This window comes from Leucobacter sp. UCMA 4100 (assembly GCF_027853335.1).
In the GTDB taxonomy this organism is placed as follows: Bacteria; Actinomycetota; Actinomycetes; order Actinomycetales; family Microbacteriaceae; genus Leucobacter_A.
In genome coordinates this window covers 1031981-1146369 of the sequence record NZ_JAFEUS010000002.1, presented here as the reverse complement: position 1 = coordinate 1146369, position 114389 = coordinate 1031981, and the positions used below count along the sequence as shown (strand labels likewise).

Annotated in this window: 105 protein-coding genes, 2 tRNA genes and 1 riboswitch (2 of these 108 running past the window's edge); of the genes, 78 read left to right on the top strand and 29 right to left on the bottom strand. The window is 62.8% G+C overall.

The window, feature by feature from the left end; all coding sequences use genetic code 11:
- Nucleotides 1-860, bottom strand: the 5' portion of a protein-coding gene (locus JSO19_RS05505) for an aminotransferase class I/II-fold pyridoxal phosphate-dependent enzyme (RefSeq protein WP_270910283.1). It extends 499 nt beyond the left edge of the window; only the first 860 of its 1359 coding nucleotides appear in the window; its start codon is at nt 858-860; its stop codon lies off the left edge, out of view.
- Nucleotides 861-937: 77 nt separating this feature from the next.
- Between JSO19_RS05505 and JSO19_RS05500 the strand changes: the two genes are divergently transcribed.
- The 9 genes from JSO19_RS05500 to mmsB all read left to right on the top strand — a co-directional run bounded on the left by JSO19_RS05500 (nt 938) and on the right by mmsB (nt 11041).
- Nucleotides 938-1795: a transporter substrate-binding domain-containing protein gene (locus JSO19_RS05500; RefSeq protein ID WP_270910282.1), complete on the top strand. Its 858-nt coding sequence runs from the start codon at nt 938-940 to the stop codon at nt 1793-1795.
- Nucleotides 1792-2529: an amino acid ABC transporter permease gene (locus tag JSO19_RS05495; RefSeq protein WP_270910280.1), complete on the top strand. Its 738-nt coding sequence runs from the start codon at nt 1792-1794 to the stop codon at nt 2527-2529. Before JSO19_RS05500 ends, JSO19_RS05495 begins: the two co-directional genes overlap by 4 nt.
- A complete protein-coding gene (locus JSO19_RS05490) occupies nt 2522-3295 on the top strand; it encodes an amino acid ABC transporter ATP-binding protein (RefSeq protein WP_270910279.1) in 774 nt (257 codons plus the stop codon). Before JSO19_RS05495 ends, JSO19_RS05490 begins: the two co-directional genes overlap by 8 nt.
- A 62-nt stretch (nt 3296-3357) precedes the next feature.
- A complete protein-coding gene (locus tag JSO19_RS05485) occupies nt 3358-4359 on the top strand; it encodes a dimethylarginine dimethylaminohydrolase family protein (RefSeq protein ID WP_270910278.1) in 1002 nt (333 codons plus the stop codon).
- Nucleotides 4360-4398: 39 nt separating this feature from the next.
- Nucleotides 4399-6018, top strand: a complete 1620-nt coding sequence (locus JSO19_RS05480; RefSeq protein ID WP_270910277.1) for a thiamine pyrophosphate-binding protein — start codon at nt 4399-4401, stop codon at nt 6016-6018.
- A 34-nt stretch (nt 6019-6052) separates the two neighbouring features.
- Nucleotides 6053-7336 (top strand): M20 family metallo-hydrolase, encoded by a 1284-nt coding sequence (locus tag JSO19_RS05475; RefSeq protein WP_270910276.1) that lies wholly within the window; start codon nt 6053-6055, stop codon nt 7334-7336.
- Between the two features lie 97 nt (nt 7337-7433).
- Nucleotides 7434-8951: a CoA-acylating methylmalonate-semialdehyde dehydrogenase gene (locus JSO19_RS05470; RefSeq protein ID WP_270910275.1), complete on the top strand. Its 1518-nt coding sequence runs from the start codon at nt 7434-7436 to the stop codon at nt 8949-8951.
- A 12-nt stretch (nt 8952-8963) separates the two neighbouring features.
- Nucleotides 8964-10133 (top strand): acyl-CoA dehydrogenase family protein, encoded by a 1170-nt coding sequence (locus JSO19_RS05465; protein ID WP_270910274.1) that lies wholly within the window; start codon nt 8964-8966, stop codon nt 10131-10133.
- Complete coding sequence (gene mmsB / locus JSO19_RS05460; protein WP_270910273.1) at nt 10124-11041, top strand: 3-hydroxyisobutyrate dehydrogenase; 918 nt, start codon at nt 10124-10126, stop codon at nt 11039-11041. Before JSO19_RS05465 ends, mmsB begins: the two co-directional genes overlap by 10 nt.
- Nucleotides 11042-11060: 19 nt before the next feature.
- Here mmsB and JSO19_RS05455 read toward each other — a convergent pair whose 3' ends face one another.
- The gene (locus tag JSO19_RS05455) at nt 11061-11606 is read right to left on the bottom strand and encodes a MarR family winged helix-turn-helix transcriptional regulator (protein ID WP_270910272.1); all 546 of its coding nucleotides are present in this window, start codon (nt 11604-11606) and stop codon (nt 11061-11063) included.
- 146 nt (nt 11607-11752) lie between these two features.
- On the opposite strand from JSO19_RS05455, the gene JSO19_RS05450 reads away from it, so the two are divergent.
- From JSO19_RS05450 to JSO19_RS05410, 9 genes are all read left to right on the top strand, one after another.
- Nucleotides 11753-12529, top strand: a complete 777-nt coding sequence (locus JSO19_RS05450) for an electron transfer flavoprotein subunit beta/FixA family protein (protein ID WP_270910271.1) — start codon at nt 11753-11755, stop codon at nt 12527-12529.
- Nucleotides 12530-12540: 11 nt separating this feature from the next.
- Nucleotides 12541-13509, top strand: coding sequence for an electron transfer flavoprotein subunit alpha/FixB family protein (locus JSO19_RS05445; RefSeq protein ID WP_270910269.1), 969 nt, complete (start codon nt 12541-12543; stop codon nt 13507-13509).
- Nucleotides 13510-13511: 2 nt separating this feature from the next.
- Entirely contained in the window at nt 13512-15239 is a 1728-nt protein-coding gene (locus JSO19_RS05440) for a cytochrome b/b6 domain-containing protein (RefSeq protein WP_270910268.1), read from the top strand.
- A gap of 60 nt (nt 15240-15299) precedes the next feature.
- Entirely contained in the window at nt 15300-16784 is a 1485-nt protein-coding gene (locus JSO19_RS05435) for a phytoene desaturase family protein (protein WP_270910266.1), read from the top strand.
- Between the two features lie 52 nt (nt 16785-16836).
- Complete coding sequence (locus JSO19_RS05430) at nt 16837-17238, top strand: Fur family transcriptional regulator (RefSeq protein ID WP_270910265.1); 402 nt, start codon at nt 16837-16839, stop codon at nt 17236-17238.
- Nucleotides 17239-17443: 205 nt separating this feature from the next.
- Nucleotides 17444-18223, top strand: coding sequence for an amino acid ABC transporter ATP-binding protein (locus JSO19_RS05425; RefSeq protein WP_442915675.1), 780 nt, complete (start codon nt 17444-17446; stop codon nt 18221-18223).
- A 65-nt stretch (nt 18224-18288) separates the two neighbouring features.
- The gene (locus JSO19_RS05420; RefSeq protein WP_270910264.1) at nt 18289-19155 is read left to right on the top strand and encodes a glutamate ABC transporter substrate-binding protein; all 867 of its coding nucleotides are present in this window, start codon (nt 18289-18291) and stop codon (nt 19153-19155) included.
- A 64-nt stretch (nt 19156-19219) separates the two neighbouring features.
- On the top strand, nt 19220-19870 hold the full coding sequence (locus tag JSO19_RS05415) for an amino acid ABC transporter permease (protein ID WP_442915674.1): 651 nt from the start codon (nt 19220-19222) through the stop codon (nt 19868-19870).
- Nucleotides 19867-20697, top strand: a complete 831-nt coding sequence (locus JSO19_RS05410) for an amino acid ABC transporter permease (protein WP_270910262.1) — start codon at nt 19867-19869, stop codon at nt 20695-20697. The genes JSO19_RS05415 and JSO19_RS05410 overlap by 4 nt, the downstream gene beginning before the upstream one ends.
- On the opposite strand, the gene JSO19_RS05405 is transcribed toward JSO19_RS05410, so the two are convergent.
- Nucleotides 20694-21476, bottom strand: a complete 783-nt coding sequence (locus tag JSO19_RS05405) for an SGNH/GDSL hydrolase family protein (RefSeq protein ID WP_270910261.1) — start codon at nt 21474-21476, stop codon at nt 20694-20696. The genes JSO19_RS05410 and JSO19_RS05405 overlap by 4 nt on opposite strands.
- A gap of 39 nt (nt 21477-21515) precedes the next feature.
- Nucleotides 21516-22397: an EamA family transporter gene (locus JSO19_RS05400; RefSeq protein ID WP_270910260.1), complete on the bottom strand. Its 882-nt coding sequence runs from the start codon at nt 22395-22397 to the stop codon at nt 21516-21518.
- 183 nt (nt 22398-22580) lie between these two features.
- Here JSO19_RS05400 and rpmB point away from each other — a divergent pair, with 183 nt between their 5' ends.
- From rpmB to JSO19_RS05375, 5 genes are all read left to right on the top strand, one after another.
- Nucleotides 22581-22817, top strand: a complete 237-nt coding sequence (gene rpmB, locus JSO19_RS05395) for a 50S ribosomal protein L28 (protein ID WP_217136263.1) — start codon at nt 22581-22583, stop codon at nt 22815-22817.
- Nucleotides 22817-22984 carry a 50S ribosomal protein L33 gene (rpmG, locus tag JSO19_RS05390; RefSeq protein WP_217136265.1) on the top strand — a complete coding sequence of 56 codons (168 nt, stop codon included), beginning with the start codon at nt 22817-22819 and terminating at the stop codon, nt 22982-22984. The genes rpmB and rpmG overlap by 1 nt, the downstream gene beginning before the upstream one ends.
- A gap of 3 nt (nt 22985-22987) precedes the next feature.
- The gene (gene rpsN, locus JSO19_RS05385) at nt 22988-23293 is read left to right on the top strand and encodes a 30S ribosomal protein S14 (protein ID WP_217136267.1); all 306 of its coding nucleotides are present in this window, start codon (nt 22988-22990) and stop codon (nt 23291-23293) included.
- 410 nt (nt 23294-23703) lie between these two features.
- Nucleotides 23704-23982 (top strand): HU family DNA-binding protein, encoded by a 279-nt coding sequence (locus tag JSO19_RS05380; RefSeq protein ID WP_217136269.1) that lies wholly within the window; start codon nt 23704-23706, stop codon nt 23980-23982.
- Nucleotides 23983-24151: 169 nt separating this feature from the next.
- Nucleotides 24152-26146, top strand: a complete 1995-nt coding sequence (locus JSO19_RS05375; RefSeq protein WP_270910259.1) for a cytochrome c oxidase assembly protein — start codon at nt 24152-24154, stop codon at nt 26144-26146.
- A gap of 9 nt (nt 26147-26155) precedes the next feature.
- Here the strand turns inward: JSO19_RS05375 and JSO19_RS05370 are convergent, their stop codons facing one another.
- Both JSO19_RS05370 and JSO19_RS05365 read right to left on the bottom strand, forming a co-directional pair.
- A complete protein-coding gene (locus JSO19_RS05370; protein WP_270910258.1) occupies nt 26156-28171 on the bottom strand; it encodes an NADPH-dependent 2,4-dienoyl-CoA reductase in 2016 nt (671 codons plus the stop codon).
- Nucleotides 28172-28261: 90 nt separating this feature from the next.
- Nucleotides 28262-28843, bottom strand: coding sequence for a helix-turn-helix domain-containing protein (locus JSO19_RS05365; protein WP_270910257.1), 582 nt, complete (start codon nt 28841-28843; stop codon nt 28262-28264).
- A 129-nt stretch (nt 28844-28972) separates the two neighbouring features.
- Here JSO19_RS05365 and speB point away from each other — a divergent pair, with 129 nt between their 5' ends.
- The 4 genes from speB (at nt 28973) to JSO19_RS05345 (ending at nt 32839) form a co-directional block, all read left to right on the top strand.
- Complete coding sequence (speB, locus tag JSO19_RS05360; protein WP_270910256.1) at nt 28973-29938, top strand: agmatinase; 966 nt, start codon at nt 28973-28975, stop codon at nt 29936-29938.
- 80 nt (nt 29939-30018) lie between these two features.
- On the top strand, nt 30019-30438 hold the full coding sequence (locus JSO19_RS05355; protein WP_270910255.1) for a YybH family protein: 420 nt from the start codon (nt 30019-30021) through the stop codon (nt 30436-30438).
- A 74-nt stretch (nt 30439-30512) separates the two neighbouring features.
- The gene (locus JSO19_RS05350) at nt 30513-31826 is read left to right on the top strand and encodes a purine-cytosine permease family protein (protein ID WP_270912099.1); all 1314 of its coding nucleotides are present in this window, start codon (nt 30513-30515) and stop codon (nt 31824-31826) included.
- A gap of 389 nt (nt 31827-32215) precedes the next feature.
- Nucleotides 32216-32839 carry a cyclase family protein gene (locus JSO19_RS05345; protein WP_270910254.1) on the top strand — a complete coding sequence of 208 codons (624 nt, stop codon included), beginning with the start codon at nt 32216-32218 and terminating at the stop codon, nt 32837-32839.
- 14 nt (nt 32840-32853) lie between these two features.
- On the opposite strand, the gene dcd is transcribed toward JSO19_RS05345, so the two are convergent.
- The gene (dcd, locus tag JSO19_RS05340) at nt 32854-33459 is read right to left on the bottom strand and encodes a dCTP deaminase (RefSeq protein ID WP_270910252.1); all 606 of its coding nucleotides are present in this window, start codon (nt 33457-33459) and stop codon (nt 32854-32856) included.
- Nucleotides 33460-33649: 190 nt separating this feature from the next.
- Between dcd and gap the strand changes: the two genes are divergently transcribed.
- Complete coding sequence (gene gap, locus JSO19_RS05335) at nt 33650-34657, top strand: type I glyceraldehyde-3-phosphate dehydrogenase (RefSeq protein ID WP_270910251.1); 1008 nt, start codon at nt 33650-33652, stop codon at nt 34655-34657.
- A 24-nt stretch (nt 34658-34681) separates the two neighbouring features.
- Here gap and JSO19_RS05330 read toward each other — a convergent pair whose 3' ends face one another.
- The gene (locus JSO19_RS05330) at nt 34682-36631 is read right to left on the bottom strand and encodes an ABC transporter ATP-binding protein (RefSeq protein WP_442915707.1); all 1950 of its coding nucleotides are present in this window, start codon (nt 36629-36631) and stop codon (nt 34682-34684) included.
- A gap of 235 nt (nt 36632-36866) precedes the next feature.
- Between JSO19_RS05330 and JSO19_RS05325 the strand changes: the two genes are divergently transcribed.
- Complete coding sequence (locus JSO19_RS05325) at nt 36867-37451, top strand: GNAT family N-acetyltransferase (RefSeq protein ID WP_270910249.1); 585 nt, start codon at nt 36867-36869, stop codon at nt 37449-37451.
- Here the strand turns inward: JSO19_RS05325 and ribH are convergent.
- The 4 genes from ribH to ribD all read right to left on the bottom strand — a co-directional run bounded on the left by ribH (nt 37448) and on the right by ribD (nt 41081).
- Nucleotides 37448-37918, bottom strand: coding sequence for a 6,7-dimethyl-8-ribityllumazine synthase (gene ribH, locus JSO19_RS05320; protein WP_217136313.1), 471 nt, complete (start codon nt 37916-37918; stop codon nt 37448-37450). The two genes, JSO19_RS05325 and ribH, sit on opposite strands and share 4 nt — an antisense overlap.
- A 66-nt stretch (nt 37919-37984) precedes the next feature.
- Complete coding sequence (gene ribA, locus JSO19_RS05315) at nt 37985-39301, bottom strand: GTP cyclohydrolase II (RefSeq protein WP_270910247.1); 1317 nt, start codon at nt 39299-39301, stop codon at nt 37985-37987.
- Nucleotides 39298-39960: a riboflavin synthase gene (locus tag JSO19_RS05310; protein ID WP_270910246.1), complete on the bottom strand. Its 663-nt coding sequence runs from the start codon at nt 39958-39960 to the stop codon at nt 39298-39300. Before JSO19_RS05310 ends, ribA begins: the two co-directional genes overlap by 4 nt.
- Nucleotides 39960-41081 carry a bifunctional diaminohydroxyphosphoribosylaminopyrimidine deaminase/5-amino-6-(5-phosphoribosylamino)uracil reductase RibD gene (ribD, locus tag JSO19_RS05305; RefSeq protein WP_270910244.1) on the bottom strand — a complete coding sequence of 374 codons (1122 nt, stop codon included), beginning with the start codon at nt 41079-41081 and terminating at the stop codon, nt 39960-39962. Before ribD ends, JSO19_RS05310 begins: the two co-directional genes overlap by 1 nt.
- 66 nt (nt 41082-41147) lie before the next feature.
- Nucleotides 41148-41288, bottom strand: a riboswitch (FMN riboswitch).
- Between the two features lie 273 nt (nt 41289-41561).
- Between ribD and JSO19_RS05300 the strand changes: the two genes are divergently transcribed.
- Nucleotides 41562-43802 (top strand): bifunctional metallophosphatase/5'-nucleotidase, encoded by a 2241-nt coding sequence (locus JSO19_RS05300; RefSeq protein WP_270910243.1) that lies wholly within the window; start codon nt 41562-41564, stop codon nt 43800-43802.
- A 71-nt stretch (nt 43803-43873) separates the two neighbouring features.
- On the opposite strand, the gene JSO19_RS05295 is transcribed toward JSO19_RS05300, so the two are convergent.
- Nucleotides 43874-44110: an Rv0909 family putative TA system antitoxin gene (locus JSO19_RS05295; protein WP_270910241.1), complete on the bottom strand. Its 237-nt coding sequence runs from the start codon at nt 44108-44110 to the stop codon at nt 43874-43876.
- A 215-nt stretch (nt 44111-44325) separates the two neighbouring features.
- On the opposite strand from JSO19_RS05295, the gene JSO19_RS05290 reads away from it, so the two are divergent.
- Nucleotides 44326-45360: an alcohol dehydrogenase catalytic domain-containing protein gene (locus tag JSO19_RS05290; protein WP_270910240.1), complete on the top strand. Its 1035-nt coding sequence runs from the start codon at nt 44326-44328 to the stop codon at nt 45358-45360.
- Nucleotides 45361-45439: 79 nt separating this feature from the next.
- Nucleotides 45440-46261 (top strand): aspartate dehydrogenase domain-containing protein, encoded by an 822-nt coding sequence (locus JSO19_RS05285; RefSeq protein ID WP_270910238.1) that lies wholly within the window; start codon nt 45440-45442, stop codon nt 46259-46261.
- Nucleotides 46262-46315: 54 nt separating this feature from the next.
- Here the strand turns inward: JSO19_RS05285 and trpS are convergent, their stop codons facing one another.
- Together trpS and JSO19_RS05275 are read right to left on the bottom strand one after the other, a co-directional pair.
- On the bottom strand, nt 46316-47317 hold the full coding sequence (gene trpS, locus JSO19_RS05280; RefSeq protein WP_270910236.1) for a tryptophan--tRNA ligase: 1002 nt from the start codon (nt 47315-47317) through the stop codon (nt 46316-46318).
- A gap of 88 nt (nt 47318-47405) precedes the next feature.
- A complete protein-coding gene (locus JSO19_RS05275; RefSeq protein ID WP_270910234.1) occupies nt 47406-48275 on the bottom strand; it encodes an exodeoxyribonuclease III in 870 nt (289 codons plus the stop codon).
- A gap of 109 nt (nt 48276-48384) precedes the next feature.
- Between JSO19_RS05275 and JSO19_RS05270 the strand changes: the two genes are divergently transcribed.
- Nucleotides 48385-49518, top strand: a complete 1134-nt coding sequence (locus JSO19_RS05270; RefSeq protein ID WP_270910232.1) for a PrpF domain-containing protein — start codon at nt 48385-48387, stop codon at nt 49516-49518.
- Nucleotides 49519-49560: 42 nt separating this feature from the next.
- Complete coding sequence (locus tag JSO19_RS05265; protein WP_270910231.1) at nt 49561-50556, top strand: hypothetical protein; 996 nt, start codon at nt 49561-49563, stop codon at nt 50554-50556.
- On the opposite strand, the gene JSO19_RS05260 is transcribed toward JSO19_RS05265, so the two are convergent.
- Nucleotides 50557-53133 carry a hypothetical protein gene (locus JSO19_RS05260; RefSeq protein WP_270910230.1) on the bottom strand — a complete coding sequence of 859 codons (2577 nt, stop codon included), beginning with the start codon at nt 53131-53133 and terminating at the stop codon, nt 50557-50559.
- Nucleotides 53134-53256: 123 nt separating this feature from the next.
- Between JSO19_RS05260 and glpK the strand changes: the two genes are divergently transcribed.
- From glpK to JSO19_RS05230, 6 genes are all read left to right on the top strand, one after another.
- Nucleotides 53257-54810: a glycerol kinase GlpK gene (glpK, locus tag JSO19_RS05255; RefSeq protein WP_270910229.1), complete on the top strand. Its 1554-nt coding sequence runs from the start codon at nt 53257-53259 to the stop codon at nt 54808-54810.
- A 148-nt stretch (nt 54811-54958) separates the two neighbouring features.
- A complete protein-coding gene (locus JSO19_RS05250) occupies nt 54959-56032 on the top strand; it encodes a BMP family lipoprotein (protein WP_270910227.1) in 1074 nt (357 codons plus the stop codon).
- A gap of 129 nt (nt 56033-56161) precedes the next feature.
- Nucleotides 56162-57661 carry an ABC transporter ATP-binding protein gene (locus tag JSO19_RS05245; protein WP_270910226.1) on the top strand — a complete coding sequence of 500 codons (1500 nt, stop codon included), beginning with the start codon at nt 56162-56164 and terminating at the stop codon, nt 57659-57661.
- Nucleotides 57658-58899, top strand: a complete 1242-nt coding sequence (locus JSO19_RS05240; RefSeq protein WP_270910225.1) for an ABC transporter permease — start codon at nt 57658-57660, stop codon at nt 58897-58899. The genes JSO19_RS05245 and JSO19_RS05240 overlap by 4 nt, the downstream gene beginning before the upstream one ends.
- The gene (locus JSO19_RS05235; protein ID WP_270910223.1) at nt 58899-60173 is read left to right on the top strand and encodes an ABC transporter permease; all 1275 of its coding nucleotides are present in this window, start codon (nt 58899-58901) and stop codon (nt 60171-60173) included. Before JSO19_RS05240 ends, JSO19_RS05235 begins: the two co-directional genes overlap by 1 nt.
- The gene (locus JSO19_RS05230; RefSeq protein WP_270910222.1) at nt 60173-60586 is read left to right on the top strand and encodes a cytidine deaminase; all 414 of its coding nucleotides are present in this window, start codon (nt 60173-60175) and stop codon (nt 60584-60586) included. Before JSO19_RS05235 ends, JSO19_RS05230 begins: the two co-directional genes overlap by 1 nt.
- Nucleotides 60587-60615: 29 nt before the next feature.
- Here the strand turns inward: JSO19_RS05230 and hemQ are convergent, their stop codons facing one another.
- Complete coding sequence (hemQ, locus tag JSO19_RS05225; protein WP_270910221.1) at nt 60616-61326, bottom strand: hydrogen peroxide-dependent heme synthase; 711 nt, start codon at nt 61324-61326, stop codon at nt 60616-60618.
- 44 nt (nt 61327-61370) lie between these two features.
- Nucleotides 61371-62468 carry a ferrochelatase gene (locus JSO19_RS05220; protein ID WP_270910220.1) on the bottom strand — a complete coding sequence of 366 codons (1098 nt, stop codon included), beginning with the start codon at nt 62466-62468 and terminating at the stop codon, nt 61371-61373.
- A 109-nt stretch (nt 62469-62577) separates the two neighbouring features.
- On the opposite strand from JSO19_RS05220, the gene JSO19_RS05215 reads away from it, so the two are divergent.
- From JSO19_RS05215 to JSO19_RS05200, 4 genes are read left to right on the top strand one after another with little or no spacing between them, the layout of a single operon-like run.
- Nucleotides 62578-63627 (top strand): FecCD family ABC transporter permease, encoded by a 1050-nt coding sequence (locus JSO19_RS05215; protein ID WP_217136370.1) that lies wholly within the window; start codon nt 62578-62580, stop codon nt 63625-63627.
- Complete coding sequence (locus JSO19_RS05210) at nt 63624-64394, top strand: ABC transporter ATP-binding protein (RefSeq protein WP_270910219.1); 771 nt, start codon at nt 63624-63626, stop codon at nt 64392-64394. Before JSO19_RS05215 ends, JSO19_RS05210 begins: the two co-directional genes overlap by 4 nt.
- A 25-nt stretch (nt 64395-64419) precedes the next feature.
- On the top strand, nt 64420-65364 hold the full coding sequence (locus JSO19_RS05205; protein ID WP_270910218.1) for an ABC transporter substrate-binding protein: 945 nt from the start codon (nt 64420-64422) through the stop codon (nt 65362-65364).
- Nucleotides 65365-65414: 50 nt separating this feature from the next.
- Nucleotides 65415-66155, top strand: a complete 741-nt coding sequence (locus tag JSO19_RS05200; RefSeq protein WP_217136373.1) for a FadR/GntR family transcriptional regulator — start codon at nt 65415-65417, stop codon at nt 66153-66155.
- 63 nt (nt 66156-66218) lie between these two features.
- Here JSO19_RS05200 and JSO19_RS05195 read toward each other — a convergent pair whose 3' ends face one another.
- Both JSO19_RS05195 and JSO19_RS05190 read right to left on the bottom strand, forming a co-directional pair.
- Entirely contained in the window at nt 66219-67535 is a 1317-nt protein-coding gene (locus tag JSO19_RS05195; protein ID WP_270910217.1) for an MFS transporter, read from the bottom strand.
- 61 nt (nt 67536-67596) lie between these two features.
- Nucleotides 67597-69966: a helix-turn-helix transcriptional regulator gene (locus JSO19_RS05190; protein ID WP_270910216.1), complete on the bottom strand. Its 2370-nt coding sequence runs from the start codon at nt 69964-69966 to the stop codon at nt 67597-67599.
- A gap of 477 nt (nt 69967-70443) precedes the next feature.
- Between JSO19_RS05190 and JSO19_RS05185 the strand changes: the two genes are divergently transcribed.
- The 10 genes from JSO19_RS05185 to JSO19_RS05140 all read left to right on the top strand — a co-directional run bounded on the left by JSO19_RS05185 (nt 70444) and on the right by JSO19_RS05140 (nt 83762).
- Nucleotides 70444-73893: a choice-of-anchor G family protein gene (locus JSO19_RS05185; RefSeq protein WP_270910215.1), complete on the top strand. Its 3450-nt coding sequence runs from the start codon at nt 70444-70446 to the stop codon at nt 73891-73893.
- Between the two features lie 120 nt (nt 73894-74013).
- Nucleotides 74014-74838 carry a DUF5819 family protein gene (locus JSO19_RS05180; RefSeq protein WP_270910214.1) on the top strand — a complete coding sequence of 275 codons (825 nt, stop codon included), beginning with the start codon at nt 74014-74016 and terminating at the stop codon, nt 74836-74838.
- On the top strand, nt 74828-75859 hold the full coding sequence (locus JSO19_RS05175; RefSeq protein WP_270910213.1) for an HTTM domain-containing protein: 1032 nt from the start codon (nt 74828-74830) through the stop codon (nt 75857-75859). Before JSO19_RS05180 ends, JSO19_RS05175 begins: the two co-directional genes overlap by 11 nt.
- Before the next feature lie 249 nt (nt 75860-76108).
- Nucleotides 76109-77953: a molecular chaperone DnaK gene (gene dnaK / locus JSO19_RS05170; protein WP_270910212.1), complete on the top strand. Its 1845-nt coding sequence runs from the start codon at nt 76109-76111 to the stop codon at nt 77951-77953.
- Nucleotides 77954-77955: 2 nt separating this feature from the next.
- Entirely contained in the window at nt 77956-78576 is a 621-nt protein-coding gene (locus JSO19_RS05165; RefSeq protein WP_270910211.1) for a nucleotide exchange factor GrpE, read from the top strand.
- Nucleotides 78569-79510, top strand: coding sequence for a DnaJ C-terminal domain-containing protein (locus JSO19_RS05160; RefSeq protein WP_270910209.1), 942 nt, complete (start codon nt 78569-78571; stop codon nt 79508-79510). Before JSO19_RS05165 ends, JSO19_RS05160 begins: the two co-directional genes overlap by 8 nt.
- A gap of 60 nt (nt 79511-79570) precedes the next feature.
- The gene (locus tag JSO19_RS05155) at nt 79571-80008 is read left to right on the top strand and encodes a heat shock protein transcriptional repressor HspR (protein WP_217135764.1); all 438 of its coding nucleotides are present in this window, start codon (nt 79571-79573) and stop codon (nt 80006-80008) included.
- Complete coding sequence (locus JSO19_RS05150) at nt 79987-81171, top strand: class I SAM-dependent methyltransferase (RefSeq protein ID WP_270910207.1); 1185 nt, start codon at nt 79987-79989, stop codon at nt 81169-81171. Before JSO19_RS05155 ends, JSO19_RS05150 begins: the two co-directional genes overlap by 22 nt.
- Before the next feature lie 174 nt (nt 81172-81345).
- Nucleotides 81346-82518: a glycosyltransferase gene (locus tag JSO19_RS05145; RefSeq protein ID WP_270910205.1), complete on the top strand. Its 1173-nt coding sequence runs from the start codon at nt 81346-81348 to the stop codon at nt 82516-82518.
- 5 nt (nt 82519-82523) lie between these two features.
- Nucleotides 82524-83762, top strand: coding sequence for a glycosyltransferase (locus JSO19_RS05140; RefSeq protein WP_270910204.1), 1239 nt, complete (start codon nt 82524-82526; stop codon nt 83760-83762).
- A gap of 130 nt (nt 83763-83892) precedes the next feature.
- On the opposite strand, the gene JSO19_RS05135 is transcribed toward JSO19_RS05140, so the two are convergent.
- Nucleotides 83893-84522 carry a CHAP domain-containing protein gene (locus tag JSO19_RS05135; protein WP_270910203.1) on the bottom strand — a complete coding sequence of 210 codons (630 nt, stop codon included), beginning with the start codon at nt 84520-84522 and terminating at the stop codon, nt 83893-83895.
- A gap of 311 nt (nt 84523-84833) precedes the next feature.
- Between JSO19_RS05135 and JSO19_RS05130 the strand changes: the two genes are divergently transcribed.
- Nucleotides 84834-84918 (top strand) — tRNA-Ser (locus JSO19_RS05130).
- Between the two features lie 354 nt (nt 84919-85272).
- Here JSO19_RS05130 and JSO19_RS05125 read toward each other — a convergent pair.
- Nucleotides 85273-86424: an IS30 family transposase gene (locus tag JSO19_RS05125; protein ID WP_442915703.1), complete on the bottom strand. Its 1152-nt coding sequence runs from the start codon at nt 86422-86424 to the stop codon at nt 85273-85275.
- Between the two features lie 250 nt (nt 86425-86674).
- On the opposite strand from JSO19_RS05125, the gene JSO19_RS05120 reads away from it, so the two are divergent.
- On the top strand, nt 86675-87157 hold the full coding sequence (locus tag JSO19_RS05120; RefSeq protein ID WP_270910202.1) for a GNAT family N-acetyltransferase: 483 nt from the start codon (nt 86675-86677) through the stop codon (nt 87155-87157).
- A gap of 211 nt (nt 87158-87368) precedes the next feature.
- Here JSO19_RS05120 and JSO19_RS05115 read toward each other — a convergent pair whose 3' ends face one another.
- On the bottom strand, nt 87369-88820 hold the full coding sequence (locus JSO19_RS05115) for an amino acid permease (protein WP_270910201.1): 1452 nt from the start codon (nt 88818-88820) through the stop codon (nt 87369-87371).
- Between the two features lie 232 nt (nt 88821-89052).
- Here JSO19_RS05115 and JSO19_RS05110 point away from each other — a divergent pair, with 232 nt between their 5' ends.
- From JSO19_RS05110 to JSO19_RS05080, 7 genes are all read left to right on the top strand, one after another.
- A complete protein-coding gene (locus JSO19_RS05110; protein WP_270910199.1) occupies nt 89053-90249 on the top strand; it encodes an AI-2E family transporter in 1197 nt (398 codons plus the stop codon).
- Between the two features lie 135 nt (nt 90250-90384).
- Entirely contained in the window at nt 90385-92331 is a 1947-nt protein-coding gene (gene glmS / locus JSO19_RS05105; RefSeq protein ID WP_270910198.1) for a glutamine--fructose-6-phosphate transaminase (isomerizing), read from the top strand.
- 5 nt (nt 92332-92336) lie between these two features.
- The gene (locus tag JSO19_RS05100; protein ID WP_270910197.1) at nt 92337-92951 is read left to right on the top strand and encodes a CueP family metal-binding protein; all 615 of its coding nucleotides are present in this window, start codon (nt 92337-92339) and stop codon (nt 92949-92951) included.
- Between the two features lie 50 nt (nt 92952-93001).
- Nucleotides 93002-93490 carry a YajQ family cyclic di-GMP-binding protein gene (locus tag JSO19_RS05095; protein WP_217135781.1) on the top strand — a complete coding sequence of 163 codons (489 nt, stop codon included), beginning with the start codon at nt 93002-93004 and terminating at the stop codon, nt 93488-93490.
- Between the two features lie 93 nt (nt 93491-93583).
- Nucleotides 93584-94000 carry a DUF3151 domain-containing protein gene (locus tag JSO19_RS05090; RefSeq protein ID WP_270910195.1) on the top strand — a complete coding sequence of 139 codons (417 nt, stop codon included), beginning with the start codon at nt 93584-93586 and terminating at the stop codon, nt 93998-94000.
- Between the two features lies 1 nt (nt 94001).
- Nucleotides 94002-95288 carry an adenylosuccinate synthase gene (locus tag JSO19_RS05085; protein WP_270910193.1) on the top strand — a complete coding sequence of 429 codons (1287 nt, stop codon included), beginning with the start codon at nt 94002-94004 and terminating at the stop codon, nt 95286-95288.
- A 35-nt stretch (nt 95289-95323) separates the two neighbouring features.
- On the top strand, nt 95324-95632 hold the full coding sequence (locus JSO19_RS05080; RefSeq protein WP_217135787.1) for a chorismate mutase: 309 nt from the start codon (nt 95324-95326) through the stop codon (nt 95630-95632).
- A gap of 9 nt (nt 95633-95641) precedes the next feature.
- On the opposite strand, the gene JSO19_RS05075 is transcribed toward JSO19_RS05080, so the two are convergent.
- A complete protein-coding gene (locus tag JSO19_RS05075) occupies nt 95642-96313 on the bottom strand; it encodes a phosphatase PAP2 family protein (RefSeq protein WP_270910191.1) in 672 nt (223 codons plus the stop codon).
- A 97-nt stretch (nt 96314-96410) separates the two neighbouring features.
- Nucleotides 96411-97361, bottom strand: a complete 951-nt coding sequence (locus JSO19_RS05070) for an EamA family transporter (RefSeq protein ID WP_270910190.1) — start codon at nt 97359-97361, stop codon at nt 96411-96413.
- Nucleotides 97362-97502: 141 nt separating this feature from the next.
- Here JSO19_RS05070 and JSO19_RS05065 point away from each other — a divergent pair, with 141 nt between their 5' ends.
- Genes JSO19_RS05065 through JSO19_RS05055 form a run of 3 tightly spaced genes read left to right on the top strand, consistent with a single transcriptional unit; the run spans nt 97503 to nt 100059 of the window.
- Nucleotides 97503-98270 (top strand): metal ABC transporter ATP-binding protein, encoded by a 768-nt coding sequence (locus tag JSO19_RS05065; protein ID WP_270910189.1) that lies wholly within the window; start codon nt 97503-97505, stop codon nt 98268-98270.
- The gene (locus tag JSO19_RS05060) at nt 98270-99127 is read left to right on the top strand and encodes a metal ABC transporter permease (RefSeq protein ID WP_270910187.1); all 858 of its coding nucleotides are present in this window, start codon (nt 98270-98272) and stop codon (nt 99125-99127) included. Before JSO19_RS05065 ends, JSO19_RS05060 begins: the two co-directional genes overlap by 1 nt.
- On the top strand, nt 99124-100059 hold the full coding sequence (locus tag JSO19_RS05055) for a metal ABC transporter solute-binding protein, Zn/Mn family (protein ID WP_270910186.1): 936 nt from the start codon (nt 99124-99126) through the stop codon (nt 100057-100059). Before JSO19_RS05060 ends, JSO19_RS05055 begins: the two co-directional genes overlap by 4 nt.
- A gap of 3 nt (nt 100060-100062) precedes the next feature.
- Here JSO19_RS05055 and JSO19_RS05050 read toward each other — a convergent pair whose 3' ends face one another.
- A complete protein-coding gene (locus JSO19_RS05050) occupies nt 100063-101631 on the bottom strand; it encodes a hypothetical protein (RefSeq protein WP_270910185.1) in 1569 nt (522 codons plus the stop codon).
- A 102-nt stretch (nt 101632-101733) separates the two neighbouring features.
- Entirely contained in the window at nt 101734-102732 is a 999-nt protein-coding gene (locus JSO19_RS05045) for a 3-methyladenine DNA glycosylase (protein ID WP_442915673.1), read from the bottom strand.
- Nucleotides 102733-102819: 87 nt separating this feature from the next.
- On the opposite strand from JSO19_RS05045, the gene JSO19_RS05040 reads away from it, so the two are divergent.
- The 9 genes from JSO19_RS05040 to JSO19_RS05000 all read left to right on the top strand — a co-directional run bounded on the left by JSO19_RS05040 (nt 102820) and on the right by JSO19_RS05000 (nt 112013).
- Nucleotides 102820-103449 carry a YigZ family protein gene (locus JSO19_RS05040; protein WP_270910183.1) on the top strand — a complete coding sequence of 210 codons (630 nt, stop codon included), beginning with the start codon at nt 102820-102822 and terminating at the stop codon, nt 103447-103449.
- Between the two features lie 362 nt (nt 103450-103811).
- Nucleotides 103812-104720, top strand: a complete 909-nt coding sequence (locus tag JSO19_RS05035; RefSeq protein ID WP_270910181.1) for an ABC transporter ATP-binding protein — start codon at nt 103812-103814, stop codon at nt 104718-104720.
- Complete coding sequence (locus JSO19_RS05030) at nt 104717-105562, top strand: ABC transporter permease subunit (RefSeq protein ID WP_270910179.1); 846 nt, start codon at nt 104717-104719, stop codon at nt 105560-105562. The genes JSO19_RS05035 and JSO19_RS05030 overlap by 4 nt, the downstream gene beginning before the upstream one ends.
- A gap of 69 nt (nt 105563-105631) precedes the next feature.
- Nucleotides 105632-106843: a sensor histidine kinase gene (locus JSO19_RS05025; protein WP_270910177.1), complete on the top strand. Its 1212-nt coding sequence runs from the start codon at nt 105632-105634 to the stop codon at nt 106841-106843.
- The gene (locus tag JSO19_RS05020) at nt 106840-107517 is read left to right on the top strand and encodes a response regulator transcription factor (protein ID WP_270910175.1); all 678 of its coding nucleotides are present in this window, start codon (nt 106840-106842) and stop codon (nt 107515-107517) included. The genes JSO19_RS05025 and JSO19_RS05020 overlap by 4 nt, the downstream gene beginning before the upstream one ends.
- Before the next feature lie 18 nt (nt 107518-107535).
- The gene (locus JSO19_RS05015) at nt 107536-108444 is read left to right on the top strand and encodes an ATP-binding cassette domain-containing protein (RefSeq protein ID WP_270910174.1); all 909 of its coding nucleotides are present in this window, start codon (nt 107536-107538) and stop codon (nt 108442-108444) included.
- Complete coding sequence (locus JSO19_RS05010) at nt 108441-109265, top strand: ABC transporter permease (RefSeq protein WP_270910173.1); 825 nt, start codon at nt 108441-108443, stop codon at nt 109263-109265. Before JSO19_RS05015 ends, JSO19_RS05010 begins: the two co-directional genes overlap by 4 nt.
- Nucleotides 109266-109302: 37 nt before the next feature.
- Nucleotides 109303-110478 carry a DNA polymerase III subunit delta' gene (locus tag JSO19_RS05005; RefSeq protein WP_270910171.1) on the top strand — a complete coding sequence of 392 codons (1176 nt, stop codon included), beginning with the start codon at nt 109303-109305 and terminating at the stop codon, nt 110476-110478.
- The gene (locus JSO19_RS05000) at nt 110475-112013 is read left to right on the top strand and encodes an alpha/beta hydrolase (RefSeq protein WP_270910170.1); all 1539 of its coding nucleotides are present in this window, start codon (nt 110475-110477) and stop codon (nt 112011-112013) included. Before JSO19_RS05005 ends, JSO19_RS05000 begins: the two co-directional genes overlap by 4 nt.
- A 473-nt stretch (nt 112014-112486) precedes the next feature.
- Here JSO19_RS05000 and JSO19_RS04995 read toward each other — a convergent pair whose 3' ends face one another.
- Nucleotides 112487-112870 (bottom strand): RNA-binding S4 domain-containing protein, encoded by a 384-nt coding sequence (locus JSO19_RS04995; protein ID WP_217135819.1) that lies wholly within the window; start codon nt 112868-112870, stop codon nt 112487-112489.
- A gap of 77 nt (nt 112871-112947) precedes the next feature.
- On the opposite strand from JSO19_RS04995, the gene JSO19_RS04990 reads away from it, so the two are divergent.
- Both JSO19_RS04990 and JSO19_RS04985 read left to right on the top strand, forming a co-directional pair.
- A tRNA-Thr gene (locus tag JSO19_RS04990) sits at nt 112948-113020 on the top strand.
- Nucleotides 113021-113278: 258 nt separating this feature from the next.
- Nucleotides 113279-113533: a hypothetical protein gene (locus JSO19_RS04985; protein ID WP_270910168.1), complete on the top strand. Its 255-nt coding sequence runs from the start codon at nt 113279-113281 to the stop codon at nt 113531-113533.
- A gap of 6 nt (nt 113534-113539) precedes the next feature.
- On the opposite strand, the gene JSO19_RS04980 is transcribed toward JSO19_RS04985, so the two are convergent.
- Complete coding sequence (locus tag JSO19_RS04980; protein WP_270910167.1) at nt 113540-114286, bottom strand: NRDE family protein; 747 nt, start codon at nt 114284-114286, stop codon at nt 113540-113542.
- A gap of 69 nt (nt 114287-114355) precedes the next feature.
- On the opposite strand from JSO19_RS04980, the gene coaBC reads away from it, so the two are divergent.
- Nucleotides 114356-114389, top strand: the start of a protein-coding gene (gene coaBC, locus JSO19_RS04975; protein ID WP_270910166.1) for a bifunctional phosphopantothenoylcysteine decarboxylase/phosphopantothenate--cysteine ligase CoaBC. The gene runs 1196 nt beyond the window's last position; the window shows 34 of its 1230 coding nt (coding positions 1-34); its start codon is at nt 114356-114358; its stop codon lies beyond the right edge, outside the window.

Genomic DNA, 114389 nt, shown 5'->3' with positions numbered 1-114389 from the left:
TGTTCAGGGGCTAAAGAAGCCAGCCGTATGGGGGCCTCGGGAGCAAGGTTTCCGTGGTGATCTACTTCAATTGCTGTTGCATCGTAAGCCTTGAGAAGGTTGGCTATATGAGCAAGATTCTCTGTCGGGACAAGGAAGCCTGTGGGGTTTTGGACTCTTGTCTGCAACAGGAGTACACGAACCCCCGATTTTAGGGCAGATTCGATTTCCACGAGATCATAACCTGTGCGTGAAAAGGTAATTGGGGCGGGTGTCATTCCGGCTTGCTTGATGATGCTTTTGTAGAGCGCAAATTCTGGATTGCCGATGCCGATGGCCGCCCCGCGGTGGCCGAGCGCCTGCAATATACGGGGTAATGCGCCGATAATCTCGGTGTCCAGAAGCATGCGATCAGGCGTGTAACCGATGCGGGCGAGGACTGCTTCCCTGAGTGGTTCTGAAATTTGATCTTTGCCGGGATAGCCGTGAAACTTGCCCTCTTCAGCTACGCGAATGAGGAGAGGTTTGAGATCAACCTGAAGGTTTGGGTCTGGGTACCCAGGTGCTAGGTGGTGAATGAAAGCCGTTCGTGAAACTCCTTTGAGCCTGTAGGAAGTGGCTTCAACGGGCGCGGCGATAAAAGTTCCGCCCCGGCGTCTCGTTTCTATGATTCCCATTTGTACGAGACTCGACCAAGCCCGACTGATTGTCGAAGTTGAAAGGCCGAGGGCTTCGGTCATGTCATTGATGCGTGGTAGTCGAGTTCCTGGAGGCAATTTGCCGTTTCGTGCGAGCAGCATTACTGCATCGACGAGTGCATCAGCTTCGAAACGGAGCATGTGCTTCCGAATGATGTCAAGAACCGGCAAAGTATCATTCATAAGATAAATATATTCTATTCACACTTATTCTGCACTATCTTTGAATTCCAGATCCGAACCAATGACGAGGAGGAATCATGAATTCAAAAAGTGTAAAGATTGTCGGTGGCATGCTGGGAGTAGCGGTGGCTATTTCTCTTTCAGCTTGTGGCTCATCGCCTTCCGCAGATGCAGATGGTGCCGAAGCCCTACCTGTGGTCAATAAAGGTGACCTCACGGTCTGCATATCAAAGAACGCATACGAACCTTTGTATTGGAATGACTCGGGCGATTGGCAAGGCTTTGATCTGGACTCGATTCGGGCGATTGCTGATGAACTGGACTTGAAGGTCGAACTGAATGTCTCTGCGTTTGACGGTCTACTTCCCGCTCTTCTCTCTGGCAGGTGCGACGTGCTGCGGTCAGGACTTTATTTGAATGAAGAGCGAGCCGAGAAGACTGATGCTGTTCCGTACTTAACTACGGGGCCGGCGCTCATTGTTGAAGATGGAAATCCGCTAAACCTTACCTCTGCTGAAGATCTGTCAGGTGTGCGAGTCGCGGTGCAGGGTGCGTCGGCAAATGAACAGATACTGCGTTCGCTCAGCGAGGAGCTTGAAGCTGCTGGCAAACCAGGAATTGAGTTATCTGTGTATCCAGAATTGCCTGAGACTGTTGCGGCTCTTCAGAATGGTCGCGTTGACGCAACAATTGAAACAGACGTTGCTGCGGTACAAGCAGCAAAAACTCTTGGTGAAGGGTTCGAAGTAGCCGATACGATTTTTCCGGCTGAGACCAATTTCGGTATGTTCTTGCCCAAAAATAGTGAGTTGACGCCAACGATGATCGAGGCGGCGAAGAAACTTACCGATGACGGAACATTCGCAAGCTTTGCCGAGAAGTATGGTCTTTCACCTGATCGAATCGTTACCCCAGAATTGGTGACGAAACCATGACCTTTGATCCGCAGGTCTTCTTTGAAGCGCTCTTCTCGACGAGTTACCTCATTGGGGCGGTGACTGCGATTTCATTAGCGGTCATTGTTCAAGCTGTCGCGACAGTGCTTGGCTTTTTCCTAGCTCTCGGGAGGGACAGTAAGAACCGTGCAATTCGTCTGCTCAGTGCAGGGTATGTGTGGCTGTTCAGGGCAATTCCAGCACTACTCATTCTGATCCTGATCTGGAATGCATTGCCGCAAGTCCTCCCCGTTCTGAAACAAGGCTGGTTTACGCCATATCTAGGGGCTTTCTTTGGACTCACCCTGCTCGAAACCGCGCTTATGGCTGAGATTTTACGTTCAGCTCTCTCAGCGATCCCACCTGGGCAGATCGAGGCTGGAAAAGCGCTTGGTCTCAAACCCTGGAGCACGATTTGGCACATCCAAATTCCGCAGATGGTCCGGGTGGCGATTCCTCCTACAGGAAATCAGTTCATCAATATGGTCAAGATGACGAGTCTTGGATCGGTTATTTCCTTGCAAGAACTCCTATATACGGCTGCGCAAGATGTATCGCGAACCTTTAGCTTTGCCGAATACTATTCGGCCGCTGCGCTGTACTACCTCGTCTTGGTGTCTCTCTTCATGGTGGCTCAGAGCAGATTAGAGCGTAAATATTCATGGAAGAGCAGCCCAAAGCGTTTGAAGAAAGTGACTACTCGAACCGAATCTTTGGAGGTGTCAAATGTCTAGGGCTGGGCAGAAGCTGTTAGCAGCGCAGAATATCACTAAGACCTATCATGAAAAGCCGGCTGTCGATGATGTTTCCTTTGAAACAACGGAGGGAGAAGTTACCGCGATCTTGGGCCCCTCAGGGTCTGGAAAATCTACTTTCCTGCGAAGCCTGGCTTTGCTTGAACCGATCGACAGCGGTCGTATCTATTTTGAGGGTGAACTTGTCGGGCAGCGTGAGCGACGAGGCAATGTGGTACCTGCAAGCGAGCGACAACTGGCTGAAGACCGGTCGACTGTGGGCATGGTGTTTCAAAATTTTAATTTGTTCCCACATATGTCAGTCGAGCAAAACATTCAGCTTGCGTTAGGGGTTCACCGGCGTGGGACTAAAGCGGAAAACCGAGAAGTCTCACGAGCCATGTTGGAAAGGGTTGGCCTTGGCGGCTTTGCAACCAAGTTTCCGGGTGAGCTCTCTGGAGGGCAGCAACAGCGAGTTGCAATTGCTCGTGCCCTGGTTCTTAAGCCAAAAATAATGTTATTCGATGAGCCCACGTCGGCGCTTGACCCTGAACTCGTTCGTGAAGTTTTAAACGTTATGGAAGATCTGGCTGCTGAAGGCATGACCATGATCGTGGTCACTCATGAAGTGGGTTTTGCTCGTAACGTTGCGAATCGAGTGTTGCTCTTCGACGCGGGCCGCGTTCACGAAGACGCGACGCCGCAACACTTTTTCTCTGAAGCGGCGTCCAGCCGGACTCACGCATTCTTACAACACGTTTTGTAGCCAAGAACTCACTCATAGGCCGATGGCCTGATTCGAGTGTGCACAAAAAGAAAGGAAAACCCATGACAAGCGGAGACTTTTATGGTCCTGCAGAAAACTACTTTCACAAGCTGCTCGGCCCAGAGGCTGAGCCGGTGTTCAGTGAAGTAGATGAGCTTGAAGCGAACTGGGGGCATCGGTGGGGGCGAGCGGATGAAACCAGCAAGTTGCGGATGGCCATTGTGCGTAAGCCAAATATTGGAATGGCCGACATTCGTGAGGACTGCTGGAGCGAAGAAGCTCAAGCGCTCGTTGACCCTGAACGTAACTGGTATTACAAGCGACAGACTCCACCTGATATGGAGAAAGTGTATGACGAGCATAACCAGCTCGTGGAAGCTCTGAAAGCTGAAGGCGTCAATGTTGTATTTGCGCCGGATTTGCCTTCAACATTTACGAAGTCAGTCTATACGCGAGACCCTATTATTACTGTTCCAGGCGGTGCAATTATCACTCGTTTGGCGCCTCGTATGCGTAGAGGAGAAGAAGCCAGCATGACGCAGGCTGTAGCAGCGCTCGGCATGCCGATTCTTGGAACTATTACGGGTTCAGGTCTGGTCGAGGGCGGGTCGTTCCACATGCTGAGAAAGGATCTTGCTGCTTACGGTACCTCTATTCGCTGTAACGAAGAAGGTGCTGATCAGCTGGAACGCTTGTTGATGCCGCTAGGAATTGAGCTTATTCGTGTCCCACTTCCCGGATATACCATTCACACTGACGGACAGTTCATGGTGCTGGACGAGAAAACAGTGATGGCAAACCCTCATCGCCTGCCGTATGAGTACCTCGCGAAGCTTGAGCAGCATGGGTTCGAGATTATTCATCCCCATGTTGACGAGCAGAACTCGTGTAATTCACTCATGGTGGAACCTGGGCGCCTCATCATGGCTTCGATTTACCCGAATACGGCGGCAATGTTGCGTAACCGAGGGTTCGAAGTGACGCTCATCGATTACGAAGAAATCATTAACAATGGCGGCAATATTCATTGCTCGACTACTGAACTCATTCGTGATTGGAACTAGCTCGCGGCTGAGCTAGGGAAGTTTAAGGAGAACGTAGAGATGTCAATCGCTGAACGCGAAGAGAGTCTTGGATCTTTCATAGCAGCGTGTTTATATGCTCACGGTGTGCGCACTGTTTTTGGGATACCTGGCACTCATAACATCGAAATTTATCGAGGGCTTGCGCAGTGTGGCATCTCGCACGTTCTCACGAGGCACGAGCAGGGGGCTGTTTATGCCGCCGACGGATACGCAAAAAGTTCTGGGCGACCTGGAGTTGTTATCGCGACCAGCGGACCAGGAGTAACGAACTGTATCACTGGTATCGCCAATGCCTACGCTGACAGCGTTCCCCTGCTCGTGATCTCTCCAGGAGTTCCGTCCGGTGCGGAAAGGCTTGAGCTTGGTTTCTTGCACGAAACAAAGGACCAACGTTCTGGGATTAATAATTTCGCTGAAGAGAGTATTCGAGCAGAAAACCGTGAGGCGGTTGAAACTGCAATAAACAATATTTTTCTGCACTTTAAGGCTGGTCGCCGGCGAGCATACCATCTTGAAATACCGACCGACCGTATCGAGCAAATAACCTCTGGGACAGAACCTTTGCCATGGCGAAAGCCCGAAGTGGGCCCAGCGTCAAAAGCACTTCATCAAACTCTTTCACTTATTCGTAATGCTGAGAGACCTCTTATTGTTGCTGGTGGCGGTTCACACTCTGCTGGGGAGGACCTTCAGCGCTTTGCTGAGAGGTACGAGGTGCCTGTTATCACCACGGTTCAGGGCAAAGCTGCGATCGACGAGGAGCACCGTCTGAGTATTGGGGCACTAGCCGGTGGTTCTCAGGGGTTTGCGCCCTTTGCGCGTGCTGACGTGATCCTTGCTCTCGGGACAGAGCTGCGTAACTCAGAGCTGAGCGCCGAGGCGGTTGTGATCCGTTGCGACCTTGACCGAAAACAGCTCAACAAGCATGTTCCTGCGACTGTTCCGGTGTTAGCAGATACTGGTGATTTCTTGCGGCAGTTACTTGAGATACGCACCTCCGAGCTCGTTGCCCCGCGTGAATCGTGGCTGAAGCAGCTTCAGGGTGAAGCAGCAAATTCGAAGAATGAAGCTTTGGCAACTTGGGCCGTGCTCCATGAAAGAGTACTTACCGCAGCTCGAAGCGATGCTGGAAGCGGTTCAGTGATTCTGACGGGCGATAGTTCCCAGGTCTCTTGGCAAGGGACGGTACTTGCGGCGTGTATGAGAGGCTCAGAACGGTTTATTACTACTGATGGCTACGCGACTTTGGGGTATGGGCTACCAGCGGCCATCGGAGCAAAGATTGCTAATCCTGCCACGCGGGTCGTGAGCTTACTCGGCGATGGTGCACTCATGTTCAGTATTCAAGAACTTGCCACCGCTAGCGAGCAACATCTTGGACTCCCTGTTGTTGTTCTCGATAACGGCGGTTATGCAGAAATTGAACAGAACATGTTGAGCGCCGGGATCGAACCATATGCCGTGTCTTTAAAGCAGCCAGACTATGGGGCCTTGGCAAAGGGCTTTGGGTGTCATGCAGAAACAGTGATGACCCCGGAAGAGCTTCAAAGCGCAGTGGCCTTAGCGTTTGAACGTACTGCACCCACTCTGATCCACCTCGGAATGAACAACTTTATGAGTCAGGCATGGAGACAGTGAAAGCTGTCCGTTGCTCGAATGCGATAGGAGAAAAATGAACGAGGCATCAGGGATGAGCTTTCTAGAAAAATGGGAAGAGCTCTCGCAATTCGGGGCCGTTTCAGGGACCTTAGGGGTGCATCGGGAAGCCGCGAGTGCTGCAGACGGTCAACAACGTGAATGGTTTGAAACATTGATGAGGAGCTGGGGTTTTCGAGTTGAACGAGACGCAATAGGAAATCTTTTTGCACTGTATGAATTTCATCCGGGGCAGCCTTACGTGCTCATGGGGTCGCATCTCGACTCCCAACCTACAGCAGGTCGATTTGATGGTGCATATGGTGTTTTAGCTGCTGCCTTTGCCGCGAAACGCGCAATTGCTGATGCTCAAACCTTGTCACTGCAGCCGACGAAGAATATTGCGGTTGTGAATTGGTTTAATGAGGAAGGCTCTCGTTTTAAACCTTCCTTGATGGGGAGCTCGGTGTTTACGGGCAAGATGGAGCTCGAAGATGCGCTGAAAAGTCGTGACAGCTCAGGATGCACGGTGCGTGAAGCCTTAGACGCTCTTGGTGAGAGAGGTAGTTTCGAGGCATTGCCAGTGTCAAGTTATGCCGAAATTCATGTTGAGCAAGGGCGCGACATGGACGAAAAAGGCGTGACGATTGGGCTCGTTCATGCAACATGGGCTGCTCACAAATTTGAACTCCGGTTTTCGGGGCAGCAGGCCCATAGCGGTTCAACGCTCATGGAAGACCGGAAAGACGCGTTGCTCGCTGCCGCACAGATGATCGTTGCTGCGCATGATGTGACCTCTCTGTTCAAGCCTGGGCAACTCCATACTGCTGTCGGGGAAATTCAGGTTTACCCAAACTCGCCTGTCGTTGTTGCGAGTGAAGCTACAATCTTGCTTGATTTGCGCTCTCCCTCGACGCAAGTGCTTGAGCAAGCAGTGCAAAAGCTCATAACGGGGAGTGAGTTGATCTGCGAGTCGACGAGAACGCAGATGTCGATCATCGCAGAACATTCATGGGCGCAAAATCCTTATCAGGAAGAAGGGGTGGCGCTTGCGCAGAGTGTTGTGGAGGAACTGGGATTTACGCATGATCGTGTGTTTACAATTGCCGGGCATGACTCAACGAATATGAAAGATATTGCCCCAACCGTGATGCTTTTTGTGCCGAGTGTGGAGGGTATTTCGCACAACGTTGCTGAATACACCAGAGACGAAGACCTTCTTGCCGGCTTGGACATGCTGAGCGAAGTCGCAAAGCGGATGCTTGTGGGGGAGCTGGCTCTTGAATCGAGAGAGGGCGGCTCTCAGCCAGTGAATGAGTAGGCGAGATTCCATACCTGTCATTATTGGCCCACAACCGATATAGTTGGAACCCCAACTACTTTCGAGTTGTTGTCGACGATGACATAAAAGGAGTACCGTGACTGATCTACCCGAACTCACTCACTTCATTCAGGGCGCGCACGTGTTTGGCTCATCAGGCCGATTCAGCGACGTCTGGAACCCGAGCACCGGTGAGGTGCAGGCCCGTGTGCCGCTCGCGAGTAAGCAGGAGGTCGAGCGGGCAATCGCGACGGCCGAGGCCGCGCAGCCCGGTTGGGCAGCGACCAACCCGCAGAAGCGTGCCCGAGTGTTCATGAAGTTCTTGCAGCTGCTGAATGCTGAGAGCCCCGAGCTCGCTCGAACCCTCTCGCGTGAGCATGGTAAGACGGTCGCTGACTCGATGGGTGATATTCAGCGTGGAGCCGAGGTCATCGAGTTTTCGATCGGCGCACCGCATCTCTTGAAGGGCGAGTACAGCTCGGCCGCGGGCACCGGCATCGATGTGTTCTCGATGCGGCAGCCGCTCGGTGTTGTTGCCGGCATTACTCCCTTTAACTTTCCCGCGATGATTCCCCTGTGGAAGTGTGGGCCGGCCATTGCGGCGGGCAACGCCTTTATCCTGAAGCCATCAGAGCGTGACCCCTCGGTTCCGCTGCGTCTCGCAGAACTCTGGAAAGAGGCGGGCCTGCCAGACGGCATCTTCACCGTCGTCAACGGCGACAAAGAAGCCGTTGACGTTTTGCTCGACGACGAGCGTGTGCAGGCGATTGGCTTTGTCGGATCGACCCCCATTGCGCAGTACATTTACGAGCGCGCGGCGGCAAACGGCAAGCGTGCGCAGTGCTTCGGCGGCGCGAAGAACCACCTCATTATCATGCCCGATGCCGATCTCGACGACGCCGTCGATGCGCTGCTCGGCGCTGGCTACGGATCGGCGGGTGAGCGCTGCATGGCGATCTCGGTCGCTGTTCCGGTCGGCGAAGAGACCGCGAACGCGCTCGTTGCGAAGCTGACCGAGCGTGTGGCCGAGCTCAAGGTGGGGCACTCGTTTGACGAGGGCGCCGACTACGGCCCGCTCGTCACGAGTCAGGCGAAAGAGCGCGTCGAGGGCTACATTCAGCAGGGCATCGATGAGGGCGCGTCACTCGTGGTCGACGGGCGCGGCTTCACGCTCGAGGGCTACGAGAACGGCTTCTACCTTGGGCCTACGCTGTTTGACGGGGTCACTCGCGACATGGCGATTTACCGCGAAGAGATCTTCGGCCCCGTGCTCGCGGTTGTGCGCGCCGGTGACTACGAAGAGGCGCTCGCGCTCGCGACCGACCACGAGTACGGCAACGGTGTGGCGATCTTTACCCGCGACGGCGACACGGCGCGCGACTTCAGCGCCCGAGTCAACGTGGGCATGGTTGGCGTGAACGTGCCGATTCCGGTGCCGATCGCCTACTACACCTTTGGCGGGTGGAAGAAGTCTGGCTTTGGCGACTTGAATCAGCACGGCACCGACGGCTTCCGCTTCTACACGAAGACTAAGACCGTCACGAGCCGCTGGCCATCGGGTGCCAAAGAACAAGCCTCGGGTGGCGCAAGTTTCGTCATGCCGACGATGGATTAAGGGGACCGTGCCATGCATTGGACGCAAACCCCGGGCGACAATGAAGAGCGCAACGCGATCATCGACGCGGTGCGCGACTTCACCCAGGCAGAGCTCGTGCCCTACGCGAGCGAGCGAGACGCCGAAAAAATCTTTCCCGTTGACACTCTGAGGCAGGCGGGTGAGCTTGGCCTCGGTGGCCTCTATGTTTCTGATGAGTACGGCATAGGCCTCACTCGCAGTGACGCAATCGCCATTTTTGAGGAGCTCGCGAAGGGCGACATCGCGGTTGCCGCCTACATCTCGATTCACAATATGGTGGCGTGGATGATCGACACGTTCGGCAACGCCGAGCAGCGGGCACAGTGGCTACCCGGCATCGTCGAGATGACCGACCTCTGCAGTTACTGCCTGACTGAGCCCGGCGCGGGCTCTGATGCGGCTGCATTGGCGACCTCGGCGGTGCGTGACGGCGATCACTACGTGCTCAACGGTACGAAGCAGTTCATCTCGGGTGCCGGGTCGACGCAGGTGTACCTCGTCATGGCCCGCACCGGAGGTCCCGGGCCAAAGGGCGTGAGCGCGTTTATCGTTCCGGCAGGGAGCGAGGGCCTCTCGTTCGGCCCGAACGAACGCAAGATGGGGTGGAACGCGCAGCCGACCAGGCAGGTCATTTTTGAAGACGTTCGGGTTCCAGCGGCAAACCTTCTGGGCCAGGAGGGCGAGGGCTTTACCTTCGCCATGCGCGGCCTCAATGGCGGCCGCATCAACATTGCGGCCTGCTCGCTCGGCGGTGCACAGTGGGCGGTCGACCGTGCGCTGACCTACGTGCAGGAGCGCGAGGCCTTCGGTGCCCCGCTCTCAGAGCTGCAGTCGGTGGTGTTTGTGCTCGCTGACATGGAGACGAAGCTGCAGGCTTCGCGTGCGATGCTGCAGCGGGCGGCGGCCTACATGGATCATGATCATCCGGAGGTTGCGGTGGCCTGCGCCATGGCGAAGCGCTTCGCGACTGATGCCTGCTTCGAGGTGGCGAACAGCGCGCTGCAACTGCACGGCGGCTACGGCTACCTGCAGGAGTACGGCATCGAGCGCGTCGTGCGCGACCTCAGGGTGCACCAGATTCTCGAGGGAACGAACGAAATCATGAACACCATCGTTGGCAAGAGCATGCTGGCGGGCAAACGAAAGGAGCAATGCGCATGACCACGATCGCTTTTGTAGGGCTGGGGCACATGGGCGCGCCCATGGCCGCGAACCTCGCCGGTGCCGGGCATCGAGTGCTCGGCTTCGACCTCGTTGCCGAACTGCGCGACGCTGCTCGTGATCGCGGGGTCGAAATTGCTGACTCGGCAGAGCAGGCGACCCGCGAAGCCGATATCGTGATCACGATGCTGCCGGCAGGCAAGCATGTGCTCGCGGTCTACGGCAGCGCAGCGGCCCCGGGGCTTCTTTCAGAGGCAAAGCCCGGCACGCTCTTTCTTGACTGCTCGACAATCTCGGTCGAAGAGTCGCGCCAGGCCGCCGATGCGGTGCGCGAGGCGGGCCACCGTGCCCTCGATGCGCCGGTTTCTGGCGGCGTCGTTGGGGCCGAGCAGGCAACGCTCGCCTTCATGGTGGGCGGCGAACAGGGCGACTTTAGCGAGGCGCTTCCCCTCCTGGAGGTCATGGGCAAACGCATTGTGCACTGCGGATCGTCGGGGCTCGGCCAGGCCGCGAAGGTGTGCAACAACATGATTCTCGGCATCTCGCAGATTGCCGTCGCCGAGGCTTTCGTGCTCGGCGAGCAGCTGGGTCTGAGCCACGAGGCACTGTATGACGTGGCGGCGAATGCTTCAGGCCAGTGCTGGGCGCTCACGACGAACTGCCCGGTGCCGGGGCCTGTCCCGACTTCGCCGGCGAACCGCGACTACCAGCCTGGTTTTAGCGGCGCGCTCATGGCCAAAGATCTGGGTCTCGCACGCCACGCAATTGAGACAACGGGTATGCAGGCGGCTCTCGGGCTGCACGCAGAGCGCATCTATGCGGCGTATGCCGAGGGCGATGGCGCCACGACCGACTTCTCAGGCATCATCAACGTGATTCGCGAGGGTGCCGAAGAACCGGGAGCATAGCTCCTGGCGGTGCCGGGGCCTAGAACTCTTCGAGTGACTCAGGCTTCGGCGTCGGGTCTTCGAAGTCGCCAGCGCGCTTGCGGTAGCGAGCGAGAATGCCGATGAGCGCGTTGGTGTCTTCCTCGGGCATATCGAAGGGCTCAAACGATTCACGGTTGAGCGCCTCGGTAGCCCGGTCGCAAATGTCGCTGCCGGCGGGGGTAATAACGAGCATCGTTGCCCTGCCGTCGGTGGGGTGCGATTCCCGTTTCATGTATCCATCAAGCACGAGACGGTCGACGATGCTCGTCACACTCGCGGGGTGTACCTGCAGCCTCGAGACAACGCTCGACATAGGCATGCGGCCCTCGCGAGAAAAGGCGAGCAGGCGAAGTAGCTCGTACCGTGCAAAAGAAAGACTGAGGGGCTTCAGTACCTGCTCGACGTCAGAGAGCATGAGCTGGTGCACCCTCATGATCGAGGTATACGCGGCCATGCCGGGTGACGCTTCTTCCCAGCCGTGGTTCGTCCACTGACGTTTCGCCTCAGCAATGGGGTCGATGCGCATCGGCCGGTTTCGCTTCATCAGCCGCTCCTCGGTTCGTTTTCGTACTCAATAACCATAGCGAGCATATATTCCTTTCTTTGCACGTTGGGATGCCGTATGCCTATTTGTATACCTCCATATGAGACGGGCTAAGATAATTGTGGGAAAGACTGAATGGAGAAACGATGAAGTTGATCGTCTTGGTCAAAGAGGTGCCAGACACCTACGGTGACCGTAAGCTCAACCTAGAAACCGGTCTAGCAGATCGCGCGGCGAGTGACGCCGTGCTCGATGAAATTACCGAGCGTGCCATGGAGGCCGCCCTCACGTACGCAGAGGCGAACGAGGGTACCGAGGTCGTGGCGCTTGCACTCGCACCAGACGGAACAGTCGCGACCGTGCGCAAGGCGCTCGCGATGGGCGCGGGCAGCGCGATCCACATCGCCGATGAGGCGCTCCTCGGCGCAGACGTGACGTTGACGGCAGAGGCGCTCTCGGCAGCGATCCGCCGCGCAGGGTTTGATCTCGTCATCGCGGGCAACGTTTCGACCGATGGCGCGAGCGGTATGGTTCCAGCGGCCGTCGCCGAGAACCTTGGCGCGGCGTACCTCTCGGGCCTTTCTTCGCTCGAGATTGCCGATGGCAAGGTGAGTGGATCGCGCCCGGTTGACGGCGGAGTGCAGCGCGTGAGCGCCTCGCTTCCCGCTGTGGTATCGATTACCGAAACGCTTCCCGACCCCCGCTTCCCGAACTTTAAGGGCATCATGGCGGCTAAGAAGAAGCCACTGGAAACCCTGACCCTGGCCGACCTCGAGGTCGCAGCCGACAACCCAGAGGTTGCGCGCTCGATCATGCTCACGGTCGCTGAAAAGCCGCCTCGCGAGGCCGGCATCAAGATTACCGACGAGGGCGACGCGGGCGAGAAGCTCGCCGAGTTCCTGGCCGAGAACCGACTGGTATAGGGAGCGTTACAATGGCTGATTTTGCTCAGGATTCAATTCTCGTTCTCGCTGAGACGACCCCCTCGGGTGCGCTCGCTAAGAGCGCGGCAGAACTCATCGGTGCTGCCTCGCAGGTAGGCACGCCGGTCGCGCTCATTGTGGGCGACGCGGCGCACGCTGCGGCGCTCGCCGAGCTCGGTGCGGCACAGGTGCTCGTTGCCGAGGCTCCCGAGGGTGCCCTCGGGGTTCCGCTCGTTGACGCGCTCGCTCAGGCTGCCGACCTCGTGCAGCCCGACGCTATCGTGCTCTCACAGTCGGTCGACGGTCGTGACGCGGCTGCTCGTCTCGCGGTGCGCACGAAGCGCGCGATCTCGGTCGATGCGATCGGCATTGCCCGCGACGACCTCGGCGTTGTCGCCTCGCACTCGGTGTACGGCGGTGCCTACAACACCACCTCGACGGCGACGTTTGGCGCACCGGTCGTGACGCTCCGTCAGGGGTCGGTCGACGCCCGCGCAGCAGCTCAGGCGCTCGTGCAAGAGACACTCATGGTCGAGGCTTCGGGCAAGCCCGCCGGGACGATCGAGTCGTTCGAAGAGGAAACCGCGGTGTCGTCACGCCCCGAGCTGCTGGGGGCAGCAACGGTCGTTTCGGGTGGCCGCGGCCTCGGGTCGCAGGAGCAGTTCTCGCTCGTTGAGCAGCTCGCCGATCAGCTCGGCGCCGCCGTGGGCGCATCACGCGCCGCGGTCGACGCGGGCTGGGTGCCCCATACTTATCAGGTGGGGCAGACCGGTGTTTCGGTTTCGCCGCAGCTGTACATCGCCCTCGGTATCTCGGGCGCCATTCAGCACCGCGCTGGCATGCAGACCGCGAAAACCATCGTTGCGATTAACAAAGACGCTGACGCCCCCATCTTCGAGGTGGCAGACTTTGGCGTTGTTGGTGATCTCTTCGAGGTGGTGCCGCAGCTCATCGCCGCGCTTGAATCACGAAAGAAGTAGCCATGGCAACGTACACGGGCCAGGTGCGGCAAGGACTGCCGCGCACCCCTGGCGGAGAACCGTGGCCCGCGGGCGGAGCGTTGGCCACGACCGAGGCGACCGTTCAGGCCGCCCCGGCCCCGGTCGCTGATGCTCCCGTCGCGGCGCCCGCCCCAGCGCAAGCGGTGCAAGAGGCAACCGCTCAGGCGCCCGTAGCGCAGCAGGCTCCCGAGCAGGAAGCCCCGGCTCAGCCGGTGGCCCCGGCCCCGCAGGCAGGCTCGGCTCAGGTATTGCGGCAGGGCTTGCCCCGCGTCGCAGGCGGTGAACCCTGGCCAGCTGGTGGCACGCTCCCCGGAGCCGCTCCTGCGGCTGCCCCTGCAGCGGCTCCTGCCGCAGCACCAGCCGCAAGCACTGACGCAGCGTCAGCCCCAGCAGCAGCGGTAGCGACAGAGCCGGCAGCCGAGGCGGCTCCCGCAGCAGCCACGCCGAGCGCGGCTCCCGCGGCGGCAGCGACCGCTGCCCCCGCAGAACTCAGAGAGGTCGCGCTGCGTCGCGGCTTACCGCGAGTGGCCTGCGGGGAACCGTGGCCGCCAGAGGGCGTCGCGCTGCAGGCGGTTCCGGTTGCTCCGACGGCCCCAGCGGCGGCACCCGCCGCGCAGGCCCCGGCCGCGCAGCCCGCAGCCCCGGTCGCAGAACCAGCGCCAGCACCAGCGGCACAGGCCGAGCCCGCTGCCCAGCCAGAGGCGCAGGCGCAGCCCGCCGCGCAGGCCCAACCGGTGGCTCAGGCTCAGAAGCCAGCCACCCAGCCGGCGGCCAAGGCGGCACCAGCTAAGCCGAAGCGTGAACCGATCATGATCCGCGGCAAACAGCTTGCCTGGTGGGTCAAGGTTGTCGTGCTCGGCGGCCTTGGAGCGATCGTCGCCGCTGCGATTCTCGTGCTCGCGGCGAGGGGCGTGACAACGCTTCCAGGGGTTCCCGAGTGGCTCGAACGCTACCCGGGCGAGTACGAACTGCCCGAATCGAGCGAGCCCGGCTTCCCTGCATGGGCGCGCTGGGGGCACTTCTTCAACATCTTCCTGATGGTGCTCATCATTCGCTCTGGTCTGCTCGTTCGTACGCAACAGCAGCCGCCAGCCTTCTGGACGCCCAAGAAGGGCGGCAAGAAGATCAGCATTAACCTGTGGCTGCACACGTCGCTCGACATTCTGTGGATCGTGAACGGGCTCATCTTCGTGGTGCTGCTCTTCGCCTCGGGCCACTGGATGCGCATCGTGCCGACGAGCTGGGAAGTGTTCCCGAACGCCGCCTCGTCGCTGCTGCAGTACATGACGCTCGACTGGCCCGTCGAAAACGGCTGGGTCAACTACAACAGCCTGCAGCAGATCATGTACTTCCTCGTCGTGTTCGTTGCATCGCCCATCGCGATCATCACCGGCGTGCGCATGAGCGAGTGGTGGCCGAAGGACGCTGAGAAGCTCAACAAGATGTTCCCGGCGCCGCTTGCTCGCGCCGTGCACTTCCCGACGATGCTCTTCTTCGTGCTCTTCATTCTCATTCACGTCTTTCTCGTCTTCGCGACGGGGGCGCTGCGCAACCTCAACCACATGTTTGCCGGCACCGACGTGGTCAACTGGACGGGCTTCTGGCTGTTCGCGCTCTCGATCGCGATCACGGTCGCGGGATGGTTTGCGTGCAAGCCGCTCGTGCTCGCGCCGATCGCCAGCGCCTTTGGCAAGGTCAGTAACCGCTAAACGGGTTGCACTGTACGGCCGCTTCCTCGTCTGGAGCGGAGCGGCTGTACACTCAAACACATGACGACTAGCCGCCCACGCTCCGCCCGTGCCGCCGTTGTTGGTTCTGGACCGAACGGGCTTGCCGCGGCCGTCACCCTCGCGCGGGCCGGGCTCGACGTGACCGTGTACGAAGCCGCCGAGACGATCGGTGGTGGCACGAGAACGATGGAGGTCGTGCAGCCGGGGGTGTTGCATGACGTCTGCTCTGCGATTCACCCGATGGCGCTTGCCACGGGGTTCTTTCGCGAGTTTGAGCTCACGAAGCGCATGCGCTTTGCCGTGCCCGAGGCCTCGTACGCGAACCCGCTCGACGGCGCCGCTGGCGACCGTGCCGCGATCGCCTACCGTGACCTGAACCGCACGGCAGCCGAGCTCGGCCGCGACGGTGAGGCCTACCGCAGGCTCTACGAGCCACTGCTGAAGCGAGTCGACGGCGTGGTTGATTTTGCCCTTGGCGGATCGATGCTGCGCCTGCCCGCAAACCTTCTCGCGACGATCGCGACGGGTCTGCGCACGGCCGAGCAGGGAACACCGTTGTGGAACCTCAGGTTTCACGAGGAGGCCGCCCCCGCACTCATCTCTGGCGTCGCGGCCCACAGCATCGGCAGAATGCCTAACCTCGCAACCGCCGCGGTTGGCGTCGTGCTCGGCACGCTCGGCCACGCGAGCGGCTGGCCGGTGCCCATTGGCGGATCGCAGCGCATTGCCGACGTGCTCGCCGACGATCTGCTGGCTCACGGCGGGCGCATCGAAACGAGCATGGCGATTGACGATATTGGCCAGCTCGACGGCTTCGAGACGGTGCTTTTTGACACCTCTGCTCGTGGCTTTGCGCGCATTGCCGCGAGGAAGCTCCCGGAGCGGTACCGCAGGTCGCTCGAGCGCTTCTCATACGGTGACGGGGCGACGAAGGTTGACTTTGTGCTCGACGGGCCGATTCCTTGGAGAGATGAGCGCGTGCACGAGGCGCCGACCGTGCACCTCGGGGGCACCCGGGCGCAGGGTGCGCACGCTGAGGCGCAGGTCGCGAAGGGACGGCACCCTGGGCAACCATACGTGCTGCTCGCGCAGCCAACGGCCTTTGACCCTGACCGCAACCCTGCTGGGGCGCACGCCGTGTGGAGCTACACGCACGTTCCCGCGGGGTCGAACGAAGACATGCGTGAGCGAGTCATCAGGCAGATCGAGCGTTTCGCGCCGGGCTTCAGGGACCGAATCGTCGCGGTGAAGCAGACGACGGCCGATGAACTGAGCCGGTATAACCGTAATTACCACGGCGGCGACTTCAGCGCGGGCGCGGTTTCGTTGCCGCAGCTCATCGCGAGGCCGACGCTGAAGGCGAAACCGTGGCGCTCACCCGTCGTGGGCCTGTACCTGGCCTCGTCGTCGACCCCGCCGGGGCCGGGGGTGCACGGGCTCTCCGGCTGGTACGCGGCGAAAGAGGCGCTGCGCGCACAGTATGGACTGCGCGCACCAGATCTCAGTTTTCAAAGCCTAGTGTGAGGCGCGGTCGGGTACCATTGTGGTACGCCAAAGGCCAAACCTTGGGGGTACGATGACCACTCAGCCACAGACTCCGAGACGCAGAACCTGGCAGCAAGCAGCTGTTCGCGACGCACTTGAACACGTCGAAGGGTTCGTCTCAGCGCAACAGCTACACGCTGATTTGCGCGATCAGGGGTCGGCTATCGGTCTCGCGACGGTATACCGCGCTCTCTCTTCGCTCGTCGAATCGAGCGAGGCCGACACGATCCTCTCACCAACGGGAGAGACGCTGTTCTTTGCCTGCGAGGTGAAGGGGCACCACCACCACCTCATCTGTCGCAACTGTGGCCGCACCGAAGAGATCAACGCACAGATCGTTGAAGACTGGTCGCAGCGGGTGGCTCGTGAACACGGTTTCACCGAGCCAAGCCACGAGATCGACATTTTCGGGCTGTGTCAGGATTGCCAATAGGCGACACTTGACGCTTATATCCGTCATTCGGTATGCGGAATGCCACTGGCGGGGTTGGTAACAATTGGGGCACGATGGTTGCCGCCATTTGTTGGTTATAGCCGCCTGAAGCTCACTATGTGAGCGGGAAAGGTCGGTGTATCCCTCGGGCGTTATGCGTGCGTCATGGTTTGCGTGAGGTGATCATCGCGCGCACTATGAAGATATGACTAACGGCAACACAACGGCTGTGCGCGTAGTTTCAGAGCACGAGCCCCTGGTAATCATCAAGGACGTCAATAAGCACTATGGCGACCTTCACGTTCTCAACAACATCAACACGACCGTGGGGCGTGGCGAGGTCGTTGTTGTGCTCGGCCCATCGGGCTCGGGTAAATCAACGCTGTGCCGTGCGATTAACCGCCTTGAAACGATCGACGATGGTGAGATCACGATTGACGGTATCCCACTGCCATCTGAGGGCAAGGAGCTTGCAAAGCTTCGCGCAGACGTTGGCATGGTCTTTCAATCGTTTAACCTGTTCGCGCACAAGACGATTCTCGAGAACGTCACGCTCGGGCCGATCAAGGTGCGCGGCATGAAGAAGAAAGAAGCCGAAGAGCTCGCGATGAAGCTGCTCGATCGGGTGGGCATCGCGAACCAGGCTGGCAAGCTACCGTCGCAGCTCTCGGGTGGTCAGCAGCAGCGCGCTGCGATCGCGCGTTCACTCGCCATGAACCCCAAGCTCATTCTTCTCGACGAGCCAACCTCGGCACTCGACCCCGAGATGATTAACGAGGTGCTCGACACGATGATCTCGCTCGCCAACGAGGGCATGACGATGGTCGCCGTGACGCACGAGATGGGCTTTGCGCGCCGTGCAGCCGATCGCATTATTTTTATGGCCGATGGCCAGATCGTTGAAGAGGCAAAGCCAGAAGACTTCTTCACGAACCCCCAAACCTCACGCGCGAAGGATTTTCTCTCGAAGATCCTTGGCCACTAGGGCTTACGAGGCCAAACGTGATTGCGCATCAGTAACCCGGTGCGCTTCGAGAAAGGAACGATGGTATGAAGTTCATGAAAAAGGCAGCGGTGCTTGTCGCCGCGGGAGCACTGTTGCTCACGGGATGTTCATCAGACAAGGGCGGCAACGAAGAGGCGGGCCCGAAGCCCGAGGCCGTTGAGTTCGAGGCTGGCACGACGATGGCCAAGCTGCAAGATGCTGGCAAGATTACCGTCGGCACGAAGTTTGACCAGCCCCTCTTTGGGTTGAAGGGTCTTGACAGCCCAGAAGGCTTTGACATCGAGGTCGCGAAGATCATCGCTGCAGAGCTCGGTCTTGACCCCGAGAAGGATATCGAGTGGGTAGAGACCGTCTCGGCAAACCGCGAACCGTTCATCGAAAATGGCAAGGTCGACATTGTGGTCGCGACCTACACGATTAACGACACTCGTAAAGAGGTCATCTCGTTCGCGGGGCCGTACTACATCGCGGGTCAGGATCTGCTCGTGCTCGCTGGAACCGACGACATCAAGGGCATCGACGATGTTCTCGACAAGACGGTCTGCTCAGTGACCGGCTCAACCTCGCTTGAAAACCTCAAGACCGAGGGTGTGAAAGACACGATGGCGACCGACACCTACTCGAACTGCCTCGAGCCGCTTCGCGCAGGCAAGGCAGCCGCGGTTTCGACCGACAACGTGATTCTTGCGGGCCTCGCCGATCAGAACCCCGGTGAGTTCGAGGTTGTTGAGAACCCCTTCACCGAAGAGCCATATGGCATCGGCCTGAAGAAGGACGACGAAGCGTTCCGCAACTTCATCAACGACTCGCTTGAGAAGGCCTACGACGATGGTCGCTGGGCTAAGGCTTGGGAGAACACCGCGGGTGTCGTGCTGAGCACGCCAACCCCGCCAGCGGTTGAGCGCTACTAGACGGTCAGCACCATACGGGGCGGAGGCTTAGGCCTCCGCCCCGATGCACGGAAGGAAAAACACAGTGAGTGTGCTTTTCGAAAATATCGACGCGGTGCTCGCGGGGTTCTTGATGACCCTGCGACTGCTGCTCGTCGGGGGTGCCGGTGCCATGGTCATCGGTCTCCTCGTTGCGGCGATGCGCATTTCGCCGGTGCCCTCGCTGAGGGTATTCGCGGCGGGCTACACGGAGCTCGTTCGCAATGTGCCGCTAACGCTGATGTTCATGTTCTTCGTGTTCGTCTTGCCGCTCATCGCCCCGAACCGGCCGCCGTACGAGGTGCTCGCGATGATCGCGCTCGCGATCTACACCTCGCCGTTCGTCGCCGAGGCGCTTCGTAGCGGTATCAACGGTGTTCCCGTTGGACAGGCCGAGGCGTCACGGTCGATCGGTCTCAGCTTCGGGCAGACCCTCACGATCGTGATTTTGCCGCAGGCGCTTCGCATGGTTGTTCCGCCGCTCATTAACGTGTTCATCGCATTGACGAAGAACACGTCGGTTGCCGGTGGATTCTTCGTGGTCGAGCTCTTCGGCGTTGCGAGGCAGCTCACCAACAGTCACGGCAACGAGGTGCTCGCGATTCTTGCGGGCGTCGCCGTGTTCTACCTGCTCATCACCGTTCCGCTCGGGCTGATCGCCGGGGCGATTGAAAAGAAGGTACAGGTGCTGCGATGACACAGGCAACAGTTCTCTACGACGCTCCTGGACCGAAAGCGCTGAAGCGCTCACGCCTCATTTCGATCGTTGGCGTGCTGCTCATTGTTGGCCTGCTCGCGTGGGTCGGTTGGCAGCTCTATCAGCCGCGTATCTCGGCCAACGGTGCTGAGACCCCCGGCATGTTTGACCCCACGAGGTGGGATGTGCTCGCCGACGGTCGCGTGTGGCAGGTGCTCGGTCAGGGCGCGCTGAATACGCTCAGAGCGGCAGCTGTCGCGACGATCGGCGCCCTCATCATTGGTGTGCTCTTTGTCTTTGGCCGCATGGCCGACACGAAGTGGATCAGAATTCCCGTCACGATCGTGCTCGAGTTCTTCAGGGGCATGCCCGTTCTGCTCATGATGCTCTTCATCCTGCTCGTTGCCTCGACGACCTCGTTCATCGCGGTCGTTGTCGCGCTTGCGATTTATAACGGAGCGATCATCGGCGAGGCGCTTCGTGCCGGTATTGTCTCGCTCAACAAGGGGCAGCGCGAGGCAGGCCTCTCGGTCGGGCTCACCCCGACGGCGACGCGTTTTCTCATTGAGTTTCCGCAGGCCTTCAAGCAGATGCTGCCGATTATTATCGCGCAGATCGTGGTCCTGCTGAAAGACACCTCGCTCGGGTACATCGTCGCCTACGATGAGCTGGCAAGACAGTCGAAGCTTCTCGAGACGTTCTTCGGTAACCGCTACATGTTTACCTTCTGGGTTGTTGCGGTCGTCATGTACCTCACGATTAACCTCACGGTTTCGTGGATCGGGCGCCGCACGGCACGCACGCTCGACGCTAAACGCGCAGGCTAGCGGGTGCGGGGAGGCACTTCGATCCACTCGAGGTGCTTTCCCGTGCGCCCGTCGCCGCTTGAGCGGCCGGTGAGCCGGCGGCCGATCCACGGCAAAACGTGTTCGCGACCGTAGCGAAGGTTTTGGCGCAGGGTCGGCTTTGGTGTTGCGGCGGCGGCCGTGACCCAATCGGCGGGCACGGGAAGCGAGAGAGTGCCGAGCACGTTGTGCGCGACCCGGGTGTGGCCCACGGGGCCTAAGTGCAGTCGGTCGTGTGACCAGTACTGATGTGCTGGCAGCTCGGGGTCTGACCAGTTGTCGGTGTAGGCGATTCCGAGAGCGTTCGTGATGTCGCCGACCGCGGCCACGAGCGCGTCGCCCTTGGCCTTGACGGTGCCGCCGCTCGGAATACCGCCGGTCGGGTTCGGTCCCGCGAGGAGCAGCGGTTGCACGCCAGCCGCTGCGACGCGAGACATGGCGTCGCGCGTGCGCTGAAGAATCGACTCGAGGTTCGTTCCGGGCCGCAGCATGTCGTTGCCGCCGCCGTTAAGGCTCAGCAGCGTCGGCTCGAGTGAGAGCGCCGGTTCGAGCTGTTCGTCGATGATGGCGTCGAGCAAGCGGCCCCGCACCGCGAGGTTGGCGTAGAGCACGGTCTCTCCCGTTGCGTCGGCGAGCCCCTGGGCCACGAGGTCGGCCCAACCGCGTAGCGTGCCGTCGGGGCGTTCGTCGCCCATGCCCTCGGTAAAACTGTCGCCAATCGCCACGTACCGAATCGGGTGGCGCAGCTCAAACGCGCTCATAGGCTCTACTGTATCGCCCGTCGCGGCGAAAGCGGTGCGTCACCGGGCCTGGCCGCGCAGTGCGACTGCGGTTGCGGTGACGACGCAGGTGATACCGGCGAGTTCGACGAGGCTCATTGACTGGCCGAGCAAGACGAACCCCGCGAGCGTCGCCATGACGGGCGAGAGGCTCATGAGCATCGCGAAGAGCGAGGTGGGCAGCCGGCGAATCGCGAGCTGTTCGATGCCGTAGGGCAGGGCAGAAGAGAGGAGCGCGACGACGAGGCCGAGCAGCAGCACGGTTGGGTTGAGAAAAGCGGAAAGGTCGTCGACCGTCACCATGAACGGGGCGATGCACACCGAGGCAAAGAGCATTGCGACCGCGAGCCCCTCGGCCCCGCGAAAGAGCGAAACGGTGGCGCGGGTGAAGACGATGTACCCGGCCCAGCTTGCGCCCGCGAGCAACGCGAGGGCGACACCGAGCGGATCGAGGCCCGCAGCCCCCTCTGCACCCTGGCCAAAGGGGAATGCGCCGCTCACGAGCCACACGCCTACCCCCGCGACGAGCGCGAGAAGCCAGCTCGAGAGCTTGCGCGAGAGCACGACCGCGAGCATGAGCGGGCCGAGCATCTCGAAGGTCACGGCCGCGCCGAGCGGAATGCGGTCGAAGGCGAGGTAGATGAGCGTGTTCATTGAAGCGAGGGCGACGCCGAGGCCTGCCGCCGCGAGCAACGCTTTGCGGCTGAGCCCGCGCAGTCGGGGCCGCAGCACCACGAACAGCACGGCGGTCGACATGAAGAGGCGCAGCATGACGGTGCCGGTGGCGCCCACGTGCGGAAAGAGGAAGGTCGCGATGCCCGCCCCAAACTGCATCGAGAGCTGGCTGAGAATGACGAGCGCGAGCCCCGATGCTTGCGCGCGGGTTCCCTGCTCGTGTGTCATGCAGCCATGCTAGCCGCGAGGCCAAGGTTTTCGCTTGTGGCCGGGCGTGTTTTCCCGTAGTCTTGTTGATTGGCTGTGTAGCTTCCACCTGCACACGCCGTGTATGGGGCAACCGCCTCATACGCCGACAAGAGATCTTGGGTGAGGCCGGCAACGGTCTCACGGTATTCAAGGAGAATCATTATGGCAGCAGTGTGCCAGGTGACGGGAGCCACTCCAGGCTTCGGTCACAGCATTTCGCACTCGCACCGTCGCACCAAGCGTCGGTTCGATCCGAACATTCAGAAGAAGTCTTACTTCGTGCCCTCACTCGGCCGCAAGGTAACCCTTACCCTGTCGACTCGGGGTATCAAGGTTGTTGACGCACGCGGTATCGAGGCTGTGGTTGCAGATCTGCAGAAGCGTGGGGTGAAGCTCTAATGGCTAAAGATAAAGACGTACGTCCGATCATCAAGCTGCGTTCGACGGCAGGCACCGGGTTCACGTACGTGACCCGCAAGAACCGTCGCAACAACCCCGACCGCCTCGTGCTCAAGAAGTACGATCCGGTCATCCGCAAGCACGTTGAATTCCGAGAGGAGCGTTAATCCATGGCGAAGAAAAGCATGATCGCTAAGAACAAGCAGCGCCAGGAAGTTGTTGCTCGCTACGCTGAGAAGCGCATCGAGCTCAAGAAAGCGCTCATCGATCCCAACGGAACCGACGAGAGCCGCGAGGCAGCTCGTCGCGGGCTCCAGAAGCTCCCCCGCAACGCGTCACCCGTACGCGTTCGCTCACGTGACGTCATCGACGGCCGCCCCCGTGGCGTGCTCACGAAGTACGGCATCAGCCGTGTTCGCTTCCGTGAGATGGCTCACCGTGGTGAGCTTCCCGGCATCACCAAGTCGAGCTGGTAACAGCGAGTCTGAGACTTCAATCAAGAGGCGGATCCCTTCGGGGCTCCGCCTCTTGTGCTTTGCGGGTCACGAGGGGTGGGCCGCGGCAATCGGTTGCCGGGCTGCGACCGGTGCCCGAGCGGGCGTCGTGACCACCGGGATCCGCGGCATAGTATAGCCATGGATCGCCTGAAAAGGGCCAAAATTCGGGCGATTCTCGGTGATCTGGTGCGCGTGTGAAGGCATGTGACGCAGAAGGGCGTCAGTTTTTGCGAAAGGCCGAGATTTTTGGCGAAATGTGGCATGTTTCAGCGAAATCTGGTGTAGATTCGTAGCGATCACTTGATCAGCCTCGTCATGTGCGAGGGAAACCAAGAAGAAACGTTAGGGCCCAAGAAGGCAGAAATGTCGGGCCCTTGGAAGGACAGAAAATGTCACTGAACAAGACTGAGCTTGTCGCTAAGGTTGCTGCCGAGACCGGCCAGAGCCAGGCTACCGTTTCGAGCGTGCTCGACGGCGTCTTCGCTGCTATCTCAGAGACCGTCGCTGATGGCGGCAAGGTTTCGATCCCCGGCTGGCTCTCATTCGAGGCTGTAGCAACCGCTGCACGCACCGGCCACAACCCCCGTACCGGCGAGAGCATCCAGATTCCTGCTGGCAAGCGCGTCAAGGTATCGGTTGGCTCGAAGCTCAAGGCTTCGGTCAAGTAACACCGCTTCCTTTCACGAAGCGCCCCTGGAATATTCTGAAGTGGGCTCCGCCCGCGGCCTCGAAGCCGCACGTGCCGGAGAACATTTCAGAATGTTCTGGGGGCTTTCGTGCTTCTTGAGCTGTGCCGCCCCCAGAGCGTTTCAAGCAGCCTGGCAGTAGTCTGGAAGGGTGCCAAGAAGTCTTCGGGTATTTGCCCCAGCTACCCTCATCATCGTGAGCGTCATCGCCTGCTTCGTCGGAATGCAGGTGGGTGGCGCGGGCGCTCCACGCCCAATGCTCGATCCGGGCGACGTGGTTCGGTACGCGGTACCGCTCGCGCGCATGCTCGTGAACCTCTCGGGTGGCGTGCTCATTGGCTCGCTGCTGCTCGCCGTGTGGGCGCTCAAGGGCGAGGGCGCCGAACTGCGCGCCGTGCTCGATCTCGCGGCGGGAGCCGCGGCAACGCTGACGGCCGCATCGACCGCGGCCTTCGTGTTCATGTACCTCGACATGACGGGCCAGGACTTCTCGTTCGACGAGAGCTTTGGTGCAAGTCTCGCCCAGTTCGCGACTGAGATTGACCTCGGTAAGCTCTGGGTGCTCATGATGCTGCTCGGGGCCATTTCGACGGTGATGTGCTTTGCCGTTCAAGACCGCCGCTGGGTACTCGCAGCTTTCGTTGTCTCGGTGCTGACGCTCTTCCCGCTCGCGCAGCAGGGCCACGCGCAGGGCGCCGCTGGTCACGCGCAGGCGGTCAACACACTCTTCATTCACATGCTCGGAGCCGCGGTGTGGATCGGCGGCCTGGTCGCCCTCATCGTCGTCTCGCGGGTGGTCGACCGGCAGCGCATTCAGGTCATCACCGAGCGCTACTCGTTCCTCGCCCTCTTCGCCTTTGTCGCGGTGGCCCTCTCGGGCATCGTGAGCGCAATGTTGCGCATCGGCACCATGGAAGACCTGTTTGGCACCGGCTATGGCATGGTGGTCATGCTGAAGACGGGCGCCATCGTTGCCCTCGGTATTTTCGGCGCGGTGCACCGTCTCATCATGATTCCCAAGATTGGCGCGAGCGATCGCGGCAGGCGCGCCTTCGGTCAGGTCGTTGTCGTTGAGCTCGCCGTCATGGGCATCGCGTCGGGTCTCGCCGCGGCGCTCGGGCGCACGCAGACGCCGGTTCCCATCGAGGCGGCCTCAGAGTCGGGCGGCGCGATTGGGCCTGCCGAGTGGCTCACGGGCGATCCGCTGCCTCCCGAGCTCACGCCGATGGGGTACATCACCGGCTGGAAGTTTGACCTGCTCTGGACCCTGGTTCCGGTCTTCGGTGCGGTGCTGTACCTCGCGGGCGTGTGGGTGCTGCGCAAGCGCGGCGACAAGTGGCCCGTGGGCCGCACGATCTCGTGGCTGCTCGGCCTCGCGGTGCTCTTTTACACCACGAACGGCGCGCTGAACCTCTACGAGCGTTACCTCTTTAGCGTGCACATGCTCGGGCACATGATGCTCACGATGCTCATTCCGCTGCTGCTCGTGCTCGCTGGCCCCGTGACGCTGCTTCTGCGTGCGGTTCCGAAGCGCCACGACGGCTCGTGGGGTGCGCGCGAGTGGGTCATGTGGGCCATTCACACGCCGTGGTCGAAGTTCATCACGAACCCCGTTGTCGCGGCCGTCATCTTTGCCGGTTCGCTCTGGGTGTTCTACTTCTCGCCGATTCTTGGCTGGGCGATGCGCGAGCACCTCGGCCACCAGTGGATGATCATTCACTTCTTGATTTCGGGTTACCTCTTCGCGCTCGCGATGGTCGGCATCGACCCCGTGCCGTATCGCTCGAGCTACCCGATTCGGCTCGTGATTCTCTTTGCGACGATGGCCTCGCACGCCTTCTTCGGCGTGACGATCATGTCGATGAACACGATGATGCTGCCCGAGTGGTTCGGTGCGATGGGTCGAACGTGGGGCCTGCCGCCGCTTGAAGACCAATCACAGGGCGGATCGATCGCCTGGGGCATCGGTGAGTTGCCGACCCTCGCGCTTGCCGTTGCCGTCGCAATTCTGTGGATGCGTGACGATGACCGCGTACAGAAGCGCAAGGACCGCGCCGCCGACCGCTCGGGCGAGGCCGAGCTCCTCGCCTACAACGAGATGCTGCAGAAGCAGGCCGCCCGCGACGAGAAGATCACGCGCCCGTAGCGCGCGTTCTTACAGCGCGGCAGCGACCTCGGTGCCCTCACGAATGGCTCGCTTGGCGTCGAGCTCGCCGGCGAGCTTTGCGCCGCCGATGAGGTGGTAGCTGCGGCCGAGCGCGTCGAGTTCGTTGGCGAGGGTGATGACCGACTCTTGGCCGGTGCACAGCACGACGGTGTCGGCCTCGATGAGCTGCTGCTCGCCCTCGATCGTGACGCGAATGCCCTCGGCGACGATCTCGTCGTATTGAACGCCGACCATGGTGCGCACGCCGCGGCGTTGCACTTCGGCTCGGTGAATCCAGCCCGTGGTGAGGCCGAGGCCGGCCCCCGCCTTGGTCGCTTTGCGCTGCAATATCGTCACGGCGCGGGCGCTCTCGACGGCCTGCGGCTTGCCGACCGCGCCTGGAACGGTTGGGTCTTCGGTGATGCCCCAGCTCTCGCGAAAGGCTGCCGCATTGAGGGCGTGCGAGGGCCCCTTCTGGGTGAGAAACTCTGCGGTGTCGAAGCCGATGCCGCCCGCGCCGAGAATGACGACGCGTTCGCCGGCTGTGTGCTCGCCGCGCAGCACCTGGGCGTACGAGGCCACGTGGGGCAGGTCGACGCCAGGCAGCGCGGGAATGCGCGGTGAAACGCCGGTCGCGATGATGACCTCATCGAAGCCCTCAAGGTCGCTCGCGGTCGCTTGCGCGCCGAGCTTCACGGTAACGCCGTGGCGGTCGAGCTCGCCGAGAAAGTAGCGAATGGTTTCGGTGAATTCTTCTTTGCCGGGAATGCGCATGGCCATGTCGAACTGGCCGCCAACCGAGTCGCGTGCCTCGAAGAGCGTCACGGCGAAGCCTCGTGATGCGGCCGAGGTGGCCGCGGCCATGCCCGCGACACCGCCGCCAACGACGGCGACGCTGCGCTTCGTTCGGGTGGGCAAGAGCACCAGCTCGGTTTCGCGACCCGCTCGGGGGTTCACGAGGCACGAGGCGACCTTGCCGGCAAAAATATGGTCGAGGCAGGCCTGGTTGCAGGCGATGCAGGTGTTGATGCGGTCGCCCTCGCCGCGGGTTGCCTTGCCGGCGAACTCGGGGTCGGCGAGCAGGGGCCTCGCGAGCGCGACGAGATCGGCGCGGCCGGCGCTGAGAATCTCTTCGGCTACCTCTGGGGTGTTGATGCGGTTCGTCGCGACGACGGGAATCGTGGCGACCGAGTGCAGCGCCTCGGTGAAGTCAATGAAGGCTGCGCGCGGAACGCTCGTGGCGATCGTTGGAACGCGTGCCTCGTGCCAGCCGATGCCGGTGACGAACATGTCGACGCCGAGCGGCTCGAGTTGCTGGGCGAGTTCGAGCGTCTCGCCAACGCTCATGCCGTGCGGCACGAGGTCGGCAACCGAGATGCGGTACGAGAGCAGCGCGTCTGGGCCGAGGGCCGAGCGCACCTGTTCGGTGACGGCGAGAGCGAAGGCGCGCCGCTTCTCAGAGGTGCCGCCCCACTCGTCATCTCGCTGGTTGGTTGCGGGCGAGCAGAACTCGTTGATGAGGTAGCCCTCTGAGCCCATGACCTCGACACCGTCGTAGCCGGCCTCGAGTGCAAGCTTCGCCGCCTCGCCGAACTCGACGATGGTGCTCTCGATCTCTTCGGCCGTCATGGCGCGTGGCGAGAAGCGGTTGATGGGCGCCTGCAGTGCCGAGGGGGCAACGAGGTCGGGGTGGGTCGAATAGCGGCCGCCATGCAAGAGCTGCATGATGATGTGGCCGCCGGCCTCGTGCACCGCGTCGGTCACGAGCCGGTGCTTCTCGACGTCTTGCTCGGAGGTCATGGTGGCGCCGCCCTGCGTCAGCGCACCCGCGGCGTTGGGCCCGATGCCGCCCGTAACGATGAGCGAAGTGCCGCCGCGCACGCGCTCGGCATAGAACGCCGCCATGCGCTCGAACCCCTGCGGGTGTTCTTCAAGACCCAGGTGCATCGACCCCATGACCGTACGGTTGGGCAGGGTGATATTGCCGATCGTAACCGGCGAACTGAGGTGTGGGTAGGCGCTCATGCGATGACCTCTCTGTCGGGGCTATAGCTGAGCCGATCATAACAAGGGCCTACGACAAACTTCGATTCGTGTGGTGGGTATCGACAACCGCTAGGCTGATCCGCTCCACGCCGCTGGAATGAGGGTCCAGACGAGCTCTGCACCCTCTTCGTGTGCCCGCCAGGTGTGGGGCTCGCGGCCGTTGAACGAGAGGGTGTCGCCCGCCTGCATCTCGACCTCGTGTGAGGCGAAGGTGACGGTGACCCGGCCCGTGACCACGTGCATCATTTCGAGCTCGCTTGAGATCGTGTAGAGCCGCTCACCGCCGTGGGCGTGGGGCTCGGCGGTTGAGCGGATCATCTGTGCCCGGTTTTCCTCGCGGCCCGAGATGAGGCGTTCGACGACATTTTGCCCACCGAGGTTAATGAGGGGCGCGGTGTCGAGCTTCACGAGCGTCGTCTTGGTCTCGGTGAAGAGCTCGCCGACGGGCACCGAGAGCACCTGGCACAGCTGCACGAGCGTTGTGATCGAGGGTGAGGTTGAGTCGTTTTCGACGCGGCTGATGAAGCTCTTCGAGAGCCCGGTCGCGGTCGCGAGCTGCTCGATCGTCATGTGCTGGGCATTGCGTGCCGAGCGCAATTTTGCGCCGATGCGAAGCTCGGTGCCGCTCGCGTGGGCGTGGATCGATCGCATGCTTCCTCCTGGGTCTCCCCTTATTCTACGGGGCTTCCTTCCGGGCTCACGTTGCGAGCGTGGCATCGATGGTGTTTACTGTTAGGTAACAAAAGTTTCGTATTGAGAACTCTCACGAAAGGTGACACCGTGGTTCCAGAACAGCATGTCGGCCCCGTCGACGCGAGCAAGACCCCGCGCTACGCAGGCTTCGCAACGTACGCAAAGCTGCCGCGCATTGACGAGGTTGAGAAGACCGATATCGCGATCGTTGGCGTGCCCTTCGACACCGGTGTGAGCTTTCGCCCCGGCGCACGCTTCGGCCCCGCTCACGTGCGTGAGATCTCGCGGCTGATCCGCCCCTATAACCCGGCTCAGGACGCGTCGCCGTTCGAACTCGTGCAGGTCGCCGACGCGGGTGACATCGTCGCGAACCCCTTCAACCTCGATGAGGCCGTCATGCAGATCGAAGAGGCGGCGAATGAGCTGCACGAGAGCGTCGAGAAGATCGTCACGATCGGTGGCGACCATACGATTGCGCTGCCGCTCCTGCGCTCGGCTCACAAGCAGCACGGCCCCGTCGTCGTGCTGCACTTCGACGCCCACCTCGACACGTGGGATACCTACTTTGGGGCTCCCACGACGCACGGCACCCCGTTTCGCCGCGCGTCAGAAGAGGGCCTCATCGACATGGAGTCGAGCATGCACTTCGGCATTCGCGGCCCGCTCTACAGCAAGAAAGACCTCGAAGACGACACGATGCTCGGCTTCAGCGTCATCACGAGCGAGTACGTCGAAGAAAACGGCATTCAGGCGGCGATCGACCGCATGCGCGCCCGCATCGGCGACAAGCCCCTCTACATCTCGATCGATATCGACGTGCTCGACCCCTCGCACGCTCCCGGAACGGGAACACCAGAGGCCGGTGGCCTCACGAGCCGCGAGCTGCTGCGTGCCCTGCGCGGCATCGCCGACCTCAACATCGTTGGCGCCGACGTCGTCGAGGTAGCCCCCGCATACGACCACGCTCAGGTGACCGCCGTCGCCGCGAGCCACGTCGTGTACGAGCTCGTCACCGCGATGGCCCGCCGCACGGCAGCCGAGCGCGACGCCTAACATCCCTTCCCGTGGGCGCGCCGCAGCATGGCGCGCCCACACCCATGTTTCGCCCACCCTCCACAGTCAACGGAGACACCATGACAGACCAGCCCTTCCGCACCCCGACCGAGGCCGAGGTGCTTCGCGCGTCGGCCGATATCGTTGCCGCTTTCGAGGCGACCGACACCGAGCGCTACTTTGCCGCGTTTGCCCCCGAGACCTCATTCATCTTTCACCCCGAGCCCGCGAGGCTCGACACCCGCGCCGACTACGAGGCGTTGTGGGCGAGCTGGATCGAGGGTGGCTGGCGCGTCGTGAGCTGCGCCTCGAGCAAGCCCCTTGTCACGGCATACCCCGGTGGCGCGGTTTTCTCGCACGTCGTCGATACGACCGTCTTCGTTGACGGGGCCGAAGAGAGCTACACCGAGCAAGAGACCATCGTGTTTCGTGTCGACGGCGATGGCCTCATCGCCGTGCACGAGCACCTCTCGGCATACACCGGGGAGGCAAGCGCGTGAACATCTACCGCCGCCTCGAAACCTACCTGCAGGCCAATAACGACGACGCCGGACCCGCACGCGGAACGCTCTCGATGGGCCGCATTGGCATGATCTGGCTCGCGGCGAACCTCGTCGTGACCACGTTGCTCACGGGCACGCTCTTCGTGCCCGGCGTCTCGTTTGGCACCGCCTTCTCGATGATTCTCACGGGCACGCTCGTCGGCATGATCGTGCTCACCCTCATCGGCAACATCGGCACCCGCACCGGTCTGCCCACCATGGCCGCAACCCGCGGTGCCTTTGGCCTTCGCGGATCGCTGCTGCCGGTCGCCGCGAACGTCATCATTCTCATGGGCTGGAGCTGGGTGCAGGCGATGCTCGCCGGCGTCACGGTGAACTTCTTGGTCGCCGAGCTCACCGGCTTCTCGAACCCCATTCTCTTCTCGGTGCTCTGCCAGAGCCTCGTCGTCTGCCTCGCGATCTTCGGCCACGAGGGCATCGCGAAGGTTGAGCCGTGGATGGCGTTGCTCATTCTCGCGATCATGGGCTACGTGTTTTACACGGCCTTCTCGACCTTCTCGCTCGGTGAATACCAGGCGATCCCCGTCGATGAGAGCCTCGGCCTCAGCGGCATCACGGTGCTCGATATCGTCATCTCGACCGCGATCTCGTGGACGGTGCTGTCGGCCGACTTCAACCGCCTCGCGCGCAACTCGAAGGCCGGCATGATCGGCTCGGGCATCGGCTACACGCTGTCAACGGTGTGCGCCATGACGCTCGGCCTCGTTGCCTTCAGCTACGTCATTCTCTCGGGCAAGGATGCGGCCGAGTTTGATCCGACCGTCATCGTGGGCAGCTTCGGTGCGCCGCTCGCCCTCGTGATCTTCTTCTCGGTCATGGCCACGAACACGATGGTCGTCTACGGCATGGTCACCTCGGTCATCAACGCCCGCCCGCAGCTGCGCCTGAAGTTCTTGCCCACCGCGCTCGTGCTCGGCGGAACCTCGATCGCGGGCTCAACCCTGCTCGGCCTGCTCGACCACTTCACCGACTTCCTGACGATGATCGGCGCCTTCTTCGTGCCCGTCTTCGCCATCATGATCGTCGACTACTACCTCATCAAGCGCCGCTCGTACATGCACGACATCCTGCGCGACTCGGGCGGCCGCTACTGGTACACCCGCGGCGTCAACTGGGTCGCGGTCGGCGTGTGGATCATCGGAGCCGGCGCGTCATACCTACTCACCTACGTCTGGCCAAGCCCCATCGGCGCGACCATTCCCGCGTTCGTCGTCTCGTTCCTGCTCTACTTCGTGCTGAGCCTCTCGACGAGGGCGCGGTTTGCGGGTACCGATAAGGGGCACCTCGGCGAGACCGTGAGCATTCCGACGCTCGCCGACGAGTAGGGGCGGGGCGGGTCGGGCTGCCCCGGCGGCCCGCTGCTCCGGCGGCCCGTTGTCCCGGCGCTGCTTGCCTCCGGGCCGGTGGCCGGGACTGATCCGCTGCGGTGGGTTGGGGCTTCGGGGCTGCCGCGTTTCGGGGCTGCCGCGCTTCTGCCCTCCTGTGTTTGCAGAATTCGCGTCCACTTGACGAAAAGCAGGGTGTTTCTTCGAAAATACCCTGCTTTTCGTCAAGTAGCGGCAAAAACGATGCGCTCGAGAGTGGATTAGCCCAAAACGATGCGCTCGAGGGCGGATCGGCCCAGAACGCACGCCACCGAGCGAGTCTCGCGGGAGCCGGCCCGCGCTCGCCCCGGCCCGCCCTCCCACACAGCATGTAATGAAAGGATCAGTACATGATCGACCTCAGCCACGAACTGCGTACCGCGATGCCCGTGTATCCGGGTGACCCCGAGGTGGCGATTGCCGACGCCCTCACGCTCGAGCGTGACGGGGTGGCCGTGAGCGAGCTGCACCTCGGCAGCCACAGCGGAACCCACCTCGATGCCCCCTCGCACACGGTACAGGGAGGGCGCACCCTCGCCGAGGTCTCGCTTGACGAGCTCGTCGGCGAGGCGCTCATCATTCATGCCGAGGGGGTTGCCGCCGCCGGCCGCGCGCTGACCGCGGGCGAGCTGGGGCTCGATGCCCTCACCGAGGTTCCGCGCATCGTCGCGATCGCGACGGGCTGGCACCGACACTTCGGCACGCCCGCGTACCTCGAGCACCCCTTCATCGACAAAGCGGCGGCCGAGAAGCTCTGGCAGCTCGGCATGCGCGTGCTCGTCGTTGACACGCTGAGCCCCGATCAGACCCCGTCGGCTGACTTCCCGGTGCACGCGGTCGTGCTTGGGCAAGACGGCCTCATCGTCGAGAACGCGCGCGGGCTCGATGCTCTTGGCGACCGAGAGCGCCTCGGCATCTTTCCACTGCGCCTCGGTGCCGTCGACGGGGCACCGGTGCGCGCGGTCGCTTTCTAAGGTGCGGCGGCCCGTCAGTTCCCGTCAGCCCCCGCGTCGGTGACGGTGACGTCGGTCCAGTGAAAGTTCAGGTACGAGCGCGAGGCGGTCGGGCCCTTCTGGCCGAGGTAGCGAGAGTGGGTAGCGCCGGCGCCGTACGGGTTCTCGGCCTCTGACGAGAGCTTGAAGAAGCACAGCTGGCCGATCTTCATGCCGGGCCAGAGGCGAATGGGCAGTGTCGCCATGTTCGAGAGTTCGAGGGTGACGTGGCCGTCGAAGCCGGGGTCGATGAAGCCCGCTGTCGAGTGGGTGAGCAGGCCAAGGCGGCCGAGTGAGCTCTTGCCCTCGAGTCGCGCGGCAATATCGTCGGGCAGGGTGACCTGCTCGTAGGTCGAGGCGAGTACGAACTCGCCCGGATGCAGGATGAACCCCTCCTTGGGGTCGACCTCGACGAGCTGGGTGAGTTCGGGCTGCTCTTGCGAGGGGTCGATCACCGCGTACTTGTGGTTGTTGAACAGCCTGAAGTAGCGGTCGATGCGCACGTCGATGCTCGCGGGCTGCACCATTGATACGTCGCTCGGAGTGAGCGCGATGCGGCCAGACGCGAGCTCTGCCTTGATGTCACGATCTGAAAGAAGCACGTTGCAATCTTAGCGTCTCAGGGGTCGCGCCGCTTGGGCGGCTGTGGGTGTGCCAGAAAAGCGTGAAATGTGAGCCAGTCAGGGGTAGCCTCAGAAGAGAACCGGTGAACAACACATGCACGTGGCGGGAGCGCGGTTTGCGACAGCTCGCAGGTCGTGAACGGCGCCGAAGCCGTTGCGAAGGAGTGTCATGGTACGCATTGCAATGAATGGGTTTGGAAGAATCGGCCGGGGCATGCTGCGCGCCTGGCTCGAGCGCGAAGACCTGAGGGGTGAGCTCCAGATCGTTGCGATCAACGACCTGATGCCGCCAGAGACGCTCGCGTGGCTGCTGCGCGCCGACAGCGTCTATGGAAAGCTCGGGCACCCCGTGAGCGTAGCGGGCGAGAAGCTCAGCGTTCAGGGGCACGAGATTGCGCTCTACGCCGAGCGCGACCCTGCCCGCCTGCCGTGGCGCGAGCTCGAGGTCGATATCGTGCTCGAAGCGACGGGTCGCTTCACGAAGGCCGAGGCTTCGAGGGCCCACCTGCGCGCTGGTGCCCGTCGCGTGCTCGTTAGCGCACCCTCGAAGGGGGCCGACGCGACCATCGTGATGGGTGTGAATGACGAAACGCTCCGGGGCGGGCAGGCGACGATCGTGTCGAACGGCTCGTGCACGACGAACGCCATCGCTCCGATCGCCCGCGTGCTGCACGACCTCGCGACGATCGAGCAGGGCATGATGACGACAGTGCACGCCTACACCGGCGACCAGATGCTCGTCGACGGCCCACACAGCGACCTGCGGCGCGCCCGCGCGGCCGGGCTCAACATCGTGCCAACCTCGACGGGGGCGGCCCGCGCGATCGGGGCGGTGATTCCTGAGCTTGAAGGCAAGCTGTCGGGAGACGCGATCCGCGTTCCCGTTCCCAGCGGATCGCTCATCGAGCTCACGGCGCACGTCTCGCGCGAGGTGAGTGTTGAAGCGCTGCTCGCGGCCTACGCTGAGGCTGAACGGGGGAGGCTCGACGGGATCTTGGCGGTATCGCATGATCCGCTCGTCTCGTCTGACATCGTCGGCGACCCGCACTCGGTCGTGATCGACGGGGGCCTCATGCGCCAGGCCGGTAACCACGTCAAGGTGGTCGGGTGGTACGACAACGAGTGGGCTTTCTCGAACCGCATGCTTGAGACAGCCCTGGCGGTCGCGAGGGCCTAAGCGGCGCGCGCCGAAACCGGCGAACTAGGCGTCGGTGTCGGCCGGCACGAGCAGCTGGTGCTGCGCGAGCTCACGGTACAGGGGCACCTGCTCGACGAGCTCGGCATGCGTGCCCTGGCCGATGACCTCGCCGCCGTCGAGCACGACGATGAGGTCTGAGTCAACCACGGTCGAGAGCCGGTGCGCGATCACGACGAGCGTGCGCCCGGTCGCGACCGAGTCGAGGGCCTCGCGCATGAGGCGCTCGTTGACGCCGTCGAGCGATGCGGTCGATTCGTCGAGCAACAGAATGGGTGGGGCAGTGAGCAGCGCGCGCGCGATCGCGAGGCGCTGCTTCTCGCCGCCCGAGAGCATGATGCCGTCTTCGCCGACCTGGGTGTCGAGCCCCTGCGAACCGTCGCGGGTGAGAACGGTGCCGAGGTTCACGGCCTCGAGCACCCGGGTGCAGGCCGCGTCGCTCGAGTCGGGTGCGCCGATGAGCAGGTTGTCTCGCAGGGTTCCGGCGAGAATGGGGGTGTCTTGCTCGACGTAGCCGATCTGCGCGCGAAGGGCCTGGCGGTCGAGCGCGCGAAGGTCGGTTCCGTGCAGCGACAGCGAGCCCTCGTCGGGGTCGTAGAAGCGCTCGATGAGACCGAGCACGGTCGACTTGCCGGCGCCAGACGGGCCCACGAGCGCGACGCGCGCGCCCCGCGGCACCGCAAAAGTCACGCCCTTGAGTACGCGGGTCTCGATGATCTCGGCCGGTGCGGCCTCGTAGTCACGCATTGCGCGCCGGCCTGAGCCCTCTGGCACGTCGCTGAGCCTGAACGGTGCGGCCGAGCGGTAGGTGAAGTGTACGTTGTCGAGCGCGATCGCCGGTACGTCGCCGCTCGTTGGCACCTCGAGCGGCACGATGCGCCCCTCGGGCGTCGCGGCCGCGATCTCGGCGTCGTGCTCGGTCTCTGTGCTGAGCCTCGTGATCTCTTGAATGCGGCCGAGCGCGCCGAGCGCCTGGTTTGCTGCATTGATCGCGCCGAAGGCGAGGCCGAGCGGCTGCACGAGCATGAAGAGAAAAATGAGAAACACGACGAGGCTCGAGATCTCGAGCGTTCCCGTCGCGACGCGGTAGCCACCGGCGCCGAGCACGGCGAGAAACGAGACCTGCAGTGCGATAAACGAGACCGGAACGATGAACGCCGAGATGCGCGCGACCTTGAGGCCGTAGCCGTAGGCCGACTCGGCCTGCTCGGTGATCGTCGCTGCCTCGCGCTCGGTCGCGCCGGCCGCGCGAATGGTGCGGATCGACGAGATCGCGCGATCCACACTCGCTGCGAGGTCGCCCACCTTCTCCTGTGAACGGGCAACGGCGGGGCCGATGCGTGAGCCGAGCGCCAGCACGAGCAGCAGGGCAACGAGCAGCACCCCGAAGGTGATCGCGAAGAGCACCGGGTCGATGATGAGCATCGCGATGAGCGCGCCGATAAACATGAGGGCGCCGCCCACGACCTCGACGAGCCCCTGAGTGAGCACCGCTCGCAGGAGGGTCGTGTCAGAGCCGATGCGTGAGACGAGGTCGCCCGTGCGGCGCTGATCGAACTCGCTAATGGGCAGGTGCAAAATCTTGGCGATGAGCGTTCGGCGGCTCGAGAGCACAACGCCCTCGCCCATGCGCTGCAGCAGGTAGTGCTGCGTGCTGTTGAAGAGTGCCGAGAAGAGGACGAGCACGACGATGCCCCAGATGAGCCAGCCGAGCGGCTCTGCATCGCCCACCCGCGTGATGACCTGGCCAACGATGAGCGGCTGTGCGAGCGAGGTGATCGCCCCGAGCAGGCTCAGCACAATGATGACGGTGAGCAGCGCTTTCTGCTCAAAGAGATACGGCAAAAGTTCGCCAAGGGTCGCTCTCGGGCCCTTGGGCGCGGCGCCTTCGCGACCGCGTTTTCGGCCGGGGCGCGAACTGCGTTTCTTGGTCCCGGCTGGGGGAGCGGTGGACAGCGCGGCATTGCTTGTATCGGGGGCGTCGTTCACTCTCGCTACGCTACCCCATCTGCCTGCAATAGATCTGATGTGCGGCTCCGTGGCCCAGGGAATCATGCGCGATTGCGGGCCTCTCGGAGGGCCAGAATGCTGTGTTAGTGTGCACAGAGAACACGGGCGCCCAGCGCCAGGTGGACGACGGTGTCGAGTGGCGGCTGCGCGGTGTGCTGCGGCCTGAAGGGTGGTTGAGCGAATGACTGAAATCGGTGAGGGTCTTGAAGCGTGGGCCGGCGGCCTCTTTGTTGAGGGCAGCGTGCGGCTTCGGCAGTTTCGAGAGAGCGACACCGAGAAGCTCAGCGAGTGGTGGCGTGACCCGTCGGTGACGATCATGCAAACCGACCGTATGCCCGTCGGCGATGACGCCACGCTCACCGAGATGTTTCGCATGTGGAACAAGAACGACACACCTTCGGCGTGCGGCTACTCGCTCATCAATCACGAGGGAGAGTTCGTTGGTCACGTTTCACTCTGGGGTGTGACCCCGCCCACGATGATTGCCACGCTCGCGGTGATCGTGGGCCCCGAACACCAGGGCAACGGCCACGGCCGTGACGCGGTTCGCGCCGCGCTGCGCATCGCCTTTGAAGAGATGGGCGTCAACAAGGTCGAGTTGCAGGTGTGGCACTTCAATACTCGCGCCCGCGGGCTCTACGCCTCGCTCGGCTTCGTTGAAGAGGGCGTGCGCCGAGCGGCGGTCTACCACCGCTCGGCATTTCACGACCAGGTACTCATGGGCATGTTGCGCGACGAGTACCTGACCATGGCGACTCGTCGCTAGCCGCGCAGCTGCGACACGAGCAGCGCCGTGTTGAGTGCGGCCTCAGCGGCCTCCTGGCCCTTTGACTCCTGCGACCCGGGCAGCCCCGAGCGCTGGAACGCCTGCTCGTCGGTATCGACGGTGAGCACCCCAAAGCCAACGGCCTTGCCCGTGTCGAGGGCAACGCGGGTGAGCCCGTCGGTCACCGCGTTGCAGACGTAGTCGAAGTGCGGGGTTCCGCCGCGCACGATGACGCCGAGGCACACGACCGCGTCGAACTCACCGGCGAGGGCCGCCTGAGCGGCGACCGGAAGCTCGAAGGCGCCGGCGACGCGGTGCAGCTCGAACTCGGCGCCCGCGCTCTGCAACGTGCTGCAGGCTCCCTCGATAAGCCCGTTCATGATTTCTTCGTGCCAGCTGCCTGCGAGCACGGCGACGCGAAGGCCCTCTGCCTCGATCGCGAGTGATGGGGCTCCTGAACCCGCCATGATGATCCTCCTGAAAGTCGTTTCGATGTGAATGCGCCGGGCCCCACTGGAGGGCCCGGCAGAGTACTATTCGGCGGCCGAGTTCGTGACCGGGGCGCCAGCGGCTGATCCGCCACCCGCTACGGCCGATGCCTCGGCAACCGCGACGTCGGCAGGCAGCGTGTGGCCCATGCGGTCGCGCTTGACGCTCAAGTAGGCGGCGTTGCTATCGGTCACGCCGACCACGAGCGGCACCTGCTCGGCCACGGTGATGCCGCGGGCGCTCAGCTGCTCGACCTTGTCGGGGTTGTTCGTGAGCAAGCGCACGCTCGAGACGCCGAGGTCGGTCAAGATGTCGGCAGCCGCGGTGTAGTCGCGCGAGTCGGCGGGGAGGCCGAGCTGAATGTTCGCGTCGAGGGTGTCGATGCCCTGCTCCTGCAGCTGGTAGGCGCGAAGCTTATTCGCGAGCCCGATGCCGCGGCCCTCCTGGCCTCGCAGGTACACCACCACGCCACCCTCGGCAGCGATGAGGTCGAGCGCGGCGTCGAGCTGGGGGCCGCACTCGCACTTGAGTGAGCCGAAGGCCTCGCCCGTGATGCACTCCGAGTGCACGCGCACGAGCACCGAGTCGGCGCTGAAGTCGGTCTTGGGTGAGACGAGCGCGACGTGGTCGATGCCGTAGGTGCGGTCGCGGTAGGCGCGCATGTGCAGGTCGCCGTGCGTCGTGGGCACGAGCGTGTCGGCGCGAAGGCTCACGCGACGGGGGCTCTTCACGCACTCGGTTGACCCTTGAGGGTCGTGCTCGTTGAGGTAGGCGATGAGCTGCTCGATCGTGATGACCGGAACCCCGGCGCTCGCCGAGAGCTCTTTAAGCGCGGGGAGACGCATCATCTCGCCGTCGTCGGCAACGACCTCGCCAATCATCGCGACGGGCGAGAGGCCGGCGAGCTTCATAAGCTCAACCGCTGCCTCGGTGTGGCCGTCGCGCTCGCGCACGCCGCCGTCAACGGCGCGCAGCGGCAAGATGTGGCCGGGGCGGTTGACGTCGGTGGGAACCGAATTCGGGTCAGCGAGAATGCGCAGCGTCGTGGCGCGGTCGCCGGCGCTGATGCCGGTCGTGACGCCGTGGGCCGCGTCGACCGTGACGGTGTAGGCGGTCGTGCGTACGTCTTCGTTGCGCTTCACCATCATGGGCAGATCCATGCGGTCGGCAATCTCGTTGGTCATCGGCGCGCACAGGAGCCCGCTCGAGTACTTCACCGACCACGCGACCCACTCCTGGGTTGCGAGCTCGGCAGAGAGAATGAAGTCGCCCTCGTTCTCGCGGTTCTCGTTGTCGGCGACAATGACGGGCTTGCCCAGCTTGATCGCGTTGATGGCCTCTTCGATGGTTGACAGGCTCATGAGCGGTTCCCTTCGGTGGTGGTATCGGTGCTCGCGGCTGCCGCGGCAGAGTTGTTGGTAAAGGCGAGCATGCGTGAAACGTGCCGCGCGATAATGTCGGTTTCGATATTGACCTCGTCGCCGGGGGCGAGTGCGCCAAGCGTTGTGGCCGTGAGGGTCTCGGGAATGAGTGATACCTCAAACCACTGCTCGGCCTCGCCTGGCCCCGAGATCTCTGAGACGGTGAGCGATACCCCCGAGACGGTGACCGAGCCCTTGTCGACGAGCAGTGCAGCGAGCTCGCGGTCTAGCGCAAAACGGAGCACGCGCCAGTGTTCGCCCGGGGTCACCGAGACGAGCGTTGCCACGCCGTCGACGTGCCCCTGCACGATGTGGCCGCCCAGCCGAGTGTCGACGCGGGCGGCGCGTTCGAGGTTGACGCGACTGCCGACCTCGAGGCCGCCTAACGTCGACATCTTCAGCGTCTGCGCCATGACGTCGGCGGTGAACGACGAATCGGTCTGTTCAATCACGGTGAGGCACACGCCCGACACTTGAATTGAATCGCCGTGGCTCGCGTCAGAAACCACCTTCGGCCCGCGCACCGTGATGCGCATCGCCTCGGTTTGCGGTTCGATAGCGGTGATCTCACCAATCTCTTCGATGAGTCCTGTAAACACTACAGATCACTTCCTCTGTTTTCGGGTATCGCGGTCACGAGCAGGTCGTCGCCTAAGCGAGTAACCCCCGTTACCGTGAGGTGTAACGCATCGGTGATGCTTGAAATTCCAAGTTCTTGAATGGCGACGCGCTCGCCGCCGAGGAGCTTCGGCGCGAGGTACACGTGCAGCTCGTCAACGAGGCCCGCGGCGAGTAGCGAGCTCACGAGCGTCGGCCCGCCCTCGACGTAGAGCGTGCGAATGCCCATGGCCCCGAGCATCGCGAGATCGGCCGCGAGATCATCGCCCGTGAGGTGGATCGGTGCCCCGCTCACCTGACCCTGCAACGCGGGATGCCTGCGAATCGCGGCATCGGCCGGAACCTCCCGGTGGCCGAAGACAACGGGCAAGGGTTGCAGCGCGGCCTCGACGAGGAGCGCGCCCGAGGCGTCGCGCGCCGTGAGCGAGGGGTCGTCAGCGTAGAGCGTGCCCGTCGCGACAGCAATGGCGTCGGCCAAGGCGCGTTCGGCGTGCACGTGTTCGCGGGCTGCGGGCCCGGTGATCCACTGGCTTGATCCGTCGGCAGCCGCCGCGCGGCCATCGAGCGTTTGGGCCCACTTCGCGATGACGTGGGGCCTTGCGACGGGCTCGCCGTCACGCTTCGTGTGCTGCTGCTTGGCGAGCCAGCCTGCGAGCAGGGCGCGGGCCTCGGCCTCGCACACGCCAGAGATCACCTCGACGCCAGCCTCGCGCAGCCGTTCGGCCCCGCCGCTTGACTGCTGGCCCGGGTCGGGCAGTGCGTGCACGACGTGCCCAATACCGGCCTCGATGAGGGCGAGCGCGCAGGGGCCAGTGTGGCCCGTGTGGTTGCAGGGCTCGAGGGTCACGACCGCCGTGAGCTCTTTCGCGCGGTCGGCCCACTCTGCCGGGAGGTGCGCGAGCGCGTCAGTCTCGGCGTGCATGGTGCCGACGCCGCGGTGCCAGCCCTCGGCCACGACACGAAAGTCTGGGGCGGGCGAGAGAATGACGCACCCAACCTGCGGGTTCACGGTGTCGCTCGGGCCACGCCTCGCGATCGTGAGCGCACGACGCATTGCCTCTTCGAGCGCCTCGCGGCGTGCGGCCTGCGGGTCTTGCTGCATCTGAACCTCTGGGTACGGTCGGCCGGGGTTCAGACGGCTCGCCCGCGTACGGCAAAGCTAGCGCCTGCGTGCACCCTCTCATCCGGACTAGAGCGAAAAACGCTCATCACCGTCGGTTCTGGAATTGCACCAGATCTGCCAGATCGAATGACCCAGCTCGCGGACTCTCACCGCCGGTTCGGATTCTCACCGACCCCGGAAGCACGATTCACATCATACTCCCGAACCCTGACAGCCGTCGAGCGCGTGGCATACCGTGACTCGCCTGGCACAGGGAATGCGCTTTGCGGCCCGTGTTCACCAAAGGTTTCGTCGTCTGGGCGTCAGGCGCTGGCTAGGCTCGAAAGGGTGTGGCCGTCTGCGGGCCATCGCGCCAGGTGTGCCGCACAACTCGAACGCCACATATCGCGAAGGAGAAGACCAACGATGCTGAGTACACAGAGCGAAACGGGGGCGGGGGCGGTCAGAGCCAGATCCCTGGTGACTCGAGAACGCGACCGCAAGCGCCACACCGGAGTGGTGGCGGCGGGTGCCATTGCGGCGCTCGCGTTCACGGGAGTGGCAGTGAGCCCGGTGTTCGCGGCCGAAGAGCCGGCCGAAACGGTCTCGATTAACGTCGTCACCATTAACGATTTTCACGGACGTATCGAAGCTGACGGTGCCTCGGCTGGCGCTGCTGTGCTTGCGGGTGCCGTGCAAGAGGTGCGCGATAGCAACCCCAATACGGTGTTTGCCGCCGCGGGCGACCTCATCGGCGCGACGACCTTTACCTCATTCATTCAGCAGGACAACCCCACGATCGATGCCCTCAACGCCGCCGGGCTTGAGGTGAGTGCCGCGGGTAATCACGAGTTCGGCCAGGGGTGGGCCGACCTGCGAGACCGCGTCGTGAACCGTGCCGACTGGGAGTACCTCTCGTCGAACGTGTTTCTTACCGACACCGGTGAGACCGCCCTTGAATCGCACTGGGTCAAGGAGCTTGACGGCGTGCGAGTGGGCTTTATCGGTGCGGTAACCGAAGACCTTGATTCACTCGTGCCGCCCGCAGGAATGGACGGAATCGAGGTGCGCAGCATCGTTGACTCGGTCAATGCGGCCGCTGCCGAGCTCACCGACGGCGATGACGCCAACGGCGAGGCCGACGTGATTGTGCTGCTCGTGCACGAGGGCGCCGAGACGACGGCACTGTCGAGCATCACCCCCGATTCGCCCCTCGGAGAGATCGCCTACGGCGTGAATGATGACATTGACGCGATTGTCTCGGCGCACACTCACCTCGTGTACAACCACGAGGTCGAAGGGCGTCTCGTGGTCTCGGCGGGGCAGTACGGTGAGAACTTTGGGCTCATGTCGCTCGAGGTTGACCCGGAGAGCAAAGAACTCGTCTCGATCGAATACGAGAACAAGCCGCTCACCGATGGCAAGGGCGGGCCGTTGTATGCCGCAGTGCCGAGCGTTGCCGAGCTTGTCGATGAGGCCACCGAGCAGTCGGCAGAGCTCGGCAAGCAGCCGGTAGGCAAGGTGACGGGCGACTTCAACCGTGCACGCAAGGCCGATGGCACCTCTGAACACCGTGGCGGCGAATCAACCATCGGCAACTTTGTGGCCGATGTGCAGATGGCGACCACCGGTGCCGAGATGGCGTTCATTAACCCGGGCGGCATTCGCACCGATATTCGCTTTGCCGGCAGCCCGATGGGTGAGGGTGACGGTGTCGTGACCTACCGCGAGGCCGCCGAGGTGCAGCCCTTCGCCAACACGATGAACACGCTCAGCCTGACGGGCGCGCAGATCAAGAGCATTCTCGAGGAGCAGTGGCAGCCCGGGGGTGCGAGTCGCCCCTTCCTGAAGCTCGGTGTCTCGAAGGGGTTGACGTACACCTACGACCCCGAGGCGGCTCAGGGTGAACACATCACCTCGATCACCTTCAATGGCGCGCCACTCGACCCCGCGGCCGAGTACACCGTCGCGGCTAACTCGTTTCTCGCGAGCGGTGGCGACAACTTCGTGACCTTTGCCAAGGGCACGAACGTGGCCGACACCGGCGTCGTCGATATGACCTCAATGGTCGACTGGTTCAAGGAGTTTGAGACCGCGACCCCAGGCTACGCGCAGCGCGCTGTCGGCGTGCAGGTGAGTGAGCCTGCCAGCGAGCAGTTTGTGCCGGGAGAAACCGTGACGGTGCAGCTCTCATCGCTCGCATTCACCACGAACGAGCCTGCCCCCGGTGACGTCGCCGTCGAGCTCGACGGTAAGACGCTCGCGACCGCTCCGGTCTCGGTCGAATGGCCGGCTGACGAGAAAGACCCCGAGCATGCCTACGACGAGCTGGGCAAGGCGACGGTCAGCTTTGCGCTTCCGAGTGATGCCGCGGGAGTCGAGACGCTCGCCTTCACGGTCGGCGAGACGGGCACAACCTTTGCCGTCGAGCTGACCGTTGCAGAGACCACCGGCGGCGGCACCGATGGTGGGACCGATGGCGGCACCGGCGGTGGCACCGACGGGGGTACTGACGGCGGCACCAGCGGAGAGTTCGTGGCGGTTGACGGTGGCGCGGGCAACCACGCTGATTCGGGGCGCGACGCGTTGCCGAACACCGGTGGCGAGCTGCCACTCGGCTGGATCGCTGCCGCTGCTGTGACGCTCGCGGTGGGCCTTGCGCTCGTGCTCACCCGGAGGCGTTCAGCCGTGGGCATCGCGCCTGGGGCTGACGACCGCTAGTCGTTCACAACGCAATACCGCGTGGCCGGGGCCCAGTGAAGGGTCCCGGCCACGCGGCGTTCTGGCGTGTGTTACTTGTCGCCGATGTTCTTATCGATGGTGTCGCGCACCTGCTGCACCTTGTCGGCGTGCTTGCCGCCCGTTACCTTGTTCGCGAGATCAGCGGCCCCATCGAGAAACTTGTCGCTGATTTCTTCGGCCTTCTCGCTCTTCAAAGCGTCTTCAATCTTGTCGGCGTTGGCCTTGGCGAAATCGCTGACCTTGCCTGCTGCTTCACTTGCCTTTTTGCTGAGATCGTCAATGTCCACGATGGGCTCCTTTCGTGAGGCTCAACTGGCCTACACCTGTATTATCAGTCACCGCGCGTCGAAGCGCCAGAACGAGCGCGTGCTTTCGCGGGAGATGCACTTTAGCGTGAACGCCCAGGCGACTCAGGTAGACTATCGACTGGACGCCACATGACGCCCGGCCAGGAATCACGGTGGCCGCAGGCCGCCGTGCAGTCAGCAGAAATGAGGACGCAATGCGCGCTGTTACATACGTGAAAAACAATACGGTCGAGCTGCTCGAGAAGCCTGTTCCCGAGATTCAACCCGACGAGGTACTGCTCAAGGTCGGAGGAGCTGGACTGTGCCACTCTGACATCAGCATCATCGCGATGGGCGACGATAACCCGCTCATCGGCAGCACGCTCGGTCACGAGGTCGCCGGAACCGTTGAGAAGCTCGGTGAAGATGTACAGGGCTGGAACGCGGGCGACGCAGCGATCGTCTCGCTCGTGCTGGGTTGTGGCCAGTGCCGCGAGTGCCTCGCAGGCCGCGACAACCAGTGCGAGGTCGTGAGCCCCCGCGGTGCCCTCGCTCCGCTCTCACCCGGTATCGGTACCGCAGGCGGCATGGCCGACTACATCGCGGTGAAGGCACGCCACCTTGACCCGATCGGTGATCTTGACCCCGTGCTCGCGGCGCCGCTCGCCGATGCTGCGCTGACCCCGATGCACGCGATTAACACGGTGCGTGACCGCCTGACGGGCGACGCAACCGTCGTGGTGCTGGGGCTCGGTGGGCTTGGCCACATGGGCCTGCAGATTCTGCTCGCTACGACCGGCGCGCGTGTCATCGCTCTCGATACCGACCCGCAAAAGCTGCAGTTTGCCGAGAAGCACGGTGCCGTCGCGATCAAGAGCGACGCCGAGGCGCCCAAGAAGATTCTCGAGCTGACGGGAGGCGTTGGCGCCGACGTTGTCATCGACTTTGTTGGCGTGCAGCCCACCATTGACACCGCCATTGCGGTGGTTCGTGGCGGTGGCGCGATTCGTTTTGTCGGCCTCGGCGGCGGCTCGTTCTCGTACATTGCTGGCGCGAACGACCTGCCCTGGGGCGTGAACATTGAGCGCGCCTACGGCGGCACCCGCTCTGACATGCGCCAGGTTGTGGCGCTTGCTCAGGCCGGAAAGATTGGCGTCGAGGTCACGCGCTTCCCACTCGATGATGCAGTGAAGGCGTTCGATGAGCTGCACGAGGGCAACGTGCAGGGCCGCATCGTTCTCGTTCCATAAACCGCGCGCATGAGGGGCCGGGTTGCTTTCAGGCGGCCCGGCCCCTCTGCTTTTCGGGCGGCTCTGGCACAATCGAGGCATGACACACGATGCTTTGCTCCAGGTCGCCGTGCTCGGGTACGGCGCGATCGGTTCTCGCGTTGCGAGAGCCATTGCTAGCGGATCGACGCCGGGTGCCCGCCTCGCGGGCGTGATCGTGCGCGATCACGTCACCCCGGGGCAGGGCAAGGCCGCTGCAGATGGTCTCGCCGAGCTGAGCCTCACTGAGGCGCTTGAGCGTGCCGACCTCGTTGTGGAGTGCGCCGGTGGCCCGGCTGTGCGTGAGGTGGGCCCTGCTGTCGTCGCTGCGGGGAAGGATCTGCTCGTTGTCTCGGTTGGCGCCGTCGCCGACGAGGCGCTGCGGCTGAAACTCGTCGAGGGTGGCCCTGGGCGCACCTTTTTCAGTACCGGCGCGATTGGTGGGCTTGACCTGCTCGCGGCCGCTGCGGTCGGAGGTGGTCTTGATGAGGCGACGATCACCTCACGCAAGCTGCCCGGGTCGATTGTGCAGCCGTGGATGTCGGTCGATGAGGCTCATGCCCTGCGGGCGGCGACCGAACCCACGACGGTGTTCGAGGGCAGTGTCGCCGAGGCGATCGAGCGGTTTCCGAAATCGCTCAACGTCGCGGTTGCCCTCGCGCAGGCGACGGGCCTGTGGGGCGGGGTGCGGGTGCGTCTTGTCGGCGACCCTGCGGCTGAGCTGACGAAGCACGAGATTCACGCCTCTGGCAGTTCTGGCGAGTATGCCTTTTCGGTCTTGAATCACCCGCTGGCCGAGAACCCGGCATCGAGTGCCGTGGTTTCGCAGGCGCTGTTGAAGGGAGTTGCCGCGCTCGCGCGCCCTTCTGGGACGATGGTATAGCGAAGGCCGGCCGGCGTTTTTGAAACGCCCGACCGGCCCTCGCTTCAAGGCGCGTTAGCGGCGCAGAATGCCCATGGCGTCGTAGACGCGGTCGAGGGTCGCCTGGGCAACCTCGTTCGCACGGTCGGCGGCGCCGAGCAGCAGTCGGTCGAGTTCGGCCGGGTCTGAGAGCAGTTCTTCGGTGCGCTGTTTCACGGGGGTGAAGGTGTCGCCAACGACCTCGGCGACGGCTTTCTTGAGGTCGCCGTAGCCGCGGCCTTCGAACTCGGTCTCGAGCGATTCGATCGTGCGGTCGCCGAGCACCTGGTAAATGGTGAGCAGGTTCGAGACGCCGGGCTTTGCTTCGCGGTCGAAGCGAATCGTCATGTCGTCGTCGGTGACGGCGCGCATGACCTTCTTCTGGTTGGCCTTCGGCTCGTCGAGCACCTTGAGCAGGCCGCCCTCGGTGTCGGCCGACTTCGACATCTTCGCGGTCGGGTTTTGCAGGTCGAAGATCTTCGCGGTTTCTTTCTGAATCTGTGCGCGTGGCACAACGAAGGTGTCGCCGAAGCATGAGTTGAAGCGCTGCGCGAGGTCGCGGGTGAGCTCGACGTGCTGGCGCTGGTCTTCGCCCACGGGCACGGCCTCAGCGTTGTAGAGCAGAATGTCGGCGGCCATGAGCATGGGGTAGGTGAAGAGCCCCACCGATGAGCTGTCGGCACCGTAGCGCTGCGACTTGTCTTTGAACTGGGTCATGCGGCTCGCCTCGCCGAAGCCGGTGAGGGTGTTGAGCACCCAGGCGAGTTCGGCGTGGGCCGACACGTGTGACTGCACGAAGAGCGTCGATTTTTGCGGATCGATTCCCGCGGCGATGTACTGCGCGGCCGTCGCGCGGGTGCGTTGGGCGAGTTCAGCGGGGTCTTGTGGCACCGTGATGGCGTGCAGGTTGACGACGCAGAAGAAGGCATCGAAGTCTTCTTGCATCTGGGTCCACTGGCTGAGCGCTCCGATGTAGTTACCGAGGTGGAGCGAGTCGCTTGAGGGCTGCATGCCCGAAAAAAGGATGGGTTTTGACATGGTTCCTGAATCGTTTCATCGCGCGGGGCTGGGCGGTTCGTTGCCCTGGAGCCGCGCGTATGGGGTGAAATGGTGCTTGGGGCGCCGACTAAATGGTGTAGTCGACAACCACGGGAGCGTGATCGGACCATCGCTCGTCGTAGCTCGCTGCGCGGTCAACGACGTAGTGCGCGACCTTTGCGCCGAGCTCGGGCGTCACGACGTGGTAGTCGATGCGCCAGCCGGTGTCATTGTCGAAGGCCTGGCCGCGGTTTGACCACCAGGTGTACGGGCCCTCGACTTCGCCAGCGAAGGTGCGGCCGACATCGACCCAGCCGTGGCCGAGGCCGACGGAGTCGTCGACGCCCGTGATCTCTGCGCCACGCTCGCCGAAGAAGCGGTCGAAGTAGGCGCGCTCACGGGGCAGGAAGCCGCTCTTCTTGCGGTTGCCTCGCCAGTTCTTAATGTCGAGCTCGCGGTGCCCCACGTTGAGGTCGCCAACAACGGCGACGAGCCCTGAGCTCGGCCCCTCAGCGCCAGCGAGTTCGTCGAGGCGTACGCCGAAGGCGTCGAGCATGGCCCACTTCGCCTCTTGCTTCGGGGTGTCGACCTCGCCCGAGTGCATGTAGCAGCTCACGACCGTGACGGGGGTGCCGTCGACGTCGAAGTCGGCCTCGAGCCAGCGACCCGATGACTGGATCGACTCCTGTGCGTCGGCTGCGCCAAGGCCCACGCGGTGGGCGATGGAAGGGTTGCGGCTCGCGATGGCGACGCCCGCGCGGCCCTTGATGTCGCAGGGCTCGTGAAGCCAGTGCCAACCTGCGTTGCCGAGAAACTCTTGAACGTGCTCGTCTTGCGCCCGAACCTCTTGCAGCGCGAGCACGTCGACGCCGCGTTCATCGAGCCATTCGCCCATGCCCTTACGGTAGGCGGCACGAATGCCGTTCACATTCACAGAAGCAACACGAAAATTGGCCATGCGACTATTGTACGCCGTGCCACCGACAATGGGGTGCCGATGTGCACGGGTACGCTAGAGGCAAACGCGTGGCTCGGCCACGCACCGCAGTACAGGCGAGGGAGCAGCAGTGGCCAACAGCGATAGTGACGGCGGTGTTGCCGCGGTGTTCATGCGCGGGGGCACGAGCAAGGGGCTCATCGTGCACGAGCGCGACCTCCCACCCGCGGGAGACGAACGCGACGCCCTGCTCAAGCGTCTCATGGGCACGCCCGATCCGCTGCAGGTTGACGGCATGGGTGGAGCAGCCTCGAGCACCTCCAAGGTGATGGTGGTGAGCGCCGCGGGGCAAGACGGAGTGATCGAGTACGCCTTCGGGCAGCTGGGCATTGCGCAACCGGTGGTCGACTGGAGGGGCAACTGCGGCAACCTGAGCTTTGCCGTTGCGGCCTTCGCGATCGATTCGGGGCTCAGTCCCGTTGATGATGGCGCGACCGAAACGACCGTGCGGCTGCGCAACACGAATACCGGCGTGCGTATTGATGCCGAGGTGGCGGTGCACCGGGCAAGGGTCGCGCGAGACGGGGACACCGTGATTGCCGGGGTCCCGGGAACCGCGGCTCCCATCACCATGCGCTATCTCGAACCGGGTGGTGCCGTGACCGGCGCCCTGCTGCCGCTCGGCTCGGCGCAAACGATGTTCACGGTCGCGAGCCCAGAGGGTGAACTGCACGTGCGGGGCACGCTCGTTGACGCCACGAACCCGTACCTCTTCGTGGTGCGAGATGCAGTGCCGGGCGCTCATCGCGCGCCCGCAGAGCTGAGGGGCGACGAGACATTTCTTGCCGTCGTCGAGCGGTTGCGGGCGGCAGCGGCGGTCGCGCTCGGGGTGGTTTCATCGCTCGAGGCAGCCCGAACCGAGGCGCCCGTCACGCCGCGCGTCGTGCTCGTTGGCCCGCCCAAAGAGAGTGCAGAGGCTGATCTCGAGACGCTCACGATATCGATGCAGCAGGTGCACCGCGGCATTCCCATGACCGCGGCCATGGCGCTCGCCGCCGCAAGGGGCATCGCCGGAAGCATCGTGCATGACCTCGTGGGCGATGCTCCCGCGAACGGTGTGACCGTCATCGCGCACCCGCTCGGCACCGTGCGTGTTGTCGCCGAGCACGCTGAGCGTCCCGATGGAGCCGCTCACGTCGTTTCGGTCGGCGTTACCGGTACGGCGCGCACGCTCATGGCAGGAACGGTATATCCCGCTCCGTAGGTGGGGGTAGTGCCGAGACCGCCGCTGTCGTAGCGTTGAGTCATGCATGATGAGACCGAAGGCTATTCGTCACTCCCCAGTTCTGGCGTGACTTCGCCCGAGGGGTGGGCTGAACCCCGCGAACCGATCTTCAAACGTCTGTGGTGGTGGCTCACAACGGGGCAGGCTAGGCGGCCCGGGAGCTCCTTCGGGTACGTGCTTCGTGAGCGACGCGCGTTCGAGCGCCTTCTCAGTGCGTGGCGAATGATGATGGGGCACCGCACTATGCAGCCGGTGCCGATGCTCTACCTCATGGTCTTGGTGCTTGGCCTCGTCGTAGGGCTCGTGCTGCAGTTCACCCTCGGCCTCGCGTGGTACATCGCCCCGCTCGCTTTCTTTGCCCTGGCGTGGGTCTTTTTCTTTTCGACGATCTGGTGGGGCAATCGTGCTGGCCGCGGGACGCTGCGTGAAGATCTCATTGGGCAGCTCTTTCCCGAGCGTGGCAAGCGGATGCGCAGGGAACGCATTACGCGGCAGTTTCGTGAGTCGCCGCTTCGCTTCTTTGCCTTCGCCGGCGAGAGTTTCCCGTACTCGCTCTTCTCCTTTCAAGATTCGAACGGCACTCTTGAATCTGTGGCAGTGCGGTGCGTAAGCCCCGAGCAGATCGAACGTGAGCGCCTCAGCGGGCCTGACGAAGCGCTCGATGACGTCTGCGTCGTTAAGGTGGTGGCGCGAGAGGCCTTGGCCTCTGAGGAAGGAGATGAAGATGCCGTGCCTCAGCGCGAGCTCGCCTATCTTGTCGAAGACTTCGTAGAGATGAGCATTGAAGCCGGTGAGTGGCGGCCAATGACCTTTGACCTTGACGGTTGCTCGGTCGATGGCTGGTCGGTCAGCAACGAACGCTGTATTGGGGCATACTGCTCCTTTAGCGAGCAGTGGATCATCGCGCTCTACAGCCCAGCCCCAGCGACCGAGAGCGCTCCCGGCCCGCTGCAGGAGCGCATCGAGCTCTGCGAGATCACAGACCGCGAGAGGTTGGTTGCAGAGGCCGCTGGGTGATTAGCCCCAGAACGAGGTGCTCGCCGAGACGTCATCGATGATGACCTTGCCGTCAACGACCGAGTAGCTGCCCCTCATCGAAACCTTCGTTTCTTCGAGGTCGTAGTCGCTCCACTCGGTGCTGTTGCGCTGGGTCTTGACCGTGCCGGGCTCTGTCTCGAACGACGAGAAATCGAAGGTCTCAAAACCGCCGGGAAGCGTGCCAAGTTCGAGCACCGCAAGATCGGTGTTCTGCACGATGTACGGGCAGTAGCTCTCCATGTTCGTCGGAATCGTGACGCACTTCGTGAACTCGTCGTTCACGAGCGCCAGCACGGCTTTCTTGAGGCTCTCGCTCGCGGTCGCCTCAAACTCGACCGCGACCGGCTCAGCATCGTGCGGATCGGCCGAGAGCGTCTGCTGCGGCATGACCGTCATCGTGACCGTTTCGAACTCGGTGTACTCGCCGTTCGGAATGCTGAAGGTGTACTCGCCCGGGTACAGGTAGGCCTCTGCGACGTGGCGCTCATCCCAGCCCTCAGAGACGGTGCTTGGCCCAACCTCGACCTTGGTATCGCCAACCTCGATGGTGTCGAACTCGAAGGGAGCCTCGAACCGCACGCGCTGCACGAGTGGGGTCGTGACCTCCCAGTTGTGCAAGAGGCCGAACGAGTTCGCTCCGCGTTCTGCCTCGATAACGATGCTCTGGCGCTCGCCGTCGATGCTGAGCTCGACCCCGACGAGGGCGTGGGTGCCGTTCCCCGAGAGCGCCTCATCGACGTTGCCCACGCTGACGACCTCTATCTGGTGGTCGGCCGCGTCAAAGACCTCGGTCGTGAGCAGCCCGCGCTCGGTGTTGCGCACGCCCGGGTCGACGGTGTCGGTGGCCGCCTCGAGCTTGCCCTTCGCGATGAGCGAGAGATAGTGCTCGACAGCGGCTTCGGGGCCGCGGCTTCCATTGAGCACCTTGACGGTGACGAGCCCGGCGACGAGTGCGACAACGACCGCGACTACCGTCACGAGCACAGCGATGATGCCGCGCTTTTTCTGTGGGCTGAGTGGTGCCCGCTCTGGCAGCGGGAGCGCCTGTGGTTGCGGCTGCAGGAGCTCTGCCATGCTGGCTGGTTCGGCTATGGCATTCTCGTCGACCACGGTGCCCTCATCGACCACGGCGCCCTCAGTGGGCACGCTGCCCTCATCGGCTGCGTCGTTTTCGACGATCGGTGCGGTCTCGGCAGTCGGGGTTTCGGGGCCGGCCGGTGCGGCGTGATCCGCGATGGAATCGTTCGCAACGAGTGCCGCTGCGATGGGCGCGGCTGGCGCTGCCAGCGTGGGCTCGGGCTGCACCGTTGCAGCGGGAGCGGCCGTGGGCTCGCCCGACAGCCAGCGGTTCACGGTGTGCTGTGAGGCGAAGAAGAAGAGCAGTTTCGGGTTCGCGAGGTAGGCCCAGCGCGGGGCGAACTCGGCGAGGGCGCTCACGAGCAGGGCGACGGCCGCGGCACTGAAGGGAACCCACCAGGTCACGGTCATGGTGATGGTCATGGTGCCGTAGCTTCCCATGCCCGCCGCCGTGCGAATGGGCAGCACGACGAGCACGACCACGAGCCAGATGATGGTCGCCCCGACGGGCAGACGCCACAGGAGGTCAGCCCTGAACTGCGCGGCACGGGGGCGGCGCAGGCCAACAGCGATGGCGGCTGCCATGATGCTGAGCGCGGCGAACAGGTAGACGCACACGGCGAGCCAGGGCGAGAGGTTCCAGGGCATGAGCAGCTCTGCAGAGGTGAACGGCACCTCGGCCGTGAAGCCGCCGAGGTAGCCCATGCTGATGAGGCCAAGCAGGAGGTTCCCGAGGAAGGGAATGAGTGCGAGGCTCGTCGCGAAGGTCTGTTTGATGGCCAGGAGCACGAGGGCGACGAGCAGCAGCGGTGCAAAGACCGTGAAGGTCGCGGCGAAGAAGGCGCGGGTCTCGGCGATGAGCGGCCGTGCGAAGAAAGCGGTGATGGGGCTTGCCTCGCGGGTGCGTTCGCGGGTGACAAAGAGGGTTATCGCGACGATGCACCAGAGGGTGGCAAAGATCGCGAAGGGCTTGCCGTGCAGCTCACCCTCGGCAACGTCCGTGCTGCCGGGCTGCAACCCGATGAAGCCGAACACGAGCATGAACACGAGCCCGATGACTGCGCCCTCGATGCCAGCGCGCAGTGCCGAGAGCGTGAGCGTGGGTGCGAGCCCATCGTGGGCGAGGCGGCGCTTGGCGATGAGCGCCGTGCCTACCGCGATTGCAGCGAGGGTCGTCAGCGAGAAGATGCTCAACGAGAACGAGCCTTCGAGGCTGAACACCGAGACGCCGAAACTGCCGTTTCCGGCCCAGCCATAGCCCAGCACCCCGGCGGTGACGCACGCGAACAGCGAGAGGAGCGTGCCGAGCCCGGCGGTAGAGAGGGCGCTCGAGGCCATCAGTGCGATGACGATGAGCAGGGCCATGACGGCCGCAACACCGAACACTACGGCGGCGACAAGGGCGAGCGTCGTGAGCGCCGGTTTACCGAGAAGCCCCTTCAAGTAGTTCGCGGTCACCGGTTCAGGGGTGGTCGTCATTGCGCTCCTGGTGTGCTGTGAGAGAGAAAACTGGAAGGGCTGTGCAGAAGCGAGAGTAACACAGCGAGTGCGACATGTGTTGTGGTCTTGGGGGTGAAAGCGCCTCCCGCTACCCTTAGAACCATGACAGAGCAGGGCAGCGCACGCCACGTCATGGCGATCGACCAGGGCACGACCTCGACGCGGGTCATTATCTTTGACCACGAGGGGCGTATACAGGGCGCCGCACAGCGGGAGCATCGCCAGATTTTCCAGCACCCGGGCTGGGTGGGCCACAGCGCCACCGAGATCTGGCGCATGACCCGCGACCTCATGCGCGAGGCGCTCGCCGTTTCACACCTCAAGGCGCACGAGATCGCAGCGCTCGGCATCACGAACCAGCGTGAAACGACGGTGGTGTGGGACAAGCGCACGGGGCAACCCGTGTACGAGGCGATCGTGTGGCAAGACACCCGAACGCAAGGCCTCATCGACGAGCTGACCGAGGCCCACGGGGCCGACTTCTTGCGCAGCGTGACGGGCTTGCCCCTCGCGACGTACTTCTCTGCCTCGAAGGTGAGGTGGATCCTCGACAATGCTCCCGGCGCACGCGAGAAAGCCGAGCGCGGGCACCTGCTCTTCGGCACGATCGATACGTGGCTGGTGTGGAACCTCACGCGGGGCGAGGGCGCCGAACCCGTGCACGCGACCGACGTGACGAACGCGAGTCGCACCCAGCTGTGCGACATTCGCGAATTGGCGTGGAGCGAGAAAGCGCTCGACCTCTTCGGTGTTCCCGAGTCGATGCTGCCCGAGATTCGTCCCTCGGTGGGCGACTTTGGAAAGGTCGTCGCGGTCGACGAACTCGAGGGGCTTCCCATTGCGGGCATTCTTGGCGACCAGCAGGCTGCGACCTTCGGGCAGGCGGGCTTCGCCGAGGGCGCCGCAAAGAACACGTACGGAACCGGCTGCTTCTTGATCGTGAACACGGGCGAAGAGGTGGTGCACTCAGACAACGGTCTGCTCACGACGGTTGCCTACCAAATTGCTGGCGAGAAGCCGCGGTACGCCCTCGAAGGTTCGGTGGCAGTGGCGGGCTCGCTGCAGCACTGGCTGCGGGACAATCTGGGCCTGTTTCGCGACTCTGAAGAGATCGAGGGGCTCGTCACGAGCGTTCCTGACACCGGCGGGGCCGTCATCGTGCCGGCTTTCTCGGGGCTTTTCGCGCCGAGGTGGCAGCCCGACGCGAGGGGCGTCATCGTGGGGCTCACCCGCTTTGTCACGAAGGCGCACCTCGTGAGGGCCGCGAGCGAGGCGATCGCGTTTCAGTCGGTCGAGGTGATCGAGGCTGCCGCGGCCGACCTGGGCCACGAACTCACCGAGATTCGAGTCGACGGCGGCGCCTCGGTGAGTGAATTTCTCATGCAGTTCCAGGCAGACCTGCTCGGCTTTGACGTCGTGCGCCCCGAGGTGCTCGAGACGACCGCGCTCGGAGCCGCCTATGCCGCAGGATTCAGCGTTGGCGTGTGGAGCACGCTCGACGAAATTGCCGAGAACTGGCGCGAAGAGAAACGGTTTACCCCGGCGATGTCGGGCGACGACCGCGACCGCAGAATGCGCATCTGGAACAGGGCGGTTGAGCGCTCGCTCGCCTGGGTCGACGATGATGTCATGACGGGTGCCGGCGGGGCCTCGTAAACCGGCGAAACCATAACGATTTTCGGGCCCTGGGGCTCTCGCGTTGTGGGCGTGTCGCTCGGGGGAGTATTCTCGCTGTGATGCCCATAGTTGCTTTACCCGTCTTCTTGTACCCGTTTACGGTGGGCAGAAATTTGGAGGAAACACAGTGATTGCAACCTCACGCAAGCGAATACTTGCCACGATTGCTGCTACGGGAGCCGCTGCTCTCGTTCTCGTCGGCTGCGGTAATGCACCCGAAGCAGGCGAAAACGGCTCGAAAGAGGGGTCAGATAACTCAGACTTCCTCGCCTGCGCCGTTTCTGATGAGGGAAGCTGGAACGACAAGTCGTTCAACCAGGTTTCGATGCTCGGCCTGACCGAGGCCGAAAAGGGCCTTGGCATCGAGATCAATGACGCAGAGTCGAAGTCTGAAGAAGACTACACTCCGAACCTCGAGGCCATGGTCGCCAAGGGCTGCGACATCACCTTTGCGGTTGGCTTCAAGATCGTTGAGCAGATTAACGCTGCCGCGACCGAGAACCCCGACTCGAACTTCGTGATCATTGACTCAGAGGCTGAGGGCCACGACAACCTCAAAGGCATGACCTGGGAGACCACCCAGTCGGCGTTCCTCGCAGGCTACCTCTCAGCTGCCTACAGCGAGTCGAAGGTTATCGGCACCTACGGCGGCATGAACATTCCCGCTGTGACCGACTTCATGGTTGGCTTTGCCAACGGCGCGAAGTACTACGAAGAAGAGACCGGCACCAAGGTGACCGTGCTCGGCTGGGATGCTGACAAGCAGGACGGCGACTTCGTTGGTGACTTTGAGAATGGCACCGCCGCAAAGAGCATCTCAGAGGGCCAGATCGAAGCTGGCGCTGACGTGATCATGCCGGTTGCTGGTGGCCTCTTCGGCGCGACGAGCGAAGCGATCAAGGAGTCGGGCAAAGACATCGTCATGATCGGTGTTGACCTCGACATCGCCAAGAACAGCCCGCAGTACGCTGACCAGATTCTCACCTCGGTTGAGAAGCAGATCAACGTTTCGATCTACGACGTCATCGAGAGCGCGAAAGATGGCAGCTTCTCGAGCGATGGCTACGTAGGCACCCTCGAAAACGACGGTACGCGCCTCAGCCCCTTCTACGAGTTTGAAGACAAGATCGACGCTTCGATCATTGAGAAGCTCGACGAGCTCAAAAAGAAGATTATTGCTGGCGAGGTAGAAACCCGCTAACACCGCGTTGAGGGCAGCGGTCGCGGGTTTCTCGCGACCGCTGCCTCTTCGCTACGATGAAGGCTATTCGCGACGCTCGCCCCTGGCGGCGTGCGTCGCACGAGGGAAGCGGATCGGGGCATACTCTCCATGAAACTTGAGTTCAGAGGCGTGACGAAACGCTTTGGGTCGTTCACCGCGAACGACAAGATCGATCTCACCGTCGAACCGGGCGAGATTCACTCGTTGCTCGGCGAGAACGGTGCGGGCAAATCAACGCTCATGAACGTGCTGTTCGGGCTTCTTGAGCCCGACGAGGGAGAGATCCTGCTCGACGGCGAACCGGTTGCGTTCGACGGCCCCGGCGACGCAATGGCCGCGGGCATCGGCATGGTGCACCAGCACTTCATGCTTATTCCCGTCTTCACGGTCGCCGAGAACGTGATGCTCGGTCACGAGCCGACCCGCGGTGGTGGGCTGCTCGACCTTGACGCGGCGCGTTCAATGGTGCGTGAGATCTCGGCTCGCTTCGGCTTCAACCTCGACCCCGACGCCAAGGTTGAAGACCTGCCGGTGGGTGCGCAGCAGCGCGTCGAAATCGTCAAGGCGCTTGCGCGCGACGTGCAGGTGCTCGTGCTCGATGAGCCCACGGCGGTGCTCACCCCGCAAGAGACCGACGAGCTCATGAACATCATGAAGCAGCTCGCTCAGGCGGGCGCCTCAATCATCTTTATTACCCACAAGCTTCGCGAGGTCAAGGCCGTTGCCGACAAGATCACGGTGATGCGCCTCGGCAAGGTCGTGGGTGAGGGCTCGAATCAAGACTCAACGTCGAGGCTTGCTGAGCTCATGGTCGGCCGCTCGGTCGAGCTGACGACCGCAAAGCAGCAGGCAAACCCTGGCGAGGTAAAGCTGCAGGTTTCAAACCTCACGCTCGTGAGTCAGCAGGGCGTCGCCCTGCTCGACAACGTGTCGTTCGACATTCGCGCGGGCGAGGTGCTCGCGGTCGCGGGCGTTCAAGGCAACGGCCAAACCGAGCTCACCGAGACGCTCATCGGGTTGCGCCACGGCGCAAAGGGTTCGGTGACGCTCGACGGCACCGAGATGCTCGGCAAGACGGTGAAAGAGCTCATCGATATGGGCATTGGGTACGTGCCTGAAGACCGCTCGAGCGACGGCGTCATCGGCAACTTCACGGTCGCCGAAAACTTGATGCTCAACCGCAGCTGGGGTGAGCCGTTCGTGAAGGCGGGCTCACTACAGCTCGGCTACCGGGAACGCTTCGCCAACGAGGCCATCGCCGAGTTCGATATTCGCACGCAGGGCCCGAACGCCAAGGTGAGCAACCTCTCTGGCGGTAACCAGCAGAAGGTCATCATCGCGCGCGAACTCCTGAGCGATACGCAGCTGTTCATCGCGTCGCAGCCCACGAGAGGCGTCGACGTCGGCTCAATCGAGTTCATTCACGAGCGCATCATCGGCCTGCGCGACGCGGGCCTGCCGGTGCTCATCGTCTCGACCGAGCTCGATGAAGTACTGAACCTGGCCGACCGCATCGCGGTCATGTACCAGGGCAAGATCGTGGGCATCGTTCCCGCAGACACCCCTCGAACCAAGCTGGGAGAAATGATGGCGGGAGCGTCAGCATGACCGAGACAACCAAAGCGCCGGCTGAACCACGTGAGACCGGCACCCTGCAGCTCGCGCTGCGCGAGATTTTCGGGGCGAGTTTCACGCGCACCGTGCTCGCAATCGTTATCGGCTTTGTCGTTGGTGCGGTGCTCATCATCATCACGAACGAAGAGTTTCTTGCCTCTGTGGGCTACTTCTTCCAACGCCCGAGCGACGCGCTCGGGGCCGCTTGGAACGCGGTGTACACCGGCTACAGCTCGCTCTTTACCGGGTCGATCTTCAACTCGAGTGCTGATACGTTTGGGGCCGCGATTCGCCCCTTCACCGAGACCCTGAGGTTTGCCGCGCCGCTCATTCTTGCCGGCCTCGGCATCGCGCTCTCGTTCAAGGTTGGTCTCTTTAACATCGGTGGCCTTGGCCAGATGCTCGTGGCAATCGCGGGAGCATCGTGGGTCTCGTTCGCGGTTCCCATGCCAACCGCGTTGCACATGCTCGTGGCCATGGCGGTCGGTGTTCTCGCAGCGATGGTCTGGGGCGGCATCGTCGGCCTGCTGAAGGCCGCGACGGGCGCGCACGAGGTGATCGTGACGATCATGATGAACTACATCGCCCTCTACGCGGTCTCGTATGCGATGCGGGCGGGCTTCTTGCACTCACCCGACGCGGGCACGAACCCCAAGACTCCGCCGCCGCTCGAAACGGCGCAGTACCCCGCGCTGCTCGGCGACTCGTACCGTCTGCACTTAGGCTTCATCGTCGCGGTGCTGGGCGTCGTGCTGTACTGGTGGCTCATGGAGCGCTCGTCGCTCGGCTTCAGGCTGCGCGCCGTCGGTGAGAACCCGAGCGCAGCGGCAACGTCTGGCATGAAGGTTTCGACGCTCTACATCATCACGATGGCGCTCAGCGCGATGTTCGTCGGCTTTGCCGGCGTCAACCAGGTGCTCGGCGGAAGCGTCGGTCTCACGGCCTCGGCTGACTCAGGCATCGGTTTTGACGCGATCACCGTGGCGCTGCTCGGCGGCGGTAACGCGATCGGGATCTTCTTTGCAGGCTTGCTCTTCGGCGCGATGAAGGCCGGCGGCCCCGCGATGCAGATCGCGGGCGTGAGCCCCGAGGTGCTCGTCGTCGTTCAGGGTGTAATCGTGCTCTTCATCGCGGCTCCACCGCTGGTGCGTGCGATCTTCAGGCTTCCCAAGAGCGTTGAGAACGGGCCGATCGCCCAGAAATTCTCACGCACGAAGAAAGGCGGCGAGTAATGACCGCGACCGCTCATGAGCCCACAACCCACGAGGCTATTGTGCGCCCCGTCGACTGGCGCGCGCCCATCTCGTTCATCGTGTTCGCGCTCGTTGGATTCTTCGCCTTCGGGGTGAACGGCCCCTCGACCGACGTGGTGTTTTCGTGGGCTGCGAAGGGCACGCCGAGTGTGCTGCCCGACCTGACCGTGAACGCTCGTGCCCTCGGCTTCGTCATTGGCGGCCTGATGTTCGCGATCACCGCCCTGACCTTCTGGCTTGCGCTCACGAGGCGCAAGATTTCTGCGTGGATCGTCGTCGGCTTTGCGCTCCTCTTTCTCATCGGCCTGCTCGGCTGGGTCGGCGCGGGCGGGCGAGTGCCCATCGTGTACCTGCTCACCGGCGCGATTGCCTTCTCGGTTCCCGTGGTGCTCGGAGCGCTCGCAGGAGCCATGGGCGAGCGCGCGGGCGTGACAAACATCGCGATCGAGGGCCAGCTGCTCATGGGCGCCTTCACGGCAGCCTTCGTCGGCACGATCACGGGCAACCTCATCATCGCGATGTTTGCCGGCATGATTTCTGGCTCGCTCATCGGTGCGCTGCTCGCGGTCTTCTCGGTGAAGTACCACGTCGATCAGATCATCGTGGGTGTCGTGGTGAACGTGCTGGTCGCCGGCATTACGAGCTTTGTTCACTCGTCGATGATGACTCGCGATGAGCAGGCCTACAACTATCCGGGCACCCTGCCTGCGATCCGCATCCCTCTGCTCTCTGAGATTCCGGTCATTGGGCCGGTGCTCTTCAACCAGCGCATCACGACCTACCTCATGTTTGCGCTCGTAATCTTCGTGACGGTACTGCTCTACAAGACGCGCACGGGCCTCAGGCTGCGCGCGGTCGGCGAGCACCCACTCGCTGCCGACACCGTGGGCATCAACGTCAACCGCACCCGCTTCTGGGTCGTGACGCTCTCGGGGCTCATTGCTGGCCTCGGCGGCGTCGCGCTCTCGATTGGTTCGGTCGGTGGCTTCATTCGCGAGATGAGCGCGGGGCAGGGCTATATCGCCCTCGCCTGCGTGATTCTCGGTCGCTGGAACCCGCTCGCGGCAACGGCTGCGGCGTTCCTCTTCGGGTTCTCGAAGCAGTTCGGGGTGTGGGCGGCTCAGGCCGGCGCAGCGATTCCGACCGACTTCATCAACATGATCCCGTACATCGTGACGCTCATCGCGGTTGGCGGGTTTGTTGGCCGCTCGATTGCCCCGGCCGCGATTAACAAGCCCTACGTGAAGTCGTAATGAGTGCCGAAGAGATTGATTGGTCGGCGCTGCGTGACGCCGCGGTCGAAGCGATGCAGCGGGCCTACGCACCCTACTCGGAGTTTCCGGTGGGGGCAGCGGCCCTCGTCGATGACGGCCGCATCATTGCGGGCTGCAACGTCGAGAACGCGAGTTACGGTGTGGGGCTGTGCGCCGAGTGCACCCTCGTCGGGCAACTGCAGCTGACGGGCGGCGGCAAGCTCGTCGCCTTCGACTGCGTTGACGGCCGCGGCAACACCCTCATGCCGTGCGGGCGGTGCCGTCAGCTGCTCTTTGAGGCGAGCGCGCCCGGAATGCTGCTCAACACCGTCTCGGGTGTGAAGACGATCGAAGAAGTGCTGCCAGACGCATTTGGGCCGCGCACACTCGAAGCGTACGCGGCCCAAGAATAGTCGCGGCGTGAGGCCGCGGCTCGTGTCGGCTAGCGACCCCTGACGGTCACGCGCGACAGCAGCTCTTCAGCGCTGCGGCGTGGGCCCGTGAAGAACGGGGTCTCTTCGATGACGTGCAGGCGTGCCTCGACGGCGCGCAGTTCACGCATGAGGTCGACGATGCGGGTGAGCTCGTCTGACTCGAAGGTGAGCAGCCACTCGTAGTCACCGAGCGCGAACGAGGCGAGCGTGTTCGCGAGAACATCGCCGTAGTCGCGCGCGGCCATGCCGTGCTCGCGCAGCATGCGGCTGCGGTCGGCTTCGTCGATGAGGTACCACTCGCGTGAACGCACGAAGGGGTACACGCACACGAAGTCCTTCGGCTCGTCGCCCGCGAGGAACGCGGGAACGTGCGAGCGGTTGAACTCGGCGGGGCGGTGCACACCGATGTTTGACCATACGGGCACGAGCCTGCCGCATGACCAGTCACGAATCATGCTGTAGGCGAGCTGCAGGGTCTCGGTATCGGTCGCGTGCATCCACACGAGCAGGTCGGCGTCGGCCCTGAAACCGGTGATGTCGTACCAGCCACGAATGGTGAGGCCCGACACCTTCTTGAGTGATTTCAGGAGCTTCGAAACTGAGTCGCGTGGAGCCGGAGCGTCAAGGTTCTCGCGAAACACTGAGTACATGGCGTAGTTAGTCTGGGCGTTGATCTCTTCAGCAACGTGAGTGTGGTCTACGACCGGGCGCGCATTCATGTGAAGGCCTTTCAGTTCGATGAGGTGTGGGTGAAAACGACTGGTTAGTCTTCGGGGCCTGCGAGCACGGGAATGTTCGTGACCTCGCCGTGGCGCATACGGCAGCTATCGGCCGGCGCGACGTCGGGAAAAGCGCCGAGTGAGCCGACGGCCACTGCCTCAACGTTCTCGCCGCGCTCGCGTGCTGCACGCTCGACGATCATGTCGACGATGCTCTTCACGAAGGGGGCCGCGGTGCCGACGGTTGCGGCGCGTGCCGACTCGATCTTCATCTCGTCAGCGGTCTCGGTCGCCTCGATGTCGAGGTCAAAGGCGACCTCCATGTGGTCAGAGATGAAGCCGATGGGGGCGATGACGATCTTGGTGACGCCCTGGGCTGCGAGTGCTTCGATGTGGTCGTTGACATCGGGCTCGAGCCATGGAGTGCGCGGATCGCCCGAGCGTGAGCAGTACGAGAGCGACGAGGGCAGTGCCTCGCCGTAGCGCTCTTCGAGCATCGCGTCGATTGCCTGGCGAACGTCTTCGTGCTGCTCGCGGTAGCCCGGGCCGGTCACGGCCGAGGCGTCTTGCATGGTGTCGGGAATCGAGTGGGTCACGTAGACGATGTGGGCGCCCTTGATGCCGCCGGTGAGCGTTTCGCCCGCAGCGACGATCGCGTCGAAGTTGCTCTGAACAAACCCTGGAGCGTTAAAGAAGGGGCGAAGAATGTCAATCTCGGGTGCTGACTCGCCGAGCTCGGCGACCGCTGCCGCGAGGTGCTCGCGGTACTGGCGGCTTCCTGAGTACGATGCGTACGCGCTCGTCACGAGGGTCAGCACGCGCTTGGTGCCAAAGGCGCTCGCGTCGCGCAGTGCGTCGACCGTGTAAGGGTGCCAGTTGCGGTTGCCCCAGATAACCGGCAGGGTGATGCCGCGTGAGTGAAGCTCGTCTTCGAGCGCCTGGCGCAGTGCGAGGTTCTGCTCGTTAATGGGGCTACGACCGCCGAAGTGGTAGTAGTGCTCGCCGACCTCGGCGAGACGTTCTTCGGGGATTCCCTTGCCGACAGTGACGTTTTTCAGAAAAGGAATGACGTCGTCGGGGGTGTTCGGGCCACCGAAAGAACAGAGGAGAAGTGCATCGTATGGAATAACGGTGTTGCTCATGCTGAGACTGTATCTCAGGAAAGCTGTACGTCTGATGTATAACATCAGATGTGGAAACCATACGTCTGACGTGACCACTCTAGCCCCAGTTATGCATAAGGAGCAATGCGTGCCCGCTACCGAAACTCGTGCCGCCAAGCCGGCGAACGCGGGCGTCGCCTCCCTCAAAGGGCTCGGCGTTGTGGTGCTGGGGCTGCTCCTCATTGCCGTCGCTGCGGTGATCTCGCTCTCAGTCGGGGTCGTGGGTCTCGGCTGGCAGGAATCACTGCAGGCACTGTTCGCGAGAGACACCGTTGAAACTCGTACCGAAGCGGTGATTTGGTCGATCCGCCTGCCTCGCATTCTCGTGGCAATGCTTGTCGGCGCGACCCTCGCGACCGTCGGCGCGGTCATGCAGGCAATCTTGCGCAACCCGCTCGCAGAACCGGGCGTCACCGGCGTCTCGGCGGGCGCCGCGGTCGGCGCCGTCGCGAGCATCACCCTGGGCGGTGTGAGCAACGCCGCGTGGGGCATTCCCGTCGCGGCCTTTGCTGGCGCCGCCGTCGTTGCCTTCTTGCTCCTGTTTGTGCTGCAAACCCGCAAAGACCTCGGCCCCGCCACAATCATTCTCGTGGGCGTCTCGATCAACGCGCTCGCGGGCGCGCTCATCAACGTGCTGGTGGCTAACGCGCCCGATGACGCCCTGGTGCGCAGCGCCATGTTCTGGCTCGCTGGCGACCTCGATTTGCGCACCTGGCAGCACGTCACCATCGCGGCGGTGCCGATTAGTATCGGGCTCGTCATTCTCTTCATGCGGCGGCGCAAACTTGACGCCCTCTCGCTCGGCGAACAGATCGCCGCGACGAGCGGTGTGAACGTCGCTCGTGAGCGGATCGTGCTGCTGCTCGTCGCGTCGCTCATCACCGGAGCTGCCGTCGCAGTCGCCGGCATTATTTCGTTTGTGGGGCTCGTGGTTCCCCACGCGATTCGCCTCGTTGCCGGCGCTCAGCACGCGAGGCTCCTGCCGCTCTCGGCGCTCGGTGGAGCGCTCTTCATGGTCGTCGCCGACACGATTGCCCGCTCGGCCTTCGGCCCCGTCGTGATTCAGACGGGGGTTGTCGCTGCGCTCGTGGGCGCGCCGATCTTCCTCTTTCTCCTGCTCAGAAGGAAGCGCGCATGAACCCGGCCCTCACCCTGCAATCGTTCGGGGCAATGCGCGGCGGCAAAGCGCTCGCTGCGGCGCTCAGCATTCGACTCGAGCCCGGAACCGTGCTCGGGGTCGTCGGCCCGAACGGCGTCGGCAAATCGTCGCTCCTGCAGGCCATCGCGGGGGCGGGTGTTGCTCACTACGGTGAGGCGCTCTACGACGATGCCTCGCTACAGCGCATGCGCGCGAAGGAGCGCGCGCGGGTCATCTCGCTGCTCGCGCAAGACACGGGAGCGCCCGATGAGTTGCTCGTACACGAGCTCGTGAGCGTAGGATCGCTCGCTGGCGGCCGTTCAGACCTCACCGAAGCGAGTTACCGGGCGCTCGAAGAGACGGGCATCGGGCACCTCGCACAGCGCCGGTTCGGAACCCTCTCTGGCGGGCAGCAGCAGCTCGTGCAGCTCGCGCGCGTCCTTGCGCAAGACACTCCGGTTGTCGTGCTCGACGAACCCACCGCTGCGCTCGACCTCTTGCACCAGCGGGCCGTCGAACAGACGATGCGCAGGCTCGGCAACGACGGCAAGATCGTCATCGCCGCGGTGCACGACCTGAGCCTCGCGCTCAACAGCTGCACGCGCGTGCTGCTGCTCGACCGCACGGGCGGCACGCACATCGGCGAGCCGCGCGACGTGCTCGCCGCCGACCTCGTGCACCAGGCCTACGGGGTGCACACCGAAATTCTTACCGCCCCCGGTGGGCGGCACATTCTTTCGCCGACCGAGTCGGTGAACGGCCTCTAAAACCATGAACACTAAAGGAACACCCATGACAACGATGAACCGGGCTGCCAAGCTCGTGGCCGCCGCTGCGGCCAGCGCGCTCATGCTCACGCTCGCAGCGTGCTCGACCTCAACCGAGGCTCCCAAGGAGCAGCCGGAGGCGACGACCGAGACCGCCGAGAAGGCGACCCCCGAGCGCATTGCGGCCCTCAGCTATGAGGCGACCGAGGTGCTCGCCGAGCTCGGCCTCGAAGACCACATCGTGATGATGCCCGAAGCGGTTCGCAACCCGGTGCTCGGCGGCCACATCGAGCAACTCGCAAACGTCGAGAGCACCTATGCCGTCGAAAAAGAACTCGACGCCGAGACCGTGATCGACCTCTCGCCCGACCTCGTGATCATGACGCCGCGCCACGGCGCCGAAGACACGATTGGCACCGTGCTTGAGCACGCGGGTATCGAGACCTTGCTCACTCCGAATACCTGGTCGACGCCAGAAGACCTGATTGAAAACGTCGAGCTCATCGGGGCAGAGGTCGGTGCCAGCGACAAGGCGGCAGAGCTGAGCAGTACCCTACGCGAGGGACTCACCGAGCGCGCTAAGGCCGACGGCGACGCACCGCGCGTGCTGCTGCTCAGTAACCAGGCCGGTCGCCCCTTCATTACCGCGGCAAACGCCTTCCCATCACACCTCTTGGGTCTTGCCGGCGCAACCAACGTGAGCGCCGAACTCGGCATCGAGACGACCGGGCCCATTCAGGCAGAGCAGGTCGTCGAGGCAAACCCTGATGGCATCGTGCTCATCGACATGAACGGCTCTGGCGATCGTCTCTTCTCAGAGCTGCTCGGTAACGACGCTGTGAACGGCCTCGACGCGATCGCGCAAGACCGCGTGCTGCGCGTTGAGGGAAGCGATGTGCAGGCGCTCGGCCTCACCACGACTATTCACGGTCTCGACACTCTCGCTTCCTGGGTTGAGAGCTTACGCTAGGCATATTGAAGATATAGTACAAGGAGGTTGGTTCGAGAAAGGGAACGTTCATGAGCGCGATCACGAGAGGTTCGCAGAAGTCGCAAGACACACTTGCGTTTCTTCGGGCGCGTATTTCTCAGGGCGATTGGGCCGTGGGCGAGCGTATTCCCAAAGAGCCCGAGCTGATGGAACTCATCGGCGTCGGTAAATCGACCGTGCGAGAGGCGGTTCGCTCACTCGCAAACCTCGGTATGCTTGAGACGATTCCGGGTGTGGGCACGTTCGTTCGTGCCCGCACACCGGTTTCGTCGGTTCTTTCACAGTTCCTCATGGACCACGACATCGAAGAAGTGCTCGTGTACCGCAGGTCGCTCGAGATCGAGGCGGCGCAGCACGCGGCGATCCACCGCACCGATGAACAGCTTGAGCAGATCCGCGAGGCGTACGAACGACTGCTCGTTCCCGGCGCCGAGACCGGCTCACTCGGCTCACTGAGCTCTTTTCACCACTTGATCGTTGAGGCGAGCGGATCGAAGCTGCTCCAAGACCTCTATCTTGGCGTCATGAGCGTGCTCAAGAAAGCGATTTCAGAGGGGCGCGTGTTTCACGGCCTCGACGACGCAACGCAGCACCGTGACCATGCCGCGGTGCTTCAGGCGATTGAACAGCGCGACGTGCGCAATGCGGCCCACTCGATGGCGCTGCACGTCGACCGCGATCTCGGCTTGAGGGTCGAAGAAGACATGCTTGATATTCAGCAGCAGACCGAGCGCGCGAGCACCCTCATCGAGGCAGGCTTCGACTCCTAGGTCAGCCCCGCCCCGTGGGGTGAATGTGCGTCTCAGGCGGCGCTGAGCACGCTGCAGGCGGTACTACTCGTCGCGTGCTTCGATCGCCGTTGCCTGCACGGGCAGCAGGAGCAGCAGGCCGACGAGCACGACAAACACGATGCCGAGAATGCCGTAGATCGTGCTGCCGCCGATGACCACCGCGACCGAGAAGGCCGCCGGTGAGAGGAACGAGACGGCCCGGCCGGTCGTCGCGTAGAGCCCGAAGATTTCGCCCTCGCGGCCCTTGGGAATGAGCTTGGCGAGGTAGGTGCGACTCGAAGACTGCACGGGCCCAACGAACACGCACAGTAGCAGGCCAAACACCCAGAACACCCATGCGCCGAAGTCGGCGAGCATGAAGACGAGCAGGCCGAAGAGCACCATCGAGATGAGGGAGCCGACCATGATGTTCTTTGCGCCGAGGCGATCCTCGAGCGCGCCACACAAGATCGTGGCGAGGCCGGCGACGACGTTTGCGGCGATGGCAAAGATGATGACGGTGTCAGCAGAGAAGCCGAACGAAGCCGCCGCGATGACGCCGCCGAACGCGAAGACGCCGGCGAGGCCGTCACGAAAGACGGCGCTCGCAAAGAGGTAGAAGAGGGTTTGCCGAGCGGTCTTCCACAGGTTTGAAATCGTGCGAAAGAGGTCGCGATAGGCAGAGACGACGGTGGCACGCTCACGGTTTGGTGTTGCGTTAATCTCGGGCACGGCGAAGAGTACGGGAAGGGCGAAGACGCCGAACCATACTGCCGAGAAGAGCATTGCGATGCGAATGTTCCACGCGTTGTCAGCGGTGACGCCGAACCAGCCCTCGTCTGGAAAGATGAAGCCAACGAGCAGAATACCGAGCAGCACGATGCCGCCGATATAACCCATGCCCCAGCCGAAGCCAGAGACCTTGCCCACGTTGGCATTCGTCGATACCTGCGTAAGCATCGAGTTGTAACTCACACTCGCGAACTCGAAGGCGACATTACCAACGGCGAGCACGATGAGCGCGAAGGTGAGGTATCGCTCTTCGGGTGCCACGAACACGAGCAGCGCGATACACGCGGCCACGATAGCGCTGTTGACACCGAGCCAGCGCTTGCGGTGACCGCCCGAGTCAGAGATGCGCCCCGCGATGGGCGCCACGAGCGCGATCACGATGCCCGCGATGGTGAGCGCAAAGCCCAGCTTTGGCGAAACCTCTGACTCGTCGCCGAAGGCACCGCTCACGAGGTAGGTGGCAAACACGAAGGTCGTGACAACAGCGTTGAACGCTGCCGAGCCCCAGTCCCATAACGACCATGCGAACACGACCCGCTTCTTTACGGGAATGTCGTCTTCAGGAGTGCTCACGGGCAGAGTCGTCATGGGTCACACAATAGCCGATGCGTGCGACGGGTGGGTGAACGAAGTGAGTGACCTTAGCCAGCTAATGCTCGTGGGGTAGGAGTTGCGAAAGGTCCTTTCTGCTCTTTGCTCCAAGCTTTGCCCTGGCCTGGGCTATGTGCGACTCGATCGTTCGAATCTTGATGCCGAGCGCCTCAGCGATCGCCTTATTTGAAAGCCCTTGTGCAGCGAGCTTTGCTGCGGCGAGCTCGCGATGCGAGAGTTTCAACACTTCAGGCAGGCGCAACGAGATATTGGTGTGCCAAGGGGCGATACGTCTGGCGGTTTCTTTGATTGCCTCGAGCTTGGTATTGCACTCAGCCACTTTGCTTGAGGCTCTTCTCGAGGTATAAACCTGGCGGGCATCGTGGAGGGCATTGAACGCGAGCGAGACATGCCCATACTGGTGAAACGTATCAGCCACACGCGACAGTGCGTGCGGGTTCATCTCGGCCTTTGCTTCGAGATGCTTTCTCGCGAGTCTGATGATGGGAAGAACATTATCGGTTTCGGCGTGCATTGAGCGCGTGCGCAAGAGCACGTCGAAACGGCCTGCGTAATACAGGTGTTGTCGACCGACCGGCAATGTTGTTGCGAGATGGTTGTACAGATGGTCAGACGAATCAGCGGCAACTGCACTTACTGCCCGGCTCAGCACCTCCAGGTACTTTTTGAGACGTAACCCAACGAGTTCGGGTATAGCAAGGGTCAGACCGTGGAGTTCTCGTGCGCAAGCGACAAGGTCTGAGCGCTTTGCGGCGTGATCGGCGTGCTCGAGCAACGTGATCCACGACTGGTGGTACGCAGACGCAGGGAAAAAACCCGCTGCGATGCGCAGTTCTTTGACCCTGAGACTGAACTCGCCCGCGAGGTAAGCAATGAGTGCTTGAGCGATGAGCACGGTCGCTGCTATCTCGGCGATGCCGGAATGCAGGGTGCGTGCGAAGAGGGGTTGCCGGGAAGTATTGCGAAGCCAAGACCCGGAAGGTGGGTTTTGGCCATGCCACACGAGGTCAAGGTCGATGAGCGCCTGGTGTGCGTCACGAACAATGCGCTCTGGATGCTCGGCGAGTGAGTCGTGCAGGTCTGGCACGGGGTTTTCGATATCTGGATTGTTCCAAGACTTCCAGAGACGAAACTCGTGATGCTCGTGAGACGGCTGGTCTTCGTGTGCAGCAGGCGGGGAAGCCAGGTCATTACCGTAGCGTGCGTGCGCATGGGCATGCATGAAGCGGGCACCTATCGCCGTGTTGGGGCACGAACTCGCATGGAGCATGGCGAGTGATTCATCGAGTTCACTCGAGTGCCCCTGACGGATGTGCATGCGAGTCTGGTCGAGTGGCGAAATCTGATGCTCGATCTGGGCAATTTGTAACATTACCGAGCGATAGTTTTCTGGTGCCGCGAATTGCACCTTTTCGGCAAATGTTCGCTCAAGGAGCTCTTTATAAGGGGTGACCAGATGGCTCTTCTCAGCGGTAGTGAGCAGCCGTGCAACGTCGGTGTTTCGTGCACAAAATGTCGCATCGCGCCCCCTGAGCTGGATGCCAATGTGCTCAAAGAGTAGCAAGCGTTCAGCAGCATGCATGCTCGCGGTACTGAGCTCGTCACTCGGGCATAGCTCACGAAGCGCGGCACCAATGAACGGCGCAACCGTGTACCGATCATTCGATCCGTGGCTCGTAAGGATTGACTTTGCAACGAGTTCGCGCACGTGTTGACGGTCAAAGACGTTCGCAGCACTCGTCAAACTCAGGGGCTCTATTTCAGAGAGAATGATCGCCGTGCACATGGCCTGCGAGTCTAAATCGCGGAGCATCTCAACGACTCTTGCGATTTCTGGAAGCCGCGCAGGAGGCAACGGTGACGCGGGAATCGCGGCGAACGGCCTGGCCGTAAGATGACCGAGGCTCCACAGCGTCGTGAGATCGCGGATCCACCCGTACCTACCGTAGGAAAGCTCAGCTATGGCTTCACGGCTGAGTATGTCGGGCAGGTGCTCACCTGTGCATTGATTCACGAGCAACTGAATCTCGGCGAACGGAAGCGGGTCGATGCGAATATGGACAAACCCTGGCGTATCGTCAGACTGCGCATTGGAAGTGCTCAGAGACTTGAGCGATGAGAGAAGAGCTCGACTGGTCGAGTCATGCTCACTCGCGATAAGGAAGAGGCCTCCTCCATCGGCGAACGGGGTGAGCCGCTCAAGGTCGGCTTTCGTGATGGCCTCAGCCTTTTCTGCAACGAAGAGCACGGGAGCGGTCCGGTCACGAAGCTGGTCTGGCGATGGCAGCGGCGATGGTGTTCGAACGACCGTATAGGTCTGGCTGAGTTCAGCGATCGCTTCACGCACGAGGTCGGCGGTCGCGCTACCGAGTGGCGCGGTGACGAGAACGCTGTGTTGATAAGCCAAATGCCCTGTGATTGAACCCGGTACTGCTTCACTTTCTCAACGGTATCAATGGATACGTCGTGTGAAAAATGCGTCTTCATCTCACTCCTTCTGGCTATTGGCTAAGCCAGGAGCGAGGGCCGAACCCCGAAATACATCAGCTGCCTCCTTTTGAATAAGTAGTTTCCCCCAGCTTTGAGGATAGTTATACCCCAAACGTGGGGCAAAGGGGAAATTCCTCGTAATATGCCGTTTTTACCGGTATTTTGAACCAAAAAATCTGAGGTTTTCTGAGTTTGAAGAGTAAACATTCACGCCACGCATCGTAATTCTGACGCGGGAATGTCGTAATGCTGAACGACGTAGGTCGTCGGGGGTCTTGCTTCATAGTCTTAGCCCCGTGGGCAAGGGCACCAATGTGCCAAACGGGCGTTGAGCCCTGTTTTCCACGTCTCTGTTCGACTGCAAGAGATAACAATCTAGGGTTAAGGAGTTACCTTGAAAGCAGTAATACCGAAGGCGGGTTTTACCCGTCGAAGAGGGCTGAGGGGAGTAGCGCTTACTGCTGCCGCGTCGGTCGTCATCGCACCAGCGATGGCAACGGCAGTTGTGACTCCCGCTCACGCAGCCTTCTCGTACGACTCTGACGCGGCATCAGCCGCTCAGGGCGAAATCATATTTGCCGACGCGCTCGGTCTTGAGGTCGTAGACTCAGGACTGACGCGATCGAGCTACCCCGGAGCCGTTGGGCCCGACCGGAATCAGCTTGACGTGGGGCTTTTGGGCAACACGCTGATTGATCTTGGTCCCGGTCTTCAGCTTCCCCTCTTTAAGAATGCCGACGGACGCGGCCTGATCAATCTCGGTGAGGTTGGTGCATGGTCGAGCTACGCTTCGTCGCCCTCACACACTGAGTCGAAGGCTTCAGCCGGCGGTATCGGCGAAGGCGGTGCTATTGCTGTCAGCCCGAACCAGGGTGTTGGCACCAACCCCGCATACGTTGACCTCATTGACCTCTTTGGTCAGGTTGGTGTTGATGTTCTGACCGACAACCTGCTCGACCAGGCACGCCTGCAAATCGGTGCTCTCGCATCGTCAGTTGACTGCACGAGCGGAGACTGCACCTCGGAGTATGTTGTCGCCGGTGCCGACTTGCGACTGCGCAGCCCGCTCGTGGGAACCGTCGATAACGTCATCACGTCAGTGCTCAACGAGGCCATCAAGCCTATCGATGCGCTCGTCAACCAGAATGGCCCACTGAACGCAGTGCTCGGCCAGATCAAGAACACGGTAAACGCTGTTCAGGTTTCGAGCGTTGCAGGCGGCGCACGTATCAAGTCGAATGACCTTCAGGTTTCGATCGATGGCCTCGATCAGGTTGTTTCGCACATTACACAGACGCTTCTGCAAGACCCTTGGACGAATGACTCGGGGTCGATCGTGATCGAGCCGAACACCGGCATGGTGCAGGTTGACCTCGCCAAGCTCGTCGGCGGGCCTAACGGGCTCAACGGTCTCGACCCGAACACCGAGGTGTTCTCAGAGCAGTTCGTGCAGGCGGTAACCACCGGTATCGCCGACACGGTTGCTGGCGTTACGACCAAGATCAGCGATATGGTCATGGGGTCACTGAACAAGCTGTCGCTCACGATCGCTGGAGACATTAACATTCAGGGCCACCTTCCATACATTCCTGTCGTCGGATCACCGAGCTGGCAGAACGTTGTTGGCGGCGGACTGACGATCAAGGGCAGCATCGCTGACTTTGCTGGCCTGAGCGGATCAAAGCCAACGATTAAGTTCGACTTCGCCCTGCCTGGACCGTTCCAGATCATTGCAGACATACTTGCTGGCGTAGTCAACACGGCGACCGATGCAGTCTCGGGTGTGCTCACGAGCGCACTTGGGCCGATCGTTCTGAACGCGCTCGACCTTGTCACCTCAGGGCTTACCCCCGCGGTGAACAAGATCACCGAGACGGTCTTTAAACCGCTTAACCCCGTGCTGGAGGCAATCGCCGATAAGGTCGTCTCATTGCGGATCAACGAGCAGCCAACCGCTGCACCGCTGAACCGTTCGGGTGGCGACCTGGGTGACGGCTCGTTCACGGTTCGCGCTCTCTCATTGACGCTTCTGCCTGGCAACAACAGCGGGCACGCAGCGAGTGGAGTCGCGAAGCTTGCACTGGCATCTTCGACCGCTAAGAGCGCTGATGAAGCCGCTGATGACGTGCTGATTACCTCTCCTGGTGACGCTGATGAGGTTGGCGCAGGCGAGCTTCCCGTCAAGGGAACCGGAGAGCCCGGTGCTGACATTACGGTTGAGCTCAAAGACGCCGACGGTAACGTCGTTGCAACTGAGACGACCGTCGTTGGCGAAGACGGCACCTGGAGCGTCACGTTTGATGACGTCGAACCAGGCGATTACACGATCCGTGCCGAACAGGATTTCGAGGGTCAGCTCTCGGAAGACGAGGTGACGGTCAAGGTCGTTGAGAACGAAGAAACGGACACTGACGTAGCGGTTGATGCTGATGCAGACGCTGATGCGGCTACCGAAACCGACGCTGACGCTGATGCTGACGCTGATGCAGCTACTGAAACTGATGCTGACGCTGACGCTGATGTAGATGCTGATGCAGCTACCGAAACCGATGCTGATGCTGATGCTGATGCAGACGCAGCTACTGAGACTGACGCTGACGCTGATGTAGATGCTGACGCAGCTACTGAAACTGATGCTGATGTTGACGCTGATGTGGCTACTGAAACCGACGCAGATGCTGACGTAGATGCTGACGCGGCTACCGAAGCTGACGCTGATGTTGACGCAGACGCAGACGCAGACGCAGCGACCGAGACTGACGCTGACGTAGATGCTGATGCGGCTACCGAAACTGATGCTGATGCAGATGCAGACGTAGCTACCGAAACTGATGCAGATGCAGATGCTGATGCAGATGCTGACGTAGCTACCGAAACTGATGCTGATGCTGATGCTGATGCTGATGCTGATGCTGATGTAGATGCTGATGCAGCTACTGAGACTGACGCTGATGTTGACGCTGATGCGGCTACCGAAACCGACGCTGACGCTGACGTAGATGCTGACGCAGCTACCGAAACTGACGCTGATGTTGACGCAGACGCAGCGACTGAGACTGACGCTGATGTTGACGCTGATGCGGCTACCGAAACCGACGCTGACGCTGACGTAGATGCTGACGCAGCTACCGAAACTGGCGCTGATGTTGACGCAGACGCAGCGACTGAGACTGATGCAGATGTTGACGCTGATGCGGCTACTGAGACTGACGCTGATGTTGACGCAGACGCAGCGACCGAAACTGACGCTGACGCTGATGTAGATGCTGATGCAGCTACTGAGACTGATGCAGACGTTGACGCTGATGCGGCTACTGAGACTGACGCTGATGTTGACGCAGACGCAGCGACCGAGACTGATGCAGATGTTGACGCTGATGCGGCTACTGAGACTGACGCTGATGTTGACGCAGACGCAGCGACCGAAACTGACGCTGACGCTGATGTAGATGCTGATGCAGCTACTGAGACTGATGCAGACGTTGACGCTGATGCAGCTACTGAGACTGACGCTGATGTTGACGCTGATGCGGCTACCGAAACCGACGCTGACGCTGACGTAGATGCTGACGCAGCGACCGAGACTGACGCTGATGTTGACGCAGACGCAGCGACTGAGACTGATGCTGATGCTGATGCTGATGCTGATGCAGTGACTGACGGTGGTTCGACTGACGGTGGTTCGACCGATGGTGGCAAACCTACCGACGGTGGGAAGGGCCAGCTGCCCAATACCGGTTCGGCACTCACCTTGCCGGTCATGGGAGCAGCGCTTCTTGTTCTCCTTGCAGGAGCGGTCGTGCTTATTGCGCGCCGTAACAAGCAGGAAGAAGAGCTGAGCTAGCTCCTTACAGTGGATCGGGCTGGGGCTCCATGGGGTCCCAGCCCGACTCCGCTTCACTGCGGTAAGTAGCTGCCAGATACGTACAGGGGAAGTCGCGCATGCGCGCGATGAGGAAACGGGATGAAAGAAACAATCACACAGGGCGCCGAGACGAGCAGGCGCAGAGCGACGAGAAGCACGCCATCTCGATCGGCCCATTTTTCGGCAATCATTGCGATGGCACTGAGCCTTTTGCTCATGGTTGGTACCGTGCTCATGGTTTCGCCAGCTGGCACACCTTTGAAGAGGGAATTGCAGTCGATCGCGTCGCCGTACTTTTCTCAAAACTGGCGGGTGTTCGCACCGAACATCATGAAAGCGAACTTTTCGCTTGAGATGAGGGCGCAGTGGTTCGACGACGAGAAGCTCGTCAAATCTGACTGGGTGTCGATCACCGATCTCGAAACGAAAGGTGTGCACGGCAACGTCGTGCCATCACGCATACAAAAGAGCAGTTGGAACTTGACACAAACATTTCGCAAGCGTTTTAACGCACTCAATGATGAGCAGAAAGCCCGCGTCAAAGACACCTTTATTGAGCGCGGGGAAGGTGGCTTTGTGGCGATTCCGAATGAAGAACTCGTCGCAGAGCTGGGCGAAAACGATGGTGATGTGGTGCGATTCTTGCGCATGGATTACATGCTGATGCGATACCTCTCGCTCTATGCGACCGCTGGCTTCGGCGAAAAAATAGAGCGCATTCAATGGCGCATTGTGCTTGACCGACCGAATGACTTCACACACCGCTTCGACGAAGGCTCACAGTTCAAGCCCATAATCACAACGTTCGGCTGGCGTCAATCAAATGTGCGAGCGCCGAAGGTAGTCGTCGATGAATACCATGCAGTGATCGAACGCATGGGAGCACAGAAAACGTTTAAGGAGGCTGCTGTCAATGGCCAATAGCTCACTCTTTGAACGGGCCGTCGAATGGTTCACTAGCCAGCAGCACAACTTGCGGAGCTTTTCAATGCTTCGCATCTTGTACGGCATTGGTCTCCTGTTCTTGCTCGTGCCGAGTATTCCAGAGCGCGCGTTGCTCTGGGGTCATGCCTCGTTCTGGGCAGATCCTGAAGCGAAACGACGAGGCTTTCACACGTTCGACCTTCTCTTCACGAAATCGTCGCCGGCGCTCTTTGACATTGCCTTTTTTGGGCTTATCGTCGTGGTTCTCCTCTTTCTGTTCGGGTGGCGGACCCGCCTGATGACACTCATCTTGCTTGTGATGCTGTTGTCGCTTCAGGCAAATAATCCATACGTGTTGAATGGCGGTGACACGCTCATGCGCATCACGCTCTTCTTCATGCTCTTTGCGAACCTTGGTGAGTTCTACTCGCTTGATGCGAAACGTCGTTCGAGAGCTCGACGTGCAGGGAAGAATGGACGTTCCTGGCTGCCAGCACACGTCACGAAGGCAGCGCATAACGCTGCCTTGGTTCTTGGCTGTTTTCAGATCATCGTGGTTTACGTTACCTCCGGGGTATGGAAGCTGTTGGGTGATGAATGGCTCGATGGCACCGCGCTCTTCTATGCGTTGAGGCTTGATGTGTTCATGGCCTATCCGATGGTTAACGAGTTCATTTGGCAGTCTTCGCTCGTGATTTATGTTGCAACCTTTATTGCCTTGTGGGTGCAAACCCTTTTCCCGGTGATGATCCTCTGGCGACCGGCAAGGATTTTTGCCTTGGCGAGTCTCATCTTCATGCACCTGGGCATTGCCATTTTGCTTGGTCTCTGGCCATTCTCGCTGGCGATGATCGCCCTAGACATGTTGTTCGTGCGCGATTCATCCTGGGTAGCTGCTTTCGCGTGGATCGAACGGAGGAAGGTTTTCGCTGATGTGCAAAGCGCCTATAAGCAGGCGTCCCTTGCGATGAGGCGCGGTAGCAGCGCCCTGAGGGCCGGCCGCCGAAAAACTGTGCTGTAGTAACGGTCGTTCTACAGTCCTTAAACCGAGGCCGTCTGCTTCATCCCCATCCCAATTCCCGAAGCAGGCGGCCTCTTTTCGTGTTTCTCCCGAGTTTAGGCAGATCGAAGTTGACCGTTCGGTAAATCCTGAATGTTGAGTGTGAGTGACTCAAGTTTAGCGTGACGGACTTGACATGGCCCCGGCGATCTGTAAACTTGAGTTCATCAGGCTCAACTTTAGATTTTCTAGCATGAAGGAGAAGCACATATGTCACGTGCAGTAGGTATTGACCTCGGTACCACGAACTCGGTCGTGAGCGTTCTCGAGGGTGGCGAGCCCACCGTTATTGCCAACGCAGAAGGTTTGCGCACCACCCCCTCGGTTGTTGCGTTCACCAAAGATGGTGAGGTGCTCGTCGGTGAAACCGCGAAGCGCCAGGCCGTTACGAACGTTGACCGCACGATCGCTTCGGTGAAGCGTCACATGGGTACCGACTGGGCCCAGCAGATCGACGACAAGAAGTACACCCCCCAGGAGCTCAGCGCTCGTATTCTCATGAAGCTCAAGCGCGATGCAGAGTCGTACCTGGGAGACAAGGTGACCGACGCGGTCATCACCGTTCCCGCATACTTTAACGATGCTGAGCGTCAGGCGACGAAGGAAGCTGGCGAGATCGCCGGCCTCAACGTGCTGCGTATTATTAACGAGCCAACCGCTGCGGCACTCGCTTACGGCCTCGACCGCGGTAAAGAAGACGAGCTCATTCTCGTGTTCGACCTCGGTGGCGGTACCTTCGACGTCTCGCTGCTTGAGGTGGGTAAAGACGACGACTTCTCGACCATTCAGGTTCGCGCAACTTCGGGCGACAACCGCCTCGGTGGCGACGACTGGGATCAGCGCGTTGTCGACTGGCTCATCGGCCAGTTCAAGAGCTCAACCGGTGTTGACGTTTCGGGCGACAAGATTGCGCTGCAGCGCCTCAAGGAAGCCGCTGAGCAGGCGAAGAAGGAACTCTCGAGCTCAATGAGCACGCAGATCCAGCTCCCGTACCTCTCGCTCACCGAGAACGGTCCTGCAAACCTCGAAGAGACCCTCACTCGTGCGAAGTTCGAAGAGCTCACGAAGGATCTGCTCGAGCGCACCCGTAAGCCTTTCGAAGACGTGATCAAGGAAGCCGGCGTTAAGGTTGGCGACATCGCGCACGTCGTGCTCGTTGGTGGTTCAACCCGTATGCCTTCGGTGACCGAACTCGTGACCAAGCTCACGAACGGTCGCGAGCCCAACAAGGGTGTTAACCCTGATGAGGTTGTTGCCGTCGGTGCCGCACTGCAGGCCGGCGTGCTGAAGGGCGAGCGTAAAGACGTTCTGCTCATTGACGTTACCCCGCTCTCACTCGGTATCGAGACCAAGGGCGGCCGCATGACGAAGCTCATCGAGCGCAACACCGCTATTCCGACGAAGCGTTCAGAAACCTTCACGACGGCCGACGACAACCAGCCTTCGGTATCGATTCAGGTGTTCCAGGGCGAGCGCGAGTTCACCCGCGACAACAAGAACCTCGGTACCTTCGAGCTGACGGGCATTGCCCCGGCACCTCGTGGCGTTCCGCAGATCGAGGTCACCTTCGACATCGACGCGAACGGCATCGTTCAGGTATCGGCCAAGGACAAGGGCACTGGCACCGAGCAGACCATCACGATTTCTGGTGGATCATCGCTGTCGCAAGACGACATCGATCGCATGGTGCGCGAGGCCGAGGAGCACGCTGAGGAAGACAAGCAGCGCGCCGAGACGCTCGAGAAGCGTAACGCGGCCGAGAACCTTGCCTACTCGGTAGAAAAGCTCATCTCAGAGAACGGCGACAAGCTTCCTGAAGATGTGAAGACCGAGGTTCAGGGTGACCTTGACGAGCTGAAGCAGGCGCTCGCTGGCGAAGACGAGGCTGCGGTTCAGACCGCCTTCGACAAGCTCAACGAGAGCCAGGGCAAGCTCGGCCAGGCCATCTACGAGGCCGCACAGCAGGAGGCCCCAGCGGCCGACACTGAGGGTCAGGCAGACGAAGAAGACGTTATCGACGCAGAGGTTGTCGAAGATGACGAGGAGCAGAAGTAGCCATGACACAGCACGAGGATCTCACGCCGGAGAACGGCGAGAACCCCTCAGCTGAAGAGCAGCAGCCAGGGTCGGGAGCAGGCGCTCCCGACCCTGAGCCGCACTCGGCAGAAGAGGGCGACCTGACCGTCGAAGACATTCTTGGCGCTGAGCAGAGCGCAGAGGCTAAGGGCGAGGGCGCGGCAGCTGAAGAAGCGGCCGAGGATGAAAGCCCCTATCTCGAAGACCTCCGTAGGCTCACCGCCGAATACGCGAACTACCGTAAGCGCACGGAAGATAACCGTGAGCTTGAAGAGCAGCGGGCGAAGGCCAAGGTCATCGAATCACTGCTCACCGTGCTCGATGATCTCGACCGCGCAGAGGCCCACGGCGATCTCGTCGAGGGCACCGCGTTCCTCACCATCGCGCAAAAGATTCGTACCATGCTCGAAAAGCAAGGGCTCGAATCGTTCGGTGAGAAAGGCGAAGCCTTTGATCCGCAGCATCACGAAGCTATCGCGCAGGTGCCGGTTCCCGGTACAGAGTCAGAGACGGTTCTCGATGTTGTGGAACGGGGGTATCGCATCGGCTTGGTCGAACTTCGCCCCGCGAAGGTCGCAGTGGCGGTGAGTGCCGATGGCTAGTCAAGATTGGCTTGAAAAAGACTTCTATAAGATGCTCGGTGTCTCAAAAGATGTGAGTGACGCCGAACTCAAGAAAGCCTTTCGCAAGCTTGCCAGGAAATACCACCCCGACTCGAATCCAGACGATGCGAAAGCAGAATCCCGATTCAAAGAGATCAGCGAAGCCTACGATGTGCTGAGCGATCCCGAGCAGCGCGAAGAGTACGACCAGATCCGTGCGATGGGCGCCGGTGGCGCACGGTTCACCTCGGGTGGCCAGGGCTTTGAAGACATGTTCGGCGGTCCCTTCGGGGGCGGTGGCGGGCACTTCTCTTACCAGGGTGCCCCGGGCGGCTTCGAAGACATTTTTGGCGGCATGTTCGGTGGCGGGGGTGCTCGTGCCCCACAGCGCGGGCGAGACATCGCCACCTCAACGGTGCTCGATCTCGAAACCGCGGCCCAGGGCTCGACCCTGACCCTGCGAACCTCGACGGGGGAGAGCACGCGAGTGCGCATTCCCGCCGGCGTCAAAGACGGACAGAAGATCAAGGTGCGGGGCAAGGGAGAGCCAAGCCCCGACGGCGGGCCCGCAGGCGACATTATTCTCACGGTCACCGTGCGCAAGCACCCGGTGTACCGGCGTGAAGACAACAACCTGCGACTCACTGTTCCCATCACCTTCACCGAGGCTGTGCTCGGCGCCACGATCGAGGTGCCGACGCTTGGCGGCGGTTCGGTCAAGTTACGCGTGCAGCCGGGAACCCCGAGCGGGCGAGTGTTGCGCGTCAAGGGCCGCGGTGTGAAAACATCGAAGGTCACCGGTGACCTGCTCGCAGAGGTGCAGGTGGCCGTTCCGGCTCACCTCACGAGTGAGCAGCGCAAGGCGCTTGACGCCTGGCATGCGGTTGAACCCGAAGAAGATCCGCGCGCAGATCTTGTTTCACGAATGAAGTAACCACTGTCGGTGGCCCTCCCGTAAGGGCCACCGACACCACACACGTAAGGGAGGTGCACCATGGCACAGCGTAAAAAACTCGTGGTCGATAAATACAGCCCCGTGTTTGCCGTCGGTGCTGCTGCAGAGCTCGCTGAAATGCACCCCCAGACACTGCGCCAGTATGACCGTATTGGTCTCGTTGTTCCCGGTCGCACAAGCGGCGGAACAAGGCGCTACAGCCTGCACGATATTGAGCGACTGCGGCAGGTTGCGAGCTACTCGGCTGAGGGGCTCAGCCTCGAGGGTATTCGCCGGGTACTGCAGCTCAACGATAAGGTTCGCGGCCTCGAAGAGCGGGTTCGCGAGCTCGAACAGGCGCTCGCACGCGAGATGCTGAAACACCCAGAACGGCGTGTGTTTGCCGCCGGTTCAGAGGGTGAGGTCGTCACGCTCAGGCGCGGCACCCGAACGCAGCGTCGCGCCGAGGTCGTTGTATGGCGACCCGACCGCGGGTGAGCGTAGCCGTGACGATTGACTACGAAGCGCTGCGGCGCGAGCCTGACCTTGAGGCTCACGACCTCATTGCGTATGACGCAACCGACCAACTGCTCGTCCGGCGAGCAGCTGAACTGCGGGACAACTTTTCTGGCGAGAAGCCCGGTGACACCGTTGTCATCGGCGAACGCCACGGTGCCATAACCCTCAGCCTCGTGCTGCCCCAGGAGCAGGGCGGGCACGGCCTCACCGGGGTGCGAGTGTTTCAGGACACCCTGCTCAACGAGCGTGCGCTCATGTGCAACGCGGCAAGGCTTGGGCTCGAGGGCGAGTTCCCCTTCACCCGTGAGGAGCTTGGCCGTGACCTCGTCAAAGGCGCGAAGACCGTGCTCCTGCAGCTCCCCAAATCACTCGACGAACTCGCCGAGATCGCCTACTGGGTTGCGACGAACGCCGACCCCGAGGCCACGCTCATCGCCGGCGGGCGAGTGAAACACATGACCCTCGCACAAAACGAGGTACTCTCCCGATTCTTCACCACGGTGCAGGCCGAACGCGCCGAGAGAAAGTCGCGACTGCTCATCGCGACGGGACCCGTCGATGACCCGGCCGATCCGCCGTTTCCGGTGACGGGGGTCGATGCCGACCTGCCGTTTGCACTGCACGCATACGGGGCAACCTTCGGTGGGCCAACACTCGACCACGGGAGCCGGTTGCTGCTGAGACACCTCCCAGAGATCGCGCCAGAGGCCACCCGCATCGTCGACCTCGGCTGCGGTAACGGCTCGCTCGCAGTCGCTGCAGCCCTCGCTAGGCCGACTGCACAGGTGCACGCGACCGACCAGTCGTGGGCCGCGGTCAACGCGACGAACGCGACCGCCAGGTGGGCCGGGGTCAGCGACAGAGTGACGGTCACGCGCGCCGACGGAGCCGAGGCGGTCGGCGACGGCTGGGCAGAGCTCATGCTCGTGAACCCACCGTTTCACGCCGGCCAGGTAGTTTCGGAGGAGATCGCCAGAACCCTCATCAGGGGAGCCGTGAGGGCACTGGCTGAGGGGGCAACCATACTGGTCGTCTATAATTCACACTTAGGGCATCGCGCCGTTATTGAACGTGAAATAGGCCCAACACAGCAGGTAGCGAGAGACCGCTCGTTCACCGTTGTGCGGGCAACGAAGCGTTGAAGAGTGAGGCTTCGGTCTCACTTTCGGCCATGCCGTCATCCGCGAGTATGAGGCAGCCCGAAGATCGCTAGTACCTAGGTACCAAGAATGGCTGGTCGGTGCACTTTTCGACGTGAAACCAGTGCCACCGAACTACACTGAAAACGATTCAGTAGCCTAGTGCAGGAGAAATTTTTGGCCGCTTTACCCACCGACCGCCCGCTGCGGGTGCTTATCGGTTGTGACACGCTGACCCCCGACGTCAACGGCGCTGCGCGCTTTACCGAGCGACTCGCGGCCGGCTTGCACGAGCGCGGCGTCGAGGTGCACCTCATGGCCCCAGCACCGAAGGGCGTGCGGCCCGGCGTGCACTACGAAACAATCGAGGGAGTCGAACTTCCCGTGCACCGCATCAAGAGCCAGAAGCTCTGGGGGCACGAGTGGGTTCGCTTCGTGTTTCCGTGGCGTGCGAAGCGTGAGGCCAAGCGCGTGATTGATACTGTGCAGCCCGACGCGGTGCACATTCAGTCGCACCTGCTCATCGGCAGGGGGCTCGCTCGCGAGGCGCACACACGCGGCATTCGCCTGCTCGCGACAAACCACATCATGCCCGAGAACATTCTCGACCCGAACACTCCCAAGTTTTTCAGCGTTCCGCTGCTCAAGTGGGCGTGGTGGGACGAGGGGAGGGTGCTCTCACTCGCCCAAGAGGTCACGACGCCAACTCGCAAGGCCGCCGATTTTCTCGAGCGCAACACCTCGCGTCGCGGTGTGGTGCCCGTGAGCTGTGGCATTGACCAGGCGAAGTACCGCGCAAACTTTGAGCCGCGCACCTCGCAGCGCATCGTCTTTGTCGGCCGTCTCAACCAAGAGAAGCAGATCGACACGATTCTGCGTTCGCTCACGCACATTCCCGAAGACCTCAACGTGCACTTCGACATCGTTGGCGGCGGCGACCAGCGCGAGCCCCTCACGGCGCTGGCAAACGAGCTCGGCGTCGCTGATCGGGTCGTGTGGCACGGCCTGTTGCCCGACGACGAACTGCGGCTCACGCTCACGAACGCGTCGATCTTTACCATCGCGTCAATTGCCGAACTACAGTCGATCGCGACGCTCGAGGCCATGGCCTCGGGGCTCCCAATCATCGCGGCCGACGCTATGGCACTGCCACACCTCGTCGAGGTGGGCAAGAACGGGTACCTCTTCACCCCGGGCGATGACCGGCAACTCGCAGCGCGCATCACCGAGATTCTGCGTCTCGACCAGCCCGAATTCGAGGCGATGCAGCGCTCGTCGCTCGAGATGGTCAAGGCCCACGACATTTCGACAACCCTCGACACCTTCGAACGCATGTACCGGGGCGAGTAACGCCCGTGCACATTCTGATCGTCACCGACCAGCACCCCGACACCATCGGGGGCGCTCAGGTGTCGATTCGGGTGCAACAGACCTTTCTCGAACGCGCCGGGCACCGCGTCACGATTGTCGCGCCAAGGCTCCTGAACCCGGGAACGGCGAAGACCACGACGCCAGGCGTCATTGAACTCCCAGCAATGCCCATCACGCGCGACAAAAGCTACGGCGCGAGCTGGCCGGGGCGCGCCTCGGTGCTACGGGTGCTCGCGCGCCTCGAATCCTTGCCTCCCGTCACCCTCGTGCACGTGCAAGGCGACTTTTGGGGTGCGCTCATCGGCTACCAGCTTGCGAGACGGTTGAACGTGCGCGCGGTCAACACGATGCACAATAATCTTGACGCCGGAACGCGGGCCGTGACGCCCTTCGCGCCCGCGGTGTTCTGGGCGTTGCGCGCGGTGCGACGCTGCGTGCTGGGCAGGCCCCGCTGGCCGGGCCGTGACGCCGCGACCGCTCGTCACCCGAAACCCCGCGGAGGCTGGGCCTACCTCGCGCAGCTCGCCGCCGACTCAAACGCGGTCGTGGCGCCCTCGCGACACTTCGCGGGCGACCTTGAGCGCGCTGGCGTTCCCGGCCCCTTCGCGATCATCGCGACCGGGGTGCACGATGACCTCATCGACGAGGTCAAGGCCGAGGGCTTCTCGCGCGGCCCGGGCGTGCGCGTGCTGTGGTGCGGGCGCATGAGCCCCGAGAAGCGTCTCACTGAAATGCTTGAGGCCTTCAGCATGTTTGTTGCGGCGGGTGGCCGTGCGCACCTCGTGGTCGTGGGCGCGGGCCTGCAGTACGACCAGGCGGTGCGCTTTGTGCGTGAGCACTCGCTGGGAGATCTCGTGACCTTCACAGGTGCCCTCTCGCATGCGCAAACGCTCGCCGAGATCTATCGTGCCGACGTGCTCGTGCAAACCTCGCGGGGCTTCGAAACCCAGGGAATGACCCCCTACGAAGCCGCGCTCCTCGGCACCCCGACGATTTTCTGCGACGCCAACATTGCGTCTGCGGTCGACGTTGCCCCGGCGTGGATCGAACCCAGCGGATCGGCCCCAGAGCTCGCCGCGGTTCTCACGACCGCCGTGGCAGAGATCGCCGCTGGCGCCCCGGGCGCGACACGCGTGCCTGAGCTGCTCACCGAGGGCATGCGCCAGTCAAGCCGCACCGAAGAGATGCTCGAGCTGTACCGGGCGGTATGCGAAGGCGTTTAGCGGCGCTGCGCGGCTCAAGTGCTGCGCGGCTCAAGTGCTGCGCGTTTCAGGTGTTGCGCGGCTCAGGCGCTGTGCGGCTTAGGCGCTACACAGCTTAGGCGCTGCCGCCTGCGTGAGAAACGGAAGCGGCCTAGAAGCGCCAGGGCACGGCCTGGAAGCCTGCCGGAGGAATCGGAGTCCAGTTCTCTTTCTTCGTCACAAGACCTGAACCGTATGGGTTGTTCGACTCGATGATCGTGAAGGTGCCGTCATCGTTGACCTCGGTAACGAGCACGGTGTGAACGCCCATGACCCACGCGTTGGGGGCCTGCAGGTTTTCGTACTGGATGATGTCGCCGGGCTCGACCATGTCGAGAGTGAGGCGAGCTGCGCCAACATAGTTTGAAACGGGTGATCCGCTGCCGGTCCACTGGCCGCCGCCTGCGTGCACCCAGCGCTTCGCTGAAATGATGCATTCGCCTGGCTGGCTCCAGCCGGTGGGGCGGCTCGTGCCGATCTCTGCCTCTGCCGCTGCGATCGTCGCTTCGACGTTGTAGCCGTGGCTTGGGGCTGAATCGATGTCGACAACTTCAAGCATGGTCTCGAGGTCGTGTGACTGCGTGAGCGACGCCTCGGTGTTGAGCTGTTGGCCGATTGATGCGAGCACCTCAGCGCTCGTTGCTGGCTCCATGGGAGAAGCGAGAGCTGGTGTAGCGCCGAGAGAAACCGTCAGTAGTGAGACGAGGGAGACAATGAATGTCTTACCAGTCTGTTGCTTCAAAAGTTGTTCCTTCGGTTGCCAACAAGAAAAGTCCAAGTAAATTGAACCTTCCCTAGTATGCGTTACCGTACCGTTATAAAGCAAGTTGTCGATGAAACTCACAGGGTTTGGCCGCATGCATTGCGACCTCACTATCTTACCCGAATTGCCGGCCCCGTGCTCGTTTGGCTGTTTCCACGCTGGCATCGGTGGCTTCGCGGCCGGCTTCGGTGCCCGGCTCGGTGCCTGCTTGCGGCCCTTGACGCGCGGCCCAGACAGGGCGCTTGCCGATCGGGTACTATGGCTCAGGTACCGGTGCTCGCATCGGTTCGGGAGGATTCGCCTAGCGGCCTATGGCGCACGCCTGGAACGCGTGTTGGGTTCACGCCCTCGAGGGTTCAAATCCCTCATCCTCCGCGGTGGCCCCAAAGCTCGCGCTCGTTGCGCGGGATTTGGGGCTTTTTCGCTCTTTGTGGGTGCTTCACTTCTGTGCTTGCTTATGTACTGCAGGTGTACTGGTGGCTGTTAGGTGCGGGGCAGGTGCAAGTGTGCGAGAGCCCTGCCTCCTAGCCCCGGTCACCGTCCTGAGGGAGAGCTCGGGTGCGTGCGGTCCCTTCGTGTGCTCAAACTGTGCGCTTTCTCGACCAGGGGTTCGATATCCGAACGCCACCCTCGAGATTCTCCCCTCGCAGGGCTACCCGTGCACCGTGTGGTCACTTTCTTCCTTCGTGTGGTCAAAAAGTGTCGAAAATTCGAGGCGGTTTCTAGCGGTCAGCGCAACAGTATCTCTTCGATGACCTCGGCCGGCTTCGCGAACGCTAACCGTTTCCGGGGCCGGTCGTTCATCTCCCACTCAACATAATCGAGATCTGCCTGACTGAACACACTCAGATCAGTGCCCTTGGGGAAATACTCCCGCAGTAACCCATTCGTGTTCTCATTCGTCGGCCGCTGCCAGGGCGAGTGCGGGTCGCAAAAGAACACATCAATATCAGCTCCCATAGCGACTTCTTGATGCTTACTCATCTCTTTGCCCTGGTCCCAGGTGAGAGTCCGACGAAGCACATCAGGTAACTCTTTCATCTTCGCGATAAGCCCCTCAGTGACTGCTTCTACCCGCGGTAACGAGGGGTCTAACCAAACAAGGAATAGATAGTTCGAGTGGCGTTCAACGACCGTCCCGATAGCGCTCTTGCCATCTTTCCCGATAATTAAGTCACCTTCCCAATGCCCAGGAACAGCCCGATCAAGTGCTTCTGCGGGACGGTCAACAATGTTCACCATCCCAGCAATTCGGCCCTGCCTAGACTGGCCAGAACGGTGACTGTGTCGGATCTTCCTCCCCGTACGAACCCGAACCTCAAGCTCGCGTTTGAGCCCACCCCTGGCAAGGAGATAGATCGCTTGATAGATCGTTTCGTGTGACACTCGCATCTCCGGCTGATCCGGAAACTCGCGCTGTAGCCTGCCCACAACCTGTTCCGGTGACCGCTTCAACGATAGTTCAGCCTCCACAAAACGCCGTAACCGCGGATTCGTTACCAGCTTCGACGGTTTCGGTCTGCGGGCGCGCTGAAACGTTTGCGATTGTGCCTGTGTTGCCCGATACCTCGGCCTACGAGCCCGTTCAGAAGAAAAGAACGCGTTCCGCCGAATCTCACGACTCACTGTTGACGGGGCACGCCCCAACTTCCTCGCGATCTCACGAATCCCAGCCTTTGCCGTCCATAACGCCTGAATCTCGATACGCTCCTCGAACGATAACGACGACACCCGGGCTACTCTTCGGGGTCTCACCCCGCCCTGCGAATGAATATGTGACAAGATCGCGGCTTCGCTCTTGTCTACCCGTTCACCAATCTCTCGTGCGGTGAAGCCAGCAGCTCGCATATCCCAGATCGTGTTCACATGCTCAGCAAGCATGTTCCTTGAGAACTTCATGTCAGTGTCCACCCTTGTATTGTCTCGGGTGTTGCAACCACCGTTAGAACCCGCGGAGCAGAATCGACACTTTTTGACCACGCGGCGGGCTTGAAGCCTGGGCGAGGGCCGGCGCGCGAGAAACGTAGCGAGTAACCGGGAGAAAGTCGAGAAAGTCCGGGAAACTCCGAGAAACCGTGCCCCGACAGGGCGGCTACTCGCTCCCGACCCCGCGCACTGCTACAACAGAGATATGACTTACGAGATGCACATCGGTCACCTGAGCAGTATGACTCCCGAGACCCTGTACGAGGTCCTGCGGCTGCGCACCGACATTTTTGTCGTTGAACAAGCATGCGCCTACCCGGAGCTCGATGGGCGCGACCTCGAGCCCGAGAGTAAACAGGTGTGGGTGACCGAGTGCGGAACGCTCGTCGCGACGCTGCGCATTCTGCGCGACCCTGAAGCCCTGCGGATCGGCCGAGTCGCAGCACACCCGAGCGTTCGGGGCCTGGGCGTTGCCGGCCGCATGCTCGAGTTCTCCCTCGAAGCGACGACCCTTGAGACGGCGACCCCCGAAGCGCCCTCGCAGGAAACCGCGCTGCCCATCGTGCTCGACGCACAGGAACCGCTCGAGGGCTGGTACGGCCGCTACGGTTTCGTGCGCGACGGCGAAACGTTTCTCGAAGACGGGATTGCCCACGTGCCGATGCGTCGCGACCCGGTTCGCGCTTGATCCCGGCCGAGAAGCGCGAGCGTGCGCGCAGCCAAGCCCCGCAAGCCAAGCCTCACGGCTAGCGCTCGGCCGCCAAGCCCCGCAGCCAAGCCCCGTCAGGTAACGCCCGAAGACACTCCCGCACACGGCAACGGGCCCCAGCGAACCAGTCGCCGGGGCCCCGCATCGTGTGCAGCGCGCGTCAAGGAGCGCGCCGCAGCCGCAGCAGCAACTAGTGCTTGCCCTCTTCGTCCTCGCCGTAGCCGGGCAGCGTCACGGCCTGCGTGAGTGGCCTGCCCTCGCGGGTGAGCTTGCGCTTGCGCAACTGCCACATCGTGATGATGATGGCGAACCAGACGGGGGTGCAGAGCAGCGGCATGCGGGTGTCTTCGGCGAGCAGGAGCGTGAACGCGATGAACGCGAAGAACGCGAGAATGACCCACGGCATGATCTTGTGCAGCGGCATCTTGAACTTTGAGGCCTCGTGGCGCTCGGGGTGCATGCGCGAGTAACGAATGTAGCTCACGACGATCATGCTCCAGATGAAGATGATGAAGGCCGAGGCGACCGAGGTGACGAAGGTGAAGGCCTCCATGACGGTGTCGCCGGCGAGCAGCAGCGGGATCGCAGTAAAGAGGAACACCGCCGAGAAGAAGACGGCCTGGCGGGGCACGCCACGCTCGTCGACGATGCCGAAGCGCTTGGGCGAGTGGCCGTCTTTTGCGAGGGCGAACATCATGCGGGTGCCCGAGTAGAAGCCCGAGTTCGCGCTCGAGGCCGCCGAGGTGAGCACGACGATGTTGATCGCCATCGCCGCGACGCCGAAGCCCGCGTAGGCGAAGGTCGTGACGAATGGGCTCGCCTCGGGGTCGAGTTCTCGCCACGGCGTGATTGCCATGATGACGGTGAGCGCGCCGATGTAGAAGATGAGTACGCGAAGCACGATCGAGTTGATTGCCTTCGGCAGGTTTTTATGCGGATCGGCGGTCTCGGCCGCAGCGGTACCGATGAGCTCGACGCCAATGAACGAGAAGATGCCGAGCTGGAACCCGAGCAGGAACCCTGAGGCACCGAACGGGAAGAGCCCGCCGTCTGACCAGAGGTTCGTCAGCGAGGCTGCGGTGCCGGTGTCGGGGTTATGGAAGCCCGTGACGAGCAGCACGATACCGGTGACGATGAGCGCGAGAATTGCGATGATCTTGATGAGTGAGAACCAGAACTCGAACTCGCCGAAGAACTTGACCGGCTGCAAATTGAGCAGGAGAAGGGCGAAAGCGGCGACGAGGGCGGGGATCCACGTGGGAATCGACGCGTTAATGTACGTGACGTAGCCGGTGATCGCGACGATATCGGCGACGCAGATGACGACCCAGGTGAGCCAGTACGTCCACGACACGATAAAGCCCGCGCCTGGGCCGATGAGGTCTTTGGCGATGTCGCCGAAGGTCTTGTAGTTGAGGTTCGAGAGCAGGATCTCGCCGAGTGCTCGCATGATGAAGAACATCATGCAGCCGATGACGGCGTAGATAAAGAGGATCGACGGGCCGGTCAGGCTGATGACCTTGCCCGAGCCGAGGAACAGCCCCGTTCCAATGGCTCCGCCGATCGCGATGAGTTGCAGGTGGCGATTATGCAGGCCGCGTTGTAGCTGCTGCTCTGATGCTGGTTCTGTCGGTGCAGACACGTGAGTTACTCCAGAAATACTGTCTTACGCGGCTCAGGATGGGCCACGTTGCTCGTTTGAGTCCGGTTGCGTGAAACAAACGTAGGAAAGTCTAACCGTTGTGAGCGCATTCTGAGAAAAGGAAGCGAGTGAAGAAACGGTAACCATTGCTTCGGTGCCCTGCGAACGCGCACGTACATGCGCGATAATGGGCAAAATACTGGCCAGGTTTCGGGCAGGGGAGGAGCACAGGATGTGGTTGAGCAAGGGCGCGTCGCGCCGGAGGCACGAACGCGCAGCGGTGCAGCAGGCCGTGAAAGATGTCGCGAATGAGGCACAAGAGGTGACCGAGAAGAAACCGAGCGTGGGGGCGCTGTGGGCCGACAGCTTTGGGGTGTTCGCGACCCGCGCGGTGCAAACCATCGTGATCGTGACCTTGCTCTTCGGCCTCATCTTTGGGCTGCACGCGCTCACGATGGTCGTGATTCCCGTGCTGCTCGCGCTCATCTTCGCGAGTGCCTTCGCCCCGGTCATGCGCTGGATGCGCGGCAAGGGCGTGCCGAGCCTGCTCGCGACCCTGATCGTGCTGGCCGTCGTCGTGTGTGTGTTCGGCATGGTCGGCTGGCTCATGGTCTGGGCTGTGAAAGAGGAGTCAGACCAGCTCGTCGACCAGGCGACCGAGGGCTGGGAGCAGGTCATGGCCTGGGTTCAGGACCTGCCGTTTGCCCCGACCGACCAGCAGATTAAAGACTTCCAAGACACGGTCATGGACTTTGTGACGAGTGCCTCGTTCGGTTCGGGAGCGCTCGCTGGCGTCGGCGCCGTGACCTCATTCATCACGAGCCTCGTGCTCATGGTCGTCATTCTCTTTTTCTTCCTGAAAGACGGCCCGCAGATCTGGCTGTTCCTGATCCGCCCGTTCCGCGGCTCGCAGCGTGAGCGTGCGCACCGCGTGGGCGACAAGGCCGTGAGCACGCTCGGCTCGTACGTGCGAGGCACGGCGACCGTTGCCGCGGTTGACGCCGTCGGTATCGGTATCGGCCTCGCCATCGTGGGGGTTCCCCTGGCGCTGCCGCTTGGCGTGCTCGTATTCTTCCTCTCATTCATTCCGCTCGTTGGCGCGACGCTCGCAGGCATTCTCGCGGCGCTCGTCGCGCTCGTGTCGAACGGCCTCGTTGACGCGCTCATCGTCGTCGCCATTGTGATCGGTGTGAACCAGCTCGAGGGCAACTTCTTGCAGCCGGTGCTCATGGGCCGCACGCTGAAGCTGCACCCGCTCGTGATCTTGGTCGCGTTGACCATTGGTACGCTGCTCGGCGGCGTGCTCGGCGCGGTGCTTTCGGTGCCCATCACGGCCGTCGCGTGGGGCGTGATTCAGGTCTGGGATGGCAGCGACAAGCCCGCGAACTGGGCGAGAAAGCAGCCGGAAGAAGAACAAGAGTTCAAGTAGCGCTGAGGGCCGTCGGGGCCTCATCACCGCACGAACTGGGGCCGGGGGCCAAGAAAACTTCGCATTTACTGTGAACTTTTGCCCCTGGCCCCGAATTTTCGGCGGGGAAGTGGGTTCACGCAATACGCTTTTTTCATGTGTGGAATCGTAGGTTACGTAGGTCCGAAAAACACGGTTGAACGGCTGCTGCCCGGTCTCGAACGACTGGAGTACCGCGGCTACGACTCGGCCGGCATCGCCGTTGTGCCCGAGGATCCCGGCGAACCAATCGCGCTTGAGAAGCGTGCGGGCAAACTGCGCGTGCTCAAGGAAGCACTCGAGGCCTACCCGCTGCCCGCTGCAAGCGCAGGTATTGGGCACACCCGGTGGGCGACCCACGGCGGGCCCACCGATGAAAATGCGCACCCCCATCTCGATAAGAGCGGCAGGGTCGCCCTCATTCACAATGGCATCGTCGAGAACTATGCCGAGCTGCGCGAAGAGCTCGTGACCGCCGGGGTGCGTCTCGTGAGCGAGACCGACACCGAGGTGGTCGCTCAGCTCGTCGGCAGGGCCGTCGCTGAGACCGGTTCGCTTGAGAGCGCCTTTCGGCTCGTCGTGCCGAGGCTTCGCGGCACGTACACGCTGCTCGCGATTCACCGGGGCGAGCCGGGAACGATCGTTGCCGCAAAGCACCACTCTCCGCTCGTCGTTGGCTTTGGCGAGGGGGAGTTCTTTCTCGGTTCTGACGTCGCCGCGTTTGTGAGCGAGACGACCCGGGCCGCTGTGATTGATGACGACCGCATCGTTGTGGTGACCGACGCTGGCATTCGGGTGACCGACTACGCGGGCACTGAGGTAGAGCCCGAGCGCTTCGAGGTGTCGTGGGACGCTTCGACGGCAACACGCGGTGGGTGGCCGTCGTTCATGGCCAAAGAGATCAGCGAGCAGCCTCAGGCGGTCGAGCAGACACTCGTGGGGCGCGTGCACGAAGGCGCTGACGGTGCTGCCTACGTTGAGGTTCCCGAGCTGACCGAGCTCGGTGACGACGTGCTGCGGTCGGTGACGCGCATCATCGTCATCGCCTGTGGTACCGCCTCATACGCGGGGCACGTTGCCAAGTACCTCATCGAGAGCTGGGCGAGGGTGCCCGTCGAGGTGCAGCTGAGCCACGAGTTTCGCTACTCAGAGCAGATCATTACTCCCGAGACGCTCGTGATTTCGGTGAGCCAGTCGGGCGAAACGATGGACACGCTCATGGCGGTCAAGCACGCGGTCGCGCTCGGTGCGCGAACGATCTCGGTGTGTAACACGCAGAGCGCGTCGATTCCGCGTGACTCAGACGCGACGGTCTACACCCATGCCGGCCCTGAGGTGGCTGTCGCATCGACCAAGGCGTACACGGCGCAGGTGACGGCGCTCGCACTGATCGGCCTGCATCTCGCAAGGGTTCGCGGCGAATCGCACCCGCTCGTGGTTGCGACGCTGGCCACGCTGCCAGAGCTCGTGAAGCTCGCGGTCGAGACGCACGAGTCGGTTCGCTCGGTTGCTCACGAGTTGCGCGACACGACGTCGATCATTTTTCTTGGCCGCAACGTCGGCTACCCGGCAGCGCTTGAGGCGGCGCTCAAGGTGAAAGAGCTCGCGTACATTCATGCAGAGGGCTTTGCGGCGGGCGAGCTCAAGCACGGCCCTATCGCGCTTATCGAAGAGGGGCAGATCGTCGTGGTCATTGTTCCCTCGAAGGATGCCGCGCCGCTGATGCACGCCAAGGTGCTCTCGAACGTGCAAGAGGTGCGTGCGCGAGGCGCCCGCGTGATCGCTATCGCGGGTCACGGTGACGCGCTCGCGGCCGATGCCTGCGACGCGGTCATCGCGGTGCAGGAGGCAGACGTGGCGCGGCTCGCCGCGACCGCTGGCGTCGCCGGGGCCGCGGGTGACGACTCGGCGGCGGAGCCACAGCTCGTCGCCTCGGGTGCCGATCTCGCCGAGTCACTCACGAAGATTGTGCCGCTGCAGTGGCTTGCTCTCGAGATCGCCGCGGCGAAGGGACTCGACGTTGACCAGCCTCGCAACCTGGCGAAGTCGGTCACGGTAGAGTAATCGGCATGACAGTGACGAGCGCGGGGCGGATCAAGCTGCGTACCGCAGCGGTTATCGCTGCCCTCGCGCTCGCCCTGAGCGGTTGCGCGGCAGGTGGCGAGGCTGGCGAGGGGCCGAGCCCGCAGGCTGTGGCCGAGCTCGAGACGTTCGGGCTTGAGAGGCTTGATGCGCGTGAGACGATCACGCGCCTCGACGCGATGACCGTTGCCGATCGCCCAGAGAACCTCTTCGCTTCGATCACGCCAGCCGAGTTGCAGCTAACGGTCGCCGCGGGCGAACCTGGCGAAGAAGTCGTGGTACTGCCCATGCCCGACGACGCGTTCTACGTCTCCATCGCGCCCTTTGCGACCCAGACGCACGAGTGCTTTTACCATTCACTCACGACGTGCCTCGGTGAGTTCGGCAACCTCGACGTCGATGTGACGGTGACCGACCGTGAGACGGGCAAAGTCGTCGAGCAGACGAGGCTGACGACGTTCGACAACGGATTTCTGGGGTTGTGGCTGTCGCGAGGCTCGAGCTACGAGGTCTCGATGACGAGCGAGAAGGGCGCGGGCAAGATCATTGTTGAAACCGATGATGACGACCCGACCTGCATCACGACGTTGCAGCTCAGCTAGTAGAGACAACCCGCTCTGTGCGGGTCTGCGATCTGTCGTATGGTTATGGCATGGCAGATTCATCGTTTGACGTAGTAAGCAAGATCGACCACATGGAGGTCGAGAACGCGACCAACCAGGCGCGCAAGGAGATCGAGCAGCGCTACGACTTCAAGGGCGTCGGCGCCGAGGTCACGCTCTCGGGCGAGACGATTCTCATTAAGGCGAACTCAGAGGAGCGCGCGCTCGCGGCCCTCGACGTGCTGCAGTCGAAGTTCATTCGCCGTGGCATGTCGCTGAAAACCCTCGACTCGGGCGAACCCTTCGCGAGCGGCAAGGAGTACCGCATCGAGTCGAAGCTTAAAGAGGGCATCGACCAGGCATCGGCGAAGAAGCTCAACAAGCTCATTCGCGACGAGGGCCCGAAGGGCGTCAAGAGCCAGATTCAGGGTGATGAGTTGCGCGTCAGCTCGAAGAGCCGTGACGACCTCCAGGCGACCATCGCCCTGCTCAAAGAAGCCGACATTGACGTCGCGCTTCAGTTTGTAAACTTCAGGTAGTACGCCGCCTGAGCCGGCGAGCAACGCCCGGGTGCCGCGCAATGTGCCGTAACTTTTTGAGTGGCCGCGCGGTACTCGGGTAGACTGAAGCCCGTGATCGGCGAGAATTTGCTCGGCCCAGAGCCCACGAGGCTCCCTGCCGAGGTAGACGTAGTACGGGCTCTCGAGAACGAAGAAACTCTCGAGAGCGTGGTTCGAGCACACCCAGAGTCACCACTCGCGTGGGCGCTGCTCGCCGACCAGGCTGACGCCGAGGGCCGCGAGGTCGAGAGCTACGCGTTTGCTCGCGTGGGCTATCACCGCGGCCTCGATGCGCTGCGTCGCGCGGGGTGGAAGGGCCACGGGTCCGTTCCCTGGAGCCACGAGCCGAACCGCGGCGTGCTGCGCGCGCTGTACGCACTGCGCCGATCCGCCGCACACATTGGCGAGACCACCGAGGTCGAACGCCTCACCGAATTTTTAACCGGGGCTGACCCTGAAGCGGTCGCCCACATTGAAGGAAGGGGCTGAAATGCCCGCAGTTCTCATTACCGGTGCCCAGTGGGGCGACGAAGGCAAGGGCCGGGCAACCGACCTGCTCGGTAGCCGCGTTGATTACGTCGTGAAGTTTAACGGCGGCAACAACGCAGGGCACACCGTCGTCGTGGGCGACGAGAAGTATGCACTGCACCTGCTGCCCTCGGGCATCCTGACGCCCGGCGTTGTTCCCGTGATCGCCAACGGCGTTGTCGTCGACATTGAGGTGCTGAAGGGCGAGCTCGATGCGCTCAGCAGCCGAGGTGTCGACGTTTCGCGCCTCAAGGTGAGCGCCAACGCGCACGTCATCACCCAGTACCACCGCACGCTCGACAAGGTCACCGAGCGCTTCCTTGGCAAGCGCCAGATCGGCACGACCGGTCGCGGCATCGGGCCGGCTTACGCCGACAAGATCAACCGCGTGGGCATTCGCATTCAGGACATCTTCGACGAGGGTATTTTGCGCCAGAAGGTCGAAGCGGCCCTCGCGCAGAAGAACCAGATGCTCGTGAAAATGTACAACCGTCGCGCCATCGAAGCCGACGAGGTTGTTGAAGAGCTGCTCTCGTACCGCGAACTGCTCGAGCCCATGGTTTGCGACACCGGGCTGCTGCTGCACAACGCGCTCGAAGACGACAAGACGATTCTCTTTGAGGCTGGCCAGGCAACGATGCTCGACATCGACCACGGTACCTACCCGTTCGTCACCTCTTCAAACGCGACCGCTGGCGGCGCATCGACGGGTTCGGGGCTGCCCCCGCACGCGATCACTCGCATCATCTCGGTCGTCAAGGCCTACGCGACGCGCGTGGGTTCGGGCCCGTTCCCGACCGAGCTCTTCGACGAATCGGGTGATTACCTGCGCAACCAGGGCTTCGAGTTCGGCACCACGACCGGCCGCCCGCGTCGTTGCGGCTGGTACGACGCCCCGATCGCGCGCTACTCGGCCCGCATCAACGGCGTGACCGACTTCGTGCTCACGAAGCTCGACGTGCTCTCTGGTCTCAAGAAGATTCCCGTGTGCGTCGCCTACGACGTGAACGGCGTGCGCCACGACGAGATGCCCGTCAACCAGACCGACTTTCACCACGCGAAGCCGATCTACGAAGAGTTCGACGGCTGGGACGAAGACATTTCTGACTGCCGCGAGTTCGCCGATCTGCCCGAGAACGCGCAGGCGTACATTCGCGCGCTCGAAGCGATGAGTGGCGCCCGCATCTCGGCAGTGGGCGTTGGCCCCGAGCGTGAACAGGTGGTTGAGCTGCACGATCTGCTCGGCTAGAGCGGTCACGTAGCTGGCCTCGATAAGGAGTACTGATGCCCGAAATCGATCCGCAGGCAGAGCTTGAGCGGTTGCGCTCAAGCATCGATAACATCGACGCCTCGCTCATGTATATGCTCGCGGAGCGGTTTCGGTGCACGCAGCAGGTCGGCGAGCTGAAGGCCAAGCACCAGATGCCGCCCGCCGACCTTGCTCGCGAGGCGCGGCAGACGGCGCGTCTGAAGGAGCTCGCGGCCGACGCGCACCTCGACCCGGTGTTCGCTGAGAAGTGGTTTAACTTCGTGGTCGCCGAGGTGATTCACCACCACACGCGCATCGCCGAGCAGGGCGTTCCCGAAGCGTAGCGGTGCGGATCAGGCCGACTTAGCCGGCCCCCACAGCGCCTGCGCGGCGAAGACCCATGCGGCGACGATGAGAAAGCCGCCGAGCACGTCGCTCGGGCGATGCCACGCGCTCACGACCGTGGCGATGCCGATGAGCACGGCCCAGATGCCGGCGAGTGCCGTGAGTACTCCCGCGACGTTTCGGTGCGAGGTCGAGAAGAAGAGCACTCCGGCAGCCGCCGCAGCGATCGTGACGTGGCCCGACGGAAACGAGTTGCCGTAGACCCCGAGGTGCTCGACGAGCGTTGGCCGGTCGATGAGCACGTGCTTGAGCAGTTGAGCCGTGAGGTTCGCCCCCGCGAACACCACGATCACCTGGGTGAGCGTGCGCATCTTGCGTTGGAAGAGCGCGATGAGGGCAACGATGACGAGCACGCCCACCGCGACCGGCACGGTGGTGTTGAGCCCGCGCCTCAAGTACGAGGCGACGGTTCCCGTCTGCTCGCTGAGCGCGGTCATGATGTTCTGGTCGAAGCTCTGCCCTCGAGCCGTGTGAATGGCGAAGTGCTGCAGGGCAAAAACCGCCGCGAGGCAGGCGAGGCACAGCACCACATAGAGCGCCCTCAAGGCAACCTGCCCTGAGCGCGCACTGCTGCTCTGGGTCAAGCGAACGCCCTGCGTTTCTCGTGCCGTGTTATTCATCGTGCTCCTCGCATACCCGTCGTATTTTTGCAGAGCAAGCTGTTAAAACCGGGCGGGAGGGTTCAGCATCTGAGCCAACGGGCGGCTGAAGCGCGGGCTACAGCTTCGGCAGGCTTCGCGTGCGCACGACCTCGCCCGCCTTCACCGCGGCGACGCCACCGATGATGAGGGCGGCGCCGATCCACTCGGTTGTCGTTGGGGCGATGCCGAGCAGCATGATGCTCCACGCGATGGCGAAGAGCGGCTCAGAGTAGCCGGTAAAACTCGCGACCGTCGCGCCGAGCCGGCGAGAAGCTGCGACCCCGAGCACGTACGAGATGACCGTCGAGATGAGCGCCATGCCGGCGATGGGAACCCAGAGCGGCACCTCGGCGCCAGCGAGAATGACCGGCGCGGTCGACGTGGTGAAGGGCAGCACGCCCACGGCGCTCGCTGCGATGAGAAATACGCTCGCGACGCCGAGCCCGATGCCGACGAAGGGCAGAGGAGGGATGCCGTGCTCGGTCGTGGCCCCCGTTGCGAAGTAGGTTGCGTTGCCGACGGCCGCGATGAGCGCGAAGAAGATGCCGAGGGGGTGCAGGCTGCTGCCCACGGCGAGGCCCGAGATGGTGACGAGGCCGGCGATCGCGATGACGGCGCCGAGCAACGTGAGCTGGTGCGGGGCAATGCGGGTGCGGGCCCAGAAGAAGAGCATGAGCAGCACGGGGCCCATGAACTCGATGAGCAGCGCGAGGCTCGGCGCGATGTGCTCAACCGCGAGAAAGAAGGCGAGCTGGCAGCCCGCGACCGCGAGAATGCCGAAGAGCAGCACCTGCTTCCATGCAGCCACGACGAGGTGCCACTTACCGCGCATCATGATGAGGGTCGGGACAAGCAGGATGAGGGCCGCGAGGGTAATGCGCGCGATGACGGCGGCGCCTGGCGACCAGCCGGCGCTGATGAGCGCGCTCGCGAAGATGCCCGAGAAGGCGAAGCTGCCTGCCGAAGCAAGCGCCAAAAGAAAACCCGTGAGCGGCGAGGCACCCACGGTTACGGTGGCACGATTCACGGCACTCCTTTGGTACAGCTGATATCGCCATGATATCGGGTTGTTTGTCGAGAGTCGCAGGGCAATTTGACGATGGGGCGAAGTGCATTTACAGTGGGAGCTAATCCGAAAAGTTCGGTGCACCTAACTTTAAGTTTCGCCATGACTCAAAACATCTTGCAACCCGCGGTTCACGTTCGTGACCTCACTGCGGCCTACCGCCACGACACCGTGCTCGACGGCGTCTCATTCGACGTGCCACGGGGCGTCGTGTTGGGCGTTGTCGGGCCCAACGGTGCTGGCAAATCAACGCTGCTCAAAGCGGCGCTTGGCCTGCTGCCAGAGTCGTCGGGGCACGTCGAGTTTCTCGGGAGCCCCCTCGACGCGGTGCGCTCAAAGGTGGCCTACATGCCACAGTCGCTCACGCTCGACCCCACCTTTCCCGTCACCGTGCTCGACGTCGTGCTCATGGGCACCTACCCGGGCCTCGGTTGGGTCAAGCGCCCGCGCAAGGCGCACAAGCAGCAGGCGCGCGAGGCGCTCGAACTCGTCGAGCTGGGCGATCTCGCTGGCCGCCCCATCGGCCAGCTCTCGGGCGGCCAGCGCCAGCGTGTGCTGCTCGCGAGGGCGCTCGTGCAAGAGCCAGAGCTGCTCATCATGGACGAGCCATTTCAGGGCGTCGACGCCGCGAGCGAGCGCAACATCGTGAGCGTGCTGAAGGGGCTCAAGGCCCGCGGCGTAACCGTCGTCATGGTGCACCACGACCTCATGACCGTGCTCGACTACTGCGACTGGGTCGCGCTCGTCAACCGGGGCATTCAGGCCATCGGGCCCGCCGAGAGCACGTTCACCGCGGGCAACCTCGAGCGAGTCTTTGGCATTCCACATCTCGGCGCAGGCCACGCGCCGGCGGGAGGTGCGGCCGCATAATGCAGTTTCTCATCGATATCTTTGCCTACGAGTTCTTGCAAAAAGCCCTCGTCGTCTCGATCATCACCGGCGTCATTAGCGGTGTCATCGGCAGCCTCGTCATGCTGCGTGGCCTCGCCCTTATGGGTGACGCGATTTCTCACGCGGTCGTGCCCGGCGTCGCGGTCTCGTACCTCTTGGGCATCAACTTCTTCTGGGGCGCGATGGTCGCGGGCCTCTGCGCGGCGCTCGGCGTGGGGTTCATTCAAAACCGCACCCGCGTGAAGCAAGACGCGGCCATGGGCATCATGCTCTCGTCAATGTTTGCGCTCGGCATCGTGCTCATCGCCCACGCCAAGAGCGCGATCGACCTCAACTCGATTCTCTTCGGCAACGTGCTTGCCGTGCGCACCGAAGACATGATCGTCTCGATCATCGTGGGTACCGTGGTGCTCGTTACCGTGCTCTTGCTCTACAAAGAGCTCGTCGTCTCGAGCTTCGACCCTGCGAGCGCCGAGGTGTACGGTTTCAAGACGAAGCGACTGCAGTACCTCGTGCTCGTCATGCTCACGCTCGTGACCGTCACCTCAATGCAGACCGTGGGCGTTGTGCTCGTCATCTCGTTGCTCGTGACCCCGGCCGCCACCGCCCTGCTGCTCGTCAAGCGGCTGCCCGCGATGCTCGTGATCGCCGCGAGCCTCGGCGCCGTGAGCTCGTTCGTCGGCATCATCGTGAGCTTCGAACTGAACCTGCCCTCGGGCCCCGTCATCGCGCTCGTGGCCACCCTCTTCTTCCTGCTCGCGTTGCTCTTCTCGCCGAGCCAGGGCATCATCACCAGAAATATTCGAACAACCGAACGAAAAGGAGTGGCGCAATGAAACGCCTCTTGGGGGCGCTCATCGCGGTGCCCATGCTCTTTGTCATGGGCTGCAGCGCGAATGCCGAGCAGAGTGACGAACCGGCCGAAAAGCTCAAGGTCATCACCTCATTCACCATTCTTGAAGACATGGTGCAGTCGATCGGAGGCGACTACGTCGAGGTACACAACCTCGTGCCCACGGGCACTGATCCGCACGAGTATGAACCGCTGCCAGACGATCTGAAGGCGGTCTCGCAGGCCGACGTGCTCTTTTATAACGGACTGAACCTCGAGGGTGGCGACACCGGCTGGTTCTCACGCATGGAGGCCTCGGCGGCACCCGAGAAGAGCACCGTTGTCGAGGTATCACGCGACGTCGAACCGATGCACCTCGGCGAGGGCGAAGCCGACTCGCAGGTCAACCCGCACGCTTTCATCGACCCGAACGTCGGCTTCGTCATGGCCGAGACGATTCGTGACGGGCTCATCGAGGCTGACCCCGACCACACCGACGAATACCAACAGCAGGCCGACGAGTACCTCGAGAAGCTCACCGCGATCGAGGCCGAGTACGACGAGACCTTCGACGCGATTCCCGAGGAGGAGCGCGTGCTCGTCACGAGCGAGCGGGCCTTCCAGTACCTTGCCGATCAGTACGACATCACCGAGTACTACATCTGGGAGATCGACACTGATGAGAACGGCTCGGGCCAGCAGCTCGTGACCCTCATCGACCAGCTCAAGGGCGTGAAGGTGGCAAACCTCATCGTTGAATCGAACGTTGACCGCCGCCCCATGGAGATGGTCTCGGCCGAGACTGGAGTGCCCATCTTCGACCGCCCCATCTACTCTGACGAGATTGGCGGCGACGACGCACCCGAGGCAAACACCTACCTGCGGTACCTCGAGTACAACCTCGGCGTGCTCGGTGATGCGCTCACCGGCAAGTAACGCTTAGTACAGCTCGCCCCACCAGTAGGGCGTGCGCGCGGCGACACACAGGGCGCCCTCGTGATCGTAGACCACCCCGATGTTCTTGTTCGGGTGCACTGCGGCGAGGGCGCCCTCGGCGTATCGCACCTCGTGCCACCCCTCGGCAGTGAGCGAACCCGCGAGTGCCTTCCAGTCGACTGGCTCGGCGGGCTGCTCGAAGCAGTGCCCGACCATGAAGCCGTAGTGATCAGAGGTTGTCGACCCATCGGCGTACGTGCTCCTTACGGCAGGGGTATCGAAATCGAGCGGATCGCCCCCATTTTCTGGCGTCGCGATGGTCTCGGCGCCAACGTTCTCGGTGAGATCGGCGAAGAACCCCTGAAGGCTTTCGGCTCGCTCTTGCTGGGTCTCAGGATCATCGGCCGCGAGTCCCTCGGCCCGCGTCAATCCCGCGGCGTCGAGGCCGCCATCTTCATCGAGCTCTGCGGCGTTGTACGGCAGGTAACGGGTCCACAAGATCTCGTCCCAATCTCTGACGAGCCACGAGGCCGAGACCGAACGGAACCCGGGGAACTCGTCGGGTGCGTACGAAGTTGCGTCTATCTCGTCGACCTGTGCCTGGGCCTCCTCGTTCACCTTGTGGCGGTCACCCCACCAGGCGCGGGTCGTGAGCCGCAGCTCGGTGCCATTGGTGTGTTCTTCGACGTCGAGGGTGTTGCCCTTCGGAGTGCTCCACTGGTGACGCGTACCGGCGCGCTCATACCCGAGCGCGGCGAGATCGTGGGCGAAGGCTTCGATGTCGAGTGACCTCTCGCCCGGAAGCGTGAAGATGAGCTCGATGCTGTACCACTCAATGCCGCCCCATAATGGCCCTTCGAGCCGCCACAGGGGGTTGATCCAGCGAGCGTCGCCCGCGAGCGCTCTGGCATCGCTCAGCTCTTCTTGCGCTTCGAGATAGCGGCTCTCGAGCAGGTCGACCTGCTCTTCGATGGGCATCTGCATGACGTGGCCAAACCGGTTGCCAGCTGCGTCGCGCTTGAGGCTCGTGGCCCACACCGCGGCTTGGGGCGTGGCAATGACAAGCGCCACCGCGAGCGCCGCCGAGACAGCTGGAGCGGTGCGAAGCTTTGGCACCCCAACGGCGACTATCGGCTTGAGCACGATTGCGAGCACGAGCAGGGCGATGCCGGTTGCAACCGTGAGCAGTGCGGCACCCGCCCCGATCGTGTTCTCGACGCCGGGCAGCAGCGCTTCGCCCGAAAGAATACTGAGGCCCGACCTGGTTGGTGCCGAGTCGGTCGAACCCCGCGCGCTCAACACCGCAACGACCAACAGCGCCCAGTGCAGCGGGGCGATACACGCCATGGCCACCGGAATCACCGTGTGCCCGCGCTTGCGCAGGATGAAGCGGGGCAACATCTCGAGCAGCCCGAGCGCTGGCACGATGAGCGGCGAGAACATCAGCAGAAAGAGCGTCTCCCACCCGCCCTCGAGCAGGAACCCATGAAAGGTAAAGAAGAGGGCGATGCCCCAGCTCATCCATGGCCAGAGCTTCCAGAGGAGGTCGCGCTTGGGGCGTGTGCTGTTCATGGGCTTAGCGTAGCGAAATGCAGCCTACTCTCCGGAATGTGTCGCACAGTCGTTATGTGGTTGCCTGCGCGGCTGCACCTGGCCCCTTTTGCTTGGCCACCGTCAGCGCTCAGCAAACACCCTTGCCCGGTGGATCGCCGCAAGTACCCGCTCCCGAAGCGCATTGCCTCGCTGCATGAACCCGCGCTGCAGCCTCGCGTACTCGCTCTTGCCCTCTGGCGTCTCGATCGCAACTGCTGGCAGCCCGAAGCTCGACACATCGTAGGGTGAGGCCTGCATGTCGACGACTCGAATCTGCATGGCGAGCTCGAACGCGTCGAGCAGTAGCTCACCCGGCACGAGTGGGCCGAGCTTCATGGCCCACTTGTACACGTCCATGCCCGCGTGCAGGCAGCCGGCCTGCTCAAGCTCTGGCTGCGTCTCGCGCGTGGGCTTGATCGTATTGAGCGGAGCCGCTGGCGGCGTGAAAAATCGGTAAGCGTCATAGTGCGTGCACGCGATCGGGTTCGTCTCGACGACGAGATCGGTCGCCGCGGGGTCGAGCCTGAGCGGCAAACCACGATGGCGGATCTCTTCGGGGCTCAACCGATACACCATCGCCCACTCGTGCAGGCCGAAGCACCCGAACGAGGGCGGTCGCTCCATCGTGCGCCGCATGAGGTCGTCGACGTAGTCGACGGTCGCCCCGCGCCGCGCAAGAAACGCGGCAGCGTCGACGGTGAGGCTGGCCGCCTCGGCCCGCGGGCTTGCCGCGCGGGCGTGGGGTGCCACGGGGGAGGGTTCGCGAGGATCCGCTGCGGGTTCAGGCGCAACGACGTAATCGCGCCACTCGCTCCGCGCCTCATCACCCTGAACACCTTCGAGCACGACGCCCGCACCCGGATGCCAGCGCCTCAGTTGCGCGGGTTTCAGGTTGTAGTAGGTGAAGAGGAAGTCTTCGATGGGGTGCTTCTCGCCCGTCTGGCGGCGAGCGCGGTGCCCGGCGGTGAGATGGTTGGCCCGCTCAATGTGCGCCGCCTCGCGGGCACGCCAGGCCTCGGCCGTGAGCACGGTGGGCGCTACGGGCTGCGGGGCGAGAGGGGCGAGAGGGGCGTGGGGCACCCACACATGGTACCGGGCCGCGCTTTGAGCTGGTTGCGCCCGCTATCTTGCCCTGGCGAGGCTGAGCCCAGGCGGTAGGCTGGTCGCATGCGCGGTGAATACCAGACCATCGTGAGCCCCGTGAACACTGAGCTCGAGATTCAGCGTTCGCGCTTTCTCACGCGGCTCGTGCGGGTCGAGAGCGAGCAAGAGGCCAGGGCCGAGATCGCGAGCGTGCAACACGAGCACCCGAAGGCCCGGCACCACTGCACCGCCTTCGTGATCGGCGCGCGCAGTGACGTGCAACGCTCGAACGACGACGGCGAGCCCGCCGGAACCGCCGGCGCCCCCATGCTCGAGGCCCTCAACCAGGCCGAGCTGAGCGACGTCGTCGCGGTCGTGACGCGCTACTTCGGGGGAATCCTCCTGGGGGCCGGTGGCCTCACCCGCGCCTACCGGGCCGCCGTGGCCGAGGCGACGGCGAGCGCCACCCGCCTCACCCGTGCGCTGCGGCACGAGGCCCAGGTGGTCGCGGCCTACGACGCTGCCCCACAGATCGAGGCGTGGGCCAGGCGTCAGGAGCTGACGGTGCTCGGCGCGGAGTACGGGGCCGACGTGACGCTGCACCTCGGGGTCGCCCCTGAGCTCGTCACGGCGCTGTGCGAGATGGCTGCCGAGCTGAGCGGGGGCCAGGCCCGCGTGACGGTCGGCGCTGCCGACTACCTTGACCTCCCCTGAGGCTCCGGGCTCGCGCAACCCGCTTGACCCGGCAAATTGTTTGCACTTTTGCCCGATTTCGGGGCTGTTTTGGGCCAAAATTGCCAACAATTTCGCGGGATGGCGGGCTGGCGGAGCCGGGAGCGCGGGCTGGCGGGGCCGGGAGCACGGGCAGCGCGGAACCAGCCCAGCCGCAACCGGCGCGGATCCGCCAGGAACCGCCCGAGCAGCGCCCGCCCCGGGCCCGCCGTCATACCCTGGTACCGTTTTTCGCGGCGAAAACGGGGGTAAGAGGGTACTCGCGGCTGATCCGCTGCGGGTGTGGGGTCTCGTAGCGTAGGGAGCGTTCAGACAACGACCATGCTCAGCAGAGAGGAAGCGACATGATTGAGACGAACGCCCTCACGAAATCGTACGGGCCGAAGCTTGCCGTCGATCACGTGAATTTCACGGCGAAGCCCGGGGAGGTGACCGGTATTCTCGGGCCGAACGGAGCGGGAAAATCGACCACGATGAGGCTCATCATGGGGCTCGACGCGCCAACTTCGGGCAGCGCGACGATCAGCGGCAAGCCTCTTCGTGACCACGATGCGCCGCTGCACGTCGCTGGAGCCCTGCTTGACGCGAAGGGTGTGCACCCGGGCCGCACGGCCACGAGCCACCTGCAGGCGCTCGCCGCAACGCACGGCATCGGCAACAAGCGCGTGACCGAGGTGCTCGAGCTCACGGGCCTCAGTGAGGTTGCGAAGAAGCGCGTTGGCGGCTTCTCGCTCGGCATGGGGCAGCGGCTCGGTATTGCGGCGGCGCTGCTCGGCGATCCGCAGACCCTCATTCTTGACGAGCCGGTGAACGGCCTCGACCCCGACGGCGTCATGTGGGTGCGAAGCCTGCTGCGTCATCTCGCCTCTGAGGGCCGCACGGTTGTGCTCTCGAGCCACCTCATGAGCGAGATGGCCCAGGTTGCCGACCACGTGGTGGTGTTTGGCAAGGGGCGCATCGTCGCAAACGCGAGTATCGATGAGTTCTTGAACAATGGCGCGACGCGCACGAGCATCGTGACGCCGCAGGCCGAAGAGCTCGCGAGGCTGCTGTCGTCGCCCGAGGTGACGGTGCAGTCGGCCGCGGCTGGTGCGCTGACGGTGACGGGCCTTGACGCCCCCTCGATCGGCGAGATCGCGGCGAAGCACGGCCTCGTGCTGCACGAACTCACCCCGCTCAAGACGAGCCTCGAAGACGCATACATCGAACTCACCCGTGACCACGTCGAGTACCAGACAGGAGCCGCATCATGACGCAGCAAGTTGAACAGACCATTCGCGTGCCGCAGGCGGGGCGCAATACGCTCGGCGGCGTGATTCGCAGTGAGTGGATCAAGCTCATGTCACTGCGCAGCATGCGCATCACGCTGCTGCTCACCTTTCTCGCCGGCGTAGGCATCTCGACGCTCGGTGCGATCGTGATGGTGCAGTATTCAGCTGACATCACCTCGCTTGAAAATGGCGCCACGTACCTCCTGCAGGTGATGCAGCCTCCGATCATGTTTCTCGGGCTGCTCTTTGGCGTGATTGGAGTGTTCGCGATTTCGAGCGAGTACTCGAGCGGCATGATCCTCTCGACGCTCGCGGCAACGCCGAAGCGCGGCCGGGTATTCTCGGCGAAGCTCTTTGTCGTGACCCTCATCTCGCTCATCGCGGCGGTTCTGACGCTTGGTGTCGGGCAGCTCGTCGCGATCATGCTCGCCCCTGAGGCGGTCAAGGGCATCGGCAACGAGCAGTACCTCACCGCGTGGGCTGGCTCGGTCCTGTTTCTCGTCGCGATGACACTCTTCGCCTTTGGCGTTGCGGGCATTCTGCGCAGCACAGCCGGTGGTATCGCGGTTGTCGCGGGCCTCACCTTCGTCGCGCCGATTGCGCTGAGCTTCGCCTCGATGGCCGGTAAAGCGTGGGTCGACTGGATTATGAACCACTTGCAGCTCATGCTCGGCAACGTGCTCTCGATGGGCAACGTCGAGGTCCCGGTAGACATGGGTGGCACGGGCGTGACCTGGGGTGAGGCGGCGGTCTCGATCGTGGCGTGGGCCCTCATCGCGCTCATTCCCGCATGTTTGCTCTTCTTGAAGCGCGACGCAAAGTAAGCTCTGCCCTAGAGGCCTATGCAACACGTAACGCGAACTGCTCCACCTGACGCACCGCGCCCTCCCGGCGTGGTGCGTCGGTGGTTTGCTGCCCACCCCGGCGTCATCGACTGGACGATCACGATTTGCTACCTGTTGGGGTCGGCACTCATGCTCGTTGTCGGGGCGACGGTCGATGTGCGCACCGGCATGCGGGTTCCGTTTCCGCTCGTCGTGATCTTTCACGTTCTGAGCACGGCGGTCATCAGCTACTTCCTGGTGAATCGTCGCAAGATGCACTTCGTGGGCTTCGTCGTTGTCGCCGCGATCTGTTTCTTGCAGCCGGGCAACTCGGCGCAGATCGTGGCCGATTCGACGGCGATGTTCTTTCTGCTCTACGCGGTGCCGGTGTACGGTTCGGTGCGGCTGGGGTGGATCGCATTCGCGGTGGGCGCGGTGCTCAACACTGTCAATAGTTACCTGTGGCGATTTATCGAAGACAGCGTTGCTCTTGAGGTGGCGAGCACGGGCAGCAGCATCGTGTTCATGCTTATCATCGTGCTCATCGGCATCAACATCGGTAACCGACGGCGTTACGTTGAAGCGCTCGTTGACCGCGCCGACATGCTCGAGCGCGACCGCGACCAGCTTGCGCGCATCGCGGTCGCCGAGGAGCGCGAGCGCATTGCCCGTGAGATGCACGACATCGTCGCGCACTCCCTCTCGGTCATGATCGCGCTGTCAGAGGGGGCCTCGCGCAGCGTCGAGCGCGCCCCGGCCAAGGCGAGCGACGCCATGCAGCGCTCTGCCGAGACGGGCCGCACCGCGCTCAGCGAGATGCGCCGTCTGCTCGGCGTACTCAAAGGCCAGAGCGCAGAGGCGCAGGTCGACTTTGCTCCGCAGCCGGGTGTCGGTCACCTACCCAACCTCATCGAGAACTTTCGCCAGGCGGGCCTCGAACTCAAGACGCAAACGACCGGCCAGCCCCCCGGCGATTCGGGCTTCGGGCTCGCCGTATACCGCATCGTGCAAGAGGCACTCACGAACGCGCTGCGCTACGCGGGCATTGGCGCGAAGGTTGACGTCGTGATCAATTATGCTCCCAATCTCACAACGATCACGGTTCGTGACTACGGAAGGGTTGCGAGCGGCTCCCGCTCGATGGACAATCTTGGGAGTGGCAATGGTTTGGTCGGTCTCGCCGAGCGGGCCCGAACGTTCGGTGGTGAGGTGCGCGCAGGTGCCCACCCAGAGGGCGGGTGGATCGTGATCGCGACCCTGCCAATGAGTGGAGTGACATGATGCGAGTAATGCTGGTAGACGACCAGGACCTCATTCGTACGGGGTTTTCTCTCGTGCTCGCGAGCGAAGACGACATCGAGGTTGTCGCTGAGGCCGCGAACGGCAACGAGGCGCTCGCCTGGCTTGCCGAGCACGATGCCGCGGTTGACGTCATTCTCATGGACGTGCGCATGCCCGGCAAAAACGGCATCGAGACCACCACCGAGATCACCGAGCGCTACCCCCGGGTGAAGGTGCTCGTGCTCACGACCTTCGACCTTGACGAGTACGCGATGCTCGCGGTGCAGGCGGGGGCCGCGGGCTTCCTACTCAAAGACGCTCGGCCAACAGAGCTGGTCGATGCGATCCACCGGGTGCATCAGGGCGACTCGGTCATGGCGCCGAGCATGACGAAGCGCATGGTCGAGCGGGTGCTCATGTCGGGCGACAATGCTCCACGTGAAACATCGGCGGTGAAGCCCTCACCCGAGACCGTTGCCGAGCTTGCACAGCTCACCGAGCGCGAGTTCGAGGTGCTGCAGTGCATCGCCGAGGGGCTCAATAACGCCGAGATCTCGCAGCGCATGTTTTTGACCGAATCGACCGTGAAAACGCACGTTGGCCGCGTGTTTCAAAAGCTCGCCGTGCGCGACCGCGTGCACGCCGTGATCTACGCCAAAAGCCTCGGCCTGTAACCCAACGAAGAGGACATTATGACAGAACCGCACAGAATAGAAATCAAGGGGCTCTCGAAGCGCTTCGGCCCCGTGCTCGCCGTGAACGACCTTTCGTTTGTCGCAGAGCCCGGCCGCGTGACCGGCTTTCTCGGCCCCAACGGCTCGGGCAAGACGACCACGCTCTCGATGCTGCTCGGCCTCGCGAAGCCCGACGCCGGAACCGCGACGATCGGCGGCAAGCGATACCAGGATATCGACGACCCGGCCCTCCTGATCGGTTCGTCAATCTCGGCAGAGTTTCACCCGGCGCACACCGGCCGCGCCCACCTCGACATTCAGCGCCGCGCGATCGGCGCACCGGTCTCGCGCATCGACGAGATGCTCGCGCTCACCGGCATCAGCGACGCAGCCGGGCGCAAGGTTGGCGGGTACTCGCTCGGGATGCGCCAGCGACTCGCGCTCGCCGCGGCGCTGCTCGGCGATCCGAAGGTCATCGTGCTCGACGAGCCCATCAACGGCCTCGACCCTGAGGGCATCAGGTGGATCCGCATGTTCCTGCGCCACCTCGCCTCTGAGGGCAAAACCGTGCTGCTCTCGTCTCACCTGCTGAGCGAGGTCGCGCAAACGGTCGACGATGTCGTCGTGATTCGCAAGGGATCGCTCGCATACGCAGGCCCCCTCTCTGGCATTCAGGGCGAACAAACGCAGCCGACCGCGCTCATTGACGCGGCGGATCGCCAGGCTCTCGCCGCCGCTCTCGAAGCAGCCGGGGCTCACGTCGCCGGCATGAGGGGCACCGAGGCGCTCGTCGTCACGGGGCTGGAGGCGGGACAGGCCGGCCAGGTCGCGTTTGCGGCGGGCGTTGCCCTCACACACCTCAGCACACCACGACCCGAGCTCGAAGCGAGCTTCTTGGAACTTACCGGACAGGGGAGCGACGCATGAACCGCCTGACTCGAAGCCTCTCGGCCGAATGGCGCAAGGTTACCGCGACGAAACTGTGGTGGATTCTCGCCCTCGTCATGCTCATCTACGCGGGCATCATGGGCGGCGTGTTCGCCGGTATGTTCGCGTTCGCCGACAACCTCGATACGGGAGGCGCAGGGCTCGGCATGTCACCCGAGCAGATGGGCAAGCTCGTGCTCTCGTCGGTTTCGGGGTTCTGCTACGTGATTCCGCTGCTGCTCGGTGCCATCATGGCGACGGGTGAGCTGCGCCACAAGATTCTCGGCCTCTCGTTCATTGCCGAGCCTAAACGGGGCATCGTGCTTACGGGCAAGGTCATCGTGCTGCTCGTGATCGGTGCGCTGCTCGGCGCCGCGGGGCTCATCGGTGCCGGCGTGATGGCCGCGATCCTCCTGCCAGCCGGGTGGCTCACGACGGCGACCGCCCTGCTCGGGCTGCGCACGCTCGTCGCGATCGGGCTCTGGGCCGTGATCGGCTTTGGCGTCGGCCTGCTCGTGCGCAATCAGGCGGTGACGATCGTGCTCATGCTCGTATTCACGCAGTTCATTGAGCCGACCGTCCGCGCCACGTCGATGATGTGGGAGTGGATGGCGAGCGTCGTGAAGTTCTTGCCGGGTAGCGCGTCTGACGGCTTCGTTGGCGCCTCGATTCTTGGCGGCATGGGGGTGTTCGACTCGTCGATGTCGGGCGCACCATCGTCGGTGCTCGAGGTCGCTCCCGCGTTCTTTGTGCTCGTGGCATACGCGGTCGTTTCGGTGCTCGCCGGTTGGGCGCTGCGCTGGCGCGGTGACGTCGCCTAACGGGCGTAACGTCAGACGCTGCGGCTAGGCTTGACGCATGCACACGGTTGATCGATTTTGGAGCGAGGCGGTAGGGCAAGAGGCCGCTATCGAAACGCTTGAGCACGTCACCTCGCCCGAGGGCGCGAGTGACCTTGCCCATGCGTGGCTCATCACGGGCCCTCCCGGTTCGGGGCGCTCGAATCTTGCATACCGTTTTGCGGCGGCGCTCATTGCCCGCACCCCCGACGAGCGTGAAGAGGTCTACCGACAGGTCAGGGCGCACACGCACCCCGACCTCGAGGTGCTCACGACCGAGGGCTCGATCATTAAGATCGACGACGCGAGGCACGTCGCCTCACGCTCGAACTACGCCCCGACGAACGGCCGGTTTCGCGTGATTCTCGCTGAAGACGCCGATCGTCTGCCCGAGCGCACCTCGAACACCATTCTCAAGGAGCTCGAAGAGCCGCCAGCGACGACGGTGTGGGTACTGTGCGCGCCGAGCGAGGCCGACCTGCTGCCCACGATCAGCTCGCGGGCGCGCTCGCTTCGGCTCGTGACCCCGACGCAGGAGGCGGTCGCCCAGCTGCTCGAAGAGCGCGACAACATCGCGCCTGACGAGGCGGCTAGGGCGGCGCGCCTTGCGCAGAGCCACATCGGCATGGCCAAGAAGCTCGCGACCGACGCCGAGGCGCGCGAACGACGCGAAGACACCCTGCGCACCGTGCTCGCGATCGGCAGCCTGAGCGACGCGATGCGGGCCGCGGGTCGTCTCGCGAAGCTCGCCGAGGCCGACGCCCAGGCGCTCACCGAGAGTCGTGACGAGAAAGAGCGCGAAGAGCTACTGCGCAACCTTGGCCTGGCTCCCGGCGCCGCGATTCCCATGAAACTGCGCGCCCAGTTTCGCGAGCTCGAAGACGATCAGAAGCGCCGCGCGAAGCGCAGCGTGACCGACGGCATCGACCGCATTCTCACCGACATCGGTTCGGTGCTGCGCGACACCGCCCTCGTGGCCCTTGACGCGCAGCAACCCCTCATCAATGAAGAGTTTCGCACCCAAATCGAAGCCCTCGCCGCCAGCATCGGCGCCGAGGGAGTACTCTATAGGCTTGATCGCGTGGCCGCGGCCCGCGAACAGCTGCTCAGAAACGTCTCGGCTGCGCTGGTACTCGAGTCGCTCATGGCCTCTTTTCTTCTCGAGGCCCCTCACCACAGAAAGGACCGTGCGTGAAACGACTCACCGCAGCCCTCGCCACGACGGCAACCCTCACCCTGCTGCTCTCAGCCTGCTCGGGGCTCACCCTGCCCTCGAACAGCGGCTGGCAGCCACCAGAAGTGCAGGTTGACGAGTCGCTTGAAGGCCTCGACCGCTTCACCGAGCAAGAGCCCGAGTGGAAAGACTGCGGCGACGGCTTCGAGTGCACCCGCGTCGGCGCACCCCTCGACTGGAACGACCCCGAGAGCGAAACCATTAGCCTCGCGCTCGTGAAGAAGCCCGCGACCGGCACGAAGCTCGGCACGCTCTTCGTGAACCCCGGCGGCCCCGGCTCAGGTGGCGGCCAGTACGTGCGAGACGGCGTCGACGGTGCCGTTTCGAAGCGCCTGCAGGAGTCATTCGACATCGTCGGCTGGGACCCGCGCGGCGTTGGCAACTCGAGCGCGGTCTATTGCTACAGCGACGAAGAGCTCGACGAGATGCTCTTTGGCGACCCCCGCGAAGACTCAGGGCGTGAACCCGGCAGCGACGAGTGGATCGACGAAGCCCGCGAAGAGGCACGCGATTTCGCCGACGACTGCCTCGAGGGCACGGGCCCACTGCTTGCCCACGTCGACACCCACTCGACCGCTCAAGACCTTGACTTGCTGCGCCACCTCGCCGGCGACGAGAAGCTCAACTACCTCGGCTACTCGTACGGCACCTTTATCGGCACGGTCTACGCCGATATGTTCCCGGAGCGCGCCGGCAAGCTCGTGCTCGACGGTGCGATCGCCCCAGACGTCACCATGCACGAGGTCGTGCTCATGCAGCAGCAGGGCTTCGAACAGGCAATGCGCGCCTACCTCGAGCACTGCCTCGCGGGCGATGACTGCTTCTTCACCGGCACCGTCGACGACGCGATGCTCGAAATCGGCGCCATGCTCGACGAGGTCGACCGCAACCCCATGCAGGCCCCCGACGGCCGCTGGGTCTCGGTCGACACCTTCATGACGGCGATGATCACGGTGCTCTACAGCGAGAGCTCATGGCCGTACCTGCAGGTGCTCTTCGAAGAGGTGAGCGCCGGCGAGACCGACACCGCTCAGCTCATCGCCGACCTCTACTACAGTCGCGAGTACGGCGAATACACCGACAACTCGACCGTCGCCTTCTCGGCGATCAACTGCCTCGACTACCCGCGCGGCGTCTCGGTTGAAGAAATGCGCAAGCAGGCGGCCGAGATCGCCGAGGCCGCCCCCATCTTCGGCAAGTATGCGGGCTACGGCGACATCAGCTGCGAAGAGTGGCCCTTCCCGGGCTTCGACGATCGCGGCCCCATGAACGCCAAGGGCTCTGACCCGATCATGGTGGTCGGCACCACGGGCGACCCCGCGACCCCGTACGCCTGGTCGAAGCGCCTCGCCGACCAGCTCGACGACGCCCGCCTGCTCACCTACAACGGCGAGGGCCACACGGCCTACAACGGTGCGAGCAGCTGCGTGAACGACACGGTCGACGACTACTTCGTGAACGGCACGGTGCCCTCGGGCCCGGTCGACTGCGACTAGCGCGCGCCGCGGCACGGCGCGGGGCAGCGGCGTTGCCGTGTTGCCTCCCGCCGCTGCCCACGCTGAGCTGCACTGCGCCTCTGCGCGGGGCTCACTGCTGCGCTGCTTCACGCCGCTTGCGGCTCGCGGGCGAGGAGGCGGCGCTTGCGCCGCGGCCTTCTTCTGTTGGGTGGATGGCCTTGGGGCGTTGAGCGAGTGCGTTGGCCGGGCGCCTTGGCCGGGTGCGTCGGCCGGGTGCGTCGGCCGGGCACGTTTACTTGACGAAAAGCAGGGTGTTTGGGCTCGATAACCCTGCTTTCTGTCAAGCAGGCGAACGGCGCACGCCCCCGCGCAATCCACTTGACGAAAAGCAGGGTGCTGAAGCGAAAACACCCTGCTTTTCGTCAAGTAGACGAGAAATCAGCGCGCACCAGCCAACCGAGGCCAAACCGGCGCACGCCGCCGCACACCGACACCCGCCACGGCCCCGCCAGCTACTGCGTATGCGAGTCCCACCCACGCAGCTCGTCGAGCTGGCGTCGCTCCCGCTTCGAGGGGCGGCCGGTGCCGGGGTCGCGGATCACCGCGAGTGGCCGCTCGACCTTCGGCGGTGGCGGGGGAGTGAGGTCTTCGTAGTACTTCGCCGCCTCGGTGGCGCTGCCGCGTTTCGTCGCGAGCCCCGTGACCCGGTAGATGCGCTCTGAATTGTGGAGTCTGACTCGCACGACGTCACCCACTCGAACGGGCTGCGCGGGCTTCGCCGGGGCGTCGTTCACGCGCACGTGACCGCCCTTGCAGGCAGCGGTTGCCTGGCTTCGAGTTTTTGCGAGCCGCACGGCCCAAACCCAGCTATCTACGCGAGCCGACACGGAGTTCATATGTGAAGCGTACCGATTTCTTTCTCACGAGCAAATCGTGCTAACGTATTCTTTTGTGCGCAGAAGTTTGTGCACAGGCCGCCTTAGCTCAGTCGGTAGAGCGTTTCACTCGTAATGAAAAGGTCGCGAGTTCGATTCTCGCAGGCGGCTCAGAGAACAAAAGCCCCTTCCACTCTGATCGGTGGGAGGGGCTTTTGCGTAGGTGCTTCGAGCTGGGCATGAAGGTCGCCACCGAACCCACGCTGCGGATCACGCCAGCACCACCCCATCCCCGTTGTCCTTGCGCCAGACGCGGGTCTGTGCGAGCCTGTGGTGAGAGCGTCACGCGGTCGTGATACGGCTTGTCAGGGCTCGTGGCCTCAGGAAGCGCGGGGGTTTCCCGCGGCGTAATGAGAGGCCGGGAGAGCAATGTCCAGTGAAATTACGACCAACCGAGAGCTCGCGAAGAAGATGCGCAACTGGGCGATTGGCCTGCTCGTTGGCGGGGTCATCGCGCTCTTGCTCATGAACGAGGTGCTCTTTTCGTTCGCGCCCCAGAATCAGCTGCTGTTTGCCCTCGTGCAATGGTTCGTGAAGCTGTTGGGTTTCTTCGGGTTGCCGCTCGCGGCGAGCCTTATTGCGGGCTCCATCGTGGTGGGCAGGCTGCCAGAGCAAGCAGCGTAGTAGGTCTCACGCCAGGGGCGCGCTCACGAATTCGGGGTTGTCCCACTGGGCCGGGCGGCCCAGCGTCGCGCTTTCGAGTGAGACGGCGGGACCAGCGGGATCCGCCGTAATATCTGCCACGCACACGAGCAGCGACGCGGTCGGGAAGCCGTGCGCGGTGTTGTCGCGAATGATGGCCCGGTCGTCGTCGATCGGGAGCTGCGCAGAGGTGGCGAGCAGGGCGATCCACTCGTCGCGCCAGTGTTCGGGGGCGGCGTGAGTGAGCTCGCGAAAGCGGGGCAGCCACGCAGCAATGCGGGCGGTGTCGGGGTCGTCGACGTCGTCGTGGGCGAGCATGTGCACGCCGGGGGCGAGGGTTTCGCGGGCGAGGGCTGAGCCGTCCCAGCGGATGACCGTGACGGTGGACCCCTCGACCGTGACGAGGTTGAAGGGAGCCGTCTCGGGGTTGGCGCCGGGCTCAGACCCCTGCGCGGCATTGAGCACGATCCCTCCGCGCGAGCGTGGCCAAGCGCGGGTGGGAAATCCTGGGTGCTCCCCGGGCTCGGCGCGGTTGAGAATGACCGAGAGCTTGTCGTCTTGTGTTGCGAGCCACGCTCCGCCTGCTCGGCGATCGCGTACCCCGGTGAGGCCTGGAAGTTCTGGCCACCACTCGCCTGGAGCGTCCCAGGCGCGGGCCGGGTCTTCGTCGCGAATCGCGAGCAGCCGAACCGGGCCTGACGTGGTCTCTGGAACCTGAACGATGACGGTGCACATACCCTCGATCGTAACCGCTTCTCGATGGGTGATCACCCGCCGGGCAGCTTCGGGTGCAATGATGAGAGTATGAAAATCGTGGTGGGAGTCACAGGCGGCATCG

Bases quoted from the DNA above. Each gene is read 5' to 3' on its own strand.
- JSO19_RS05400 (WP_270910260.1), bottom strand. From the start codon at position 22,397: ATGACACACGAGCAGGGAACCCGCGCGCAAGCATCGGGGCTCGCGCTC.
- JSO19_RS05080 (WP_217135787.1), top strand. From the start codon at position 95,324: ATGCCCGAAATCGATCCGCAGGCAGAGCTTGAGCGGTTGCGCTCAAGC.
- JSO19_RS05355 (WP_270910255.1), top strand. From the start codon at position 30,019: ATGACAGACCAGCCCTTCCGCACCCCGACCGAGGCCGAGGTGCTTCGC.
- JSO19_RS05110 (WP_270910199.1), top strand. From the start codon at position 89,053: ATGTGGTTGAGCAAGGGCGCGTCGCGCCGGAGGCACGAACGCGCAGCG.
- rpsN (WP_217136267.1), top strand. From the start codon at position 22,988: ATGGCGAAGAAAAGCATGATCGCTAAGAACAAGCAGCGCCAGGAAGTT.
- JSO19_RS05030 (WP_270910179.1), top strand. From the start codon at position 104,717: ATGACGCAGCAAGTTGAACAGACCATTCGCGTGCCGCAGGCGGGGCGC.
- JSO19_RS05010 (WP_270910173.1), top strand. From the start codon at position 108,441: ATGAACCGCCTGACTCGAAGCCTCTCGGCCGAATGGCGCAAGGTTACC.
- JSO19_RS05380 (WP_217136269.1), top strand. From the start codon at position 23,704: ATGTCACTGAACAAGACTGAGCTTGTCGCTAAGGTTGCTGCCGAGACC.
- JSO19_RS05220 (WP_270910220.1), bottom strand. From the start codon at position 62,468: ATGAGCAACACCGTTATTCCATACGATGCACTTCTCCTCTGTTCTTTC.
- JSO19_RS05490 (WP_270910279.1), top strand. From the start codon at position 2,522: ATGTCTAGGGCTGGGCAGAAGCTGTTAGCAGCGCAGAATATCACTAAG.
- JSO19_RS05050 (WP_270910185.1), bottom strand. From the start codon at position 101,631: ATGAACAGCACACGCCCCAAGCGCGACCTCCTCTGGAAGCTCTGGCCA.
- JSO19_RS05125 (WP_442915703.1), bottom strand. From the start codon at position 86,424: ATGCTTGCTGAGCATGTGAACACGATCTGGGATATGCGAGCTGCTGGC.
- JSO19_RS05500 (WP_270910282.1), top strand. From the start codon at position 938: ATGAATTCAAAAAGTGTAAAGATTGTCGGTGGCATGCTGGGAGTAGCG.
- mmsB (WP_270910273.1), top strand. From the start codon at position 10,124: ATGCGCATGACCACGATCGCTTTTGTAGGGCTGGGGCACATGGGCGCG.
- glmS (WP_270910198.1), top strand. From the start codon at position 90,385: ATGTGTGGAATCGTAGGTTACGTAGGTCCGAAAAACACGGTTGAACGG.
- JSO19_RS05430 (WP_270910265.1), top strand. From the start codon at position 16,837: ATGACCACTCAGCCACAGACTCCGAGACGCAGAACCTGGCAGCAAGCA.
- JSO19_RS05175 (WP_270910213.1), top strand. From the start codon at position 74,828: ATGGCCAATAGCTCACTCTTTGAACGGGCCGTCGAATGGTTCACTAGC.
- JSO19_RS05265 (WP_270910231.1), top strand. From the start codon at position 49,561: ATGCATGATGAGACCGAAGGCTATTCGTCACTCCCCAGTTCTGGCGTG.
- JSO19_RS05475 (WP_270910276.1), top strand. From the start codon at position 6,053: ATGAACGAGGCATCAGGGATGAGCTTTCTAGAAAAATGGGAAGAGCTC.
- ribA (WP_270910247.1), bottom strand. From the start codon at position 39,301: ATGAGCCTGTCAACCATCGAAGAGGCCATCAACGCGATCAAGCTGGGC.
- JSO19_RS04995 (WP_217135819.1), bottom strand. From the start codon at position 112,870: ATGAACTCCGTGTCGGCTCGCGTAGATAGCTGGGTTTGGGCCGTGCGG.
- ribH (WP_217136313.1), bottom strand. From the start codon at position 37,918: ATGGCGGGTTCAGGAGCCCCATCACTCGCGATCGAGGCAGAGGGCCTT.
- JSO19_RS05150 (WP_270910207.1), top strand. From the start codon at position 79,987: ATGGCGACCCGACCGCGGGTGAGCGTAGCCGTGACGATTGACTACGAA.
- JSO19_RS05065 (WP_270910189.1), top strand. From the start codon at position 97,503: ATGACTCAAAACATCTTGCAACCCGCGGTTCACGTTCGTGACCTCACT.
- JSO19_RS05405 (WP_270910261.1), bottom strand. From the start codon at position 21,476: ATGAGCGCGTTTGAGCTGCGCCACCCGATTCGGTACGTGGCGATTGGC.
- JSO19_RS05120 (WP_270910202.1), top strand. From the start codon at position 86,675: ATGACTTACGAGATGCACATCGGTCACCTGAGCAGTATGACTCCCGAG.
- JSO19_RS05435 (WP_270910266.1), top strand. From the start codon at position 15,300: ATGACGACTAGCCGCCCACGCTCCGCCCGTGCCGCCGTTGTTGGTTCT.
- JSO19_RS05325 (WP_270910249.1), top strand. From the start codon at position 36,867: ATGACTGAAATCGGTGAGGGTCTTGAAGCGTGGGCCGGCGGCCTCTTT.
- JSO19_RS05015 (WP_270910174.1), top strand. From the start codon at position 107,536: ATGACAGAACCGCACAGAATAGAAATCAAGGGGCTCTCGAAGCGCTTC.
- JSO19_RS05005 (WP_270910171.1), top strand. From the start codon at position 109,303: ATGCACACGGTTGATCGATTTTGGAGCGAGGCGGTAGGGCAAGAGGCC.
- JSO19_RS05165 (WP_270910211.1), top strand. From the start codon at position 77,956: ATGACACAGCACGAGGATCTCACGCCGGAGAACGGCGAGAACCCCTCA.
- JSO19_RS05365 (WP_270910257.1), bottom strand. From the start codon at position 28,843: ATGCGATCGATCCACGCCCACGCGAGCGGCACCGAGCTTCGCATCGGC.
- JSO19_RS05235 (WP_270910223.1), top strand. From the start codon at position 58,899: ATGACCGCGACCGCTCATGAGCCCACAACCCACGAGGCTATTGTGCGC.
- JSO19_RS05350 (WP_270912099.1), top strand. From the start codon at position 30,513: ATGGGCCGCATTGGCATGATCTGGCTCGCGGCGAACCTCGTCGTGACC.
- JSO19_RS05075 (WP_270910191.1), bottom strand. From the start codon at position 96,313: ATGAATAACACGGCACGAGAAACGCAGGGCGTTCGCTTGACCCAGAGC.
- glpK (WP_270910229.1), top strand. From the start codon at position 53,257: ATGACAGAGCAGGGCAGCGCACGCCACGTCATGGCGATCGACCAGGGC.
- JSO19_RS05445 (WP_270910269.1), top strand. From the start codon at position 12,541: ATGGCTGATTTTGCTCAGGATTCAATTCTCGTTCTCGCTGAGACGACC.
- JSO19_RS05420 (WP_270910264.1), top strand. From the start codon at position 18,289: ATGAAGTTCATGAAAAAGGCAGCGGTGCTTGTCGCCGCGGGAGCACTG.
- dnaK (WP_270910212.1), top strand. From the start codon at position 76,109: ATGTCACGTGCAGTAGGTATTGACCTCGGTACCACGAACTCGGTCGTG.
- JSO19_RS04985 (WP_270910168.1), top strand. From the start codon at position 113,279: ATGTCCAGTGAAATTACGACCAACCGAGAGCTCGCGAAGAAGATGCGC.
- JSO19_RS05200 (WP_217136373.1), top strand. From the start codon at position 65,415: ATGAGCGCGATCACGAGAGGTTCGCAGAAGTCGCAAGACACACTTGCG.
- JSO19_RS05450 (WP_270910271.1), top strand. From the start codon at position 11,753: ATGAAGTTGATCGTCTTGGTCAAAGAGGTGCCAGACACCTACGGTGAC.
- JSO19_RS05410 (WP_270910262.1), top strand. From the start codon at position 19,867: ATGACACAGGCAACAGTTCTCTACGACGCTCCTGGACCGAAAGCGCTG.
- JSO19_RS05040 (WP_270910183.1), top strand. From the start codon at position 102,820: ATGCGCGGTGAATACCAGACCATCGTGAGCCCCGTGAACACTGAGCTC.
- JSO19_RS05195 (WP_270910217.1), bottom strand. From the start codon at position 67,535: ATGACGACTCTGCCCGTGAGCACTCCTGAAGACGACATTCCCGTAAAG.
- JSO19_RS05230 (WP_270910222.1), top strand. From the start codon at position 60,173: ATGAGTGCCGAAGAGATTGATTGGTCGGCGCTGCGTGACGCCGCGGTC.
- JSO19_RS04980 (WP_270910167.1), bottom strand. From the start codon at position 114,286: ATGTGCACCGTCATCGTTCAGGTTCCAGAGACCACGTCAGGCCCGGTT.
- JSO19_RS05060 (WP_270910187.1), top strand. From the start codon at position 98,270: ATGCAGTTTCTCATCGATATCTTTGCCTACGAGTTCTTGCAAAAAGCC.
- JSO19_RS05240 (WP_270910225.1), top strand. From the start codon at position 57,658: ATGACCGAGACAACCAAAGCGCCGGCTGAACCACGTGAGACCGGCACC.
- JSO19_RS05205 (WP_270910218.1), top strand. From the start codon at position 64,420: ATGACAACGATGAACCGGGCTGCCAAGCTCGTGGCCGCCGCTGCGGCC.
- JSO19_RS05455 (WP_270910272.1), bottom strand. From the start codon at position 11,606: ATGAAGCGAAACCGGCCGATGCGCATCGACCCCATTGCTGAGGCGAAA.
- JSO19_RS05465 (WP_270910274.1), top strand. From the start codon at position 8,964: ATGCATTGGACGCAAACCCCGGGCGACAATGAAGAGCGCAACGCGATC.
- JSO19_RS05100 (WP_270910197.1), top strand. From the start codon at position 92,337: ATGACAGTGACGAGCGCGGGGCGGATCAAGCTGCGTACCGCAGCGGTT.
- JSO19_RS05260 (WP_270910230.1), bottom strand. From the start codon at position 53,133: ATGACGACCACCCCTGAACCGGTGACCGCGAACTACTTGAAGGGGCTT.
- JSO19_RS05345 (WP_270910254.1), top strand. From the start codon at position 32,216: ATGATCGACCTCAGCCACGAACTGCGTACCGCGATGCCCGTGTATCCG.
- ribD (WP_270910244.1), bottom strand. From the start codon at position 41,081: ATGCAGCAAGACCCGCAGGCCGCACGCCGCGAGGCGCTCGAAGAGGCA.
- JSO19_RS05020 (WP_270910175.1), top strand. From the start codon at position 106,840: ATGATGCGAGTAATGCTGGTAGACGACCAGGACCTCATTCGTACGGGG.
- rpmB (WP_217136263.1), top strand. From the start codon at position 22,581: ATGGCAGCAGTGTGCCAGGTGACGGGAGCCACTCCAGGCTTCGGTCAC.
- JSO19_RS05180 (WP_270910214.1), top strand. From the start codon at position 74,014: ATGAAAGAAACAATCACACAGGGCGCCGAGACGAGCAGGCGCAGAGCG.
- JSO19_RS05440 (WP_270910268.1), top strand. From the start codon at position 13,512: ATGGCAACGTACACGGGCCAGGTGCGGCAAGGACTGCCGCGCACCCCT.
- gap (WP_270910251.1), top strand. From the start codon at position 33,650: ATGGTACGCATTGCAATGAATGGGTTTGGAAGAATCGGCCGGGGCATG.
- JSO19_RS05370 (WP_270910258.1), bottom strand. From the start codon at position 28,171: ATGAGCGCCTACCCACACCTCAGTTCGCCGGTTACGATCGGCAATATC.
- JSO19_RS05425 (WP_442915675.1), top strand. From the start codon at position 17,444: ATGACTAACGGCAACACAACGGCTGTGCGCGTAGTTTCAGAGCACGAG.
- JSO19_RS05085 (WP_270910193.1), top strand. From the start codon at position 94,002: ATGCCCGCAGTTCTCATTACCGGTGCCCAGTGGGGCGACGAAGGCAAG.
- JSO19_RS05290 (WP_270910240.1), top strand. From the start codon at position 44,326: ATGCGCGCTGTTACATACGTGAAAAACAATACGGTCGAGCTGCTCGAG.
- trpS (WP_270910236.1), bottom strand. From the start codon at position 47,317: ATGTCAAAACCCATCCTTTTTTCGGGCATGCAGCCCTCAAGCGACTCG.
- JSO19_RS05095 (WP_217135781.1), top strand. From the start codon at position 93,002: ATGGCAGATTCATCGTTTGACGTAGTAAGCAAGATCGACCACATGGAG.
- JSO19_RS05480 (WP_270910277.1), top strand. From the start codon at position 4,399: ATGTCAATCGCTGAACGCGAAGAGAGTCTTGGATCTTTCATAGCAGCG.
- JSO19_RS05275 (WP_270910234.1), bottom strand. From the start codon at position 48,275: ATGGCCAATTTTCGTGTTGCTTCTGTGAATGTGAACGGCATTCGTGCC.
- JSO19_RS05155 (WP_217135764.1), top strand. From the start codon at position 79,571: ATGGCACAGCGTAAAAAACTCGTGGTCGATAAATACAGCCCCGTGTTT.
- JSO19_RS05035 (WP_270910181.1), top strand. From the start codon at position 103,812: ATGATTGAGACGAACGCCCTCACGAAATCGTACGGGCCGAAGCTTGCC.
- JSO19_RS05160 (WP_270910209.1), top strand. From the start codon at position 78,569: ATGGCTAGTCAAGATTGGCTTGAAAAAGACTTCTATAAGATGCTCGGT.
- JSO19_RS05210 (WP_270910219.1), top strand. From the start codon at position 63,624: ATGAACCCGGCCCTCACCCTGCAATCGTTCGGGGCAATGCGCGGCGGC.
- JSO19_RS05485 (WP_270910278.1), top strand. From the start codon at position 3,358: ATGACAAGCGGAGACTTTTATGGTCCTGCAGAAAACTACTTTCACAAG.
- JSO19_RS05055 (WP_270910186.1), top strand. From the start codon at position 99,124: ATGAAACGCCTCTTGGGGGCGCTCATCGCGGTGCCCATGCTCTTTGTC.
- hemQ (WP_270910221.1), bottom strand. From the start codon at position 61,326: ATGAATGCGCGCCCGGTCGTAGACCACACTCACGTTGCTGAAGAGATC.
- JSO19_RS05495 (WP_270910280.1), top strand. From the start codon at position 1,792: ATGACCTTTGATCCGCAGGTCTTCTTTGAAGCGCTCTTCTCGACGAGT.
- JSO19_RS05285 (WP_270910238.1), top strand. From the start codon at position 45,440: ATGACACACGATGCTTTGCTCCAGGTCGCCGTGCTCGGGTACGGCGCG.
- rpmG (WP_217136265.1), top strand. From the start codon at position 22,817: ATGGCTAAAGATAAAGACGTACGTCCGATCATCAAGCTGCGTTCGACG.
- JSO19_RS05245 (WP_270910226.1), top strand. From the start codon at position 56,162: ATGAAACTTGAGTTCAGAGGCGTGACGAAACGCTTTGGGTCGTTCACC.